Genomic DNA, 111,078 nt, shown 5'->3' on the forward strand with positions numbered 1-111,078 from the left:
CGGCTCACCGTATCCATCGAGACGAGGCGTTCGACCCAGGGCAGCGATGCGGGCAGGTCGGCGGAGGACGGTGTGGCGGTTTGCGCTGACGCGGCGGCGACGGACGACATGACGGAACTCCAGCGTGTGTGTCGTCCCATTATTACCCAAAAAGTCGCAGCCAACCAAAAGGCATACGGCGGGCATACGGCAGGTCGATCGCGGACCGACCGGTCCCGCCGCGCATGATGCATTGCAACATGCGCGGCGGCGAAGCCCGGAGCGACGCTCAGCGGAGCGCGGCGGCGGCCGTCGCGCGCGCTGGCGCGCCGAGCGCGCGCAGCGTTTCCTTCACCGTGGCGACGCGCACCGCGAAGTCGGGACTGCGCGCCTCGATGCGCAGCCGGTCCTGTCCCGCGAGCTTGATGTGCCGGTGCTTCTGCACCATCTCGATGATGCGCATGGCGTCGACGGGCGGATTCGGCACGAACTGCAGGCCGATGACGGCCTCGCCCGCGTCGATCTTCGAGATGCCGAGCGGCTTCGCGGCGAGCCGCAGCCGGTGTGTTTCGATCAGCGCCTGGGCCTGCGGCGGCATCTTGCCGAAACGGTCGATCAGCTCTTCCTGGATGGCGTCGATGGCGTCGTCGTGCTCGCAGTTGGCGAGCCGCTTGTAGAGCGACAGGCGCTCCTGGACGTCGCCGCAATAGTCGGCAGGCAGGATCGCCGGCGCGTGCAGATTGATTTCCGTCGTCGCCGCGAGCGGCGCGTTCAGGTCCGGCTCGCGGCCTTCCTTGAGCGCCTTCACGGCGTCGTTGAGCATGTCCGTGTAGAGCTGGAAGCCGATCTCGTGAATCTCGCCCGACTGCTTGTCGCCGAGCACTTCGCCCGTGCCGCGGATTTCGAGGTCGTGCATCGCCAGGTAGAAGCCCGCGCCGAGCTCCTCCATCTGCTGGATCGCCTCGAGCCGGCGCTGCGCCTGCTTCGTGAGCCCCTGCGGGTCGTGCACGAGCAGGTAGGCGTAGGCCTGGTGATGCGAGCGGCCGACGCGGCCGCGCAACTGGTGAAGCTGCGCGAGCCCGAACTTGTCCGAGCGATGGATCAGGATCGTGTTCGCGCTCGGCACGTCGATGCCGGTTTCGATGATCGTCGTGCAGAGCAGCACGTTCGCGCGCTGGGCGACGAAGTCGCGCATCACGCTCTCCAGCTCGCGCTCGTGCATCTGGCCGTGCGCGACCGCGATGCGCGCCTCGGGCACGAGCGCCTCGAGCATGGCGCGGCGGTTCTCGATGGTTTCGACCTCGTTGTGGAGGAAGTACACCTGGCCGCCGCGCTTCAGCTCGCGCAGCATCGCCTCGCGAATCACGCCGTCCTCCTCGCGCCGCACGAAGGTCTTGATCGCGAGGCGCTTCTGTGGCGCGGTCGCGATGACCGAGAAGTCGCGCAGGCCCTCGAGCGCCATGCCGAGCGTGCGCGGGATCGGCGTCGCGGTCAGCGTGAGCACGTCCACCTCGGCGCGCAACGCCTTGAGCGCCTCCTTCTGGCGTACGCCGAAGCGGTGTTCCTCGTCGATGATGACGAGCCCGAGCCGCTTGAACTGCACGTCCGACGAGAGCAGCTTGTGCGTGCCGATCACGATGTCGACGCTGCCTTCGTTGATCTGCTGGATGGCCGCGCCGATTTCTTTCGCGGACTTGAAGCGCGAAAGCTCGGCGATGCGCACCGGCCAGTCGGCGAAGCGGTTGGTGAAGGTCTGCGTGTGCTGCTCGGCGAGCAGCGTCGTCGGCGAGAGGATCGCCACCTGTTTGCCGCCCATCACCGCGATGAACGCGGCGCGCAGCGCCACCTCGGTCTTGCCGAAGCCGACGTCGCCGCAGACGAGCCGGTCCATCGGCTTGCCGCTCGTCATGTCGCCGATCACGGCCGCGATGGCGGCCGCCTGGTCGGGCGTTTCCTCGAAGCCGAAGCTCTCGGCGAACTTCACGTAGTCGCGCGGTTCGAGCATGAACGCGTGGCCCTCTCGCGCGGCCCGGCGCGCATAGAGATTCAGCAGCTCGGCGGCCGTGTCGCGAATCTGCTGGGCGGCCTTGCGGCGCGCCTTTTCCCACTGGCCGGAGCCGAGCGCGTGCAGCGGCGCGCTGTCGGGGTCCGCGCCGCTGTAGCGCGAGATGACGTGTAGTTGCGCGACCGGCACGTAGAGCTTGCTGCCGCCCGCGTATTCGAGGTGCAGGAACTCGGTCTCGCCCTCGCCGAGATCCATCGCGACGAGCCCGTGGTAGCGGCCGATGCCGTGTTGCGCGTGCACGACCGGGTCGCCGACTTTCAGCTCGGAGAGGTCGCGCACCATCGAGTCGACGCTGCTCGCCTGCTCCTGGCGGCGGCGTCCGGTGCGGCGCGCGAGCGGGCCGTACAGCTCGGTCTCGGTGACGACGGCGAGGCCCTCGGCGGGCAAGGCGAAGCCGCTCGAGAGCGGGGCGACGCACAGCGAGAAATGCGCGTCGGCGCGCAGCCAGTCCTCGTAGCTGTCGGCCGAAGCGGGTTTCATCCGATGCTCGGCGAAGAGCTGCGAGACGGTCTCGCGCCGTCCGGCCGATTCGACCGCGAACAGGACGCGGTTCGGCGTGGCGTCGAGCCAGGCGCGCAGCGCGGCGACGGGGTCGTCGGCATGGCGGTCGAGCGAGAGACTCGGCAGCCCCGTCGCCCAGCCGCCCGCGCCGGCCGGCAGGACGAGCCGCGCGAACGGTTTGGCGAGCGCGAAGAAGTCCTCGTCGCTGAGAAACAGGCGGTCCGGCTCGAGGATCGGCCGCTCGCGGTCGTGCGAGAGGAAGCTATGGCGCTGCTTCGTGTCGGCCGTGAAACGCCGGATGGCCGCCTCGAGGTCGCCGCAGAAGACGAGCTGCGCGTCCGGCGGCAGGTAGTGGAAGAGCGTCGCGGTTTCGTCGAAGAAGAGCGGCAGGTAGTATTCGATGCCCGCCGACGGCACGCCGTTGCCGATGTCCCGATAGATCGTCGCGCGGCTCGGGTCGCCCTCGAACACCTCGCGCCAGCGGCTGCGAAACGCCGTGCGCGCGGCCTCGTCGAACGGGAACTCGCGGCCCGGCAGCAGGCGCACGTCGCGCACCGGGTAGAGGCTGCGCTGCGAGTCCGGGTCGAACGCGCGGATCGAGTCGACCTGGTCGTCGAACAGGTCGATCCGGTAGGGCAGCGGCGAGCCCATCGGAAAGAGGTCGATGAGCGAGCCGCGCACGCAGTACTCGCCGGGCCGCACGACCTGGCTCACGTGTTCGTAGCCGGCCAGCGTCAGTTGCGCCTTGAGCTTCGCCTCGTCGAGCCGCTCGCCCTGCGAGAACGAGAACGTGTAGGCGGCGAGGAACGAGGCCGGCGGCATGCGGTAGAGCGCCGTCGTCGCGGGCACGAGCAGGATGTCGCAACGGTTCTCGCCGAGGTCGTGCAGCGTCGCGAGCCGCTCGGAGACGAGGTCCTGGTGCGGCGAAAACGTGTCGTACGGCAGCGTTTCCCAGTCGGGCAGCAGGCGTACGCGCGCCTCGGGGGCGAAGAACGGAATTTCCTGGGCGAGCCGTTGCGCGTCCACGGCGCTCGCGCAGACGACGGCGATGAGCGGCGCCCGCTCGCGCGAGGCCTCGCGGTAGCGGGCGATGAGGAGGGCATCGGACGAGCCGTGCGTGCCGTCGAACGCGAAGCGCTGGCCCGGCTTGACGAGGGCGACGGGCAGGGCGGACGCGACGGGTGACGGGGACTGCGACGGCGATGAAGCGGTGGTATCAGGCATGGGAAGCGGGAGGGCCTTTGGGGGCTCGAATACCGTAGACCTTATCCCGCCGACATGACATGGCCGGATACGCGGGTTGCCGGTCTACGGAGGAACGGCAAAGGACCTATTATAAAATCCGTCCCTTACTTTGACTTTTTCGGTTCGCGCCACCTTGAGTTCCCGTCTTTTCGCGCTGATTCCCTGTGCCGGCACCGGCAGCCGCTCGGGCTCGGCCATTCCGAAGCAGTATCGCACCGTTGCCGGCCGCGACTTGCTGCACTACACGCTCGCGGCGTTCGACGCCTGCAGCGAGTTCGCCCAGACGCTCGTGGTGATCGCGCCCGACGACACGCATTTCGACGCCCGCCGCTTCAGCGGTCTGCGCTTCGCCGTCCAGCGCTGCGGCGGCGCCTCGCGCCAGGCGTCGGTCCATAACGGGCTCGAGGCGCTTGCCGCGTTCGGCGCGCGCGACGACGATTGGGTGCTCGTCCACGACGCGGCCCGTCCCGGCATCACGCCCGCGCTGATCCGCTCGCTCGTCGACGCGCTGCGCGACGATCCGGTGGGCGGCATCGTCGCGCTGCCCGTGGCCGACACGCTCAAGCGCGCGGTACCCGGAGAGGGCGGCGCGCGCATCGCGCGGACCGAGGCGCGCGACGGGCTCTGGCAGGCGCAGACCCCGCAGATGTTCCGCATCGGCATGCTGCGCGGCGCGATCGAGCGGGCGCAGCAGGACGGCCACGACCTGACCGACGAGGCGAGCGCGATCGAGTGGCTCGGCCACTCGCCGCGCCTCGTGCAGGGCAGCCTGCGCAACTTCAAGGTCACGTACCCCGAAGACTTCGATCTCGCCGAGGCGTTTCTGCGGCGGCCCGATACGGATTGACATCGTCCCCGGCGGTTTGCCGCCGACGTTCCCCGCAACGCCCATTACACGGAACTCTTACGCATGGACATCAGAATCGGACAAGGCTACGACGTGCACGCCCTCGTGCCCGGACGGCCGCTCATCATCGGCGGCGTGACGATTCCCTACGACCGCGGCCTGCTCGGCCACTCGGATGCGGACGTACTGCTGCATGCCGTTACCGACGCGCTGTTCGGCGCGGCGGCGCTCGGCGACATCGGCCGGCACTTTCCCGATACCGATGCGCGCTTTTCCGGCGCGAACAGCCGCGTGTTGCTGCGCGAGTGCGCGGCGCGCATCGCCCAGGCGGGCTTCGCGATCAGCAACGTCGACAGCACGGTGATCGCCCAGGCGCCCAAGCTCGCGCCGTACATCGACGCGATGCGCGCCGCCATTTCGGAAGACTTGCAGCTTCCGGTCGAGCGCGTCAACGTGAAGGCCAAGACCAACGAAAAGCTCGGCTATCTGGGCCGCGGCGAAGGCATCGAGGCCCAGGCCGCGGTGCTGCTCACGCGTCCGTAACGGCGCACCCGGACTGCGCGTCGGCGAAGGACCGGATGGCGGGGCCAGGCCGATAAGGCGTCCGGCGCGAAGCGAGGCCGGAACGCGCGTTGCTCAGGCGCCTTTGGCGGGCGGAAATTCGATCGTCACTTCGAGCCCCGGGCCCGGCGAGCGGTTGCGCAGCCTCAGCGCGCCGCGATAGCGACCGACGAGCCGCTGGACGATCGCCATGCCGAGCCCGGTTCCGTTGGCCTGCGTGCGGGCCGTGTCGACGCGGTAGAACGGACGCGTGACGAGCGCGAGCTGGTCTTCCGGAATGCCCGGCCCCTCGTCGCTGACCGACAGCTCGATGCGCGAATGGGCCACGCGCGTTTCCAGCACGATGTGCGGAATGCCGTCCGTCTGGCTCGCGCCGTATTTGCGGGCATTCTCGATCAGGTTGCCGACGACGCGGCGCATGTCGGTGTCGTCCGCCTCGATGACGGCCGAGGGCGCGAGCCGCGTGACGAGCCGCATGCCGTCCTCGACGGCCATGCGGGCCGCGAGCTCGCTTGCGATCACCGAGAGATCGACGCGCTCGAGCATGCGCTGCACCGGCCGGGCGTAGTCGAGGAAGCGCCCGATGATCATGTCCATCTGCTCGATGTCGTCGATCATCGCTTCTTTCGTCGTCTGCTCGGACGGGCTCATCTCCGTTTCGAGGCGCAGCCGCGCGAGCGGCGTGCGTAAATCGTGCGAGATGCCCGCGAGCATCAGCGCGCGGTCCGCTTCGAGCTGCTCGAGGTCGCGGACCATCTGGTTGAAGCTGCGATTGGTTTCGGCGGCCACGCCCATGCCCTGATCGGGCAGCGGCTCGGGGAACTGCCCGGAGCCGACCCGCCGCGCGGCCAGCGCGAGCCGCGCGAACGGCCGGTTCACGAGGCTCGTGATGAACGCCGCGCCGAACAGCGAGAGCGCGAGCGCGAACACGCCCCATCCGACCCATTGCAGGCCCGTGACGTTGTCGAGCTGGTCGCGATCGAGCGCGACCCAGTAATCGTCGTCGTCGATCTTGAAGCTGATCCACACGCCCGGAATGCCGTTGACCGACTGCGCGATCACCGTGTCGTCGCCGAGCCGGCCGCGCACGTCGTGCTCGATGAGCTGGTTCAGCGATTCGTCGGGCTGGGGCTTGTACGTGTCGGCGTTCTCGCGCGGATAGACGCGCACGCCCTCGTTGCTCTCGAGATCCTGCAGCAAGGCGCGCCGCAGGTCGGGATCGGAATAGAGGAGCGCCGTGCGCGTGAGCTTGACGATGGCGACGAGCTGCAGCGCGACGCGCTGCGCGCGCGGTTCGCGCTCGATCACCTGGAAGCTCTGGAACCATGCGGCGAGACTGACGGCGATCAGCAGCGCGATCAGCAAAAACGTGCGCCAGAACAGGTCGCCAAAGGCAAACGTCAGGAGACGCCGGTCAAGCCGCATGGCCCCATCCTGTCAGAAGCCGCAGGACGCGCGGACCCCGCCCGTCAGGCCGCGCCATCGGGGATGAAGACGTAGCCGAGACCCCAGACTGTCTGGATGAAACGGGGGCTGCCCGGATCGGGCTCGATCAGTTTGCGCAGACGGGAAATCTGCACGTCGAGGCTGCGGTCGAACACCTCGTATTCGCGTCCGCGCGCGAGCTCCATGAGCTTTTCGCGCGAAAGCGGCTGGCGAGGATGGCGGGCGAACACCTTGAGCACGGAGAATTCGCCGGTCGTCAGCGGGATTTCCTGGCCGGCCTTGGTCAGGGTGCGGGTAGCGAGGTTCAGCGAGAACTCGCCGAATTCGAACAGTTCGGTCGTTTCCGAGGGCGCGCCGGGCAGCTCGGCGGGCGCCTGGCGGCGCAGCACGGCGTGGATGCGCGCGACCAGCTCGCGCGGATTGAACGGCTTGGGCAGATAGTCGTCGGCGCCCATCTCGAGGCCCACGATGCGATCCACGTCCTCGCCCTTGGCCGTGAGCATGATGATCGGCGTACGGTCGTTGCTGCCGCGCAGACGCCGGCAGATCGACAGGCCGTCCTCGCCCGGCAGCATGAGGTCGAGCACGAGCAGGTCGAAGCGCTCGCGCACCCACAGCTTGTTCATTGCGGGCGCGTTTTCGGCGACGTATACGTTGAAGCCCTGTTCGCCGAGATAGCGTCGCAGCAGATCGCGCAAACGCGGGTCGTCGTCGACGACGAGGATTTTCGAGGGGTTCTTGGTTTCCATGCCTGGCATCTTAGCGCGATTAGAAAACGGTGCGAGATGGCGTCAAATGACGAGTAACAGTCCGTTACAAAATTTACCCGCCCTCCGGCGTTGCGTAAAGCACCCGGGACTAGACTCCTTTACGGAATGCGGCTGTTCGGTGGATACTTCACCCGACTTAAACTCTTGCGCCCACTTCGCGTCGGGGCCGCACACGCATTCGAGGTAGCCGTTTGCCGCGTTACGAAGGGAACAAGATGAAGGGAGGGGTCAAGCCGACCGTGCGCCTCATCATGATCGGGTTGGCCACCGCCGGCACTGTCATGATTGCACTCGAGTCGGCCCCCGCCCGCGCATTGCCCTCCGCCGACAGGTTCCATTCCTCCCGCGCCGCCGCGCGCGCCATGCGCATGCGGCCTTTCCATCTTCCCTTCGACGATACGGGCCATCCCGCCTCCGATCTGAACATGCGTCCCGCCATTCCCCCCGACCTCGACGAACGCCGGCGTGACGGGCACATGACGCCCGAAGAGCGCCACTTGCTGCGTCAACACATTGAAGACGCGGTGCGTGAACTTTACAAGCGCTAGCGAGGCGCGGCGAGGGCGAAGCGGATGCGCCCCGCTCTGCAAGCTATAAAAGGAAGCAGTCACAAAATGATGAAGCGACGCGACTTTCTTGCCGCCATGCTGGCGGCAGGCGTGTCGCCGTGGTTGCCCGGGTCTGCGACGGCACAGACCGTCGCCGGGGGGCGCCCGGCACAGTCTTCCATTCGCGACGACAACCTGCTGATCCTCGTCGAGCTGAACGGCGGAAACGACGGCCTGAATACGGTCGTGCCGTTCGCCGATCCGCTTTACCGGATATTTCGCCCGAATATCGGATTGCCGCGCGAGCAACTGCTCCCAATCGATGCCCGCACGGCGCTGCATTCCGCACTCGCGCCGATGCTGCCGCTCTGGCAGGCCGGGCAGTTGGCGATCGTGCAGGGCGTCGGCTATGCGCAGCCGAATCTGTCGCACTACCGTTCGCGCGAAATCTGGGAAACCGCTTCGCCTGCCGACACGTATCTGCGCGAAGGCTGGCTCGCGCGCGCCTTCGCGGTCGAGCCGTCGCTCCGGGGCTTCGTGGCCGGCTCGGCCGAAATGGGGCCGTTCGACGGCAGCGGCAATCGCGTGACGGCATCGGCCTCGACGGCCCCGGGCGCAAACGTTACGTCTCCGGTTCCGCTGGAGATGCCGGTTCCCGACGGTCCGTTCGGCGCATCCGTCGAGGCCGCGATGCGCCTGCTCGCAGCGAACGGTCCGGCGCCGGGCGTCTCGGCAATCCGGCTGACGCTCGACGGGTTCGATACGCATGAAAATCAGCCCGAGCGGCACGCGGCGCTGCTGGCACAACTGGCGCAGGGATTCTCCGCCATGCGCGACGCGCTCGTCGGGATGGGGCGCTGGGCTCGCACCGTCGTGATGACTTATGCCGAATTCGGGCGGAGCGTGCGGGAAAATACCGGAAACGGGACCGACCACGGCACCGTCGCGCCGTGTTTCGTGGCGGGCGGGCGCGTATTGGGCGGGCTGTACGGCACGGCTCCCCAACTGGCCCAGCTCGACAGCGGCGGCCAGCTTCCGGTCGGCGTCGATTTCAGACGGCTTTATGCCACCGTCCTCGGCCCCTGGTGGGGGCTCGACGCGCAAACGGTCCTGCATCAGCATTTCGAGCCGCTGCCGCTGCTGCGCACGTGACGGCATCATGCCCGCGAATGTGCGGCAGGCCGCGTTGTCTCCCGGCAGGGATGTGGCAACAATCACGCAAGGAGAGGCGCACGCCAATCACCGGATCGGGACCACCATGAAGTCTGCCGGCAGCACCGGGTTCGAACGCTTGCTAACTTGTCGACTGCACGTGCTGAACAAACTGTCCGAGCGCGGCAGCGCGCTTCGGTATCGGGCGAAACTGGGCGTGACGCTATCCGAGGCGCGCGTGATCGCGGCGGTCGGTTCGTTCGGTCCGCTTTCGGTGATCGAGCTGGCGCGCCACGCGAATCTCGACAAAAGTCAGGCGAGCCGCGCGGCCGAGGCGGCGATGCAGCGCGGGCTCATTCGACGCGAGGCGAGCGACGACGACGGCCGCATCGTGTTGCTGTCGCTGGCGCCGTCGGGGCGGGCGCTCTACCGCAGGATCGTGCCGATCGCCTGTAACTGGGATGTCGAGCTGTTCGCCTGTCTCGACGGGGCGGAGCGTGCCGTGTTGTTGCGCATGCTGGACCGGGTCATCGCATCAGCGAAGACCGGCGGGATCTGAATCAGGCAAGGCGGATTCGCACGACGGTTTTCCGCCGGCCTTACCTCGTGCCTGAATCGTCGCTCCGAAAATTCAATTGATTCGGCATCCATATAATTGTGCGGATGAAGATCGGCACCCCGTCCGTCGGATGATGCCGGCGAAGCATCATGAAAAACGGGTGAAGGACGTACCGCCGCTTCGATATCGAAGCGCGGCCGAAACGGTTTGAATCGTCGTCTTATATCCGGTCGCCCGGTTTCGCGGCGTGCCCGCCGGGCGCGTATCCCGTAGCTGCCGGGCAATAACGATACCCATGCGCCTGGTTGGTGCGAGGAGCGGGACTCGAACCCGCACACCATTGCTGGCGTCAGGACCTAAACCTGGTGCGTCTACCAATTTCGCCATCCTCGCCGTCGGGTCGGAGCGCCGGGCGCGCGGCCATGAACGTCCGCACGCAACCCACCCGAAATCCGGCTCGCAACCGGGCTTTTTCATTCTGGATTGGCACCCCGGCCGCGTGAGCGCGAGATTCTAACCGATTGCCCTGTGCTTGTCTGCATTCGGTCAATATGACCCGATGATAGAATCGAAAGTCGGATGTCGTGCAGGTCTCCGCCCGGGAACGCCGACGATTCGATGAATACCCCCAGTGAGTACCGCCAGGTCGGATCGTATCCGCACCTTCCTTTTCCCCTGCATTGATCTCGTGGATTTCGACGACTACTGCCTGCAAAAGGCGGCCCCTCCCGGTTCATCGACCTACTACGCGCTTCGTCAGGCGCCGGCCGCGCGCCAGCCGTTGATCGCCGCGCTGTTCGCCCTGCGCTGCGAGTTCGAGGAAACGGCGCGAGAGCCTCGCGATCCGACGGTCGGCCGCACGCGGTACGCGTGGTGGCAAAAGGAACTCGCCGCGCTTGCGGCCGGTACGCCGTCGCATCCGGTGACGCGCGCGCTGGCGGCCCACCTCGGGGACGTGAACGCCGAATATCCGGTGCTGGAAGCGCTGCTCGCGGGATTCGGGATGGACCTCGAGCAGGCGCGCTACCTCGACTTTCCCAACTTGCAGCGCTACATGGGCGGCGTGGGCGGCGCGTTCGCGTCGCTGCTCGCGCGCGTGACGGCCCGCGAGCCGGCCGATGCCGCGCGATGGGCCGTGCCGCTCGGCAACGCGCTGATGCTCGCGCAACTCGTGCAGGAGGTCGGCAACGACGCGCGGCACGGCCGCATCTACATTCCGATCGACGAGTTGCAGCGCTATAACGTGACGGCGGCCGACCTGATCAATCGCCGCTATGGCGACGAGTTCACGGCGTTGATGACGTTTCAGACCGTCCGCTCGCGCGAGGCCGTGCACGCGGCGCTCGACGCGATGCCGGCCGCCGAACGCCGGACGCAGCGCACGCTGCGCGCGCAGGCCGCGCTCTCGCTCGCGCAGCTCGACGAAATCGAGCGCGAGGGGTTTCGGGTCCTGCACCAGCAGATCGCGCTCACGCCGATTCGCAAGCTCTGGATCGCCTGGCGCGCGGCGCGGCGCGCCTGACGGCGTTCAGCGCGTCGGGCGAACCGAGCCGTATTTCAGTCGGGTCAATTGTTCGGCCGCGTCCGAGAGCAGCGCGGCCGCGTCGCGGATCGCGGTTTCGAGCGTGATGGGTCCCGGGGCCGGCGAGAAGCAGCCGTCGAAATACGCGGAGAGCGGCGACAGGGCGGCGGGATCGATCGCGCCCGAGAGCAGCGTCGTGCTCACGCCCGCGACGGCGGCGTGGCGGCAGGCGATGAACGGGGCCTTGCCGTGCAGCGTCTGCGCGTCCGAGCGGCCTTCGCCCGTAATCAGCCAGTTCGCGCCCTGCAGGGCGGCGTCGAGCCCGATCTGGCGGGACACGACTTCCGCGCCCGGTTCGAAGCTCGCGCCGAGCATCCGCAACGCGAAGCCGAGACCGCCTGCCGCGCCGGCGCCCGGCTCGTGGCGCACCGAGAGGCCGAGCGCGGCTTCGAGCAGATCGGCGAAGCGTCCGAGCACGGCGTCGATGGGCGCGATCTGCTCCGGCGTCACGCCTTTTTGCGGGCCGAATATGGCCGTCGCGCCGTGCTCGCCGGTTAGCGGATTGTCGACGTCGGACATGCCGACGAACGACGCCTGCGAAAGCCGCGGGTCGAGCTCCGACACGTCGATGCGCGCCACGCAGGCGAGCGCCTCGGGCGTGGGGGCGAGTGGCCGGCCGGCGGCGTCGAAGAGCTTCATGCCGAGGCCGGCCAGCAGGCCGGCGCCGCCGTCGTTCGTGCTGCTGCCGCCGAGCGCGACGAAAAATTTGCGCACGCCTTCGTCGAGCAGTGCGCGGATCGCTTCTCCGAGGCCGCGCGTGCTGCGCGCCGACACCGGCACGCCCATGCCGACGGGATCGGTGATGCCGACGATCTGGGCCGATTCGATCATCGCGTGGCCGTTGCCGAGCAGACCGACGGCCGCGGTATGCGCGATGCCCGCCGCGCCTTCCACCGTCAGCGTGCGGCGCGTGCCGCCGCCGGAGAGCATCGCGTCGAGCGTGCCCTCGCCGCCGTCGGCCATCGGACAGATCCGGATGGTGGCGTCGGGCCGGGCGCGGCGGATTCCGGAAGCGATCGCGGCGGCGACGTCCTCCGCGCTGAGCGACCCCTTGAACGAGTCCGGCGCGATGACGACGATGGGGGACGGGGGCAGGCTGGACATGGAGTCTCGGGTCTCCGGATAAAGATCGTATGGGATCGTATGGTTATGGCGGCGGCCTCGCCGGCAACCACCGCAAAGGGCGCGTGCGGATCGCCGGCTGGCGCGGGCGTTAGCTTAGCAGCAGGCGGCGGTGCGCGCACCCCGCGCCGCTGCGATGGCCGGCCTGCGCGTGGCGAACCTGGGGCCACGCGGGCGCGCCGACCGCGCTCGCAACGCGGTAATCCCGGGGCGATCCGCTTGGGCGCCGAAATAATTTGCTAAAATAGCGGGCTCTTTTTGACGGAACCGCGCCGCAGGCGTCCGATCGGGTTGAAATCGGGCCGGGGCAAGCCGGGAACCAGGCTGGGAAGCAGGCTGGGAAGTGCCGGCCGGCCCCGGGTTCCACGTCAGCAAGGAGCCGCGCCCCGCAAGCGCAGGACCGGGCGGTCCGCCTCGTTGAAGCAGGGCGGCGCAGCACAGATTACCGATTCGCTCGAATAATTTTAGGACGATTGAAGCCATGGCTAACGTTGTTGAAAACCTCGGCAAGCTCGAACGCCGCGTGACGATTTCCCTGCCGAAGGATGCCGTGCAGAAAGAAGTGGATTCGCGTCTGCGTCAACTCGCGAAGAACGTGCGCATGCCGGGCTTCCGTCCGGGCAAGGTGCCGATGAAAATGGTCCAGCAGCAGTACTCGGGCCAGGTGCAGGCCGAAGTGCTGAGCGACAGGATCGGCAAGGAGTTCTCCGACATCAGCCGCACGGAGAACCTGCGCGTCGCGGGTCAGCCGAGCTTCAGCCCGAAGGGCGAGCCGGCCGAAGACGCCTACGCGTTCGACGCGACCTTCGAGGTCTATCCGGAAGTGACGCTCGGCGACGTCGCGAGCGCCGAAATCGAGCGCACGACGACGACCATCAGCGACGCCGAAGTCGACCGCACGCTCGACATCCTGCGCAAGCAGCGCGTGGTCTTCCACGTGCGCGGCGAAGCGGGCGAGCAGGGCGACGGCGGCGCGGACACCTCGGCGCAGAACGGCGACCGCGTGACGCTCGACTTCGTCGGCAAGATCGACGGCGTCGCGTTCCCGGGCGGCAGTGCGGAAGATTTCGCGTTCGTGCTCGGCGAGGGCCGCATGCTGCCGGAATTCGAAACGGCGTCGCTGGGCCTTACGGCCGGCCAATCGCGCGAGTTCGACCTCAAGTTCCCGGACGACTATCACGGCAAGGACGTCGCCGGCAAGACCGCGCAGTTCACCGTCACGATCCGCAAGGTCGAGTGGCCGCGCCTGCCGGACATCGACGCCGAGTTCGCGAAGTCGCTCGGCATCGCCGACGGCGATCTCGTGAAGATGCGCGCCGAGATCAAGGAGAACCTCGAGCGCGAAGCGAAGCGCCGTACCCAGGCCATCGTGAAGAACCAGGTGATGGACGCGCTGCTGAAGATCGCCGAGCTCGACGTGCCGAAGGCGCTCATCGAGCAGGACCAGCAGCGTCTCGTCGACATGGCGCGCCAGGACCTCGCGCAACGCGGCGTGCCCAACGCCAAGGACACGCCGATTCCGGCCGAGATGTTCCAGGAGCAGGCCGAACGCCGCGTGAAGCTGGGCCTCGTGCTGGCCGAACTCGTCAAGGTGAACGAACTCCAGGCGAAGCCCGAGCAGATTCGTGCCGAGGTGGACGAGTTCGCGCGTAGCTACGAGGACCCGAAGGAAGTCGTCCGCTGGTATTATTCGAACCAGCAGCGCCTCGCCGAAATGGAAGCCTTCGTCGTCGAATCGAACGTCGTCGACTTCGTGCTCGGCAAGGCGCGCGTCACGGACAAGGAAGTGAGCTTCGAGGAACTGGCCAGCGCGACCGCGCAGGCCTGACGCGTCGCGATAACGGCGTGCGGGCTGTCGAAGCGACGGCCCGCACGCCGTTTTTTTGTCCACGGCTTTGGCCATGCTGCGCGTGTGGTTGAATTGCACGAGGCTCGCCACCATCCGGTTAAACGAGACATTTTCCTGACAAGGATGCTTTGCATGACCATTCGAGCTCAATCGCTGGATACGTTGGCTTCCCGGGCCTCGCGGGACTTCGAGGCGCAGGCGCTCGGGCTCGTGCCGATCGTCGTGGAAACGAGTGGGCGCGGCGAGCGCTCGTACGACATCTACTCGCGTCTGCTCAAGGAGCGCGTGGTGTTCCTCGTCGGCGAGGTCAACGACCAGACGGCCAATCTCGTCGTCGCCCAGTTGCTGTTCCTCGAGAGCGAGAATCCCGACAAGGACATCAGCCTCTACATCAACAGCCCGGGCGGATCGGTATCGGCCGGCATGGCGATCTACGACACGATGCAGTTCATCAAGCCCGACGTTTCGACCCTTTGCATGGGGCTCGCGGCCAGCATGGGCGCGTTCCTGCTCGCGGCCGGCGCGAAGGAAAAGCGTTTCGCGTTGCCGAACGCGCGCGTGATGATTCACCAGCCGCTCGGCGGCGCACGCGGCCAGGCGTCGGACATCGAGATCCAGGCGCGCGAAATTCTCTACCTGAAGGAGCGCCTGAACAATCTGCTGGCCCAGCATACGGGCCAGCCGGTCGAGCGTATCGCGCGCGACACGGATCGCGACAACTTCATGTCCGGCGAGGACGCCCAGGCTTACGGGCTCGTCGACCAGGTGCTCCACAAGCGTCCGTAAGCGTGCCCGTCAGCACAGGGTGCGGCCCCGATACCGGGTTTCGGAAGCGGGGCCGGCGCTTGTGAAATAATCGGAAACGGACGCTACCTGGCCTGCGGCCAACCTGCCGTCCAGCAGGCGGTTCACGTCTTTCCCGCGCGGGCGGAGCGGCGGGAAAACGGCGTATCATGTAACAGAGTGTCCGGAGGCTCATCTATCCATGGCGGACAAAAAGAATTCTGGCGGCGAAAAGCTGCTGTATTGCTCGTTTTGCGGCAAGAGCCAGCATGAAGTGAAGAAGCTGATTGCGGGCCCGTCGGTGTTTATCTGCGACGAGTGCATCGACCTGTGCAACGAGATCATTCGCGACGAGGCAGCGAGCGCGGGCGTCGAGGCCGGGCTGTCTCGCTCGGACCTGCCGAGCCCGCAGGAAATTCGCGATATCCTCGATCAATACGTGATCGGCCAGGAGCGTGCGAAGAAGATTCTCGCGGTGGCGGTGTACAACCACTACAAGCGCCTCAAGCACCTGGACAGAAAGGACGAAATCGAACTTTCGAAGAGCAACATCCTGCTGATCGGGCCGACCGGCTCGGGCAAGACGCTGCTCGCGCAGACGCTCGCGCGCCTTCTGAACGTGCCGTTCGTGATCGCAGATGCCACGACGCTGACCGAGGCCGGCTACGTCGGCGAGGACGTCGAGAACATCATCCAGAAGCTGCTGCAGAACTGCAATTACGAGGTCGACAAGGCCCAGCGCGGGATCGTCTACATCGACGAGATCGACAAGATCAGCCGCAAGTCCGACAACCCGTCGATCACGCGGGACGTGTCGGGCGAGGGCGTGCAGCAGGCGCTTCTCAAGCTCGTCGAGGGCACGATGGCCTCGGTGCCGCCGCAAGGCGGTCGTAAGCATCCGAACCAGGATTTCATCCAGGTCGACACGACCAACATCCTGTTCATTTGCGGCGGCGCGTTCGACGGGCTCGAGAAGGTCATTACCGACCGCACCGAGAAGACCGGCATCGGCTTCGGCGCGAGCGTGAAGAGCAAGCAGGAACGCGACGCGGGCGAGGTGCTGCGCGAAGTCGAGCCGGAAGACCTCATCAAGTTCGGGCTGATCCCCGAGCTGATCGGTCGTCTGCCCGTCGTGGCGACGCTCGGCAAGCTCGACGAGACCGCGCTGATGAAGATTCTGGTCGAGCCGAAGAACGCGCTCGTGAAGCAGTACCACAAACTCTTCGCGATGGAGCGCGTCGAACTGGAAATCCGGCCGGCCGCGCTTCAGGCCGTGGCCCGCAAGGCAATCCGCCGCAAGACCGGCGCCCGCGGGTTGCGCTCGATCCTCGAACAGGCCCTGCTCGACGTGATGTACGAGCTGCCGACGATGAAAGGCGTCAGCAAGGTCATCATCGACGACAACGTGATCGACGGCGACGGCAAGCCGCTCCTGATCTACGAGGACGCGCCGAAGGTCGCCGGGTCGAATTGATGGTGATCGGCTAAAGAGTTCCGGGAAAAAGCCGTTCATACAGTGGATGAACGGCTTTTTCGTTTATCTTGTGGTCGATGGCGTACTTTTTTGGTGTCACTGAACTTTTCCCACACGCTTGAGGCTTGCAATCGTTGGCGCCGGCCTCATTTATCGAACGAACTGATTCCACTCATGGGGAAATGAAATGTCAGGAACCCAACTCCTCCCGCCGGAACGCATCACGCTCCCGCTGCTGCCGCTGCGGGACGTCGTCGTTTTCCCGCATATGGTGATTCCGCTTTTCGTGGGTCGGCCGAAATCGATTCGGGCCCTCGAAGTCGCGATGGAGGGCGGCAAGCACATCATGCTCGTCGCGCAGAAAACCGCCGCCAAGGACGAGCCGACCGAAAAAGACATGTACGAAGTGGGATGTATCGCCAACATCCTGCAGATGCTGAAGCTGCCCGACGGCACCGTGAAGGTGCTCGTCGAGGGCCTGCAGCGCGCGAAGACGCTGTCCATCGAGGAGCAGGAAACGCAGTTTTCCTGCGAGGTCATGCCGCTCGAGCCCGATCACGCGGACGGCGCCGAAACCGAGGCGCTGCGCCGGGCGATCGTTTCGCAGTTCGACCAGTACGTTAAGCTCAACAAGAAGATCCCGCCCGAGATCCTGACTTCGCTGTCGGGCATCGACGAGGCCGGGCGTCTTGCCGACACGATCGCGGCGCATCTGCCGCTCAAGCTCGACCAGAAGCAGCACATTCTCGAAATGTTCCCGGTCGTCGAGCGCCTCGAGCATCTGCTCGCGCAGCTCGAGGCCGAGATCGACATCCTGCAGGTCGAAAAGCGCATCCGCGGGCGCGTGAAGCGCCAGATGGAGAAGAGCCAGCGCGAGTACTACCTGAACGAGCAGGTCAAGGCGATCCAGAAGGAACTGGGCGAGGGCGAAGAGGGCGCCGATCTCGAGGAGCTCGAGAAGCGCATCACGGCCGCGCGCATGCCGAAGGAGGCGAAGAAGAAGGCCGACGCCGAGCTGAAGAAGCTCAAGCTGATGTCGCCGATGTCGGCCGAAGCGACGGTCGTGCGCAACTATATCGACACGCTGATCGGGCTGCCGTGGCGCAAGAAGAGCAAGGTCAACAACGACCTCGAGAACGCCGAGCGCGTGCTCGACGAGGACCACTACGGTCTCGAGAAGGTGAAGGAACGCATTCTCGAGTACCTCGCGGTCCAGCAGCGCGTGGACAAGGTGAAGGCGCCGATCCTGTGCCTCGTCGGGCCGCCGGGCGTGGGCAAGACCTCGCTCGGACAGTCGATCGCGCGCGCGACGAACCGCAAGTTCGTGCGCATGGCGTTGGGCGGCGTGCGTGACGAGGCCGAAATTCGCGGCCACCGTCGCACGTACATCGGGTCGATGCCGGGCAAGATCCTGCAGAGCCTCACGAAGGTCGGCGTGCGCAATCCGCTCTTCCTGCTCGACGAAGTCGACAAGATGGGCATGGATTTCCGCGGCGATCCTTCTTCGGCGCTGCTCGAAGTGCTCGATCCGGAGCAGAACCACACGTTCGCCGATCACTACATCGAGGTCGATTTCGATCTCTCGGACGTGATGTTCGTCGCGACGTCGAACTCGCTGAACATCCCGCCGCCGCTGCTCGACCGGATGGAAGTGATCCGCCTGTCGGGGTACACGGAGGAAGAGAAGGTCAGCATCGCGCTGCGCTATCTGCTGCCCAAGCAGAAGAAGAACAACGGCCTGAAGGCCGGCGAAATCGAGGTCACAGAAGGCGCGATCCGCGACATCATCCGCTACTACACGCGTGAGGCGGGGGTGCGTTCGCTCGAGCGCGAAGTGTCGAAGATCTGCCGCAAGGTCGTGAAGATGCTGCTGCTGAAGAAGGCGGAAGGCGCGGTGACGGTCGACGGCAGCAATCTCGACACGTTCCTCGGCGTGCGCAAGTACGACTTCGGCCTGGCCGCGAAGGAAAACCAGATCGGCCAGGTGACGGGACTCGCGTGGACCGAGGTCGGCGGCGATCTGCTGACGATCGAGGCGGCCGTGATGCCCGGCAAGGGCAACGTGATCCGCACGGGTTCGCTCGGCGACGTGATGAAGGAGTCGGTCGAGGCGGCGCGCTCGGTGGTGCGTTCGCGCTCGCGTCGCCTCGGCATCAAGGACGAGGCGTTCGAGAAGCAGGACACCCACATCCACGTGCCCGAAGGCGCGACGCCGAAGGACGGTCCGTCCGCCGGCATTGCGATGACGACGGCGCTCGTTTCGGTGCTGACTGGCATTCCGGTCCGTGCCGACGTGGCGATGACGGGCGAGATCACGCTGCGCGGCGAAGTGCTGCCGATCGGCGGGCTGAAGGAAAAGCTGCTGGCGGCCCATCGCGGCGGCATCAAGCTCGTGCTGATTCCGGAAGAAAACGTGAAGGACCTGGCGGAGATTCCGGACAACGTGAAGAACGCCATCGAGATCGTGCCGGTCCGCTGGATCGACAAGGTGCTCGAACTCGCGCTCGAACGCGTGCCGCAACCGCTGCCCGAGGAAGAGACGAAGGCCGACGCGCCGGTTGCCGCCGAACCGGCCAAGGACGCCGGCGCGACCGAGGTGGTCAAGCACTGACTCCCTGACCTGACGCCGGGCGGCTAAAACCGCCGGCAGACCGTACCGGGAAAAGCTCGCGACTCACGAGGTCGCGGGCTTTTTTATTGCGTGCGCCGTTGCCCGCCGGTCGCAGCCGTGCCGTTTCCGGCCGGCTTGACACGGGGCTTTCGGCCTCGTCTAATGAGCGGGCCCGGCTTTAGCCGGGTTCGTCTTTTCCTGGCGCGGTACGCGCGCCAACGTTTGCCAAACACATTCTCGGGGGCTGGAATGAATAAAACGGAATTGATCGATCACATCGCGCAGCAGGCCGACATTTCGAAAGCGGCGGCGGGACGGGCGCTCGACGCCCTGATCGGCGGGGTCAAGGGGACGTTGAAGAAGGGCGGCACGGTCACGCTGGTGGGCTTCGGCACGTTCGCCGTCGGCAAGCGCACGGCGCGCACGGGACGCAACCCGCGCACGGGCGCGGCCATCAAGATCAAGGCGGCAAAGGTGCCCAAGTTCCGGCCTGGAAAAGCGCTCAAAGATGCGCTAAACTAACGGGCTTCCTGCATCAGGGCCGCTATGGCTGCACCATGCAAGGCGGCGGAAAGCTGGGTGCTTAGCTCAGTTGGTAGAGCGGCGCCCTTACAAGGCGTAGGTCGGGAGTTCGAGCCTCTCAGCACCCACCACCAGCTTCCGTTCGCGGCCGTCGAAGCAGTCCGGAGAAGGACCGTGCAGTTCAGAAAACCCGCGTAGCCGGTCGGCTTCCGCGGGTTTTTCTTTTCTTGATCGCTTTTCGCGCCTTCCTTGCTCTTTTTCGCTCACTGCGCGGGGCTAACTCGACTTCGTCACGCGCCAGACCGCGTTGCCGGCATCGTCGGCGATGATGAGCGCACCATCCTTATCCTGGGCCAGTCCGACCGGTGCGCCGTAGAGCTCCTTTTCGTCGTCGGACACGAACCCGGAGACGACGGGCGTCGGCGCGCCGACGGGCTTGCCGTTCTGGAACGGGATGTAGGCGACCGCGTAGCCGCTTAGCGGCGAACGATCCCAACTGCCGTGCTCGCCGATGAAGGCGCCGCCCCGATACTGCGCCGGCAGGTTGTCGCCGGTATAGAAGAGCAGACCGAGCGGCGCGACGTGCGAGCCGATCGCATAGTCCGGGCTGATCGCCTTCGCGACAAGATCGGGGCGCTGCTGGTGGACGCGCCGGTCGACGTGCTGGCCGAAATAGCTGTATGGCCAGCCGTAGAAGCCGCCGTCCTTCACCGAGGTCAGATAGTCGGGGACGAGATCCGCGCCGATTTCGTCCCGCTCGTTCGCGATCGCCCAGAGCTGCCCCGTTTGCGGTTCCCATTGCAGTCCGGTCGGATTGCGTATCCCGGACGCGTAGATGCGGCTCGCGCCCGTCGCCACGTCGACTTCGAGGATGTCCGCGCGCCGGTATTCGACGTCGAGGCCGTTTTCTCCCACATTGCTGTTCGATCCGACGCCGACGTACAGCTTCTTGCCGTCGGGGCTCGCGAGCAGCGACTTGGTCCAGTGGTGATTGATCGTGTTCGGCAGATCGGCGAGCTCGACCCCGGGTTCGGAAATGCTCGTTTCGCCCGATTTATACGGGAATTTCAGGAGCGCATCGGTGTCGGCGACGTAGAGCGTGTCGCCGATCAACTGCATGCCGAACGGCGAATGCAGATGGTCGATGAACACGTACTGGTCCCAACCGCTGCCGTCGGCGCGCCGTCTCAGCAACGTGATGCGATTGGCGCCGCTGGCTTCCTTGCCCGAGCGCCGCTGGATCATGCCGGCGATCAACTGCTTCGGCGTGGTAACGGGTTCCGCGTTCGGGCTGCCCGATTCGGCCACGAGAATGTCGTCGTTGGGGAGCACGTAGACCTGGCGCGGATGCCGAAGCCCGGTCGCGATCCGTTCGATCTGCAGGCCCGCCACGACCCTCGGCGTCCTGCCGTTCTGCCAGCCGGCGTAGCTCGGCACCTGCATCGGCGGTTTGAGGAAGTTCTGCGCGCTCGGCAGCGGCGGATTCGGTCCGAACTGATGCGCGGCATCGTATTGGGCCTGCTTGTCGCATCCGCTGACGAAGGCCGTTGCGGCGATCGCAAGGACGCCGCACAGGGTGGACTTATTCATGGGCCACCTCCGCAAGAACGAACTTGTCGAACGCGAGCGCGATTTGCCCGACGCTCAGCAGGGCGACCGTGATCACCGAGAGAATCACGCTCATCGGGACCGTCGCATAGGCATCGCGACTGTGAACGAATGCGTTGACGATCGCGGCGAGAATGCCCACGAGGTTCAACCAGAAGTCGAGTTTTTCGATGTGCGTAACCGTATGGCGCGACGGAATCCAGACGTGGATGAGGTTGATCACGCGCGGGATGATGGCGAAGAACAGTCCTACCGTGACGAGCCATGCAGCCCCTTTCACCCAGAAAACGTTGGCCGTGATCGTGTAGACGATGTCGAAGATCAGCGTGCCGACGAAAAGGCCGTAGGGAACTGGATTCAGCAGATCGAAGACCGCCGTGGCCAATCTTGACTGATATTTCGGACTTGCTGGGGCCATGATATGTCCTTTTTTCAAGAGTTAACACCGCGATAACCGACACGCGGGAGCGGTCGGTCGGACCCTGACATTGACACCATCCGCCTGAATTATCTTTCGCGTTTTCATCGTCCGGAAATCGGGTTATGTACTTAAAGATTCATTTGGAATGTAGTCCTGAGATAAACTGGAATGCAGATTGAATTTTTCAGTCGAATGGGCCATTCGCCTTGCGCAATTCATGTGCCTGAATTTTTCCAGAGAAGAATTGGATAGCCGCGTTATCGGGCGATTTATATTTGTCGTGCATACCCGTCTGGCACGCCGCATGCTGGATTAGCAGGGGCGAAAAGCGCCTGGACGCCGCCCGGTGGTCGATTGCATAGCGGTGTCCGCCGAGTCGGCGATTCTTTCCGCCGCGCATGCCCGCCATTCCGTTTCGTGTCCTGATTTACCCTATATGAAGCCACGTTCTTTTTGCGGCAAAGTCCGGCTGTGCAAAAGCGGGCGCTGGGTGAGAATGGAGGAGGCCGTTAGTCGAATGAGTCGCTCGGGATAGCCGATGGGTGATTGCCAGTATTAAATAAAGGAACGACTGCCGTATCTCGTCGGCTTGCGGGCGGCGAGCGTAAAGACACATTGACCGGAGCAACGATGCTATCGACGAACAGGCCGTGTGAAGTCGTCTTGCCCAGGCATGCCTTCGAGATGACGGACCGGTCGTCTATCCGGCGCTCGCGGTGCATTCCGGTCCGCTTCTCATGAGCCGTCGCCGCCTTGTGCCGAGCGTCGGCCGCCTGGGCGGCCTCGTCCGTCTCGCGCCGCGGGCCTCCGCCGTTTTGACCGTGCTCGCGGCGCACGCCATGAACGCGCACGCGCAGAGTTCGGTCACGCTCTACGGCGTTTTCGACACGAGCATCGAAATCACCAACCCCGGCGCGGGCTGGGTCGAGCGCATGGACTCCGGCGCCTACCGCGGCTCGCGCGTGGGCCTGCGCGGCGTGGAAGACCTCGGCGACGGCGTGCAGATCCTGTTCGATCTCGAGAACGGCTTTGGCTCGACCGACGGCACGTTCTCGGTAGCCGATACGATCTTCAACCGCCAGGCGTGGATCGGCATTGCCTCGCCGCTCGGTACGATACGCGTAGGGCGCCAGTACTCGCCGATCTACATTCCGTTCAAGGGGCAACTCGATGCGTTCGGCGCGGGCACCATCGCATCGGGCCTCAACAATCTCTCGAAGATCACGCCTTACGAAAGCGACGCGATTACCTGGCTGTCGCCGGACATCTACGGCTTCTCGGTCACGCTGATGGCTTCGCTGCGCGATGGCGGCACGGCCGGCAACGGCCTTGGCGGCAGCATCGAAACGTTCACGTACCGCAACGGGCCGCTGGAACTCTCGTACGCGCATCAGCAGCAGAACGGCGACGGCGCGTTGCGCGCCAACCTGGGCGGCGTGTCGTACCAGTTCGGGCCGGTGACGGGTTTCCTCTCGTTTTTCAACGGCTACGGCGGCGGCACGCCGCTCTACGACGACGACGGCCTGTCGGTATCGGCGCGCTACGCGATCAGCGCGCGCTTTCGCGCGTCGCTCGGCTACACCTACGCGCGAGACCTCACCGGCGAAGGCAACGATGCCGACCAGTTCAGCGCGGCCTGCGAATACGACCTCTCGAAGACCGTCCTGCTCTATGCCAGTGCCGGCTGGCTGCGCAATCGCGGCGACGGGGAATTCACGCTGCGAGGCGTGAACGTGACGGGGCTTCCGCCCTCGTGGCCCGGCGCGACGGTTCGGGGCCTGCAATTCGGCGTGATCGAACGCTTCTAGCGCCGGCGGATTCGACACCGCCGCCGCAGTTCCCGTTCAAGCCGGCATGACATAGAGATGGGGCCCGGCGTTCTCGATGCGGCGCACGGGGAATTGAAAGCAGGTCTGCACATGGTCGGGCGTCAGCACGTCGTACGGCGTGCCGTGAGCAACGATGCGTCCGTTCGCGAGCAGGGCGATCGTGTCGGCATAACGCGACGCGAGGTTCAGGTCGTGCAGAATGGCCACGACGCCGATGCCCCAGGTTCGGGTCAACGTCTGCACGAGCGCGAGCATGCGATGCTGCTGGGCGATGTCGAGCGCCGCCGTGGGCTCGTCGAGCAGCAGGTAGCGGGACGCGTCGCCGGTCGCGGGAGTCGGCCGGGCCGGCCAGATCTGGACGAGGGCGCGAGCAAGCTGCACGCGCGCCAATTCCCCGCCCGACAGGGTCAGCACGTCGCGTCGCGCCAGCGTGTCGGTGCCGGTGAGCGTCATGGCCTCGGCGACGATCGCGCGGTCGCCGGCCGGATCGGCATCGCCGTACGGATAGCGGCCGAGCCGGACGGCGTCTTCGGCGCGGAAGGCGAACGAAAAGCTGGCGGCCTGCCGCAGCACGGCACGCCGCCGGGCCAGCCGGATCGGCGTGAGCCTGTGCAGGTCGAGGCCGTCCAGCGTGATCGATCCGTCGCCGGAGGACGGCGGGATATCGCCGTTCAGCGCGGCGAGCAGCGTGCTCTTGCCCGCCCCGTTGCAGCCGAGGAGCACGCACAGCTCGCCGGGGCGGACGGCGAGGGAGACGTCCGACAGCACTTCCCGTGTGCCGAACGATACGGAAATGCGGGTGGCGGCCAGCATCAGGCACTCCGGGGTGGACAGGCATCAGGCACCGAGGCGGTGGCGGTGACGCCAGACGAGGAACAGGAAAAACGGTGCGCCGATCAATGCGGTCAGGATGCCGAGCGGCACGTCGGCCGGCGCGGCAACGGTGCGCGCGGCGAGGTCGGCCAGGACCGCGAGCGATGCGCCGGCGAGCATCGACGCGGGCATCGCGCGGCGCAAGTCGGGTCCGCACAACAGCCGCGCGCAGTGCGGCGTGACGAGGCCGACGAAACCGATCAATCCCGAGCACGAAACCAGTGCCCCGACGCAGAGCGACACGCCGATCACGATCTCGCGCTTCAGCGCGTGCGTGGCCACGCCGAGATGGGCGGCTTCCGCTTCGCCGAGCTGCATCACGTTGAGCGCGCGCGTTCGTCGGACCAGCAGCGCGGCACCGAGCGCGACGAACGGCATTGCGATGCCGAGCATGCGCCATTGCGCGCCTCCGAGACTGCCGAGCGTCCAGAACGTCAGCGAGCGCAGTTGAGCGTCGTTCGCGAGATAGGTCAGGATGCCGATCGCGGCGACGGCGAGCGCGTTGACGGCGATGCCGCAGAGCAGCAGCGTCGGCGTGGCGAGCCGGCCGTCGACGGCCGCGAGCCGGTAGACGAGCGCAGCCGTGCCGAGCGCGCCGGCAAACGAAGCCAGCGGCACCAGCGCGCTGCTGCCCGCCATGAAGCGCTCGCCGACGACCAGCATCGATGCCGCGCCGAGCGCGGCGCCGCTCGACACGCCGATCAGTCCCGGGTCCGACAGCGGATTGCGCAGCAGGGCCTGCAGCGCGCAGCCGCAAAGGCCGAGACCGGCGCCGAGCGCGACGGCCAGCATCACGCGCGGCAGACGGATGTGCCAGAGCACGCTGGCGGCCTGGGCGGTGTCCGACAGTGAATCCGGGGCCCACAGACCGTGCACGGCCAGATGCCATAGCGTGGCAGGATCGATGCGGTAGGCGCCCGTCGACACGGCTGCGCCGATGCTGATCAGCAGCACTGCCGTCAGCGCGCCGATACGGACGATCTGCCGGAAGTCACGCATCGCGCAGCCGCCGATGAAGCTGCAGGACCGCATCGGGTAGACGCGGCCCGAAGCCGAGCAGGAACAGCGTGTCCATCGAGACGATGCGCTTCGCCCTGCCGGCCGGCGTGGCGGCGAAGCCGGGGCTGGCGAGGAGCGTCGCGGCGCCGTGGCCGGCGCGCAGCGTGTCGTCGGTCGTGAGGATGACGTCGGGCGCGCTGGCGACCAGCGCTTCGGCCGATAGCGGGCGATAACCGCGGACACCCTGCATCGCGTTGGCGGCGCCGGCGAACCAGATCATCGCATCCGCGGCCGTGGCTTCGCCGGACACCATCGCCTGGGTGCCGCTCTGGTTCAGCACGAAGATCACGCGCAGCGGTCCAGTCCTGCGCGCGAGCGGCGCGCGGGCGACCTGCTGTTCGGTCCGCCGCCAGTCGCGCACGAACGCGTCATGTAGCGCACGGCCTTTCTCCGTCTCGCCGAACGCCTTGGCCACGCCCCGGATCTTGGCCTCGACGGACGCCGCGTCGTGACCCTCGCCGAACGTCACGACGCGAACGCCGGCCCCGCGGATCTGCTCGAGTACCGACGGCGGTCCCGCTTCGGCCGACGAAACGAGCAGATCCGGGCGCAGCGAGAGAATGCCTTCGGCCGACAACGCGCGTTGATAGCCGACTTTCGGCAGACGGGCCGCTTCGGGCGGGTAGGTGCAGGTGGTGTCGGTCGCGACGAGGCGGGATGCGTTGCCGAGCCGGTAGACGATTTCGGCGAGCGCGCCGCCCACGACGACGACGCGCTCGCTGCCGGTCGCGGCGAATAGCATGGCCCGGGGCACGCACAGCGCGCCGACGCCTGTCGCGAGGGCGCGGTTGATCGCCCGGCGTTTCGCATCGAACGGACGGCGCGTCATGCGCGGGCTTCCTCCGATTCGGGCGGCAGAGACCCGGCGAGCGAGCGCCAGCCCGGCAGCTCGGGCGTGCCCGGCTTGCGCGCCCCGAACAGCAGCGCGATGTTCTCGCCGGCCTTGTCGAACAGTTCGACCGACGTGACGATGCCTTCGCGGGTCGGTTTCTTCACGACCCAGACGCTGTCGACGAGCGCGGTCTGCAGATGCAGGTTGAAATCGTCGTCGAGCACGTTGAGCCACGAACCCACGGTGTGAATTTTCTGCACGGGCCCGGTATGAATCTGGATCATGCCCGGATTGCCGACGAACACCATGATGGGAAGCGCGTCGCGCGCGGCCTGCCGCAGAACGGTTCCGATCGAGTCGCGCTCGACGCGGATCGCGTAATCGGGACCGGCCAGCCGCAGCGCCTGCGTGCGGGCCAACTGGAAACGGCGAAGCAGCGGGAAAAAGTCGTGCACGTCGTTCATCGCGTCCCAGGCGGCGCGCAGGCCCGTCACGTCTACCGCGTCGTCGGACGGCCGATCCTCGGCCGGCGCAGCGGGCGCCAGGTTCAGCCGGGCCGAGCGTTGGGGCACGGCCCATTCGGTGGCGAGCGCGTCGTAGGCCGCGTGGTCGCTCCGGGGGCGAAGGTAGACCTTGAAGACGGCCTGTCCGCGCGTATCGAAGAACTGGAGGCTCTTGCGTTCGCCGTCGGCAGCCGGCTCGCGCACGGCGAACGCGAATCCCCAGACGCGATGAAAGACGCGCAGATCGATCGCGCTGCCGAGGACGAGGCCGACCTGGTCTTCTTCCGAGACGCGCTCGAACCGGCCTTCCTTTTCGTGCACGGCGGCTTCGTTGCGCGTCAGCGTCAGCACGGGGCCGAGTCGCGGCAGTTGAGCGATCAGGTTCATGAAGTCGGGGCGCAGGCGCACGGCATGAACGCCGACGAAAGCCGCCACGGCCTGCGCTTCGCAGACGCGCATCGCATGGGCGGCTTCGCGCTGGCGTTCGCCGCGCTGTCGAACGGCGAGATAGGCGTCGCGCCAGCGGGCGAGCGCTTGAGGATCGTCGAAATCGGTCGGGAGGTGAGTTGTGGTCATAGGGGCAGCTCCTGCTGTCAGGGTGAGAGGTCAGAAGTCGAGCTTCATGCCGGCGTTGAACGTGCGGCCCGGGGCCGTCAACGCGTTGATCTTCGCGATGCCGTCGCTGTCGGCGAGGCCGCGGACGTCGTTCCACCGCCAGTACTTGCGGTCGAACACGTTGCCGATGCCGGCGGTCAGGCTGACGTGCTTCGCGACCCGATAGCCGGCGTGCAGGTCGAGGATCGTGTACGACGGAGTCGAGAAATAACTCGGGCTCGACATGTTCCGCTTGTCCTTGCGCGCGTTGTAGAGGGTGTCGGCCGCGACGAACCAGCGGTCGGCGAAGCGGTACTTCACGCCGAGCACGGCGGCCAGCGGCGGCACGCTGTCGAGCCCGGTCGTCACGCCGCTCTGCTCGGCCGTGCCCTTGATCCAGGCGAGGCCGGCGTTGATCTCGACGGCCTCGCCGACGAACCACTGCGCCTTTGCTTCGAGCCCCTTGATCGTGGCGCGGTCGTCGTTGACGTACTGGTACGTGTACGGATGGGTGGCGGACGTGAAGCTGCCGCCGACGACCTTCATGTCGATGAAGTCGCTATAGCGCCCGTAAAAGGCGGCGAGACCGTAGCGCACGCGATTCGCGCCGAGCGCGAGCCGGCCCCGCAGACCGAGCTCGACCGTGTTGCTGGTTTCGGGCTTGAGGTTAGGATTGCCGACCTGCTGGTAGTAGATTCCGTACGAGCCGTTCGCGCCGTAGTAGCTGTTGACCTGATAGGCCGACGGCGCGCGGAACCCGCGCGCGTACTGGACGTACGGCACGACGGCCGGATTGATCTCGTAGAGCAGCGCGACGCGCGGCGACAGCGCATTGCCCGACGACGACGTGGTGGCCTGGGTGGAGGCGGCCGACGCCGTGTCGTAGACGCTGTCGGTCTGCGGCGACATGCGGTAGTAATCGAAGCGCAGGCCGGGCACGAAGCTGAGCCGGTTCCAGCGGATCTCGTCCTGCACGTAGGCGCCGAGATTGAACTCCGAGGTCTTCGGGAACACTTCGGGATAACCGTCGGAGGAGGTCGAGGTCCATTCGCTGCCGGCCGAGCTGCGGGTGCTGTAGTGCGAAACGCTCGTGTCCAGCCCATAGGTCACGCGATGGTCGAAGCGTCCCGTCTTGAAGGCGCTTGCGGCGACGAGGCTGCCGCCGACGATGTTGTCGTCGTAATGATTGAGACGAGAGCGCCCGGCCGTGGCGCCCGAAGCCCTGGCGCCGGTGATGAAGAGCGCCTGGTCGGTAGCGGCGTTCCGGTAAAACACCGAGCCCTTGAAATGCTGCACCCAAGGGTTCGACGCGTCGTCGTGATCCCATTCGAGCTTCGCGCGGTGGCTCGTGACCTGGTTCGTCGTCACGTAGCCGTCGGCCGCGTAGCCGCTCCACGCATAGGCGCCGTCGAGCTGGGACAGGCCGTAGCCGGTGCTCGCGTTGTTCAGCGTTTCGGCCGTGAGTTTCAGCCTGTCCTGCGGGCTGATCCGGAAGACGAACTTGCCGAGCGCAGAGCGATTGTTGTAGGTCAGCGGGTCCGGCGTGGAGCGGCCGGCGCCGAGGCTGTTGTCCTTGCCCATGTTGTCCGTCTCGTGACCGTGCCGGCCCGAGAGGATGACCATGCCCTGCACCGTGTCGTTGCCGAACGCCGCCGCCGCGGTCGAGCCCCAACTGCGGTCCGTCGAGTCGTAATCGCCCTTGAGCGAGAAGTAGGTGGGCCGGCCGTAGAGGGCGAGCAGCTCGCCGGGATCCTTCGTGACGAAGTTCACCGCGCCGGTGAGGCCGTCGCTGCCGTACAGCACCGAGGCCGGGCCGCGCAGTACCTCGATGCGCGAGTAGAAGTCGGTGTTCAGATAGTCCGCGCGTCCGGCCGAGCCCGAGCCATAGCCGAACGATTGCGGCAGCGGGATGCCGTCCTCGAGCAGCAGCACCTGGTTGCCTTCGAGCCCCCGGATGTTGATGCCTTCGTTGCCGGCGCGGCCCGCCGTGCCGGTGATGCCGGCCGGGCGATAGGCCTGGCGGCGGACTTCGACGCCGGGCTCGTAACGCAGCGCGTCTTTCACGTCCTTGACGTTGTCGTCCTCCATCTCCTTCGAGGTGATCACCGAAACGGTTGCGGCCATACGGTCGACGTCGCTCGTCCCGATGCGGTTGGCGGTGACGGAGATCGTGTCGAGCTGCGGCGTCTCGCGGCCGGAGGCATGGGTTCCGGCTTCTGCTTTTGCCGGCGCGGCCGGTGTATCTGATGCGGCTACGGGCGCATCCGCGGCGGCGCTCTGCGCGAATGGAGACTGGGCGCAAGCCAGTTCTCCGATGATCATTGATATAAGGAATACTAATCTTTTACGACGAAGCGACATCATTTCCCCATTACCGTTACACGAGACGAATCCCTTGTGGCCGACGAATGCCTGTCCGGGACATTCGCTTCATCAAACGATAACAGGAATCATTCCTATTTGTATAGTTTTTGTAAGGATTGCGGGGAGCTATATCGTTCCGTTTAGTGAAGGGACGCGCCGCGCTCGTGTTCGGCAAGAGGAGGCGATATGTCGCAGCCAGGCTGCCTCGCGGGCCGAATTGCGCTCGTGGATGCCGATCCGAGCGTCCGCGTCGTATCGCAAGCGCACTGATCGGGGAGAAGTCGGAGCGACGATGGGCGCCTGCGACCTGCCAGGGACGGCGGGCCGCATACGGGTTACGGTCAGTCCGGCGAGGCCGGGCGCCGGCGGAGCCCCTTCGCTTCGAGCAGCGGCAGAACGTGCTCGCCGAAGAATTCGAGATCGGGCTTGAAATCGAAAAACGATAGCTGCACGCCGTCGCATCCGGCCCGATGCAGTTTCTCGATGCCGTCGGCCACCTGTTGCGGATCGCCGACGAGCTGCACGTTGCCGCCGACGATGCGGCCGACGATGCGGCCGCTGCGATCGTGCTTGCCCCACGCCTTGCTGTCCGCCAGGGCGAAGTGCCGGAAATAGCCGTCGACGGCTTCGTCGTCGGCCTCATGGACGATGTGCTCGTAGTATTCGCGCGCTTCCCGTTCGCTGGGCCTGCAGATCACCATCGGATTGATGAGCGCGCGAAGCCGCCGGCCCTCGCGCATCCCGGTCTGCTTGAGCGCGGCCACGTGCGCCGGCAGCGCGGCGAGCGCGTTGTCGATTTGCGCGCCCGCCGGGCTCGTGACGAACACGATGTCGGCATGGCGAGCCGCGTAGCCGAAGCCGGCGGGCGAGCCGGTCGCGCTGACGAGCACCGGGCGCCCGAACGTCGGCGCGGGGCTGACGAATGCCGATTCGAGCTTCCAGAACCGGCCGTCGAACGTCAGGTTTTCTTCGCGGCGCCAGAGCGCTTTCATGATCGTGACGAACTCGTCGGCCATGTCGTAACGCAGGTCGTGTTCCGCGCGCGTCTGGCCGAACATCGCGGCTTCGCGCACGGAGTGCCCGGTCACGACGTTGATGCCCCAGCGGCCCTGCGAAATATGGTCCAGCGTCGCGCCGAAGCGGGCCAGCAGCAGCGGATGCCAGCCGCCGTACAGCACGTGGACGGTCGAAATCAGCAGGATTCGTTGCGTGGCCGAGGCGAGCGCGGCCGTCGTGATGAACGGGTCGATCGAGTTTTCGCGGAAGCGGATTTTGCCGCCGTAGCCGCCTTTGCCGACCCATTCCGCCGGGCCGAACAGCAGATCGAAGCCGAGTTCTTCGGCGCGCCGGGCGAGTGCCGCGTTGTACGGATAGGTCCAGGTCGTCGTGCGGGGCGCGGCCGAGGGCGACCAGCCGCCGTCGTAGACCGGCAGGAACAGGCCGAGCATGAGCGGTTGCCCGAATGCCCGCGCGAGCGGGCTGTCCGGCGGCAGGTCGTCGTCAGGCGTGCGGCTCATGGCGAGACCACCTTGATGGCCGAGAGGTCGGGCGTTTTACCCGCGCGAATGTTCTGCTGCGCGCGCTCGATATAGGACGAATCCACGTACTGCTTCACGTCGATGCGCTGGGGCAGCAGCTTCTGTTGCACGAGGAAATCGATGACGGCCTGCGAACCGGCGATGGTCTGGTCGTCGATGCGGAAGTCGTACGTCTTGATGTCGGGCACCGGCGCGCGCAGATAGCGGTCGGACTGGTCCGCGATGGCAAGCAGACCCGGGTCGATGCCCGACGTTTTCGCGAACCAGGCGCGGGCCTGGTCCGGATGGTTCGAGGCCCACCATGCCGCCGTGACCCAGGCTTCGAGAAAGCGCACGGCCGCATCGTCGCCGTTCTTTTTCAGCCAGCTACCCGTGAGCCCGATCCAGCCGAAATTCTCGCCCGGCTTGCTGTCGTAGATCGAGCGATAGCCGAGCCGCAGCAGCTTTTCCTCCGTCGGGTCCCACGTGACCGTCGCGTCGATCTGTTTGGCCTGCAGCGATGCCGCGGCCTCGGGGATGTCCTGATTGATGATGTGAATCTGCTGGAACGGCTGGGCAATGCCGGCCGCGGTGATCTGGCGGATCGCGCGCGGAAATACCGTGGTGCCGAACAGGCCCGACAGCGTCTTGCCTTTCAGGTCCGTGATGCCGCCGTGAAAGTCGGGGCCGACGATGATGGCATAGCGCGAATCGTGCGAGCGCGCGAGCACTTTGGAGCCGGGCAGCCGGCTCGCGGCGCGCAGCACCGGCGCGTCGGCCGCGTAGAAATTGTCGACCGCGCCCGCGACGGCGGCCTCGCCGAGCGGCGGCCCCGACGTGAAGGTCTTGAACGTCGCGTCGAAGCCGTAGAGCTGCAGGATGTTGGTGTGCCGCAGCGTCTCGAAGATGTCGCCGCCGGACGCCCAGAGTGCCTGGTAGCCGAGAACGATCTTCGTCGGCTGCGCGGCCGACGCGGCCGGGACGAGCAGCAGCGCGGCCGTCGCGACGAGGGCCTGGCCGAGCAGACGCAGGGGCCCCGAGAAGGGAAAGGTAAGCCGGTTACGCATGGATATGTTTGCCTTATGGGATCGTCCGCGTGAAGCGTCCGGACGAGTGTGCCGGTATGGCCGGCGGGTTGCCGGGGAATGGCGGGGGGGAGTCAGGCGCCATCAGGCGCCGCGCGGCTGCCAGCGCGTGACGCGGCGTTCGATGGCGATCATCCCGAGGTTCATCAGAAAGCCGACTACGCCGATGACAACCATGCCGGCGAAGACCTGCTCCGTTTCGATCATCACGCGGGCGGTCTGGATCATGTATCCGAGCCCGGCCGTGGAAGCGATCATTTCGGCCGCGATCACGCACATCCAGCCGACGCCGAGCCCGATCCGGATGCCGGACAGCACGCCCGGCAGCGCCGCCGGCCACAGCACGCTGGCGAAGACCTGGCGGCGATTGAGCCCGAGCGTCTGCGCGGCCCGCAGGTAGACGGCCGGAATGTGCTTCATCGCGTCGTGCGTGTTCGTGAAGATCGGGAAGAACGCGCCGAGCCCGATGATGAACCATGCGGAACCGTCGCCGAGACCGAACCAGATGATGGCGACCGGAATCCAGGCGATGACCGAAATGGGGCGGATCAGTTCGATGGGCGCGTCCAGGTAGAAAGCCACGCGTTCGTAGCGCGCGCAGAGCGAGCCGAGCACGATGCCGGTCGCCGTCGCGGCGGCCACGCCGACGAACACCCGCGTGATGCTGCTCCAGAGGTTCGTTTCGAGGTCGCCCGAGATCGCCAGATCGACGATCGTGCGCGCGATCGTGACGGGCGCCGGGAACGCGGTCGTGTTGATCCAGCCGAAGCTCGAGCCGGCTTGCCACAGCAGCAGCACAGCGATGACGAGCGACCAGCGGTTCAGCAGGGCGAGGACCTGGCGCAGCGCCTGGGCCATTCCGGTTCGCGGCGTCGCGTGTCCTGGCGCGCTCGCTACGGCGGTGCGATTCGAGCCCGGCATCAGAGGCATCAGATTTCCCGGCGCAGGCTGGTGGCGAGGCGCTCGCGATAGGCGATGAACCCCGGATCGGCGCTGCGCATCGCCAGCGTGCGCGGACGCGGCAGGTCGATGTCGATGCATTCCTTGATGCGTCCCGGGCGGCGCGACATGACGAGAACGCGGTCGCTCATGAAGACCGCCTCGTCGATGCTGTGCGTGACGAGGATGACGGTTTTGCGCTCGCGCTCCCAGATCTTCAGGATTTCCTCCTGCATGACGTCGCGGGTCAGCGAGTCGAGCGCGGAGAACGGCTCGTCCATCAGGATGACGTCCGGCCCGGTGGCGAGGCAGCGCGCGATGCTGACGCGTTGCTTCATGCCGCCCGAGAGCTGGCCGGGGTAGTGATGCTCGAACCCGTCGAGCTGAACGAGGTCGAGATACGCACGCGCGATCGAGTCGCGCTCGCGGCGGGGGAGCTTTTTGGGTTTCAGTCCGAGCGCGACGTTCTCGAGCACCGTCTTCCAGGGGTAGAGCGCGTACTCCTGGAACATCACGGCGCGATCCGGGCCGGGGCGTTCGATGGCCCGGCCGTCTTTCAGGACCGTGCCGGTCGAGGGTTTCGTGAAGCCCGCGATCGTGTGCAGCAGGGTGCTCTTGCCGCATCCCGACGGCCCCACGATGCTGATGAACTCGCCCTCATCGACATCGAAGCTGATGCCGGTCAGTGCGGGCGCAGCCTGGCTGCGCCCGTCGGCGTAAGACTTCGAAACATCGGAAAGCTGGATCAGGGGCATGGCGGGACGCATCCCAACGCAGCAATGGATGCGGCTAGTCGAAAGCCAGACAGCATAAATTCGCCCATCCGGCCGGCAAACGAATTTTTCCTGCTAACTAAAGAAGGAAGGGAGCGCGGCAATCGATCGGCGGGGCGAGAGGCGACTCGCCGGGACGGGCGCGGGCGCGCCCGCTCGCGGTTGCCTCAAGCGCCGCCCGGCCGACCGGCGCTCGCCCAGCCCCAGTCGGGTAGAATACCGCCCTGTCGCGCCGGGGGCGCACGAGTCCGGGGCCCGCTTTCCGCCTGCCTCCCGGCAGGAAAGGCGAATTCCGGCTTTGCTTTCTACATTGCCCGCTGTTGTACTATCGGGCGTTCTGTTTTGGGCGGTCCGTCACGCATGCTCGATTTTTTCCGCAATCACAAACGGCTGATGATGTTCATGTTGCTCCTGGTGATCGTGCCGGGGCTCGGCTTCGTCGGTATTCAGGGTTTCCGGGGCTTTTTCGACGAGAGCGCGAACGTCGCCAGCGTAAACGGACACAAGATTCCCCGCGCGGAATTCGAGGACGCGCTCAATCAGCAGCTCGACCAGGCCCGCCAGGTGCTGGGCGCGCACTTCGACGCCAGCGTGATCGACACGCCGCAGCATCGCCGAGACATTCTCGACGGCCTGATCCAGCAGCAGGTGTTGACCGACGAAACGCAGCGTCTGCACCTCACGGCATCCGACGACGCGGTGCGCCGCGCGCTCCTGAGCGACCCGGTGATCGCGTCGCTGAAGCGGCCCGACGGCTCGATCGACCTCGACCGCTATAAAGAACTGCTCGCCATGCAGGGCATGACGCCCGAGCAGTACGACGAGCGCGTGCGCTACGGTCTCGCGCAGGACCAGTTGCCGGACTCGATTCTCAACAGCGCGTTCACGCCGAAAGCGCTGGCGCTGAATTTGACCGAGCTGTCCGAGCAGCAGCGCCAGGTCCAGGGCCTTGCGTTCCATCCGGCCGACTACGCCGCGAAGGCGCAGCCGACCGACGCCGAACTGCAGTCTTACTACGACGCCCATCGCAACGACTTCGCGACGCCCGCGACCGCGCAGATCCAGTACCTCGTGTTTTCGGCGGCTGCGCTGGCGGCCTCGGTCCAGCCCTCGGACGCCGACCTGCAGGCCTACTACCAGGACAACATCGCCCATTACCGCACCGACGAGCAGTTGCGCGTGAGTCACATCCTGATCGCCGTGCCGCAGAACGCGACCGCGGCCGTGCGCAACGCGGCGAAACAGAAGGCCGAGGCGATTCTCGCCGAGGTGAAGGCGCATCCCGACCAGTTCGCGCAGATCGCCAAAAAGGAATCGCAGGACCCGGGCTCGGCGCCGCGCGGCGGCGATCTCGGCTATCTGGGCAACGGCATGATCGCGGGCGGCACGGCGTTCAACAACGCCGTGTTCAAGCTGCACAAGGGCGAGATCAGCGACGTGATCCAGTCGGACTTCGGCTATCACATCGTCGAGGTGACCGACGTGAAGCCGGTCGTCACGCAGCCGTTCGATCAGGTGAAGGCGTCGATCGTGAACGCGGTCAAGGCCCAGCAGGCGGCGAAGCTGATGTCCGACGAGTCCGACGGCTTCTCGTCGACGGTGTACGAACAGGCGAAGAGCCTGCAGCCCGCCGCCGACAAGTACAAGCTGCCGATCCAGACCGCGACGGTCACGCCGACGCCGAACGCGGCGCTGCCGTCCGACAGCCCGCTCAACAATCCGAAGCTCCTCGCCGCCGTGTTCGCGAACGACTCGGTGACCGCGCACAACAACACGCAGGCTATCGACGTCGGCAACGGCACGCTTATCTCCGCGCGCGTGACGGGCTACAAGCCGGCCGCCGTGCCGGCCTTCGACGCCGTGAAGGCCGCGGTGCGCCAGAAGGTCGTGGCGCAGCAGGCGGCCGATCTTGCCCGCAAGGACGGCGCGGCGAAGCTCGCCGCGCTGCGGAAGTCGAAGTCGACCGAGGGTTTTTCGTCCGCGCTGACGGTCTCGCGCACCGACGCGCAGGGGTTGCCGCCCGACGCGTTGAGCGCCGTGTACAAGGTCGATCCGCACAGTCTGCCGGCCTACGTCGGCGTCGACCTGGGCCACGACGGCTACGCGATCTACCGTGTCGACGCCGTGGTGAACGGCACGCCGCCCGAGGGCTCGCGCCTTCTCGCATCCCAGCAGCAGCTCGCGCAGGTGAACGGCCAGTCGCAGTTGCAGGCCTATCTGGATTCGCTGCGCGCGCGTTCGAACGTGAAGTATTACGGTTCGCTGGCCGACAACGGCAATCAGGCAAGCGCCGACGACGACGGTCAGTAAGCCGTTTCGTTGTACCGGCTGGCCGAAGCGCGAGCCGTTCCGAAGGAAAAAGCCTCGCATTTGAACTGCGGGGCTTTTTCGTTGCCGGGCAATGTGCGCAATCGCGTGCCGAAGGCCGCGGACGGTTACGCGCGTTACGGAGCGCAAGGACGTAACGGGCGCGGCCAACGCGTAACGACCGCAACCGGCGCGAGGCTCAAAGACACCCGTTGACGTCGCCGGTGCCCGTCGCGCTGCCGCCGTTGCGCAGGCCCACCCAGGTCCGGTTGCTGGGGTTCCAGGCCGGACGCACCATCGCGGCCGAGCCGGACGGCGGCTGCTGGCCCGGCGCGTAGACGTCGAGCGCCTGATCGTTGGCCGTGACTACCTGCGAGGTGACCGGCTGTTGCGACTGGTTGGCCCATTTCTGCGCGATGCACTGTGCGACGGTTCCCACCGGCTGCTGGCTCTGTCCGACGGACTGAACGCCTGGCGGAACCTGGCTGGCGCAGGCGGAGACGGCCACCGTCACGACGATAAGCGATAGATATTTCACGTTATTCCCTCCGGTCAGGTTTGGGCGGAACCGGGCGTTCCGCACGAGACGGCGGGCATGGCGCGTCGACTGGCTGCGTGCTTTCGTTTTCGTCGCCGGCAGAGAGCCTGCCGGCGATGCGCCTGCCCGATTAGTGCGCCGAGACCGGGCCGAGCATCGGCTTGAGCGTCGGCCACACGTTGTCGAGCAGCAAGGGTTGTGCCTGCTGGGTCGGGTGGAGCTGGTCGGCCTGGAACAGGTCGGGGCGATTGACGAGTCCGGCGAGCAGGAACGGCACGAGCGGCACGTGCAGCTCCTTCGAAATCTGGCCGTAGAGACCGTGGAACTTTTGCGTGTAATCGGGGCCGTAATTGGGCGGCACGTACATGCCGATCAGTACCGGCGTCGCTTTCGCCTCGCGAATCTGCTCGATCATCGTGCGCAGATTCCGGTCGGTCGTGGCGAGCGGCACGCCGCGCAGCGCGTCGTTGCTGCCGAGCTCGACGATCACGATGGACGGCTTGAGTCGCTCCATGACGAGCGGCAGACGCGCGAGGCCGTCGCTTGTCGTGTCGCCGCTGATGCTCGCATTGGCGACGCTATAATCGAGCCGCTCGGAGGCGAGGCGCGCGCGCATCAGCGCGACCCAGCCGGTATCGCGCGGTAGTCCGTACTCGGCCGACAGGCTGTCGCCGAGCACGACGATCTCTGACCTGGGTGGCGCCTGTTCCGGTACGGCGGCGTTCGACACGCGCGGCAAGAAGGCGCCCACGGCGAGGACGATGCCGCAGAAAGCCGCGAGACGCGCGGCGCTGACTTTTAACCTGTGCTTCATCATGAGAATGAACGGCGATCCAGTTATCGAAGTGCGGGGAGTGTGCAAAAGCGTCCAGGACGCAACGGGCGAACTGACGATACTCGAAGACATCGATCTGAGCGTCGAGGCGGGCAGCAGTCTCGCCATCATCGGCGCGTCGGGTTCGGGCAAGTCGACGCTGCTCGGGCTCATGGCCGGCCTCGACAGCGCCACGAGCGGCTCGATCCAGCTGCTCGGCAACGAACTGACCGAGCTCGGCGAGGACGAGCGCGCCGCGCTGCGCAACGGCACAGTGGGTTTCGTGTTCCAGTCGTTCCAGTTGATGCCGCATCTTACTGCGCTCGAAAACGTCGCGTTGCCGCTCGAGCTGCGCGGCGGCCTGTCCTCGCGCGAGGCCTTCGCGCGGGCCGGCAAGCTGCTCGAACGCGTGGGGCTCGGCCAGCGTACGCGTCACTATCCCAGGCTGCTCTCGGGCGGCGAGCAGCAGCGCGTCGCGCTCGCCCGCGCGTTCGTCACGCATCCGGCCGTGCTGTTCGCGGACGAGCCGACCGGCAGCCTCGACGCGGCGACAGGCCATGCCGTCATCGACCTGATGTTCGAGATGAACCGCGGGAACGACGCGACGCTCGTGCTCGTCACGCACGACATCGAACTCGCGCGCCGCTGCGACGTCACCGTGACGATCGAGGCCGGCCGGCTCGTGCGCGGCGAGAGCGGCGTCGCGCTGAGCCGCTGACGCCGCGCCGCCGTAGTCCGTCGTCATCGCCGGCCCGGTTTCTCGACCCGGTGCCTTCGTTCAGCGCTTGAGCGCCGCGCGGGCGCGCGCGATCAGCGCCGCCGTGGACGAGTCGTGCGGCTTCACGTCGTGCGCCGGCGCGCCGAGGTCGGCCTCGACCACCTTGCCGAGCATCTTGCCGAGCTCGACGCCCCACTGGTCGAACGGATTGATGTTCCAGATCGACGCCTGAACCAGCACCTTGTGCTCGTAGAGCGCGATGAGCGCGCCGAGCGCGCGCGGCGTCAGCGCGTCGACGATGAGCGTCGTGGTCGGGCGATTGCCGGGGAACATCAGGTGCGGCACGAGGTCGGGCCGGTCGGGGCCGGCCACCTTGCGCGCTTCCTCTTCCGTGCGGCCGAGCATCAGCGCCTCGCTCTGCGCGAAGCAGTTCGCGAGCAGCTTCGGATGATGGCTCGCGAGCGGATGCTCGGGCGTGAGCACGGCGACGAAGTCGATCGGCACGAGCGTCGGCCCCTGGTGCAGCATCTGGAAGAACGCGTGCTGGCCGTTCGTGCCGGGCTCGCCCCAGGTCACGGCCGAGGTCGGGTAGTCGACGAGCGCGCCGTCGAGCCGCGCCGACTTGCCGTTGCTCTCCATTTCGAGCTGCTGGAGGTAGGCGGGCAGGAAGTGCAGCGCCTCCGAGTACGGCGCGACGAGGTAGCTCTGCGCGCCGAAGAAGTTCCGGTACCAGAGGCCGATCAGGCCGAGCAGCACGGGCAGGTTGCGCCCGAGCGGCGCGTCGCGGAAGTGCCGGTCCATCTCGCGCGCGCCCGCGAGCAGTTCGTCGAACTGCGCCGGGCCGACCGCGATCATGATCGACAGGCCGACCGCCGACCAGAGCGAGTAGCGGCCGCCGACCCAGTCCCACATCTCGAACACGTTCTCGCGCGCGATACCGAATTTGACGACCTCGGCCGGGTTCGCCGACACGCCGACGAAGTGGCGCGCGAGACCGCTTTCGGGGCAACCGTTCTGCACGAACCAGTCGCGCAGCGAGCGCGCGTTGGTCATCGTTTCGAGCGTCGTGAAGGTCTTCGACACGATGATCGCGAGCGTTTCCTCGGGATCGATCTGCTGGATCACGCGATAGAGATCGGCGCCGTCGACGTTCGAGACGAAATGCGTGCTCAGGTCCGGCGTCGCGACGTGGGCGAGGGCATGGACGGCCATCTTCGGCCCGAGGTCCGAGCCGCCGATGCCGATGTTCACCACGTGGCGAATCCGCTTGCCGCTGTAGCCGGTCCACGCGCCGCCGCGCACGGCCTCGGCGAACGCGGCCATCTTCGCGCGCTCCGCCACGACCTCGGCATGGAACGGCGCGTCCGGAGCGCTTGCGCGCAACGCCGTGTGCAGCGCCGCGCGCTGTTCCGTCGGGTTGACGATCTCGCCGGCGAACATCGCGTCGCGCTTCGCCTCGACGCCGGCCTCGCGCGCGAGCTGGACGAGCAACTGCAGCGTGGCGTCGGTGATGCGGTTCTTCGAGAAATCGGCGGCGAGGCCCGCGCCCGAGAGCGTGAAGCGCTCGGCGCGCGTCGGCGCGGGATCGTTGGCGGGATCGAACCAGTCGCGCAGCCGCGCATCGCGGATCTGTTCGTAGTGCGCCTGTAGCGCGGACCAGGCAGGGAGCGAATTCAGCGTCATAACGGCTCGTCTAACGATGGGCACGAAGGAATGGCGGCGCGCGGGACGGTCCGCCGGCAGGAAGGGCAACGCCGCGCGCCGCGGGGGCGACCAGGTCGGCAAGACTCGACGGCCCGTGGCGCGTTGCAATGAGTATAGCGGGGGCGCCGCGACACGCGCAGGCTTGCGCGCAGCCGCGTTTTATGCAGGGCGGCCGTGGCGCGGCGGGTTTTCGGCCGTCGCGATGCGACGGCGTGCGAATTTTGCCGACGAGTTGCGCGCGCCTCGAACCGCACTCGGGCGAGCCGCACGGCGCGTGCCCGATTCGCGCGAGGCCGCGGCGGCGCGTCAGCCCCGGCGCGGATAGAACCGCTCGTTCAGCAGCCGGCGCACGGCCGGCGCGAGCTCGCCGGCCGTCAGCCCGGCGGGACCGTTGCCCGCGTCGCAGAGCGTTTCGGCGGCGAGGCCGTGGAGATACGCGCCGGCCAGCGCGGCTTCGAACGGCGGCATGCGCTGCGCGAGCAGCGCGCCGATCAGGCCGCCGAGCACGTCGCCGGTGCCACCCGTCGCGAGTCCCGCGTTGCCGGTCGGGTTGACCGCGAGTCGCCCGTCCGGCGCGGCGATCACGGTGCCGCTGCCCTTGAGCACGGCGATGGCGGAAAAACGCGAGGCGAGCGCGCGCGCGGCCGCGAGGCGATCGTGCTGCACCTCGCGCGTCCCGGTGCCGAGAAGCCGGGCGGCTTCGAGCGGATGCGGCGTGAGCACGCGCGGCGCGCCCGATGCCGCGACGCGCGCGGCGAAAGTCGCGTCGCCGGCGACGAGGTTCAGCGCGTCGGCGTCGAACAGCACGGGCAGATCGAGCGGCAGGATGCGGTCGAGCAGGTGCCGGGCCGTGTCGCGGCCGCCCATGCCGCAGCCGACCGCGAGCGCATCCATCGCGTCGAGCGGCAACCGGTCCGCCGCGTCGAGCATCAGCTCGGGATGCGGCGCGTCGTAGGCCGGCGCGCCGCTGCCGACGAACGCGACGTGCACCTTGCCCGCGCCCGCGTGGAGCGCGGCCCGCGCCGCGAGGATCGGCGCGCCGCACATGCCGGTGTCGCCGCCCACCACGGCAAGCGAGCCGAACGTGCCCTTGTGGGTCGAAAAATCGCGAGCGGGCAGATGCGGGGCGAACGAGGCGGGCGCGTTGAGGCGGGCGGCCGAAGGAACCCAGCCGGCGAGGCGGTCTTCGGCGAGGCCGATCGGCGCGACGGCCGTCCGGCCCGCGTGGTCGCGCCCGGCGCCCGTGAAGAGTCCCGGTTTGGCCGCGATGAACGTGACGGTATGGGTCGCGCGCACGGCCGGTCCGTCGCCGACGGCATTGCCCGTATCGCTGTCGAGGCCGCTCGGCACGTCGAGCGCGAGGACGCGCCCGCCCGCGCGAGCGTGGTCCGACAGGCGCTGCGCGAGCGCGGCGAATACGCCGTCGAGCGCGCGCGCGAGCCCGATGCCGAAGAGCCCGTCCACGAGCCAGCCGCCGGCGTCGAACGAGGTGGGCACGGTCGCGCGGATCGGCACGCCGGCCGCGCGCGCGGCGTCGAGCGCCCAGCGGGCGTCGTCGGGCTTGACCTCGACGGGCATGCAAACTTCGACGGCGATGCCGGCGCGATGGAGCTCGGTCGCGGCGACGAGCGCGTCGCCGCCGTTGTTGCCGGGGCCGGCGGCGAACCAGACCGGCCGGCCGGTTGCGGAGGTCGTGGCGTGCGCGGCCCGCTCGATCAGGAAGCGGGCCGCCGCGGCGCCGGCCCGGGCCATCAGCGTGTGAGGCGGCAATGCCGCCATGGCCGCGCGTTCGCAGGTGCGTAGCTGTTCGACCGTGAGCAGCAGGAGCGGCCGGTCGCGCGGTTCGATCAGCGTCGTCGCGTCGTCGGACAGGGAAAGGCGGGAGGCGGTCATGGCGGCGGATCGCGAATGGGGAGATGGAGCGGGTCGACAGCCACAACGATACCCGAGCGGGCGTCGCGCGGCACGCGCCGCGCCAGAGCGGACTCCCGGCGAGTGCCCGGTAACGCCGCCGTTATCCTGTCCCCGTGCCCCTTGCCAGCCGCTAAGCCGCCGTCACCTCTCGCCGTGCGCCGGACTAGCGCTGCAGCCGGTCGGGCCGCAAGGCCGCGAGCGTGTCGTCGGGCAGGCTGGGCGCGACCCGGCCGATCAGCTCCGCGATCAGCCGGGCCGATCCAAGCGCCTGCGCCCAGCCGGCCGGGCCGTGCCCCGCGTTGATGAAAAGGCGCGGATGCACGGCGTTACCGACGACCGGCAGACCGTCGGACGAGAGCAGCTTGACGCCTTCCCACGGCAGGGCCGCCGAAATCTTCGCGGCGCCCGGCACCCAGTCGCGCGAAGCCTCGCCGAGCAGGGCGAGGGCCTCTTCGGTCAGCGCGGGCGTCAGCGGCTTCGCGGTTTCCTTCGCGTTGAGCAGCACGGCGCCGCCCGCCATGCGCAGGCGGTGGTTCATCTGCGTGATCGCGATCCGCTTGACGGCGTCGACGACGGTCGTGTGCGGCACGCATTCCTCGTGGGCGACGGGCGCGCTCAGCGTGTGCAGACGCACCGGATACAGCGGCAGGCGCAGGCCGAGCGGCGCGACGAGCGGCAGCGTGCCCGTGCCGGCGGCCACGACGACGGCGTCGGCCGAGATCACGTCCACCTGTTTCGCGCGCGCCGACGCCGGTTCGCGCGGCACGAGTTCGACGGCCGCGCGCTGGCTTTCGAGGCGAATCGCGCTCACGGCCCGGCCGATCTGGAATTGCACGCCGCCCTCGGTATCGAGCAGTTGCTTCAGTTGCTTGACGAAGAGCGGGCAGTTCGCGACGCGGCCGGCATCGAACCGCACGCCGCCGGCGAACGGCGGCTCGGCCGGCACCGCGTGCTCGAAGGCCGCGCATTCGGCGGCGCCGAGCACGTGGTGCGGCACCTCGAAGCGGCGCAGCAGTTCGAGCGCAGGTTGGGTCAGGGACCACTCGTCGCTCGTGCGCACGAGATAGAGCAGGCCGTCGCGCTGTTCGTACTCGAGACGAAAGCGGCTCTCGACCTCCGCGAGCGCATCGCGCGCCGACTCAACGAGCGGGCGCAGCAGCGCGTAACGCGCGGCGAAGGCCTCCGACGGCTGCAGCGCCGAGAGGCGCTTCACGAACGCGCGGGCCTCGCCGCCGAAACCGGTCTTGCTGATGACGCCGCTGCTCGCCGAGCGGCCGCTGCGCATGAATGTCGGGCCGAACCACACGTCGAGCGGCGTGGGTAGAGCGATGCCGCTATGGCCGTAGGTCGCGCCCTGCGCGACGGTGGCGTGGCGCTCGACCACGCAGACGCGGTGGCCGGCCGCGCGTAACTGATAGGCGGTGGCGACGCCGGCGATTCCGCCGCCGATGACGATGACATCCATGACGATTCGATCAGCAGGCAAGGCGCGCAACGTCGCGCGCTGCCGTAGGTAGGACCCGGCGGACGGTGCGCGTGCGGGCGCGCCGGCCGGGCAAACGCCGAATGATAGCAGCCAAACGTCACGGCCTGTGGCGGCGTCCGTCGCCGGCCGCGGCAGGCCTTACAGGTTATAATCGCGGTCTGTCTTTCGTCTCAGGTCGAGACCGGGCCGACGCCCCGCTGCTATCCGGCGCGACCGACGTCCGGCGCGGCCGATTGACGCAACTCTGGCAACTCCGGCAACTCCGACGCAACGTCCAGTCCATGGCCCACTTCTCGTGTTTTCCCGGCGCTTCGGCCCTTTCCGATTTCCGTCAAACCCGCCTGCTCGAAACGCTCGGGCGCATCGACGCGCAGATCGTCGGCGTGCGCGGCCAGTACCTGCATTTCGTCAGCGCGGAGCGCGCGCTGGCGGCGGAGGACGGCGCGAAGATCGAGGCGCTGATGCACTACGGCACGCCGTTCGAGGCGCGTGAGGCGCGCGGCGGCACGGTCACGTTCCTCGTCGTGCCACGCTTCGGCACGGTGTCGCCGTGGGCCAGCAAGGCGACCGAGATCGTCCGGCACTGCGGGCTCGGACACGTGCGCCGCATCGAGCGCGGCATCGAATACACGGTGGTGCTGAAGGCCGGCCTGCTCGGCGGGAAGAAGACGCTTTCCGACGAAGCGCGCGCGGCGCTCGCCGCGGCGCTGCACGACCGCATGACCGAGAGCGTCGTCGATTCGCGCGACGCGGCGCGGCATCTGTTCGACGAGCTGCCGGCGCGGCCCATGCAGACCGTCGACGTGCTCGGCCGCGGCCGGGCCGCGCTCGAGGTGGCCAACGGCGAGCTGGGCCTCGCGCTGGCCGACGACGAGATCGACTACCTCGTCGATGCGTTCGCGAAGCTCGGGCGCAACCCGACCGACGTCGAGCTCATGATGTTCGCCCAGGCCAACAGCGAGCACTGCCGCCACAAGATCTTCAACGCGCAGTGGACCATCGACGGCGTCGCGCAGGACATGTCGCTGTTCCAGATGATCCGCAACACGGAAAAGCTCAGCCCGCAGGGCACGATCGTCGCGTACTCGGACAACTCCTCGATCATGGAAGGCGCGGTGGCCGAGCGCTGGTTTCCGCGCCGTGGCGCGAATGCGGCGGCCGACGCGACCGGTCCGAAGGAAAAGTACGGCCGCCACACCGAGCTCACGCACACGCTGATGAAGGTGGAGACGCACAACCACCCGACCGCGATCTCGCCGTTTCCGGGCGCGGCCACGGGCGCGGGCGGCGAAATCCGCGACGAGGGCGCGACGGGGCGCGGTGCGCGTCCGAAGGCTGGCCTGACCGGCTTCACGGTGTCCAATCTGGATCTGCCCGGCGCGCGCGAGGCGTGGGAAAACGCGCTCGACGCGGCCGTGCCGCCCGGGCAACGCAACCCGGCCGACGCCGCGCGCGCGCGGCCTTACGGCCGCCCCGACCGCATCGCCTCGCCGCTGCAGATCATGGTGGACGGCCCGCTCGGCGGCGCCGCGTTCAACAACGAGTTCGGCCGGCCGAATCTCGGCGGCTACTTCCGCGTGTACGAGCAGAACGTGGCCGGCACCGTGCGCGGCTATCACAAGCCGATCATGATCGCGGGCGGCATCGGCAACATCAGCGCGCAGCACACGCACAAGCACGACCTGCCCGAAGGCTCGCTGCTGATCCAGATCGGCGGCCCCGGCATGCGCATCGGCATGGGCGGCGGCGCGGCCAGCTCGATGGCGACGGGCACGAACACGGCCGAGCTCGACTTCGACTCGGTGCAGCGCGGCAACCCGGAAATCGAGCGGCGCGCGCAGGAAGTCATCAACGCCTGCTGGCAGCGCGGCGAGGCGAACCCCATCCTGAGCATCCACGACGTCGGCGCGGGCGGGCTCTCGAACGCGTTCCCCGAACTCGTCGACGGCGCCGGCAAGGGCGCGCGTTTCGAGCTGCGCAAGATCCAGCTCGAAGAGTCGGGGCTTTCGCCGCGCGAGATCTGGTCGAACGAGGCCCAGGAGCGCTACGTATTGGCGATCGCGCCGGCCGACCTGGCCGAATTCGCGGCGATCAGCGCGCGCGAGCGCTGTCCGTTCGCCGTGGTCGGCGTCGCGACGGCCGAGCGCGAACTGAAGCTCATCGACGCCGACGAGCGCGCGCTCGCGGCGAACGGCGGACATCAGCCCGTCGACATGCCGATGGACATCCTGCTCGGCAAGCCGCCGCGCATGCATCGCGACGTCGCCCATGCGCGCACGGCGCTCGTTCCCGTCGACGTGACCGGGCTCGCGTTCGACGAAGTGGCGAAAAGCGTGCTGCGCCATCCGACGGTCGGCAGCAAGTCGTTTCTGATCACGATCGGCGACCGCTCGGTGGGCGGCACGAGCGTGCGCGACCAGATGGTCGGCCCGTGGCAGGTGCCCGTGGCCGACTGTGCGATCACCGCGCTCGACTACGCGGGTTTCGCCGGCGAGGCGATGACGATGGCCGAGCGCACGCCGCTCGCCGTCATCGACGCGCCGGCTTCCGGCCGCATGGCCGTGGGCGAGGCGATCACGAACATCGCCGCGGCGCCGATCCGCTCGCTCGACAAACTCAAGCTCTCGGCCAACTGGATGGCCGCCTGCGGCGCGCCCGGCGAGGACGCCGCGCTTTTCGACACGGTAAAGGCGATCGGCATGGAGCTGTGCCCGGCGCTCGGCATCGGCATTCCGGTCGGCAAGGATTCGCTCTCGATGCGCACGCGCTGGCAGGATGACGGCGTCGCGAAGGAGGTCGTCGCGCCCGTTTCGCTGATCATCTCGGCGTTCGCCCCCGTCGAAGACGTGCGCCGTCACCTGACGCCGCAACTGCGCCGCGTCGACGAGGCCGGCGAGGCCGGCAATCCGGTCCTCATCGCCATCGACCTCGGCCGCGGCCGCAACCGGCTCGGCGGCAGCATTCTCGCGCAGGTCACGCAACAGGTCGGCGACGCCGTGCCCGACGTCGACGACCCCGCCGACCTCAAGCGCTTCTTCGACGCGATCCAGGCGCTGAACGCGGCCGGCCGGCTGCTCGCTTATCACGACCGCTCGGACGGCGGCCTGTGGGCGACCGTCTGCGAGATGGCGTTCGCGGGCCACGTCGGCGTGTCGCTGAACGTGGACATGCTCACGCTCGACGCCAATCATGAATTCGATTACGGCGATGCCAAGGACTGGGCGAAGCAGACGAGCGGCCGCCGCGACGACCGCACGATCCGCACGCTCTTCTCGGAAGAGCTCGGCGCCGTGATCCAGGTGCGCGCGAGCGAGCGCGACGCGGTGCTCGGCGTGCTGCGCGAGCATGGGCTTTCGGCCTGCTCGCACGTGATCGGCCAGCTCAATCCGCGCGACACGATCGAAATCTACCGCGACGCGAAGAAGATCTACGAAGCGCCGCGCGCCGAGCTGCAACGGACCTGGAGCGAGGTGAGCTGGCGCCTCGCGCGGCTGCGCGACAACCCGGCCTGCGCGGACGCCGAATACGACGCGCTGCTCGACGCCGCCGATCCCGGCATGACGCCGCATCTGGGCTTCGATCCGGCCGAGGACGTCGCCGCGCCGTTCATCGCGACGGGTGCCCGGCCGCGCGTCGCGATCCTGCGCGAGCAGGGCGTGAACTCGCACCTCGAAACGGCGTACGCGTTCGATCGCGCCGGCTTCGACGCGCACGACGTGCACATGAGCGACCTGCTCGAAGGCCGCGCGACGCTCGCGGACTTCGCGGGCGCCGTGGCATGCGGCGGCTTCTCGTACGGCGACGTGCTCGGCGCGGGCGAAGGCTGGGCCAAGACGATCCGCTTCAACGCGAAGCTGGCCGACCTGTTCGCGGCGTTTTTCGCGCGCGGCGACACGTTCGCGCTTGGCATCTGCAACGGCTGCCAGATGCTGTCGAGCCTCGCCTCGATGATCCCGGGCGCCGACGCCTGGCCGAAGTTCACGCGTAACAAGTCCGAGCAGTTCGAGGCGCGCTTTTCGCTCGTTGAAGTGCAGGCCTCGCCGTCGATCTTCTTCGCCGGCATGGAAGGCTCGCGCATTCCGGTGGCCGTCGCGCACGGCGAGGGCTATGCCGACTTCTCGCAGCAGGGCGACGCTTCGCGCGTCGCCGTGGCGATGCGCTACGTCGATCATCGCGGCGAGGCGACCGAGCGTTATCCGTTCAACCCGAACGGCTCGCCCGGCGGCATCACGTCGGTCACGACGCCGGACGGCCGCTTCACCGTGTTGATGCCGCACACCGAGCGCGTGCATCGCACGGTGCAGATGAGCTGGCACCCCGAAGGCTGGCGCCGCGACGGCGACGACGCGAGCCCGTGGATGCGCGTGTTCCGCAACGCGCGTCGCTGGGTGGAGTGACGCAACGGTCCCGTTGTTGCGCTTGCCTACGGTTGCGTTTGCCTGCCGCGAGCCGAACGAAAAAGCCGCCCGAGGGCGGCTTTTTCGTTGTCCGGCGTTAGCCCAGGGCGTTACTGGATCTTCGCCTGCTTGCTGAGGTTTTCCTCGAACGCCTGCAGCTTTTCCTGCTCGATCTGCTGGACGATCTGCGCGCGCACCTGGCTGAGCGGCGGCGGCGTGATCGGGCGGATGTCGTCGACGCGAATGATGTGCCAGCCGAACTGCGTGTGCACCGGCGTATCGGTCATCTGGCCTTTCTGGAGTTTTTCGGCCGCGGCCGCGAATTCCGGCACGTAGGCGCGCGGATCGGACCAGTCGAGGTCGCCGCCGTTCTTGGCCGAGCCCGGGTCCTGCGAATACTGCTTCGCGAGATCTTCGAAGCTCGCGCCGGCCTTGATCTTCGCGATCAGTTGCTGCGCCTGCTGCTCGCTGTTCACGAGGATGTGGTGCAGGTGGTATTCGTTGCCGCTCTGGGCCTTCGCGAGCTGCTCGTAGCGGGCCTGAATTTCGGCGTCGGTCGGCTGGTTCTCTTTCACGAATTCGTCGATCATCGCGCGCAGCACGACGGCCTGATCGGCGAGGGCGACCTGCGCCTGCACGTCGGGATGCGTCGGCACACCGCGGCGAATCGCTTCCTGCATCAGGATTTCGCGGTTCACGAGTTCCTGGCGCACGGCGGCCTCGAGCTGCGGCGTGTCCTGCTGGCCCTGCTGGACGAGCTGGGCGACGAGGGCATCGGCGCGGGACTTGGGGATCGGGGTGCCGTTCACGACGGCGATGTTCTGTGCGAAGGCGGGAGCGGCCACGAACGCAGCCAGCAGTACCCAGGGACGGGTTTTTTTCAGGGTCATCGAAAAGTCCTAAGGAGCGACTAAATAGGCTACCGATGCAGCGAGGCGGTTTCTTCTGGCGTCAAGGCCGTGATCGCGAGCGCGTGGATGCCGGACTGCATGGCTTCGGCCAGCGCATCATACACCATGCGATGGCGCGCCACGCGGCTCGCCCCGGCGAACGCCGGCGCCACGACGACGACGCTGTAATGGCCGCCCGAGGCGGCGCCGGCATGGCCGGCGTGCTGCGCGCTGTCGTCGCCGACCTCGATCGAAACGACGGGCGCGAGCGCCTCGGCGAGGCGCGCCTCGATGAGCGCGACGCGCGCGGCGGCATCGGCCGCGAGGAACGCCTGCGCGAACGCCCGGGACGGCGCGCCGGTCATTCTTCTTCCTTCATGTAGCGCGCGAGCCAGAGGCTCTGGCCGACGATGAACACGACGAGCAGGCCCGTCGCGCCGAACAGCTTGAAGTCGACCCACGCGTCGGTCGAGAAGTGGTAGGCGACGAACAGGTTGACGAAGCCGAGCAGCACGAAAAAGATCGCCCAGACCACGTTCAACTGCCCCCAGACGCGCTGCGGCAGCACGATCTGCTTGCCCATCATCGCCTCGATGAGGTTCTTGCCGAAGCCGAGCTGCGAGGCGATCAGCGCGACCGAGAACGCCCAGTAGAGCACGGTCGGCTTCCACTTGATGAAGGTTTCGTCGTGCAGCACGAGCGTCGCGCCGCCGAACACCGTGACGATGGCGAGGCTCACCCAGAGCATCGGGTCCACCTTGCGATGGCGGAACGCGACCCACGCGATCTGCACGAGCGTCGCGACGATCGCAACGGCCGTTGCGGTGAAGATGCCCCACAGCTTGAACGCGACGAAAAACAGGAGGATAGGGAACAGATCGAACAGAAATTTCATTATCGGCCTGGGGAGTCCGGAAAAAGGGGGGCGCGGCGGCCGCGCGGAACCACGCCGCGCCGGCCCCGCGCCTACTTGGGCTCGAATTGTAGCGCAGCCGAATTGATGCAGTACCGAAGTCCCGTGGGCGCCGGGCCGTCCTCGAAAACGTGCCCGAGATGGGCGCCGCAGTGCTTGCAGCGCACCTCGATGCGCAGCATGCCGTGCGAGCGGTCGGTCTTCTCCTCGATCACCTCGCCGTCGATGGGCCGGAAGTAGCTCGGCCAGCCGCAGCCGGCGTCGAACTTCGTGTCGGACTCGAAGAGCGGCGTGCCGCAGCAGACGCAGTCGTAGACGCCGCGCGCCCAGTGGTCCCAGTAGCGCCCGGCAAACGGACGCTCGGTCGCGGCGCGGCGCGTGACCTGGTATTCGACCTCGGAGAGCTGCGCGCGCCATTCGGCGTCGTCCTTGTGGGCGGGGTAGGTGTCGGCGTTGTGGTCGTCCTGGCTCATGGCGGGTCCTCGTTTTCTGCGGATGAATCCGGATGGGGCGATTCGGTGTGGGTTGGTACACGCGGGGACGGCGGCGCGTCCGTGCCGTGGCGCTCGCCGCTGCCACGGACGCATCGCGGGCGTATCAGGCCGGCGTCACGACGAGCAACTGACCTCCAGCGAACCGGCCCACTCGGGCGGCAACGCCGCGTAGGCCGCATGTTCGGGCTGCTCGTCGAACGGGCGGCGCAGGACGGCCGCGAGCCGCTCGAGCTCCGAAAAGTCCTTCTGCGCGGCACGCTCGATGGCGGTCTGGGCCAGATGGTTGCGCAGGACGTACTTCGGGTTCACGCGGTTCATCGCGACCGCGCGCGCCGCGTCGTCGCGCGTCTCGCGCGCAAGGCGCGCCCGGTAGTCGGCGACCCAGGCGTCGAACGCCGCGCGATCGACGAACAGGTCGCGCACCGGCGACTCGCCGCGCGGGTTGTCGTCCGACGCTTGCCTCGCGATCTGCGCAAGCCCGCGAAACGTCAGCGTAAAGTCGGCGCGATTCTCGTGCATGACCGCGAACAGCCGGTCGGCAAGCGCGTCGTCGCCGTCCAGCGCGTGCTCGAGGCCGAGCTTCTCGCGCATACGCGCTTCGAAGGCCGGCCCGAAGCGCGGCTTGAAGCGTTCGAGCACGTTCTGCGCGTCGGCGATCGCGCGCTCTTCACGGCCGGCGTCGTCGCGCTGCGCGCCGAAGAGCGGCAGCAACGCCTGCGCGAGGCAGAAGAGGTTCCACCACGCAATTTGCGGCTGCATCCGGTAAGCGTAGCGGCCCTGCGTGTCCGAGTGGTTGCAGATATGGTGCGCGTCGAAGCCGTCCATGAAGCCGAACGGGCCGTAGTCGATCGTCAGCCCGAGGATCGACATGTTGTCCGTGTTCATCACGCCGTGACAGAAGCCGACCGCCTGCCACTGCACGAGCAGCGCGGCCGTCGATTTCACGGCCTCGTCGAGCAGGGCCAGATAGGGGTCGTCGGCGTCGCGGCAATGCGGATGAAAACGGTCGATCACGTGATCGGCGAGCTGGCGCAGCGCGTCGATCCGGTCGCCCGCCTGGAAGTGCTCGAAATGTCCGAAGCGCACGAAGCTCGGCGCGACGCGCGTGACGACCGCGGCCGTCTCGAGCGTCTCGCGCCGCACGGGCGCTTCGGAACCCGTCACGCAGAGCGCGCGCGTGGTCGGAATGCCGAGGTGGTGCATGGCCTCGGAGCAGAGAAACTCGCGGATCGACGAGCGCAGCACCGCGCGACCGTCTCCCATGCGCGAGTACGGCGTGAGGCCCGAGCCCTTGAGCTGGAGCTCGTAGCGTCTGCCGTCGTGCTCGATCTCGCCGAGCCCGAGCGCGCGGCCGTCGCCGAGCTGGCCGGCCCATACGCCAAACTGGTGGCCGGAGTAGACGGACGCGTAAGGCAATTCGGACGCCGGCCGCTCGCGCGTGAGGTTGCCGGAGAAATACTCGGTAAATGCGGGATCGGACGCGATACCGGCATCGAAGCCGAGCAGGGCGGCCGTTGCCGCGGAAAAGCCGACGAGGTAGGGCGCGGGCAAAGGCTGGGCGGGCTGGCGCGTGACGAACGCGGCGCCGAGTTGCGCGAAGGCGCCGCTGCGCGGCGCGGCGATCGCGGCCGCTATTTCCGGTAATGTTCCCGGGGCTGGCGCTGGCGCCGCGCGAGGATCGGCGCGCGATTCGGTCAGGTCCGACGAAAACGGCATGTTGAGCACCTGTGGATTAATCGATATTGTAAATCCGTGTCCGCCGGGCTGCTGGCCAGCGGATGGGGCGCGAGCGGCGCGGTTGGGCGAACGGGCTGGGCAAACAGGGCGGAAAGACATGAACGGCACGAGCGGCATGAGGAAAGACGGCAGCGAGGTGCTGCTGGCCATCGACCTGCAGAACGATTTCATGCCGGGCGGCGCGCTGGCCGTGACGGCGGGCGACGAGGTCGTGCCCGTCGTGAACCGGCTCGCGGGCGCGTTCGCCCATGTCGTGCTGACCCAGGACTGGCATCCGGCCGCGCACGTCTCGTTCGCGGCCAACCATCCGGGACGGCAACCCTTCGAAACGCTGACGTTGCCCTACGGCGAGCAGGTGCTCTGGCCCGTCCATTGCGTGCAGGGCACCGAAGGCGCTGCGCTGCATCGCGGGCTCGACGTACCGCACGCGCGGGCGCTGATCCGCAAGGGGCATCACGCGGACGTCGACAGTTACTCCGCGTTCCTCGAAGCCGATCGCAAAACGCCGACCGGTCTTGCCGGCTATCTGCGCGAGACGGGCGTCACGCGCGTCTACTGCTGCGGGCTCGCAACCGATTATTGCGTGGCGTGGTCGGCGCTCGACGCGCGCGCGGCCGGTTTCGAGGTGCGGCTCGTCGAGGACGCCTCGCGCGCGATCGACCTGAACGGCTCGCTCGCGGCGGCCTGGGCGCAACTGCAGGCGGCGGGCGTGCAGCGGGTGCAGTCCGGCGACGTGCTGGGCCGGTAGTTTCTTCTGTGGTTTTTCGATCGATTTCCGCCCGACCGCGCCGGGCCGGACGACGAGGTATCCACGCGGTCCGGCGCCTTGCGCGAAGGGCCGCACGGGTATCATGGCGAAATCGCGGCCAGGCGGGCACGCCCGAAGCCTGCCCGATCGATTCGCTGCCAACCGGACTGGGAGAGACGACGTTGATTCGCCATATCGTGACATGGACGCTGAAGGAAACGGCCGAGGGCGCGACGCGCGCCGAAACCGCGGCGAAGCTCAAAATGCCGCTCGAAGGCTACCGCCATCTCGTGCCGGGCATCCTGCCTCCCGAAGCCGGCGTCGTCTCGACCTTCGACGTCGCGCTGGTCTCCGATTTTGCCGACAAGGCCAACAAGGCCGCGCTCGACGCGTATCGGGACCATCCTGACCATCGGACCGTCAAGCGTTTCGTGGGCGCCGTGGCCGAAACGCGCCAGTGCGTCGGCTCTCTCGCGTGAGCGCGGCCATGTCCGACACGCACGACAGCGCGGCCACGCCGCGGCTCATCATCGAAAGTCCGTTCATCGAACATCTCGGCGCGCAGCTCGTGAGCGCCGCGAACGGTGCGAGCGAGCTGGTGCTGTCGCTCGCGGAACGTCATCTGAACACCTGGGACGTCGTGCACGGCGGCGTGACGATGACGCTCGCCGACGTCGCGCTGGCCATGGCCGCGCGCAGCCTCGCCACCGACGGCGCGGGCGTCGTCACGGTCGAGATGAAGGTCAATTTCATGCAGCCCGGCCGGGGCGAGCTGCGCGCGAGCGGCCGCGTGCTGCATCGCTCGACGACCATGGCGTACTGCGAGGGCGAGATCCGCGACAGCGAAGGCCACTTCGTCGCGAAGGCACTCGGCACCTTCAAGTACCTGCGGCGGCTCGCGGTCGGCCGCGACGTCGCGAGCCAGCGCCGGCGCGGCGAACCTTCCGTCACGCAGGCCACGTCGGCTGCGCCCGGGTCCGGCGGCGACTGACGCGATCGCGATGGGGGTTGCAATGGAGGCGGCTCCGGTCTCCCGACGCGCCGACTCCCGCACGACGCTCAATCCGAAAATCGTCCAGATGCTCGACATGGCGGCGCGCGCCGACCGGCCGCCGTACATCTGCTGACGCCGGCCGGGGCGCGCGGCCGACGAAAAGAGCGCGCCGACTCCCGAAATCGAAATCGCGCGGACGCCGATGCCTTCGGTCGATTTCACCGCTCAGCGCGGGACGACCTCGAATGCTTCGCGACGCTCGAAATGGCCCGGACGCTCGATCCGGTGCGAGCCGTCGTCGTCGCTGCGCTCGATCACGTCGATCGCGAAACGCCGCGCGCCGCGCGCGCTCACGCGCAGCGCCGTCGTACTGCGCGTGCCGTATCCGGGCGTCTCGATGAACGCCGCCGACAGCGCGCGCTCCCGTTCGAGCGGAATGCCCGTCGCGGGCAGTTCGTCGTCGCACGCCGGTTGCGGGTCGCGCATCATCTCGACAAGCGTTTCAAGCGGGACGGCAGGGTCGTTCGCCAGTTCACGCGCGAGCGTCGCGCGTTTGCACACGAGCTTCGGCCAGGGCGTGTCGAGCACCGCGTTCGAAATGCCGTGCGTGCCCCCGGCCAGCAATTCGGGCGAGCCGGCGCGGTTGCCGCGATTGCTGCGGTTGCAATACCAGCCGAGTTCGCGGCGCGTCCAGTCGCCGACGAGCAGGTTGAAGCCGTTATAGCGGTCGCCGTCGCGCGCGACCCGGTGCAGATATTCGAGCGGCGTCGCGCCCGGTTCGCCGGCGAGCCAGTCGGACACGAGCGTGCCGCGCGTGGGCGCGTCGGCCCGCGTTTCGTCGGGCGCGCGGTAGTTGGTGAGCGCGGCGAAGCGGCCGTCGCGCGTGAGCCCGAGCCAGGTGCCGCCGCCCACGAGATCGCGGCCGGCGAGCAGCCCCGGCTCGTCCTTCCACCAGTGCAGGGGCTCGGCCTCGCGCCGGAAGAACTCGTCGCGGTTCGCGACGAGCGTGAAGAGCGGGCCGTCGGTCTCGCGGGGACGCCAGTCGAAGACGATCAGGCACATCGCCGGCGTTTCCCGGTCGACGCGGTACGCCGACGGTTTTCGTGCAGGACGGACGTTCGCGGCAGCAAGGCCCGGGCAAACATGAGGCTCGCGATACGCGGCCGCGTGAACGGCAAGGCCGCGATCCCGCCGGGGCGGTCGATGCAGGCAGGCCGTCCGGGCAAGGCTTCAGCCCTCGGCCGGCAGCGCGTACGGCAGCGGCAGGAACGTCAGCGCGGGGCCGTCCGCCGCGCCCAGATGCACCGTGCCCGTTTCGAGCGCCGCGAGCTTGATTTCGGCCAGCAGGTCGATGCCGCCGTCGGGCGCCGCCGCCGCGTTGACCACCATGCCGCACGGCTGGCCGGGATCGCCGGAATGGAATAGCTCGGCGCCGGGCCGCGCCGCCTCGGGCGGCGCGCTCACGCTCGCAAGCGACATGCGCCGCTTGATCGTGCCGCGATACTGGCTGCGCGCCACGACTTCCTGGCCCGGATAGCAGCCCTTGCGGAAGTTGACGCCGCCGACCACGTCGAAATTGACCATCTGCGGCACGAACTGCTCGGCCACGGGCTGCGTGATGCGCGGCACGCCCGCGCGCACGTCGAGCCAGTCCCAGACGGCCGGCGAGACGCGCGCAAGCGCGGGGCCGGCCGCCGCGAGCCGCGCCTCGACGGCCGCCTGCGGCCCGACCAGCAGATAGCGCGGCTGGCCGGCCGCGTCGGTCAGCCGGACCAGCGTGCCGGCCGGCCCGTCGACCTTGCCGTACTCGACGTCGGGCAGCGTATCGAAGGCGCCCGCCAGCGCGTCGCGCACGTCGCCCGCGAAACCGGCGACCACGAGCGCTTCATTCGCGGCGTCGCCCGCGTCGACGAGTTTCGCCTTCGCGCGCAGCACGAACATCGACAGCCGCTTCTGCGCGGCGGCCTGGACGTCCTTCGCGACGACGAGCCGGATCGTCCCGCCGCCGGTCTTCCAGATCAGAAGCGACGCGAGCAGCCGTCCTTTCGGCGAACAATAGCCGGCGAGCCGCGCGAGCGTCGCGTCGAGATGTTCGACGTCGTTGGTGAGCTGGCCGTGCAGGAAGCTGGCGGCATCGTCGCCCTGCACGTCGATCACGCCGAATTGGGGCAGCACCGCGCAGGCGCCGCCGTTCAGCACGGCGTCGAAATCGGCGGAGGACGGCCGCGCGGCGGGCTGCGCCGACGCGGGCGAAGCGTGGGCGGCCGGGCCGTGCGAGGCGGCGGAGGAGGCGGGATCGAGCGGGACGTTCATGGATTCGTGCAGGAAGTCAACTCTGACTTTGGCGCAGGCAAGCAAGTATTATATGGGGTCCACCCGAGTCACGTTTCGCATGTCCCTCCTGAAGAAATGTCTTGCCTTTTGCGTCGCGCTGGCCGTTCTGGCCGTGCTCGTCGCAGGCGCCGCCGCCTGGCGCTGGGCAAGCACTCCGGTCAGCCTCGCCACCCCGCAGCTCGACGTCACCATCGCGCCGCGCAGCAGCGTGCGCAGCGTCACCGTGCAGTTGAACCGCGCCGGCGTGCCGGTCCGGTCCGACCTGTTCGTGCTGATGACGCGCCTGCTCGGCCGGCAGAGCCTGCTCAAATCGGGCAACTACGAATTCAGGCAGGGCGTGACGCCCTACGAACTGCTGCAGAAAATGTCGCTCGGCGACGTCGACGAGTCAGTGGCGACGATCGTTGAGGGCTGGACGTTCCGCCGGATGCGCGCGGAACTCGACGCAAACCCGGCGCTGCGCCACGACACGGCCGGCATGAGCGACGCCGAGCTGCTCACGGCCATCGGCGCGCCGGCCGCGCCGCTCGACAACGGCGAGGGGCTGTTCTTCCCGGACACCTATCTGTTCGACAAGGGGACGAGCGATCTGGACATCTACCTGCGCGCCTACCGGCTCATGCAGACGCGGCTGGCCGCGGCCTGGGCCGCGCGCGAGCCGGGGCTGCCGCTCGCGACGCCCTACGAGGCGCTCACGCTCGCCTCACTGGTCGAGAAGGAGACGGGCAAGGCCGGCGACCGGCCGCTCGTCGCCGCCGTGTTCGCGAACCGGCTGCGCGCCGGCATGCCGCTGCAGACCGATCCGGCCGTCATCTACGGGCTCGGCGACCGCTATGCGGGCCGGCTGCACCGACAGGATCTGCATAGCAACACGCCTTACAACACTTACCTGCGTCCGGGCCTGCCGCCGACGCCGATCGCACTGCCCGGCGATGCGTCGCTGCAGGCCGCGCTGAACCCGGCGGCCACGACCGCGCTGTATTTCGTGGCGCGCGGCGACGGCAGCAGCGTTTTTTCCGACACGCTCGACGAACACAACAAGGCCGTCGACAAATACATCCGGGGGCAATGATGGCGCAGGGCAAGTTCATCACGTTCGAAGGCATCGACGGCGCGGGCAAGACCACGCATCTCGCGTGGTTTCGCGACCGGCTGGAGAAGAAGGTCGCGCCGACGGGCCATGCCGTCGTCATGACGCGCGAGCCCGGCGGCACGCCGCTCGGCGAGGCGCTGCGCGAACTGCTGTTGCACGACGCGATGGACCTCGAGACCGAGGCGCTGCTGATGTTCGCCGCGCGCCGCGAGCATCTGGCCCGCGTGATCGAGCCCGCGCTCGCGCGCGGCGACTGGGTGCTTTCGGACCGGTTCACCGACGCGACGTTCGCCTACCAGGGCGGCGGCCGCGGGCTGCCGCGCGACAAGCTGGAGGCGCTGGAGCGCTGGGTGCAGGGCGGTTTCCAGCCCGATCTGACCGTGCTGTTCGACATCCCGCCCGACACGGCGAGCGCGCGGCGCAGTGCGGCGCGCGAGCCCGACCGCTTCGAAAGCGAGACCGATGCGTTCTTCACGCGCACCCGCGCGGAATACCTGCGGCGAGCCGAAGAGGCTCCGTACCGGTTCGCGATCGTCGACTCGACGCAGAGCATCGACGACATTCGGGTAAAGCTTGAGAATGTGATCTCAAGGCTTTGATTATTAATCCATATTAATGATTTTGATATCGGTCCAAAAATTCATGCAAAACCTCAATAACATTCGTTAAATTATTGATTTATAAAATGATCTATCCGTGGCAAACCGACGACTGGACGCGCCTGCAGCAACTGCGCGGGCATTGGCCCCACGCGCTGCTGCTGCACGGCCAGGCCGGCATCGGCAAGCTGCATTTCGCCCGGCACCTGGCGCAGGGGCTGCTCTGCGAGACGCCCCAGCCGAACGGCGAGCCGTGCGGCACCTGCCCGGCCTGCCGCTGGTTCTCGCAGGGCAATCATCCCGACTACCGCATCGTCGTGCCGGAGGCGCTGGCCGCCGAAGCAGGCCAGGGCGCGGGCGGCGACGAGCCGGCCGGCAAGGCCGCGGAGGCCGACGGCGACGAGGGCGGCAAGAAAGGCCGGGCGCCGAGCCGGGAAATCCGCATCGAGCAGGTGCGCTCGCTGCTCGATTTCAGCGGCGTCGGCTCGCATCGCGGCGGCATGCGCGTCGTCGTGCTGTATCCGGCCGAGGCGCTCAACGTCGCGGCGGCCAACGCGCTGCTGAAGACGCTCGAGGAACCGCCCGCCGGCGTCGTGTTCCTGCTCGTGTCGGCCCGTATCGACCGGCTGCTGCCGACCATCGTCAGCCGCTGCCGCCAGTGGCCGATGGGCTCGCCCTCGCCGCAGGCCGCCGAGGCCTGGCTGGTCGCGCAAGGCGTCGACGAGGCAGCGGCGCTGCTCGCCGAGGCCGGCGGCGCGCCGCTGGCCGCCCGTGCGCTCGCGCAGGACGAGAGCCGCGTGCTGCGCGACTGGACGCTCGGACAACTGGCGGCCGGCGCCGGCTGCGACGCGTTCGCCTGCGGCGAGGCGCTGCAAAAGCTGCCGGTGCCGCTCGTGCTCGGCTGGTTGCAGCGCTGGCTTTACGATCTGCTGGCCGAGCGCGCGGCCGGGCGGCCGCGCTATTTCCCGCACGCGGGCGCCTCGCTCGCGCGCTGCGCGCAACGGCTCGATCCGGCCGCGCTCGCAACCTTCATGCGGACCGTCACACGCCAGCGCGCCGTCGAAAACCATCCGCTCAACGCGCGGCTCGTTTTCGAGGCGCTGTTTCTCGGCTATCGTGAGCTGTTCGACTGACGCGCCCGGGCTCACGCCGATTTACGCCGACCCGCCCGCTTTTCCGGCCTGCCGCCTTCCGAAATCCGCCTCATTTTCCCGCACGCCATGAGCCTTGCCTTCCGCGACGCCACGCTCGACGACTTGCCCGCGATCGTCGAGATCTATAACGCCACGGTGCCGTCCCGGCAGGTGACGGCGGACCTCGAGCCCGTCAGCGTCGAGAGCCGTCTGCCGTGGTTTCGCGCGCACGGCCCGGACACGCGGCCGCTCTGGGTCGTCGAGGAGGCGGGGCGCGTCGTCGCCTGGCTGAGCTTTTCGGACTTCTACGGCCGCCCGGCCTACCGGCACACGGCCGAAGTCAGCATCTATCTGGCCGAGGCCGCGCGCGGCAAGGGGCTGGGGCGGCAACTGCTCGCCGCGGCGCTCGAGGCGGCGCCGCGCCTTCGCATCGACACGGTGCTCGGCTTCGTCTTCGGTCACAATGAGCCGAGCCTGCGGCTCTTTCGCCGCTTCGGCTTCGAGCCGTGGGGAACGCTGCCGCGCGTCGCGGTGCTCGACGGCGTGGAGCGCGATCTCGTGATTCTCGGCAAGCGCATGGCCGGCGCCGGACCCGCCTGAGCGGCCCCGCAGTTTCGCGCGCCCCTCGCGCCGGCCCGTTTCGTCATCAGCACTCGTTGCAGGATTTGTCCATGTTCGTCGACTCGCATTGCCACATCAACTTCGAAGGCCTCGCCGAGCGCCTGCCGCAGGTGCTCGAAAACATGCGCGAGCACGCCGTCACGCACGCGCTATGCGTGTCGGTCGATCTCGAAACGCTGCCGGCCGTGCTGGCCGTCGCCGAGGCCTGGGAGAACGTTTACGCGTCGGTCGGCGTGCATCCGGACCACGAGGACGCGAAGGAACCCAGCGTCGCCGAGCTCGTCGAGCTGGCCCGGCACCCGAAGGTCGTGGCGATCGGCGAAACGGGGCTCGATTACTACCGGCTGGGCGAGCGGACGATCGCCGACATGGAATGGCAGCGCGAGCGCTTCCGCACACACATCCGCGCCGCGCACGCGAGCGGCAAGCCGCTCATCATCCATACGCGCGCGTCGGCCGACGACACGCTGCGCATCATGGAAGAGGAGCGCGCCGGCGTGCCGGGCGGCGTGATGCACTGCTTCACCGAGCCCTGGCCCGTCGCCGAGCGGGCGCTCGCGCAGAATTTCCACATCTCGCTTTCGGGCATCGTCACGTTCAAGAGCGCGGCCGACGTGCAGGACGTCTCGCGCCGCGTGCCGCTCGCGCGGCTGCTGATCGAAACCGACTCGCCTTATCTCGCGCCCGTGCCTTATCGGGGCAAACCCAATGAACCTGCTTACGTCAGCCATGTCGGAAGATTCATTGCGCAGCAGCGCGGGCTGTCGGACACCGAGCTCGGCGATGCGACCACGCGGAATTTTTTCCGGTTGTTCCGGATTCCGGGCGCCGCGGCAGCCTAGTCTTTCTGCTTGCAATACTCAATATTATCAATAACATATTTGAATATTTTAAGGTAAAAAATGAGTTCAATTCCGGCATTCGGCATCGTTTTCCCGACTCGTTTCGCTTCTCCGCTGCGCCGCGCGCTCGCCGTGGCCGCGACGCTGGCCTGCGCCGCCGGCGCGCTGCTGGGGGCCGCGCCGGCCCACGCCGCGTCGCTCGATTCCTATGTGAAGGCCGTCACGTTCGACGACGATTCGGCCGTCCGCAAGGATCTCGCGGCCGGCATGGATCCGAACGCGGTCGACGAGCACGGCACGCCGGTGCTCGTGCTGGCCGCGCGCGACAAGTCGGACAAGGTCGCGGCGCTCCTGATCGCCGATCCGAAGATCAACCTCGAAGCCGGGGACAGCGCCGGCGAGACCGCGCTGATGTTCGCCGCGCTGAACGGCGACCTCACGCTTGCCCAGCTCCTCGTGGACAAGGGCGCCGAGGTGAACCGCAAGGGCTGGACGCCGCTGCACTACGCGGCGACGAACGGCCACGACGACGTGGCCCGCCTGCTGATCGACCATTCGGCCTACGTCGACGCGGGCTCGCCGAACGGCACGACCCCGCTGATGATGGCCGCGCGCGGCGACCACCTCTCGACCATCAGGCTGCTGCTCGACCACGGCGCGGACCTGAACGCGAAGAACCAGATCGGCCTGACGGCGCTCGATTTCGCGAAGCAGTACAAGGCGCCCGACGCGATCAAGGACCTCACTGCGCGCACGCAGCAGGCGCCGGCCGGAACGGAGGCGCAGTAAAACCGTGCAAAATGGCGGGACGACATTTCATGCGGCGCGCCGCGGCCCGGCCCGCGCGCCTCGCGCCCGGGCGTCCGCCCGGCCGCGCGCATCCATTCGTATCGAACAAGGGAAATCCATGCTGCGGATTCTGCTCGGCGTCGGCGTGCTCGCGCTGCCGCTCTCGGCCGCCGCGTTTACGGCGAGCGACCTCAACCGGATGTGCGCGAGGACGGACATCGCCTCGCGCAGCGCCTGCGCGGCCTACATCGAGGGCGCGGCCGACGGCGTGTTCAACACGATCGACGCGATCGGCGGCACGACGGGCCCGCTCGTCGGCCAGTATTTCTGCCTGCCGCCCGACGTGCGCTCGGCCCAACTGACCGACGCGGTACGCAAGTACATCGCCGACAACCCGAACATCGCCGGCTACAACGCGAGCACGGCCGTGTCGCTGGGGCTCGGCAAGGCGTATCCCTGTCGCGACGGCAGCTAGTCCCGGCCTCCCGGCCGGACGTGACCGGAGGCGGCCAGCGCCACCGGTCGTATCCGGCCGCCGCATCCCGTTCCGGCCCGGCCCGCGCGCGGCGCGCCGGAGCCGGTCGAACGGACGCCGTCGCGGACACTCCGCCCGCGACGCCTCACGAGGAGCAGGCTGCCGATGTTGACCGCCGACGATCTCGCCCGCTTCACCGACGCACCGCTTCATAGCTGGCCGGGCGTTTTCATCGCCACGGCCGTCGCGCTCGTCTTCGCGCTGGGCGTGCACCGCGTCGGCAGCCGGATCGTGCGACGCGTCGCGCGACCCTATCCGCTCATCAGCGTATTCGTGCGCAACGTCGAGCGGCCCGCGCTGGCCGTGCTCGTCGTTCTTGCGCTCGAAATCGTCTGGTGGGAGGCGCCCGACACGCTGCGCTTCGTCGCGAGCCTGCGCGACCTGACCGCGTTCGCGCTGATCGCGGCCATCACCTGGCTTTCCGTGCGCTGCGCGGCGGCCATCGGCGAGGCGATCATCGCCGCCCATCCGCTCGACATCGCCGACAACCTCCAGGCCCGCAGCATTCATACGCAGGCGCGCGTGCTGGCGCGCTCGGTGATGGTCGTGATCGTCATCGTCGGCCTCGGCGCCGCGCTGATGACCTTTCCGGACGTGCGCCAGTTCGGCGCGAGCCTGCTTGCGTCGGCGGGCGTGGCCGGCCTCGTCGCCGGGATCGCGGCACGCCCCGTGCTCGGCAATCTGATTGCCGGGCTGCAGATCGCGCTGTCGCAGCCGATCCGGCTCGACGACGTGGTCGTGATCGAGGGGGAGTGGGGCCGCATCGAGGAAATTACCGGTACTTACGTCTCGGTGCGGATCTGGGACCAGCGGCGGCTGATCGTGCCGTTGCAGTGGTTCATCGAGAATCCGTTCGCCAACTGGACCCGCAGCAACTCGCAGATCATCGGCACGGTGTTTCTGTGGGTGGACTACCGGATGCCGCTCGAACCGCTGCGCGAGGAGCTCGCGCGCGCCGTCGGGCAGGCGCCCGAGTGGGACGGGCGCGTGCAGGTGCTGCAGGTGACCGACATGAGCGAGCACGCGATGCAGCTACGCGCGCTGGTCAGCTCGCAGGACTCGGGGTTGAACTGGGACCTGCGTTGCCGCGTGCGCGAGGCGCTGCTCGACTTCATGAACCTGCGGTATCCGCAATTCCTGCCGCGCGCGCGGGCGGAGATTTCGACCGGGATCGAACCCAGCGCCGGCGAGCTGCCGGGCTGGCGGCGCGGTACTCATCCGCCGGCCGCGTCGAGCACAGCGGCCGATACCGAGGCCGATCCGGTGGCGGGCCGCGGGTTGCATGCGACGACGGTGCAGTCGCCTCAACCGCATCAATCGGCACCGTCGGCGGAGTCGGTTCGGTCGGCCGATTCCGCGCCGGACGCTGCCGAACGCGACAACCGCGACAACCGCGACGGACAGGGCGTCGAGGCGGCCGAACGGGCGCCGCGCGCCGGGTTCGAATCGAACTGACGAGGGGCGCTCGGACAGGAGAGCGCTCGACAGGAGGACATACGGAAATGGGCAGGCTGATTGTCGTGTCGAACCGGGTGACGACGCCCAGCGAGAAAGGCTCGGCCGGCGGGCTCGCCGTCGGCGTGTCCGGCGCGCTCAAGGATGCGGGCGGCGGCGTCTGGTTCGGCTGGAGCGGCGACGTCGTCAGCGAGACGGTGGCCAACGCGGGGCCGACGCTGGTGCAGGACGGTCCCGTCACGTTCGCGACCGTCGGGCTCACGCGCAAGGACTACGACCAGTATTACCGCGGCTTCTCGAACGCGACGCTGTGGCCGGTCTTTCACTACCGCAACGATCTGGCGCGCTACGAGCGCGACGAATACGCCGGCTATCGCCGCGTGAACGCGTGGCTCGCGCACAAGCTGATGCCGCTCATCGAGCCCGACGACATCATCTGGGTCCACGACTATCACCTGATTCCGTTCGCCGAGGCGCTGCGCGCCGAGGGCATCGCGAACCGGATCGGCTTTTTCCTGCATATTCCGTTTCCGGCGCCGCAGGTGCTCCTGACGATCCCGCCGCACGAGGAACTCGTCAAGTCGCTGTGCTGCTACGACCTGCTGGGCTTCCAGATCCGCAGCGACCAGGAGGCGTTTCACGATTACCTCACGCGCTATGCGCACGGCACCGTGCACCAGCAGGGCGAAGCGGGCGAGGCCGAGGCGTTCGGGCGCGCGCTGCGTACCGGCGTCTACCGGATCGGCGTGTTTCCGGACGAGATCGCGCGGCAGGCCGAGCGCTACGAAAGCCGCCAGCACGTGCTCGACCTGAAGCAGAGCCTCGAAGGCCGCAAGCTCATCATGAGCGTGGATCGGCTCGATTATTCGAAGGGGCTCGTCGAGCGTTTCCGCGCGTTCGAGCAACTGCTCGAACGCGCGCCGCAATGGCGCGGCAACGTCACGCTGGTGCAGATCGCGCCGCCGACGCGCTCGGACGTCGCGACCTACCAGGCGATTCGCGAGGAACTGGAGGGCGAGGCAGGACGCATCAACGGGCGCTACTCGGGCCTCGACTACACGCCGATCCGCTATCTGAGCCAGAGCTACGACCGCTGGAAGCTGATGTCGCTGTTTCGCGAGTCGCAGATCGGCTTCGTCACGCCGCTGCACGACGGCATGAATCTCGTCGCCAAGGAGTACGTGGCCGCGCAGAATCCCCTCGATCCGGGCGTGCTGGTGCTGTCGGTCTTCGCAGGCGCGGCGGCAGAGCTGAGCGGCGCGCTGCTCGTCAATCCGCACGACGCGCTCGGCATGTGCGAAGCGCTCCAGCAGGCCCTTTCGATGCCGCTCGAAGAACGCAAGGCGCGCTACGAAACGAACATGACGGCGCTGCGGCGCAACGACCTCGGCGTCTGGCGCGATACGTTCCTGCGGGATTTGCGCGGTACGCCGGGCAGGGAGGGCAGTACGTCGTCCTCCTGACGACAGCGCAACGCAGGGTTTGTATCCGCATGTAACAAGACGCAGAATTTGCAAGACATGCGGCGTTTGGGCCCGGTTTACCGAATAATCGGGCACCACCGCGCCGCGCGCGGCCTCACGGCGCACCTGCCAACCCGGTTTGCACCGCTGCCATACAATGTCCGTCTGACTGCCGCATGCCCCGGCTGCGCGCCTGTTCTGGATCGGACAGCTTCCTGCCGCGGCGAGCGCGTTGCATCTGGAGACTTCCATGAGAATTGCTCAGATCGCTCCGCTCACGGAGTCGGTGCCGCCGAGGCTGTACGGCGGCACCGAGCGGGCGGTGTCGTACATTACGGAAGCGCTGGTCGATCTCGGCCACGACGTGACGCTGTTCGCGAGCGGCGACTCGATCACGCGCGCGAAGCTCGAGGCCGTCTGGCCGCGCGCGCTGCGGCTCGACCCCGGCATCCGCGACCGGATCGCGCCGCACATGGTGCTGATGGAGACGGTACGTCGACAGGCCGACCAGTTCGATGTCCTGCACTTTCACATGGACTACCACTCGTTCTCCGTGTTCAAGCGCCAGGAAACGCCGTTCGTGACCACGATCCACGGCCGGCTCGACTTGCCGGAGCAGCAGCCGGTGTTCGAGACGTTCGCCACCATGCCGCTCGTGTCGATTTCGAACGCGCAGCGCCACCCGTTGCCGAAGGCGAAATGGCTGACCACGATCCATCACGGGCTGCCGGAACGGCTTTACGTGCCGCAGCCTGTCGAGCCGCGCTATCTCGCGTTTCTCGGCCGCATCTCGCCCGAAAAGCGCGTGGACCGCGCGATCGGCATTGCCCGGCGCTGCGGCCTGCCGATCCGCATTGCGGCAAAGGTCGACGAGGAGGATCGGGACTACTTCGAGCGCGAGATCCAGCCGATGCTCGATCAGGCCGACGTGGAATACATCGGCGAAATATCGGACGACGAGAAGGCCGAATTCCTCTCGGGCGCCCATGCGTTGCTGTTCCCGGTCGACTGGCCCGAGCCGTTCGGCCTCGTGATGATCGAGGCGATGGCCTGCGGCACGCCCGTCATCGCATTTAACCGCGGAGCCGTGCACGAGGTGGTGGAGGACGGCGTGACGGGTTTCATCGTCGAGGACGAGATCGGCGCGGTGGCGGCAGTGAACCGGCTGCACAAGATTACGCGCGAGGGCGTGCGCAGGCGATTCGAGGAGCGCTTCACCTCGAGCCGGATGGCGCAGCAATACGTCGAGGTCTACCAGAGCGTGATTCGCGCGCATCGCCGCGCGCGCTTGAGAGTGATCGACACGTCCGCGCACTGAGGCGGGTTCGAATCGCGGAAAAAAGCGAGGACAGGAAAAGACGGAAAAAATGGAGGGGCCGGGAGGCAGAACGACCGCCGATGCGGTGCTCCGCCTCCCGGCCCGTAGGCGGACCGGGGCCGCCGGGATCAGATGTTCAGGCGCGAAACCTTCGTGCCCGAGAGCGACAGGTCGCCCATCAGGCCGCTGTTGGTCAGCACGAAGACCTCTACCGGACTGGTGGCCGTCGTCGTGTCGATCGCGCCGTTGGCGCCGACCTTGACGATCGCGACCGACGCGTCGCCGCCCGCGGACCAGCCGTCGGAGCTGCGGAAGCGGGCGAGCGCGTCCTGCGTCATGAACAGGAAGATGATGGCCTTCGACTGGGCGCCGATTTGCGCGCCGAACGAGGCGGACGTGGTGCTGTAGTAGCCGACGGTGCCGCCGCCCACGCGCAGCGCGCCTTCGCCGTATTGCGCGCCGACCACGAAGCCCGCCTGCAGCACGGACGGGAACACGAGCACGCCGCGCGCCTTGCCGACCAGTTCCCGCGAGCCGGGCACGGTCTGATACAGGCGGGCCAGCGTGCTGTCGACGCTGGCGTTGATCGACTGACGCTTCGACGAATCGACCGCGTGATTGGCGGGCTGATCGGTCGTGGTCGTGCAGCCGGCCAGCGCGAGGCCGCCCAGTGCGAGTGCAGCGGAAGTGTTCAGGATGAACCTGCGTCTTTGCATTTTTTTCTCCGTTATGGTTTCCGGATTGGATACCGTGTTGCGTCGAAACGCGACCCGGCACGTTTTTGTTATATCACAGCGCCTGAACGGGACGCGTTGAGCGCGCGCAGCCCGACCTGGGGCAAAAACCCTTGTGCGGCGGGCATTTGCGCGATCGCCTGGACGACCTGCGCCGGATGCCGGACCGCTCGCGGGGCTGGGCGGGACCGCGCGTTCGCGGGCCGCAACGGCACCGGACGAGCGTCCCGGACAAGCCTGCGCACGTTCCGTTCCCGGGGCGGGAGGCGCCGCTGCCGGGCTGTGCGAAACGCGGAAAGGCAACGGGGCATGGCAATCCGCCCCTAAGGCGGGCGGCCTGCCATGCCCCGGAAAAAGACGGGATTGGTAAAGCAAGGAAAGCGGGTCAGCCCTTCGTGGACAGACACTGCTTCATGAATGCCTTGCGATCGTCGCCCGTCTTGCCGGCCGCCTGTCCATTGCAGGCCTTCATCCGTTGCTGCGGCGTCAACGCGGCCGGAGCGGGCGCGCCGCCCGACAGACACTGCTTCATGAACGCCTTGCGGTCGTCGCCTTTCTTGCCGGTAGCTTGCGCGTTGCAGGTCTTCATTCTGGACTGCTGGCTGTTGAGCGGCGCGGCAGTCTGCGCGAAGACCGGCGCGGCCAGCAGGCTGCCGAGCGCGGCGGCGGCGAGAGCGGATCGGATTTTCATGTGGAGCTCCATGGGATAGGGTCGTTCTGGTCGTCGTGCCGGCGGGCGCCAACGACTGCGCCCGTGGCCGCGGCCAATTATGGCAAAGCCGTAAGAAAAACGGGGCGACATTGACCTTGATTGACAGTGCCGCGCCGACCCCGAATGCGGAAGCGCCCCAGTGACGCCGGGCGTCAGCCGCCGGCGAGGGGCTTCGCGAGCGTGCTGCTCCGGGCGGCGGCCGGCTGCCGGCGACGCGTCAGCCAGGCCATGGCCGCCCGGTCGAGCGCGGTGCAGAGCACGAGATAGATGAAGGCGACGAACAGGAAGATGGGGATGGGGTACACCATCAGCCGGTTGTTCACCTGGGTGGCGACGAACGACAGCTCGCCGACGCCGACGATATAGGCGAGCGACGTGTCCTTCACGAGCGAGACCCACTGGTTCACGAACGACGGCGCCATGATGCGCAGCGCCTGCGGCAATACCACGTAGCGCAGCGACTGCCAGCGCGTGAGCCCGAGCGACAGCCCGGCCTGCCACTGCGCATGGCCGACGGCGCGGATGCCCGCGTGCACGGAATGCGAGAGATAGGCGCCACCGATCAGCGAGAGCGCGCAGACGACGGTCGCGAGTCCCGGCACGTCGATGTGGAAGAGCATCGGCAGCAGGAAGTACGTCCAGAAGATCAGCATCAGCACGGGAATGGCGCGGAAGAAGCCGATCACGAGCAACAGCGGCAGGCGGACGAGGCGGCCCGCCATTGCCAGCGCGATGCCGCCCGCGAGACCGAGCAGCCCGGACGCGGCGGCGGAGGCGAGCGCGAGCAGCAGCGTCAGCGCCGCGCCGCCGGGCGGACCGTCGGGAAACGCGCCGACGAGCAGGTAAGGCACGTTGGCGACAAAGACGGACCAGGGCATCATGCGCGCCTCCCGAGCCGGCGGTCGCGCGCCTGCACGACCAGGTGGGAGAACGCCTCGATGACCGCGATCGCGCCGATGTAGAGCAGGGTCGCGATGCCGAACGACTGGAACGTCATGAAGGTCTCGGTCTCGACCTGGCGCGACGCGTACGAAAGTTCGGCGAGCCCGATCGCCATGGTCAGCGAGGAGTTCTTCACGAGGTTCATGTACTGGCCGAAGAGCGGCGGCAGCGCGATGCGCACGGCCTGCGGCAGCACGACGTAGCGGAACGTCTGCAGCGGCGTGAGTCCGAGCGCGGCGCCGGCCTGCCGCTGCGCGGCCGCCACGCCGGCGATGCCGGCCTGGAACTCCTCGGCGATGAACGAGACCGTGTAGCAGGTGAGGCCGAGCCAGCCGGTGACGAATTCGAACGACGGCCAGTGCACGAGCCCGCCAGTTCGCGGCAGCACGTGCTGCGAGTTGAGCCACTGCATCAGCCCGGCGGGCAGCAGCGTGGCGATGCCGAAATACCAGAACAGCAGTTGGACGAGCAGCGGCGTGTTGCGGAACGCCAGCACATAGACGGCTGCGACCTGACGCACGGGACGCCAGCGCGCGTTGCGCACAAGCACGAGCAGCGCGCCGCCCGCCGTGGCCGACGCCGCGACGCAGAGCGAGAGCCCGACCGTGATGCCGAAGCCCTGCCAGAGCCACAGCAGGTATTGGGGAGCGAGCGAGGCGGCGAACATGGACGGGCCGGACAGACTGGGCGGACGGTTTCTGCAGCGGACGGCGGACGCAGCGGGCGCGCCCGTCGTCCGTCACGCAATGGCAATGGCAATGACGGCCGGGGATCGACCGCTCAGGTCCTGTCGCCGATCCTGAACGTGCGCGGCAGCGGCGTATTCGTGTTCGGGCCGAACCTGCGGTTGATGATCTGGTTGTTCGACGAATCGACGAAGCCGAACGGCCGGTTGCGGTCGAAGGTCGCGACGCGCAGCACACCGGCCTTTTTGATGTCGTCGAGCCGGCCGGCATGTGCGAGACCCGAGACGAGCGTGGTGACCAGCGTGACGAGCCAGAGGGCGAGGGTACGGAATTTCATTCGGATGAGCCTGCTGTCGTAGCGTTGTAGTCGTGGCGGAACGGAAGACGAACGGCGTGTCTGCACTCCGGGCGTGCACGGTATCACCGGCGCGGTGTCGGGAAAACCAAACTTTGATGCTGTACTAAGCGTGCATTCTGCTAAGTGTCGGGCTGATTTGCATACGCGTATTTCTCGGTTGGACGGCAACGCGCCGCTCGCTACGATGGATGCGCATGCCGCGGTCCGCGCTCGTGGGCTGCCGGCGCCGTTCCAGCGATCCCGACTGTCTGCCCGCGAGAATCCGACCATGTCCGAATCCGCTTGTTTCACGCCGCGCGTCATCGAGCCTGTCGCGACCAGCCAGCCCGACGGTCTCGGGCTCGCGCTCGAACTATGGCTGTCGCGCCCGATCGACGGCATCGCGGGCCGCGCGCTGCGCATTCATCTACGCAGCGGCGTGCGCATGGAGCAAGCCGAGGCGCTGCGCGATCTGCTCCACGCCTGCGGCACCGACATCGTCGTGGAATGAAACGGCCGGGCTAGAGCCCGCCCGGCGTGGGCGTCCACGCCACGGCTGCGGTTCGGGCGGCGAGAACGGCCCGGACGCCGGCGCGGCGGCAGTAGAGGCCGGGGAGGACCCGGGTAGGGGGAAAGCAGCGCGCCGCCGGCCCGTTCGCCGGGCACGCGGCGCCGACGACGTAGGCACCGCGGAGCGAGGCCCGGCCGCGCGTCCTGTCATGCCGGAGCCCCGGCCGCGGCACTGGCGGCATGCGCGTCGTGGCCCGTTGCCGTACCGACCGGCTGCACGCGCTGCGTCGCGAAGTTCCAGCGCAGCGCGAGCGCGGTGTTCACCGGAGCGGGAAGCAGCCCGGCCTTATAGAACGTGTCGGCGATCGTCTGCTGCTCGCCGAAATAACGCGCGTCGACGGCGCGCACCTCGTAGCTGCGCCGCGCGTTGGCCCGCTCGACCGTTGCGACGTCGAGCCCCCAGATCGGCGCGAGCAGTTGCGCGGCGTCGTGCGGATGGGCGCGAACCCAGTTGCCCGCGGCGACCAGTTGATCGAACACGATCCGGACGATTTCCGGATGCGCGGCCGCGAAGCCGCTCGACGCGAGGTAATAGCGCTGGTAGGACGCAAGGCCGTTGCCGCTCGCGAGCACGCGGACGTCGGGCTCCTCGTCGACCGAGGCGACGTAGGGGTCCCACGTCACCCATGCGTCGACGCTGCCGCGCTCGAACGCGGCGCGGCCGTCGGCGGGCACGAGATAGTCGATCTGCACGTCGGACGGCGCGAGGCCCGCGCGGGCCAGCGCCGCGAGCAGCAGATAGTGGCTGCCCGCCGCTTTCGTCACGGCAATGCGCCGGCCCTTGAGATCGGCGAGCGTATGCAGCGGCCCGTCGCGCTTCACGAGGATGGCCTGCGCATTGGGGGAGGGCGCCTCCTGGGCGACGTAGACGAAGTTCGCGCGCGCGGCCTGGGCGAAGATCGGCACGGTGTCGGCGACGTCGGCGCTGAAGTCGACCGCGTCGGCGTTGAGCGCCTCGGTCAGCGGCAGGCCGCTCGCGAACTCGTTCCACGACACGCGCACGCCGAGCGGCGCGAGCGCGCGTTCGAGCGATCCGCGCGCCTTCAGGACGGTAATCAGCGTCGAGGACTTCTGATAGCCGATCCGCAGTTCGACAGGCGCGGGCGTGGCCGCTTGCGCATGCGTGCCGGTGCCGGCCAGCATGCCGGACAGCGCGGCGAAGCACAGGCAGGCCATGCGCGCGGCACGGCGGAACGCGTGGAACGAGGGAAGCAGAGGGAGCGGGGAAAGCGTCACAGGCGGCCTTTTGTTCTGGTAAACGTTGGGGACTATGCCCGGCGAGTATCGTAACAACGGCCCGCGGCACCGCTAAATGATCGATTGAGCTATTCAATGCACGGATCGGCACAACGGCGTGCCGCGTGACGTTCCGTGCACGACCCGGTAGCTGCTTATTCGGACCGCTTATTCGGGCTGCGTTTCGAACAGCGCGTCGAGCAGGTTCGACGAAGGCCGCTCGGCCAGCCGCGTGAGCGATTCGATCATCTGCACCTGGCAGTCTTCGAGCGGGATGGTCCGGATGTGTCGCGATTCGCCGAATTCCGCGTGCGCGATCACGCCGACGCCCACGCCCTGCGCCACGGCCGTCTGCAGGGCCTCGCGTCCGTCCACATAAAGCACGGGCCGTACCTGAAGCCCCTTGCGCACGAGTTCGGACTCGAGCAGTTGCTGCGTGACCGACTGCGCCTCGCGAAACACCATCGGCTCCCGGGCCAGCGCCTCGTAGGTGAGCCGTCTGCGCCTGGCCACGGGGCTCGCGGCCGGCACGACGGCGACGAGCGGCTCGCGGCGCAGCACGCGCGCCTCGAGCCGGCTATGAACCTGCGGGGCCGCCGTGATCGCGGCGTCCACGCTGCTCGCCAGCACCCGCTGCATGCACTCGGCCGCGTTCGCGATCGAGAGCCGGACCACGACGCCCGGATAGCGGCGCCGGAACGCGCCGACGAGCTTGATGGCCAGATCGGGCGCGTCGGCCACGAGCGACAGCGTGCCCGATTCGAGCGCGCCGGCCGAGGCCAGCAGTTGCCGCGCGTCGCGCTCGCAGCTCGTCATCTGCCGTGTCACCGCGAACAGCCGCCGCCCCAGCTCGGTGAGCTCGACGCCACGCGCCGCGCGATCGAACAACTTCACGCCGAAGTCCTGTTCCAGACGCCGCACGTGGTCGGACACGGCGGGCTGCGTCAGCGACAGCGCGGCGGCCGCCTTCGAAAACCCGCCGTGCTCGGCGACCGCATGAAATGCCCGCAATTGTGCGTATTGCATCGCTCTTCCCGTAATCGGCATGAATAAGCTGAGGCTATAGGGACATCGATTATATTGATTTTACCGATGAACGACGTTTCGATACTGTGTCGATCAGGACCCGACGACGACCCTCGCCCCTCGAACCGTACCCATGACCCGCATCGACGACGCTATTCCGCCTTCGCCTGCCGCCCCCTGGCTCCTGACGCCCGGACCGCTCACCACGGCGGCCTCGACGAAGGCGGCGATGCTGCGCGACTGGGGCTCGTGGGACGACGACTTCCGCGCGCTGACCGCCAATCTGCGGCGCAGCCTGCTCGCCATCGCCGGCCAGACGGAAGAGGCGGGCGAGGGCGGCTACGATTGCGTGCCGCTGCAGGGCAGCGGCAGCTACTGCGTCGAGGCGATGCTCGGCAGCTTCGTGCCGCGCGACGGCCGCGTCCTCGTGCTAGCCAACGGCGCATACGGCAAGCGCATGGCCACGACGCTGCGCTACCTCGGCCGTGCCCACGTCGTGCTCGACAAGGGCGATTACCTGCCGCCTCGCGGCGACGAGGTCGCGCGGCTGCTCGATGCGCAGCCGGACATCACGCACGTCGCCGCCGTGCATTGCGAGACGAGCTCGGGCATCCTGAACCCGCTCGAGGAAATCGCGGCGGCCACCGCGAGTCACGGCCGCCGGCTGCTCGTCGATTCGATGAGCGCGTTCGGCGCGGTGCCGCTCGACGCGCGCGCGCTGCCGTGCGACGCCTTCGTTTCGTCGGCGAACAAGTGCATCGAGGGCGTGCCGGGTTTCGGCTTCGTGATCGCAAGGCGCGACGTGCTGCGCGAAGCGAAGGGCCGTAGCCATTCGCTGAGCCTTGATCTGCACGACCAGTGGGACGTGATGAACCGCACCGACCAGTGGAGGTTCACGCCGCCGACGCACACGGTGGCGGCGTTCGTCGAGGCACTGCGCCTGTACGCGCTCGAAGGCGGCCAGCCGGCCCGGCTTGCCCGCTACGCCGCCAATCGCGACGCGCTCGTGGCCGGCATGCGCTCGCTCGGCTTCGAGCCGCTGCTGACCGAACGCTGGCGCTCGCCCATCATCGTCACGTTCTTTTCGCCGGCCGACCCGGCGTTCGACTTCGGACGCTTCTACACGCTGATGAAAGAGCAGGGCTTCATCATCTATCCCGGCAAGCTGACGACGGTCGAGAGCTTCCGGATCGGCTGCATCGGCCAGGTGGATGCCGACGTGATGCGGCGCGTCGTCGAGGCCTGCGCGCAGGCACTGCGCGTGCTCGGCGTGCGCCGCGCGGCGCCGGATGCCGGAGCACTCGCCGGGCGCGAGACGCTGGCTGAGTGACGGCCCCGATGCCGCCGATGCCGCCGATGCCGCAATACGGGCCGGTCGTCACGAAAATGCCGCAAGCGCCGTTCGGAACTCGTTCAGGACTTCAGGACCATTGCAGATGAAACACCTCAAGGCCGTCATCTTCGACTGGGCCGGCACCGTGGTCGATTACGGATCGCGCGCGCCGATGGGCGCGTTCGTCGAAACGTTCGCGCAATTCGGCGTGCCGATCACGATCGACGAGGCGCGCGGGCCAATGGGCATGGCCAAGCGCCCGCACATCGCGGCGCTGCTCGCGTTGCCGCGCGTGGCGCAGGCTTGGGCCGGGCGGCATGGCCACGCGCCCGGCGAGGCGGACATCGACGCCGTGTACGACGCATTCGTGCCGAGGAACGTCGCCGTCGTCGCCCGCTACAGCGACCTGATTCCCGGCGCCGCCGACGTCGTCGCGGCGCTGCGCGCCGACGGTCTGCGCATCGGCACGACGACGGGCTACACGCGCGAGATCATCGAGCGGATCGTGCCGCAGGCGGCCGCCCAGGGGTTCGCGCCGGACAGTATCGTCTGCGCGGGCGAGACGCCCGAAGGGCGGCCTTCGCCATACATGATCTACCGGACATTGCCGCAGTTGGGCGTCTGGCGCGCGCGCGACGCGATCAAGGTCGACGACACCGAGGTCGGCATCGGGGAGGGGATCAACGGCGGAACGTGGGCCGTCGGCGTCGCGGTCAGCGGCAACGCGTTCGGCATGAGCGAGGAGGAGGCGAAGGCGCTCGCGCCCGCCGAATTCGCGCGCCGTCGTGCCACGGCCGCCCGGCGTCTGAGCGCGGCCGGCGCGCATTACGTGATCGACAGCGTCGCGGACCTGCTGCCGGTCGTCTACGACATAGAAGGCCGGCTCGCGCGCGGCGAGCGGCCGTAGGCAACCCGCGACGGGCGCCGCGGGCCGGCTCGGGGCTACGGTAACATGAGCGCCTTCGCCGCTCACCGCGCCCGCCCATGAAGACTGTCCTGCTGTTCGCCGTGACCGCGCTGGCCGAGATCGTCGGCTGCTATCTGCCGTACCGGTGGCTCAGGGAAGGGGCCAGCGCGTGGTGGCTGCTGCCGGCCGCCGCGTCGCTGGCGCTCTTCGCGTGGCTGCTGTCGCTGCACCCGTCGGCGGCCGGCCGGACGTATGCGGCTTACGGCGGCGTCTACATCGGCGTGGCGATACTCTGGCTCTGGGGCGTCGAGGGCATCCGGCCGACCGGCTGGGACTGGGCCGGCGTGGCGCTCACGCTGGCCGGCATGGCGCTCATCGCCTTCCAGCCCGGCCGCGTCTGAGCGCGGCCCGTTGCGCGCCGACCATGCTCACTCGATACGGTTCACGTCCGGAAAGCGCGCCAGAAACGCGGGCGGCATCGGCACGACCTGGTGCGTCCGGTAGTTGAAGAAGACGAAGCCGGACTTGGCCATCGCGATCAACCGGCCGTCGGCCGGACGCGTGATGCGGAAGATGATGTCGCCGCCGTAGCGGTTGAAGTCCATGACGCCGACCTCGAACAGCAGCACGTCGCGCGCATGCGCTTCGGCGCGATAGGTCGTGGCGAGATCGGTGACGATGATGCCGGTGCCGTCCTCGCGCAGATCCTCGATGCCCGCGTCGAACATGAAACGCCCGCGTGCTTCGGAAATCATCGAGATCATCGAGTCGTTGGCCAGATGGTTGGCCGCGTTGATGTCCGTGACGCGCACGGTCATGCGCGTGGCGTAGTAGTACTGGTTGTCGGGAAACTGTAGCTGGATGCGGGCCATGGCGACGGGCGGAAGGAGAACGTTCGGCGCGGCGCCGGCCTCGGAGCGGCGTCGCGGTGTCCGGCGATTTTAGCCCGGCCGCCCGAAGGCCGGGCCGGCATTGTCGTGCCGCCGCGCGGGTTGCCCGCTCAGCGCGGCGGCACGCCGACGCGCCAGGCGCGCCAGTTCGCGACGATGGACTGCACGAGCCCACGAGGAAATCGGTCTGCCGCAGATCGAACTGCGGTGCGAAGGCCAGCGCCGTCATCGAGGCCGCCGCGCTCGCGTGGCCCATGCCGTCGTCATCAATCCGACGCACATCAACTTGCCCGTCGCAAACGGGCAATATGCTTTCTGCCCCTCTCCCATAAGGATGAGCCCCTCACGCGACGCACAGTCGAGCACCCATTCGTATTCCAAAATTTTTATGATCAAGGATCTTGAATGCCAATTCCGGCTTACATGTGGCTGAAAGACGATGGTGGTTCCGATATCAAAGGCTCCGTCACCGTTCAGGGACGTGAAGGAAGTATCGAGGTGGTTGGCTTTAGTCATGGCCTGAATCTCCCCGTCGATAGCAATACCGGAAAAATTACCGATGCCCGCTCACATTCGCCAATGAGCATCGAGAAAGAATTCGATGCTGCAAGCCCTTACCTGTACAAAGCGGTAGCGAGAGGACAAACCCTGAAATCGGCTGAGCTGAAGTGGTACAGAATTAACCACGCGGGTCAGGAAGATGTGTACTTCATCATGCTGATCGAAGGGGTAAAGATCACCGGCGTGAACCCCGGCATGCCCAACACAAAAATCGCCGGAATGTCACAAGTCAACCACATGGAGGCGGTTTCGCTCATGTATGAGCGAATCACATGGCATTACACGGACGGCAACGTGAAGTTCACGGATACCTGGAACGAGCGGTCCTGATCATGCCACTACAGGGAAAATTTATCGTCAATAACGAGTCGTTCGAGCCACTAGTCATGTATGGCGTGGGCACATTCATGGCGTTTTCAGGGAATGATATTTATCGCAACCGGGGTGGATGCAGTGCTGTAAAAGATAAAGGCCCTATTCCTGCCGGGAAATATTGGATCGTGGACCGGCCTACGGGGGGACTTGCCTCTCGCGGGGAAGCGTGGGTGAAAGACACCCTGAATTCGGCATTGGGCAAACCCTCTCATCACGACGAGTGGTTTGCACTATATCGTGATGACGGCATGATCGATGACTGGACTTGGGTTAATGGCATCAAACGCGGCAATTTCCGCTTGCATCCTGTAGGTGGGCGGGGCGTCTCTCTTGGCTGTATAACGCTATGGAGTTATGTTGAGTTTCAGACGCTTCGCCGGGCACTATTGAACACAAAAACGGTTCCTGCCCGAAACTCGGGATTGAACGCCTATGGTTTGATAGAGATCGTCACCTATGGCAATACTTGCCCATAGCCTGAAGCTGATCTTCAGGCTACTTCTGCTTATTGGCATCTATGCGGTAACGCTTCGGTTTGTCCATACTTATCCGTTGGAGATGCCCCCTAATCAGCAGAAGATATTGTTCATACTATCTGATAAGCTGGGTATACGCGATCCTGATAATCTTTACATTTACGGGTTTGCTGTTTTTGACCTGATTATCGCCATCATTTTATATATGCTGATTACGAATCTATGGCGTCGTTGCCGGGCGAAGCGTCTAGATCCGCCCACGCATGAATAAGGAAACCCGCCCTCTGGCGAGGCATCACTTCCATACCGGCACCGCCGGCGCACATACCTCAAACGGGATACTGCGCGGGTTTTCCGGGATGCCCGGCGGCCGGAAAGCGCTTTCCTTCGCCGCGCAGTTGTAATACTTTGATGATTGCGCAATCGGCGACGGCAAGCCGCCGCGGCGCCCATAAGACAAAGCAAAGGAGACGACCCTTGAACTGGTATGCCGCGTTGAGCCGCAAGGAACGCACGACCTTTCATTCGGCCCTGGTCGGCTGGGTGCTCGATGCGTTCGATTTCATGGTGTTCACGTTCGTCGTGACCTCGCTGATGGCGCTCTGGGGGCTCGGCAAGGGGCAGATCGGCCTGCTCAGCACCGTCAGCCTGTTCTTCTCCGCGTTCGGCGGCTGGCTCGGCGGCATTCTCGCCGACCGCTACGGCCGCGTGCGGGTGCTGCAATGGGTCGTCCTCTGGTTTTCCGTCTTCACGTTTCTGATCGGCTGCGCGCAGAACGTCGGCCAGCTCTACGCGCTGCGCGCGCTGCAAGGCCTCGGCTTCGGCGGCGAATGGGCCGTCGGCGCGGTGCTGATCGGCGAGATCGTGCGGCCCGAGCATCGCGGCAAGACGGTCGGCGTCGTGCAAAGCGGCTGGGCGCTCGGCTGGGGACTGGCCGCGGTGCTCTACACGATCGTGTATTCGGTGCTACCGCAGGCGCTCGCGTGGCGCGCGATGTTCTGGGTCGGCATCCTGCCCGCGCTGCTCGTCTTCTACCTGCGCCGCCACGTCGACGAACCCGAGAGTTTCCGGCGCGCGCGCCGCGCGGCCGACGCGCCGTCGTTCCTGCGCATTTTCTCGCCGCGCATGCTGGGCACGACGCTCGGCACGGCGCTCATGTGCACGGGCGTGCAGGGCGGCTATTACGCGATCGCGACGTGGATTCCCGCATTCCTGCGCCTGGAACGCCATCTGTCGGTGATCGGCACGGGCAGCTATCTCGCCGTGCTGATCGTCGGCTCGTTCATCGGCTACGCGAGCGGCGGCTATCTGTCCGACCGCCTCGGGCGACGCGGCAACATGCTGCTGTTCGCGCTGCTCTCGGCAGTCTCCACGATCGTCTATACGAAGCTGCCGTTCACGAACGCGCAGATGCTCTACCTTGGGTTCCCGCTCGGCTTTTGCGCGTCGGGCATTTTCGGGGGCATCGGCGCGCATCTGACCGAGCTGTTTCCGGCCGCGCTGCGGGCCAACGGGCAGAGCTTCGCCTACAACTTCGGGCGCGGCATCGGCGCGCTGTTTCCGGCGGCCGTCGGCGCGATGAGCGTGAAAACCGGGCTCGGCAACGCGATTTGCCTGCTCGCGGTCGCGGCCAACGCGCTCGTGTTCGTCACCGTGCTGTTCCTGCCCGAGACGCGCGGCCGGCGGCTCGAAACGATCGACGCCGCCGATGAAGCGGGGGAGCCGCGGCACGAACGCTTGCAGCGCGGCGTTTGAGCAGACGGGGCGGGCCTCCTGTACATTCGTCGATGCCGCATTCGTCCGCATTCGTCCATAGGGGTCCGGCGAGCCGGGCCCGAGCGCCATTCCGGAGAGATGCCTGAGATGACCACGACTTCCGCCGACGGCCAGCCGCCGCTTTGTCCGCCGCCGCCCGCGACGCAGCGCGGGCCTTCCGCCTTCGCGATGCCGCCGGGCGCCGTCGATACGCACGCCCACGTGATCGGTTCGCCGCCGCGCGACCCGTGGATGCCCGATCGCAGCTATACGCCGTCGCCCGTCGCGCCGGAGCAATACCTCCGGATGCTCGACGACGTCGGCACGCAATACGGCGTGCTGGTCCAGGTGAGCGTGCATGGCCAGAACAACCGCCTGATGCTCGAGACGCTCGCCGCGCATCGCGACCGGCTGCGCGGCGTCGTGGTGCCGTCGCTCGGGCTGGCCGATGCCGAATATCGGGCGATGAAAGAGGCGGGGGCCGTCGGCCTGCGGGTCAACGTGCTGTTCGGCGGCGGTGGAATCGACTTCTCGCAACTGGCCGAGTACGACGCGCTGGCGCGGGACTGGGGCTGGCATCTGCAGTTTCTGCTCGACGCGCGGGAATTACCCACGCTCGCGCCGTCGCTTGCGCAGCTACGCTCGACGATCGTCATCGACCACATGGGCCATCTGCCGACGACGGCCGGCGTCGCTTCGCCGGGCTTCCGGCAGCTCGTCGGGCTCGTGCGCGACGGCGCGTGGGTCAAGCTCTCGGGCGCCTACCGGCTCAGCGATGCCGAGCCGCCATATGCCGACACGGTCGGCTACGCGCAGGCGCTGATCGAGGCGGCGCCGCAGCGCTGCGTCTGGGGTTCCGATTGGCCGCACGTCGCGCTGTGGCGCACGATGCCGACGGTGGGCCAGTTGCTCGATACGCTCGCGCTGTGGGCACCCGATCCGGCGGTACGGGATGCAATCCTGACGACGAACGCGCAGCAGTTGTATGGGTTTCGGTGAGGGTTGACCGCCAGGGGGCTCGATGTCGGCTCCGCGCGCCAATGTCAAAGCCATTCTCAAATGTCCGCTTTCCAGCCAGATAGAAATGTCCGGTTTTGCGGCAGTTTTGGTTCTGTTTCTTTTTATGTTTGTGGGGTGGGGCGGCGCAGCCGCCCCCCGTTCAGGCAGTGGGTTCTGCATGAGTTGACCGAGTGCCTCGTTGTAGTCGGCGAGTGAGATTTCCCGCTGCTTCTTCAGACCGATGAGCGCTTTCTTCGCGCGCACCGCTTCGCCAACATGTGTCCGCGAAGGCGAGCCTGCTGCGCGCCGATCGTCACGTATGTCCTGTAGCGAGCGTGCCACCGCCAGCGCATTCGCGAGCCGCTTGTTATCGACTTCCGCCCCCTGGTCAATGTTCGTGATCCGGTCATACTCGCGATACGGCAGGACGCGCCCATCGGCCTGTACTTCGATGCTGCCATCCGGATACTCGACGACTTCCACGTACTCATGGACCAGGCGACGATTGGCCAGTGTGTCCTCCAGCAGGTACATCACGCGGTCGTATTGCACGGTGAGCGAATGCGTGACCTTGCGTGGTACCCGGTACGCCAGAACCTGTCGCAGATCCTCATCCTCGCGTAGCTCACGATGGGCGTTGTGCCCGCTTGCGGGAGGTTTTGCAAAGCGCCGGTTGAAGTCCGCGATGAACGAGGGCGCATACGCATTGGCCGCCTCCCGCGTGCTGATGCCCCGCAGCCGCAACTCCTTCACCAGCCGGTCCTGCAACGTCAGGTTGGCCCGCTCCACACGACCCTTGGCCTGACTCGAGTTCGCACAGAACGTCTCGATGTTGAGCTCGTACAGCGCGCGGCCAAACTGCGTGACGCCTTTGCCCGCGGTCTCCGAGCGACCCCTCACGTAAAAGACGCTGGCCTTGTCGCTGTAGAACGCGACCGGCTTGCCATGCGCCACCAGATACTTCGACAGCGCCTCGAAATAGCTGAAGGTCGACCCGGTCGCCGTAAAGTACAGGGTCATCAGCCGACCCGTTGCATCGTCGATGAACACCAGCAGCGTGCAGGCTGGCGCCCGGTCCTCGAACCAGCGATGATCGCTACCATCGATCTGGATCAGTTCGCCCAGGCACGCACGGCGGTTACGCGGCTGGCAGACCTTCGGCGGCCGTTGCGCACGCGGCACCCAGAGTCCGGCGTCGTACATCCATTGCCGCACCGTTTCCTTCGCCAGCCGGATGCCGTGACACTCGCAGAGTTTCTCGCACGCCAGCGTCGGTCCGAAATCCGCATAGCGTTCCCGGATGATGGCCAGCACGCGGGCCCGCAGATTCATCGAAAACCGCCGGTTACTCGGCCTGCCACGTTTGGCCGAAACCAGACCGGCCGCCCCGGCGGCCTCGAAGCGGCGTCTCAGACGCGACACCTGACGCTCGCTCAGTCCCAGTTGCCCAGCGGCGCGCACGCCGCTCAGACGTCCTTCAACGACCGATTCGATGATCTTGACGCGTCGTAGCTCGTTCATGCTGATCGTCACCAGTCCTGGTTCGTTCATGGCAGGCTCCGCCGGATTGCGCGTCGACAGCATGCGCCCCGGGCAGGCCTGAACCGGACATTTCTAACTGGCTCAAACCGGACATTACTAAATAGCCATTACACCACTCAGGTTGATAATTTATATTATGTTAAATTTATGTTGCATATCAGATTCAGGCGTTACGGCGCGCCCGGGCCCTCGCAAGGCAGCCATTTGCGCCGCAGCGTCCTTATGCACGCTGCGGCGCATGTTCAATCCCTGTTGGCACCTTCCACCATGGCAGTCAATTCGTCCCACGAACTCACTTTCGCCGACAAGTAACCCCGTTGCAAATGCGTCTGGTTTTCTTTCAATAGCGTATCCAATGGGGCCTCGTCGATGCGGCGTATCTGGGCATTGATAAACCGGGCGGTTTCCGGACTGAACTCCGCGCTTTCGGTACCGGCTTCCCTGGCAAGATGCAGTATGGCAATGGCAGGCATCAGCGAGGTTTCCAGATAATTCGGGGCCTTGTAATCCTCAAGGTGGCGCTTTTCCTGCGACGTGAGTTTCGCCGGATCTTTTTCGCCGAGATGCCTATTCAAACCATTGCTTAAGGTCTGCAGTTGCAGCAGCGTGATTTCCTTATGTATCGAGGCAATGAACTCCTCGGGCGACGCCGGCTTGTCCAACGGTTCCGAGGTGATGCCGGATTGCGTTCGATAGCTCGTCGAAGTACTTTTGATTGCCTTGCCGGTATGCGCCAGTGTTAGCCCGGTCCCGGTATGCTGGCTGGTGTCGCCTACGCTGTGCGGCAGGTCGATCGGGTAATGCCGCACCTCGCCTTGTTTGAACATGGTCTGGCGGGTCAGCGGCATACCGACCGGCCCAATTTCGATAAATTTTTGTCTGGTTGCGTTCTTGGGAGTGGGTTCCAGTTTGTACTCGATAAGGACATCGGCGGAATCCACCTCGGAGGCCGGCAGCTTCTGATAGTTCCGGTTGGCAAAGCCGCCGGCCATGAAGGCCGACGCCAGTGTCCAGCGGTGGAAATGCTGCCGCTCTTCGGCCCCCTGCGCTCCCCCGCCCACGGAGTACAGATGCGACCGCAGGTTCCAGCCCTGCTCCTTGTTTTCCATGAGGTAAATTTTGGAAAACAGTGGAGAGACCGCGGATTTGATAGACGCAGCAGTACGACGCTCATCGTTGGTCGCGATGTGGCGCAGGATGCTAATCAAATCGCCGGAGGAAATGTCATCGATATTGCCGGTGAGGCCCTCCTTGCCGCCATGACCCAATTCGTTTTCCTGGGAAAACGCTTTATAGCGCTCCTGAATGGTCTCGTATACGCGTCGATAAGTCATTTCATCTACACGAGCCCTGAAGGCCGCTACATTCTGCGCCGCCATCACACGGTTCGCAGCCTGCTTGAGCGTGATCCTGGGTTTCTTTTCGGCAGAGCTGGCCGAGTCGCCCGCCTCGGGGGCATTCGTCCCGACAAGGCCGCTCAGTTGCGAAGAGGTGCCGGCTTTATCACGTGGCGGTTTCTTCTGTTCGACAGCAGCCGTATCTTCTTCGTCCGCGTCATGGAGAGGAACGTCCGACACATCGACGGGGGCAACAATCTTCATGCTGGATCCTCGAGCAGGTAAGTGAAGTGTGCAGCCGGGAAAAGCGGCTGGTCGTACCCATAGTCTGCCCAAACCGTCGGGATCAGTAAGTCACCGAACGAAGATTCCGATCGAAATGCGAAACTGGCCACCGTGTGCTCGAACACCGCTGTAGCGGACGCGGCGTAGCGCAAGCCTCCATACGTCGGACGTTAGCCGTCAGGAAGCGCGAAGCCACCGCGCGCCGGGAACAGCAAATCACTTTTGTCCGCCCTCTTTCCACTCCGCCGCCAGTTGCCGGACCAGATCGGCCGCCGGCAATTCGCGCGCGAGCGGCGCGCCCTGTCCGGCCCATTGCACGGCGAAGTCGTGCATGCCCTGTTTCGCGGCCGCGGCGTTCAGCCGTTTCGTTGCGTCGTAGGTTACCGGATAGGCCGGCGGCCGCGGGCCGACCTCCGCTTCGCCGTATTCGACGAGCCGGTTGACGATCCCGCGTGCCGGGCGGCCCGACAGCACCGTCGTCAGCCGGGTCCTGGCGGCGCGTTCGCTTTTCAGGCTTTCCCGGTAAGGACCGTTCGCCGCCGATTCGGGGCACAGCAGGAACGCCGTGCCGAGTTGCACGGCCGATGCGCCGAGGTCCAGCATCGCGCGGATGCCCTGTCCGTCCATCACGCCGCCGGCGGCGATCACGGGCAGCCTCGTCTGCCGGAGCAGCAGCCGGACGAGCACGGCCGTGCTCAGTTGCTCGTCGGGCGCGTCCGGATCGAACATGCCGCGATGGCCGCCCGCCTCGATGCCCTGCGCGACGATCGCGTCGATGCCGGCTGCTTCGATCGCCGCGGCCTCGCCGGGGTTGGTCGCGGTCGCGGCGGTCCTGATTCCCGCGTCCCGCAGCGCGCGAACATGCGCTTGCGGGGGCAGCCCGAAATGGAAGCTGACCACGGCGGGCCGCTCGTCGAGCAGCATTTGCAGGAAGGCGTCGTCGCCGACGAACGTCCTGTAGATCTCGTCGAGCGACGTCGGCGCATCGGCTTCGCACTCGGCGAAAAGCGGGTCGAGATACCAGAGCCAGGCTCGCTCGCGTTCGCCGTCGCGCTGCGCGGGCGCGTGACAGAAGACGTTCACGTTAAAGGGGCGAGCGGTCAGCGCGCGGGTGTCGCGAATCATCCGGCGCGCCTCGTCCGCCGTGCTCGCGCCGACGCCGAGCGAGCCGAGCCCGCCGGCGTCCGACACCGCCGCGGCCAGCTTCGGCGTGGACACGCCCGCCATCGGCGCCTGAATGATCGGGTACTCGATGCCCCACTGCGCCGCGAATCGACTGAATGCATTCATCGCCGTTTCTCTCCGATGATCGTTCCGGCCGGCTGCGAACCGGCCCATTGCCGAGCATGCCATTTCGATGCCGGCCATGCGCGCCGGGTGTCCGGCGTGCTCGAAAAGGCCTGAAAATACGGGCTACCGCGCGCTCAGCCGACCGGCGCCGCGAGCGGCGCGCCGAAAATCGCCCGTTGATAATCGGCCAGCAAGGCGGGTTCTTCGATCGACCCGTGATGATGAAGCTGCCGCCATACCCCGTCGATCTTCACGAACCAGCGCGTCGTGCGAATTCGCAGATCGAGCGTCGTGCCGCCGACCGTACACGTGCCCTTCTCGCGGCCGACGAACAGATGCCAGTCGTCGCCGCCGTCGCTCGTGAAATCGTAAAACGCCACGCTCACGCGTGCCGGTCCCTCGAAAAGCGTCCGATAGCCGTCGCGAATCGACGTCCAACCGCGACGAATGCCGCCGATCGGGTTGTTCATGCTGGGCCGCTCGCCGTCCGCCCAATTGCGCGCGAGCGCAACGAGATCCCGGTCGTTGAAAGCGCGGTAGAAGTCGATCAGCGCGTCTAGCGGACCGCCGTCGCCGGCCCGCGATTCGTCGCCGGTTATTTCGGAAAAGCGCGTCTCCATACCCTGTTTCCTCCTGTGCAATCTGTCTGCCCCGTCCCATTGCCCAGTCCCGCCGCCCTGCGACGAGAATCTTTCGTTCACGACGAAGCGCGATCGTCCGCCCGATACGCGAGCATCGCGACGATGTCGATGGCCAGCGCAGCCACCATCGCGGCCGTCCCGATGGCGAACAGCAGCCGGTAATCGCCGCCGCGCGAGAACACGAACGACAGCCCGTACGCGGCCACCGCCTGGAACAGCGCGAAGCCGACCGTCGCCGTTCTCCACGCCGGGCCCTGTTGCGCCGGATGGTGCGCGAGCAATTCGTGGATGCGCCCGAGCACGAGCGGAACCGTGCCGGTCACGAACGCGCCGACGACGACGCTCGACGCCATCAGCCAAAATGGCCCGAGCCCGAGTGCCGGGATGACGACGCCGCCGATCTCGAGCACGAACGCGACGCGCAGCGCCGGGCCGAAACCGGTCCGGTCGGCCAGCGCGCCGGCGAAGATCGGGCCGACCGTCGCGCCGATGCCGAACAGCACCCAGTATTCGGCGCCGACGGCCAGGCCCCGGCCGAGCCCGCGGGCGACGAAATCGACGAGAAATATCATGTGCGGCACCCAGCCGGCCGCATTCAGCGCGTATTCGACGTACAGCGCGCGCAGCGTCCCCGATTTCGGCGCGCGACCATGGTGGTGCGTCTGGGCAGGAGCGGCCGTCTCGCCCGGCCAGCCTTTCCATGCGATCGCCGTCAGCGCGGCGGACAACACGCCGAGTCCGACCCAGGTGTCGTGCAGACCGCGTTGCAGCAGCAGCGGAACGAGCGTGCCCGACGCAGCGACGCCGATGCCCACGCCCATGAAGATGACGCCGCCCGCGAGGCCGCGCCGGGCAGGCGGCACGTGCGGCAACACCGTCGGCGCAGCCAGCACCATCAATGCGCCGCCGGCCAGCCCGGCGAGAAATCGCCATGCGAAAAACCACGCGAACGACACCGGCCAGGCACACGCGAAGAACGCGATCGTCGCCAGCGCCATCATCGAGCGCAGCGTAACGGCGACCGTCGTGCGCGCCGCGATCGGGCGGCCGGTCAGCGCGCCGGCAAGATAGCCCGCCAGATTCGCCGCGCCGAGATAGGCCGCCATCGACGCGCCGAACCAGTGTGCGCTGACAATCGCAGGCAAGAGCGGCGTATAAGCAAAACGCGCGAGTCCGATCCCGACGAGACTTGCGCAGAAACCGGCCACGGTGGCCCATCCCGCATGTGCGGCCCGCGCTTCGCGGGCCTGCCGGCCGCGCGATTCCACGACCCTGTTCATGTGTATCACCCTTCACGCTATTCGATAGCTGAAGCCTACGCGCAATCTAGAATCATAAGAACTGAATTGATTTGATATCACCCATCTCCTATAACGATGAGTGTCATGCCGAAAAACCATGCGTCGGCGGCCTTGCCGCCCGATACAATCTTTCGGCCCTACCCGCACCGTTCTTACCGTACCGATCCACCATGGACGTCGCCGACCTGAAAACCTTCGAAGCCGTCGCCCGGCATGGCAGCATGAGCAAGGCCGCCGCCGAGCTGCACACCGTGCAGTCCAACATCACGGCGCGAATCCGCGCGCTGGAAGACGAGTTGGGGCTGCCGCTCTTCCAGCGTCACGCGCGCGGCGTCACCGTGACGCCGGCCGGACGGCGCATCCTGCCGTTCGTCGGAAAAATCGCGAGGCTGATCGAAGAGGTCCGGACGGCCGCGCGCGACGACGGCGCGCCGAGCGGCCCGCTGGTGCTCGGCAGTCTCGAGACGACGACCGCACTGCGTCTGTCGCCGCTGCTGACGGCGTTCACCCGTAGCTGGCCCGACGTCCGGCTCGTCGTCAGCACGGGGACGACCGCCCATCTTCTGCAGGACGTGGTCGAATGCCGGCTCGAGGGCGCGTTCGTCGCCGGGCCGATCGACCATCCGGACCTCCATCGGGAACTGGTCTTCACCGAGGAACTGGTACTGGTCACGAGCCCCGCCGTGCGGTCGCTGGCGGATCTGACGAAAACTCCCGATCTGAGGACGATCGTGTTCCAGTTCGGCTGCTCCTACCGGCAGCGGCTCGAGGCGTTTCTCGCCGGGCACGGCATCGTCGCGGCGAAGCCGCTCGAATTCGGCTCGCTCGATGCGATCGTCAGTTGCACGGCGGCCGGCGTCGGCGTGACGCTGCTGCCGAAAGGCGTCGTGGCGCCCGCGTTCGAAGCGGGCAAGGTCGCCGTCCACCGGCTGCCCAGGGAATTCGCGCTCGTGGACACGCTGTTCATCCGCCGCCACGACGGATACGTATCGAGCGCGCTGACGGCTTTTCTCGAGATGACGCGGCGCGCCTATGCGGCGCCGAAAGCCGGCCGGGCGGCCAAGGCAAAACCGGTGGCCGCGAAGAAGATGGCGGGTTCCCTGGCCGGCTGACGGCGAGCGTTTCTGACGGGCGGAACGGCGCGCCCCGCCAGAAGCTTCGGGAAATCGCGCCCGCGGCACGCTCCGAATGACCCATACGAGCCGTCAATGCCGGGGCGCTCAACCATTGCGCGTCCCGTCAGGACATGACAAGCGGCACCGGCCTCGCATGCGTCCGATAAAAAATCGGCGACGCGGCCGCTCGCGCCACAATATTTTCCTTGCCGAATCGTCAACACCGGTATGGAACCGCCGCCCACCCCGAGCCCGCTGACCGCGCAGGATCGCGAAATCGCCGATGCCGTGGCCCGCGAGCGCCCGAGGCTGCGCAATTTCATTCGCCGTCGGGTCATCGATCAGGACGAGGCCGAGGACATCCTCCAGGACGTTTTCGAGGAACTGGTCGAAGCCTACCGGCTGCCGGATTCCATCGAGCAGGTCGGCGCGTGGCTGTTTCGCGTCGCGAGAAACCGGATCGTCGACCGCTTCCGCAAAAGAAAGGAAGAGCCGCTGCCCGATCCGGTCGAGTCGAACGACGAATACCGGCTGGACCTAGCCCTGCCCTCGCCCGACGGCGGACCCGAGGCCGCTTATGCCCGCGCGGCGCTGCTCGACGCGCTGCGTTCCGCCCTCGACGAGCTGCCCGCGAGCCAGCGCGAGATTTTCGTCGCGCACGAACTCGACGGGCGAAGCTTCAGGGAAATGGCCGAAGCGACGGGGACAAGCATCAATACGCTGCTGGCCCGCAAACGATACGCCGTGCTGCATCTGCGCGAGCGCCTGAAGTCGGCGTACGACGGATTCGGGATTTGAATCGAAGGAGAACTGAATGAAGTTTCGCCGGAAATTTTTCGCCAAGGCACTGCTGCTGGTTGCGCTCGTCGCCCTGCTGGGGTGGATCGTCATGGGGCTGTGGAACTGGATCGTCCCGGGCCTCGTTACCGGTGCGCATGCGATCGGCTATCCGCGCGCGGTCGGCCTGCTCGTTCTCTGCCGGATCCTGTTCGGCGGATTCCGCAAGCATGGCGGCTGCCGCGAACGCATGCAATGGCACCGCTGGCAACGGATGACGCCGGAAGAACGCGACCAGTTCCGCCCTATGGCAACGCCCCCTTCGCGTCAAAACGAGGAGGCCGGCACATGACCCGCGACTCGACCTGCAGGCAGCCGCCCGGCATCATCGCGCCGTCCGTCGATTTCTCGCGCTGCGAAGGGAAAGCCGACTGCGCCGTCGTTTGCCCCGAGAACGTGTTCGAAATCCGCCGCATCGACAGAACGGACTACCAGACGCTCGGGCGCCTGCAGCGTTTCAGGTTGCGCGTGCACGGCATGAAAGTGGCCTATGCGCCACGCGCGGATGCGTGCCGTGCATGCGGGCTGTGCGTGTCGGCTTGCCCCGAGCACGCTGTCACGCTCGTCAGGATGCGCTGACCCGGTCGAGCCGGAAAGGCCGGGCCGGGTCCTCACCCCGACATCGCTCCACGCAAACGCGATCCAGAATCCGGGCCAAACGAGTCCGCCGGCCCCGATTGCAGCCGCGCCCCAGGGCGTCTACGGAAATGACCATGTTGAGCCCTCACGAATTGGCTACGCTGATGCTGGTCCGCCACGCGCCCGACCAGATCGACATGACGCGAACCGAGCTCGATACCCTGTTGGGTTGCCGGCTCATTTCGCTCGAACCACCCTGCGGAGAACGTCGCCGTCCGACGCTCACGCCCGCCGGCGCCTCCCTGCTGGACGCCGCCGCGCGGCTGGAGCGAAAGCGACGCCGGGAAGGCGCGATGCCGGGAGACGCGAGCCCGGGCTGATGTCAGGCAGGCGCCGGACCGTATCGATGGAAGACCCTCGATTCGCGGGACTGGCACAATCGACCCCCACCCTCATCGATCCGCCCCCCCCCCGGAAATCCCCATGCCAGGCCCTGTCCCCTCCTCGCCGCGTATCGGCCCGCTCGTCGCCCTGCTGCCGTTCCTGCGCCCCTATGCCGGACGCTGGGTGCTCGCGTTCCTCGCGCTCGTCACGTCGGCGAGCGCGACCCTCGTGTTGCCGGTGGCGTTCAAATACCTGATCGACCGCGGCTTCGCCGGCGGTGACCGGACACACATCGACCGCTATTTCCTCGCGCTATTCGTCGTTTCGCTGATATTGGCCGGCGCCACGGCGCTGCGTTTCTACCTGGTTTCGTGGCTGGGCGAGCGGGTGACCGCCGATTTGCGGCGCGCGGTCTACGGCCACGTGATGGAGATGAGCCCGCAGTTCTTCGAGACCACGCAGACCGGCGAGGTGCTGTCGCGGCTCACCACCGACACCACGTTGATCCAGGCGGTGGTCGGCACGAGCCTGTCGCTGGGATTGCGCAACGTCTTCCTGATGGTCGGCGGCGTGGCGATGCTGGTGGTGACGAGTCCCGTGCTGTCCGGCTACATCATCGCCACGCTGATCGTGGTGGTCGTGCCCATCGTCGTCTTCGGACGGCGCGTGCGGCGGCTTTCGCGCGCCAGCCAGGACAAGGTGGCCAACGCGAGCGCGCTGGCAGGCGAAGTGCTCAACGCCATGCCGACCGTACAGTCGTACACGCAGGAGGCCTTCGAGGCGCAGCGCTTTGGCGGCGCGGTGGAAGCCGCCTTCGGGACAGCGCTCACGCGCATCCGGGCGCGCGCCTGGCTGACCGCCGTGGTGATCGTGCTGGTGTTCGCCGCCGTCGTGTTCGTCCTCTGGCTCGGGGCGCAGGCGGTGCTGGCCGGGCGCATGACGGCAGGCCAGTTGTCCCAGTTCATCCTCTACGCGGTATTCACGGCCAGCGCCGCGGGGGCAGTGGCCGAGGTATGGGGCGACCTGCAGCGGGCCGCCGGCGCCACCGAGCGACTCTTGCAACTGCTGGCGGCGCGCTCGCCAGTGGTGGAGGCCGAAACCACCGTGCCGCTGCCGGCTCGCGGAGACGGCATCCGCTTCGACAACGTCAGCTTCTCCTATCCGTCCCGCCCCGGTATCGCGGCGCTCTCCGGCCTCTCGCTCGAGGTGCGCGAAGGGGAACACGTCGCGCTCGTCGGGCCGTCGGGTGCCGGCAAGACCACCCTGTTTCAACTGCTGCTGCGCTTCTACGACCCGCAGGCCGGCAGTATCCTGATCAACGGCGTCCCGACACGGCAGGTGCCGCTCTCCGGCTTGCGCCGGGCGATCGGCGTCGTGCTGCAGGAGTCCGTGATCTTTTCGGGCAGCGTGCTCGACAACATCCGCTACGGCGCGCCCGACGCCACGCTTGCGCAAGTGCAACGCGCTGCCGGCATGGCCGCAGCGGCCGGCTTTATCGAGGAATTGCCGCAAGGCTACGACACGTTTCTGGGCGAGCGCGGCGTGCGCTTGTCCGGCGGACAGCGTCAGCGCATCGCGATCGCCCGCGCGATCCTCAAGAACCCGCCCATCCTGCTGCTCGACGAAGCCACCAGCGCGCTCGACGCGGCCAGCGAACGGCTGGTGCAGCAGGCGCTCGATAATGCCGCGCAGAACCGCACCACGCTCGTCATCGCGCACCGTCTTGCCACGGTACAGCAGGCCGACCGCATTATCGTGCTGGAACAGGGCCGCATCGTCGCGCAGGGTCGTCACGCCGAACTGCTGCTGAGTTCGCCGCTTTATGCCCAGCTTGCGGCCCTGCAGTTCGGCGAGCCGCCAGGGTCGACGGTGGAACGCGAAGCGGCACGCGATCAGGTTGGCTCCCGCGTGTGACGAACGCGATCCGGACCAGGCGATGGCGCGTGACAGGACACCTCGAAGAACGGATTTCCCTTCCTGTCATACGGACCGTCGTGAGCGCCGGTTTCCGCGCAGTGCCCTTCGGCGAAACGGCCGGTGAGCGTTTTGCAATTGCGCTTGCATTGCCGGGCCAAAGAGCGCACTGTCATAAGGTTCGACGTACGGGGTCGCCGACGCTGCATCGACGCCGCCCGATTGTTTCGGTCAACGCGGCGCCCCGGAAAGTAACCCCATAACGATCCCGACGGAAAATATCGCGGCAACTCGTTTCGTGCGGTTTCGTGCCTCGGCGCCTTGTTCTGGCGATCCAGCGGTTTCCTTCACGGATTACGCCAATCGAACGATTTTCATGACCCGGTTGGCCGCACAACATTCTCCGCTCGCAAGAGCGCAAACCCGGGTAGCGTCGTGAAGCGGCTGCCGGCATTTCGAACAGTGAGCGAATGCCGGCGACAAGCCCGCCATTGGGGTCCTCCCAGGAGGCCCTTCTGAATTTTTTATGGAACCAGCATGTTCAAGCAAACCAGAGTGTATGCACCTTCGCCCGCGAGGCAAAGCGACTTCGTCAGCACGCAGAAGGCGCGTGCCGCCGCACTCGCGAAGGCGGAAAGCGAGCGTGCCCAGAAGCGGCGCGAGAATGACGCTCTCCTCGACGTCAACGCCAGCAAGTGGCGATATGACAGCCATTGGTAAGTCGATGGGGAAAGGCAATGCGGCGCTCAACTTTCCCAATCCCAGTCGAATCCACGACGCGTCCAGACATTGCGTGTGCTTCTGGGGTTACGACAATGCCCGCGAGATTGCCTTTCTGGTCGACGACGCACTGCTGACGAAGCTGAATTCCGGCATGGGTTCGGACGAGCCGACGTTGCTCGCGGTCTTCGACCGCAACCGCGACCGAATTCTGGGGCTGGCGAGAAGCCTGTACAAACGCGGCCCGCAGAACAGATACTCGATCTCGCATGATTGAGGGGGTCTCTCGGCATGAGGCCCGTGCAAACGTCTTCCTGGCAGAGCCGGGGCATCCGGCAGCGGCCGCAACAACGACATGCCGGGCCAGTGGTTCGAACGGACCGAGGGCGTCAGGCTCTGGCCGCCCACACCGGCTATCCGAAAATAGGTAGCGACAATTGCCGCCGGCACGCCCAGAATGGGCGACATGACAGTTGCTTCGCAACTGAAGAACCAGGAGAAGCATGATGGCAAAGGGTCAACTGCGCGGTAATCGCGAGGCGAAAAAGCCCAAGCAACCCAAGAAATTGCTGTCTCCTGCGGTAGAGGGGACATGGCCGGCAACGTCGAAAACCACCGTACCCAGCAAGCCGGCAAAGAAGAAATAGCGGACGCCCGATCGCATGACTGGAGTCCGTTTTCCTTCGCCGCAGGTCATGTAATTCGACGATCACCGCATCGGCGGTACGTGCCGGTTTTTAAGCCGCCCGGTTTTTAAGCGACCCATTCGCATTCCGGCATGAGGAGATTTTAGTCTCCCGGCCCATTCCCGTTCGACGCTTTCCGGCACCGGCCCCGCGCCGTTTTTCGCCTGGCCCGCCCGGCGGCCGGCATCATCCCCGCGTCGACGTCGGGCGCCGACCGTACCATTTCATCAACGGCTGTATCGAGATGCCGTGCGCGAAAATGGACGCTGAAACCACCGCGAGCGTCAACGTGGTCAACTGCTGGGCGAGGGGTTGGCCGACGCCGTGGCAAATCGCGAACATCAAATAAAACACGGAGCCGATTCCGCGTATTCCAAACCACGAAACCATCGTCCTCGCACGTCCCGTACCCGTCATGCCGAGCGTTCCAGCCACGACCGAGAGGGGGCGAACAAGGACGAACATCGTCGGAACGAACCACCATAGCGCGCTCCACGCGGTGGCATAAGGAAGAAGCGCGCCGACCAGCGAGACGACCGTCAGTTCTGCAAGGCGCTCCAGTTGAGCGTTGAACCCCAGCACCGCGTCGGTCATCACTGCGCTGGCATGATGAGAGTGCGTCGCGATCACCCCATACGCATGCCCTTGCGCGCCCGTGGCCGCGCCGAGAGACGCGGTTCCTTCCCGAGGCTTGTCCTGCACCCGCTGAAGCGCCAGGCCGGCGGCAAAAACGGCGAGGAACCCCGAGGCATGGCAGAGTTGTGCCGCGCCATAGGCAATGGCGATCAAGCCGAGCGACAGGAATTCGTCGAGGCCGACGGCCTGGGAATGCCGCGTACGCAGGTAAATGACAAGCCGGCCAATGAGGGCGCCGAACCCTGCTCCAACGAGCACGCCGCCCGCGCTGGCCCATATCAGGTCCAGCGCAAGCCAGCGCCAGATACTGAACGACGCGCCATCGTGCCGGGACAATAACGCCAGGCCCAATGTCACGAACGGATATGCCGTGCCGTCGTTCAACGCCCCTTCGCCGGCGAGACTGAAACGCAACTGATCCGGATCCCTCCCGCGTTCGGTCTGCACGCCGGAGGCCAGAACGGGGTCCGTGGGAGCGAGAATGCCGCCGAGGAGTACCGCCGCCCCCAACGGCAGCCCGAGCCCCCACATACCCACCGCCGCAATCAACCCCACCGTGATCGCCATCGAGATAAACGCGAGACGCAATGGAACGATCCATCTTCTGTCGAAAATCGGTACGCCCATGCGTAGCCCGACGGTGAACAGCGAAATCAGCAACGCCACCTCCGCCACCTGGCCGATCACATCAGCATAATGCAGCGGGTCCGGCGCGATCAGCCTCAGGCCGCCAGGACCGGCGAGGTAACCGACACATAGATAAATCGTCGCGCTGCTCAACAGCAGGCGAGCCAGCGGCGCACCCGCCAGCACCATGGTGATGAGCAGCAGGCCGGACAACAAATACCAGATGGGATCGGACATGGATTGCGGGCAGAAAGAGAGCGGAAGTTTTTCGCGAGCATGGCGTGCAATATGAATCGCTAGGCGCCGGGCTGCCAGATACGGCGCCGGGAACGGCCTGAAAAGAGCGTCGCGGCAATCCGTTCATCGCGAGGGATGACGTCTTCCTCGCAATGCAAGGCAGGCGTAACCGATATGGACAACGACGGCACCCTGCCCCCTCTGCGATCGATCGCGACCGTGCCCGGGATGGGGGCCATCACCGTTGCCATTCGCATCAGTACGATAGCGTGCAGACAGACAAATCCGGGCTGGACACAATCTTCTCCATCCGCTGGATCACCGCGCTGGGAGCATTGGCCATGCTGCATCATCAATTCGAAAAAGAGCTGACGCATCTCGAAGCGATCTTCCCGTCATTAGCGGGGGGCCGCGGCCCGTTCGCACTCTCATACTGGCGAAGCCGGGCAACGGCGCTGTTGACGTACCAGAGCGTCATCCCCTCGGGAGCGCGACGCATAATCTGGTTGCTCGATATGCTCGACAAGATCGAACAGCAAACCCGCATCGCACCCTCCCCACTGCGCAGAATTTATTCCCACGCAAAGACAGGCGCCGGTTCGCAAGGCCACCAGCCGTTCTGAATCAGCCTCGCGTGCCGCGAGCGACTGTCGTGTTGCCCGCACGCAATCCCTAAACGACAAAATGCCTTCCGCCGCAGCTATCCGACATCACGGCAGTCAATTTCGATTGACATGAATTCCAGCTTTCCATCGCGCCAGTACGCGAGCGTACCGACACCCGTTCTCGACAATCGAGGCGATGCCGGACAACCGGATGTTCGTCCGTGAATTGAACCCCTGGGTGGCGGCGCGCGACCTGAGCAAGACGTCACATTGACACCAGCACATCGGGTCACGAACATGCAGACGCTCTTCACCAGAAAGGACAATCCGCTCACCGGCGTCTGGACGCAGCCTCTACATCCGGCGCCTCCTCCGGCTTGAAATCGGCGGGCTCGCCCAACGTCACGGTCACCTGGTGACGTGCACGGTCGTCCACCAGTCGCACCGTCGTCCTGCCGGATTCGAGCGCGATGCCGTCCACCACGAGGCCATGCACGCCACGGCTGACCCCGTGCGGATTGTCCACCGCGATGTCGTACCGGGTCGCGCCGTAGCGAAACACCGCGGTAAAGCCCGGCCATCGCTTTGGCACGCAGGGGTCGATCAACAGTTCCGCGCCGTGCCGGCGCAGACCGAGCAGCCCCTCGATGCCGGCGCGATACATCCATCCCGCCGAGCCCGTGTACCACGTCCATCCGCCCCGCCCCACGTGGGGCGCGACCGAATAGACGTCGGCCGCCGCCACATAGGGCTCGACCTTGTAGCGGTTCGCGCCGCTGCGTGTTTCGCTGCGGTTGACCGGATTGAGCCACGCAAAGAGTTCTGCCGCGCGATCGCCGTCGCCCATCCGCACGAAGGCCAGCACCGACCACACCGCAGCATGTGTGTACTGCCCGCCGTTTTCGCGGATGCCCGGCGGATATCCCTTGATGTAGCCCGGATCGAGCGACGCACGATCGAACGGCGGCGTGAACAGCACCGCAAGGCCGTCCTCGCGGCGAATCAGCCTGGACTCCAGCTCCGCCATGGCACGTTCGGCCCGCGACGCGTCCGCCACGCCCGACAGTACGCTCCACGACTGCGCAATGGCATCGATCGAGCATTCATCGTTGCAGGACGATCCGAGCGGCGTGCCGTCGTCGAAGTAGCCTCGCCGATACCATTCGCCGTCCCATCCCGAGCTTTCGAGCGCCTCGCGCAGGGCTTCGGCACGCGCCAGCCAGCGGTCCGAGCGCTGGGCGTCGCCGCGCGCGCGCACGATCGGTGCGAACGCCGACAGCGTGGCGTGAAGAAACCAGCCGAGCCAGACGCTCTCGCCCCGCCCCGCTTCGCCGACCCGATTCATGCCGTCGTTCCAGTCGCCCGTGCCCATCAGCGGCAGGCCGTGCGCGCCGAATAGCCCGAGGCTTTGCTCCAGCGCTCGAACACAGTGTTCGTACAACGAATCGACTGCGTCCGACACGCCAGGCACGAAGTAAGCGTCGTGCTCGTTTTCAGCCAGAAGCCGGCCTTCGAGAAACGGCACCCGCGCGTCGAGAATCTCCCTGTCGCCCGTCACCTCGATGTATTGAGCCGTGGTGTAGGCCAGCCATGCGCGATCGTCCGAGATACGCGTATTGCAGCAGTTCGAGCGCGACTTCCCCGGCGGTATGCGCGAAGCGGCTGTAACCCTGGCCGTGATGCGCGACGTAAGGCGCCGCGCCCTGCGTGTCGTCGCGCACGGGGTTCGCCTGCGGTCCCCACAACGCGCCAGTATCTTCGTCGCGAACGAAAAACGCCTCCGCGGACGGATCGCTCACCGGATCGTTCGACCACGGGGTCAACTGATGTTCGCGGCTGTTCGACGCCCACGTATAGCCGCTGCCCTCGGCCGACACCAGAAAGCCGCACAGCGGATTGGCGATGACGTTGACCCACGGCATCGGCGTGCATTGCCCGGCCGCGAGGATCGTCACGTATTCCCTGCCGTCGTTCGAAAAACCGCCGAAACCGTTGAAGTATTCCAGCCCGGCGCCAGGCGGCTTCGGCTTCGGCATCGCCGGCACCGGCGCGGGCGCCGGCAAAGGACGTTGTCCGACGCGCGGCGCCGCGGGCGGCGGCGCGCTTGCCAGCCGCCGCAACTGGTCCAGCAAACGACCGTTGCGCGCCGCCAGCACCACGCGCGCCACCACCGGGAAAAGCGCACGCGCGGCAGCCGACATCAGGTCCGCGCGCAATACGAAGATGTTGCCGCGCGCGGTACCCGGGAGCGGCGGCCGCGCCTGGCCGGACCGCACCAGCATGTCGAGCGCGGCCTGCAAGTCCTGAACGTATGACGACGCGCGCTCATTGACGATGATGAGATCGACCGCGAGCCCTTTCATGCGCCAGTATTCGTGGGCATGCACCAGTTGCCGCACCAGCGCCATGTGCTCGATCTCGTCGATGCGCACCAGCAGGATCGGCAGGTCGCCCGACACGCCATGGGCCCAGAGCGGCGCGACGCCCACGCCGCCCGCCGCGGCCGCCGCGGCCATACCGCGCAGCAGCGCGTCGGAACCCGGCCGCAGCGAAGCATCGTTGTACAGCATGTACCCCGCCATCCGCTGGAACAGCGCCGCCTCGTCGGGACTCACTCCGTTATGGCGCAGTTGCACCTGAGCCTGGGTCCACGCCAGCATCGCCGCCCGCGCGAAGGACGCGCCGTCGCGATGCTTGTCCACCAGATCCAGCAACTGGGCGCGCGAGTCGGCGACGATGGTCCAGAACGCGACGCTGCCGGTCTCGCCCGGCTTGATGCGCAGGCGCCGGCGCAGCACGAACGCGGCGTCGAGCACCACGCCCGCCGAACCGCCGAGCGCGCGCGGGCTCGCGAGCCCCTGCGGCGAGTGCACGCTGTGCCCCCGGCCGATAAAGCGGGCGCGGTCGGTTTCGACTTCGGCGGCGCCGATGGCGTCCCCCGCGATTTCCGCCAGATGCGCGGCCCAGACCTCGGGCTCGTTCGTCTCGCGGCGGCGGCGCGTTGCCAGAAGGGTCGCCGATTCGGGCTGATACTCCGTCTCGACGAACAGCTTCGCGAACGCGGGATGCGCCAGGTCGGCGGCGGCCGGCGCAAGCACGATCTCCGCATAGGAGGTGAACTCGATCACACGCTCGCGCAGGCCGCCATTGGTCACCGACACTCGCCGCACCTCCGCGTCGTCTTCGGGCGATACCACCACGTCGAGCGAGGTCGTCAGCGTGCCGTCGCGCCGGACGAACTCCGCGCGATCCTCCGTGAAGCTGGCCTCGTAGCTGTCCGGCGCCGTTCCGGCAGGCTGCCATGCAGCCGACCACCATTCGCCGCTCGCGACGTCGCGCAGATACAGATAGCTGCCCCAGTCGTCGCAGGTGGCATCCTCGCGCCAGCGCGTAACAGCAAGATCGCCGCGGCGACTGTATCCGGAGCCGGCCGCCGTGATCATGACGGCGTAGTGCCCATTGGAGAGCAGATGGGTTGCGGGCGACGGATCATTCGCCGATAGCAGGCGCCGGCCGACGCCCGGCCCGGCACCGCGTATCGGCCCCGCGCCGCTGTTCTCGCCGACGCGCAGGGGCGCCGCCGCCACGCGACCCGGCATACGCTCCTGCAATAGCAGCTCGGTTGCCTGAATGGCGGGTTCCGCATGGAAGAATGCGCGAATGCGGCCGGCCAGCAACGCGTTGGCGATCGAGACGATCGACATGCCCTGGTGATGCGCCATGAACGCGCGTACCACCGCGACCTGCCGGCCTTCGGGTACGCGCGCGGGCGTATAGTCGAGCGCCTCGTAGAAGCCGAAACGGCCGCTCGCGTCTGCCGGGCAAAGGCGCTCGAAATTGCGCGCGGCGGCATCGGGCGCGATCATCGACGCCAGTGCGGTCGCATAAGGCGCGATCACGGCGTCGTGGCCGAGTCCGCGCTTGAGCCCCAGGTCCGGAATGCCGAAGCTCGAATACTGATAGGTGAACTCGAGATCGCGCGCGTTATAGGCGGATTCGGAGATGCCCCACGGCAAGCCGAGCGCGCCGCCGTAGTCGATCTGTTTGCGCACCACGAGGCTGGCGGTCCGCGCGATCAGGCTCTCGGCCGGCGCGCGCATCACCAGCGACGGCATCAGATACTCGAACATCGAACCGGACCAGGAAACCAGCACGGCGCCTCCCGCCACCGGCGTCGCGACGCGGCCCAACCGGAACCAGTGGCGCGCGGGAACGTCGCCCTTCGCGATGGCCACGAAGCTTGCCAGCCGCGCCTCGGACGCCAGCAGGTCGTAGCAGCCCGGATCGAGCCGCCCTTCGGCAACCGCGTAGCCGATCGACAGCAGGCCGCGCGCCGGACTCAGCAAAAAGCCGAATTCCATCGCATTGGCCGTTTGCAATGCGGTGTCGGCCAGCGCGTTCAGGCGCGCGGCGAGTGTCGCCCGTTCGGGCGCGCACGCGCTACCGCGGCAGTGACCGTGAATCGTGCGTTCGAGCGCCTCGACCCAGAACAGCACGTCGTCCCCCGCGCCGCCCGGCTCGCTGCGCGTTTCGTCGACCAGGGCGCGCGCGATGTCGGCCACCGTCGCGGCCAACGGCAGGATCGCCGACCACGCCGGTGCCGGTCCGGCAACGGCACTATTGGGCGCGACCGGGTCGTCATGCACCGCCAGGGCCGCCCGCAACGCCGACACGGCCTGATCGAACTCGCCATGCGGAGCTGCCTGCGAAGGCGGTCCCGTGCTTTTGTACACGGCTGCGTGAAGCAACGCCAGGCTGTCGCCCGCGCCCACGAACGCACACCGAAGCGTCACGGCGGGGCAGGCGCTCCAGGCCCGGCATGCATGGCCCAGGGCGATCAGGTGGCCGGCGAGATTGCCGCTGTCGACCGACGACACGTACCGGGGCTCCAGCGGCCGCAAATCCTGCGTGTCGTACCAGTTGTAGAAATGGCCGCGATAGCGCGGCAGGCGCTGCATCGTGGCCAGCGTGGCCTCCAGTCGCGCGACGGCGTCCGGCGTACCGAGCCAGCCGAACTCCCGCGCGCTAACCGTCGCGAGCAGATAGAGCCCGATGTTGGTCGGCGACGTGCGATGCGCGACGACCGGACGCGGATCCTCCTGAAAATTGTCCGGCGGCAGCATCTGGTCGGCGGCCGTGACGAAGGTCTCGAAATAGCGCCATGTGCGACGCGCATGAAGACGCAGTTGCCGCGCATCGTCCGGGGCGACGGCAAGATCGCCGGCCGATCGCGGCGCCGCGCTCGCCCAGAACGCAACCGCCGGCGACGCCAGCCAGCCGAGCACGAACGGCAATCCCGTCCACGCGCCATGACTGCCTGATCGCCACGCCATCCACGTACCGGCCGCCGCGCCGAACAGCGCAAGCGCGAGCCCGCCGCGCATCCGCACGAACGTCGCCCAGGGCGACGGACGCTCGCGCACCGCGGCTTCGGCTGCAGTCGTCCATTCGAGCAAATGCCGGTGACTGACCAGCACGCGAAACAGCGTGCACGCAATGGCGTCGCTCATCGACCACGCCTGCTGCGCCAGAAACACGAGCGACAAACCGGTGCGCGCCAGCGCGAGCTGGAGGTCGGCAAGCCAGACACGGAACAGGCTGCGCGTCGTCATCTTCACCTGCGCGCGGCTCCAGCGAGGCCTGAGCACACCCAATACGGGGAGCAGCACGGGCAACCCGATCGTCGCCACCACGAAGGCACTCCAGAGCAACGCAGCCGGCAGCGGCAAGGCCCAGCCGGCCAGCAGCGCGATAAAGCCCGCCGGCGCCGTGAGCGTCCGGCGCAGGTTGTCCAGCATTTTCCAGCGGCCCGTGGCCCGCAGCATCAGGTCGGGCCGCCGGTTCATCGAGAGCAGCCAGGGCAACAGTTGCCAGTCGCCGCGCGCCCAGCGATGCTGACGGGCCGCGCCGACGTCGTAGCGGGACGGAAACGCTTCGACTACTTCGATATCGGACGCAAGGCCCGCCCGCGCGAAAAGGCCTTCGAACAGATCGTGACTGAGCATCGTGTTGTCCGGCACCCGGCCGGCCAGGGCCCGCTCGAAGGCGTCGACGTCGTAGATTCCCTTGCCCGCGTACGAACCTTCTTCGAAGAGATCCTGATAAACGTCCGATACCGCGGCCGCATAAGGATCGATCCCGCTCGGGCTCGACGAAACGCGCTGAAACAGCGAGCCCTCCGCGCCGACCGGCAGCGACGGCGTCACGCGCGGTTGCAATACGCCATAGCCCTGGACGACGCGCCGGGTCACCGGATCGAACAGCGGCCGGTTGAGCGGATGAGCCATCTTTCCGATCAGGCGGCGTACCGTATCGCGCGGCAAACGGGTGTCCGCATCGAGCGTGACTACGTAGCGGACCTGCGCAGGGATGTCGGGCGGGCGTCCGCCGACGGCGACGAACGAAGTGTCCTGCGCGCCGCGCAAGAGCCGGTTCAGTTCGTGCAACTTGCCGCGCTTGCGCTCCCACCCCATCCATAACCCCTCCTCGGCATTCCAGGCGCGCCGGCGATGCAGCAGCAGGAACCGGGGGCTACCCGACGCGACCGGGTAGCGCCGATTCAGTGCCTCGACGGCGGCGGCGGCGGCCTCAAGCAGGGCATCGTCGCCGGCGGCCTTCGCGGCGGTGCAATCGGTCCAGTCGGACAGCAACGCGTAGTAAAGTTCGCCGCTCCCGCTCGCCAGATGATGAACCTCCAGCCGCTCGATCTGCGCGGCCAGTTCAGCCGCGGTGGTCAGCAGCGTCGGCACGGCCACCACGGTGCGCAACGCCGCGGGAACCCCGGCGCGCAGCGCGAGCCCCGGCAGCGCCGTCGCGCCGACGTCGCGCATCACCCACCGATTGACCATCGACACCGCCACGTCCACGGCGGGCAGCCAGCCGGCAAGACCCAGCCCGATCCACCACCACGACAGCGGAGCGAAACCGGCCAGTTCCACCAGCATGCCGGTCAACAGCAGCGCGGCGAGCACGAGGATACTGCCGACGTAGCCGCCAAGACCGGCACGGCGCGTGATGCGACGCAGCCATACCGCCGCCGGCGGCCGATAGCCGATCGCCGTCTCGAACGCATGACGGCCCGTTGCCAGCAAGTAATAGCCCGGATCGGCCGCGCGGTTCGGCGCCCCGCCGCCGGCCGATGCCGGGTCCGCCGCCTGCGCGGCGGCGACGGCCCGGCGCGCGATATCGGTTTCGCTGATCGACGAACCGCGTGCCAACGCTTCGATCGCGCCGCGGTACAGGTTGCGCGTCGGGAAGTCCATCTCGACGAAACCGGGATGCATGCGCAATATCCCGTCGACGGGACTGATGCGCTCGAACAGATCGCTCCAGTCCAGGTCGGAAATCAGACGCAGGCTCGTGATCACATTGCGCACCGTCAGGCTGGCCGCGCCCTGCTGCTGATGCACGGCGGTCACGATCCGCTCCGCCGTAGTGTGCTGCGCGGCGAGTTGCGCGCGTAGCCACACCACAGCCGGCGTCGCGTCCGGATCCTGATCGTGCAGCCGCTGGATCAATTGCACCGCAAAGGGGGCGCGCAACGTCGAGCGTCCATAGCGCGCCACGAGGACTTCGACGGACTCGGGGGCGTGGCCGCCCATGCCGAGCAGGCGATCGGCCATTGCGTCGGCGTCGAGGCGCGCGATACGTCCGTCGGTAATCTCGTCCGCGAGGCGCCGCAGATTCTCGATCAGCACGATGCGCAGCGTGATCGCCACGGCCCACAGTTCTCCGATCGTCAACGGCTGCACGGTTTGATAGGCGAGCACGAACCGGCACAGCAGATCGGGGTCGAAGCGACTGTCGGTATGCGCGACGAACGCCCACGCAAGACCGAATACGCGCGGATAGCCGGCAAACGGACCGGTGCTCAGCCTGGGCAGTTGCCGATAGTAGCTGGGCGGCAGGTCGTCGCGAATCTGCAGAGCCTGTTCTTCGACCAGGTGATAGTTGTCGAGCAGCCATTCCGCCGCCGGGGCGATCGCCTCGTCGTTGCCCGCCGCGATCACCGTCGCCTCGTAGGCCAGCAACAGACGATGCGCGTTGCCCTTGAGTCTCGCGGCAAGCGAGGGGCCGGCGGATGCCCGCCCTGCGATCGGCTGTGCGCCGGCGAGGCTGCGCGCATGTTGTGCCAGCCGCTCCTCGCCGAACAACTCCTCGCGTATCGGCGCGGTGCTGTTCCATGGGGAAGGCGTCGTGCGACGCCGGGCTCCGCGTGAGAACCGGATGATCGAAATATCTTTCTCCAGAGGAGCCGCCTTGACCTGCCCCGACGGCAAAAGAGAACAACCCGTCGTGCCGGCAACCTATCGCGCCAATCCGCCCCGGGTTGCGGCGTGGCCGTCTGCGGACGCAGAGCCGGAGTGGCCGGTTCCCGACTAACGGGTCGGCCCGCGCCCGTGCGCCAGCGCGTATCGGTAGCGGTATAGCGAAAAACCAAACATGATCGCCATTCCAATCACGATGCCCCATATTGCGGACGTCATACGTTGCCTTTTGTCGAGTGGTGAACCGGGCCTGCCCGGATACGAAATGCGCGCGGAACGGCGGCGGCAGGATTCCTCCGTCCGGGGGAGCGAAACGAAGGGAAGCCTCCGGTCAGCGGCAACCCGTGCCTGCCCGGTAGCCCGGTTCGGGAGGCTGGCGCCACGGACCCGCGATGCAGATCCGCTGCCTACGCGTTGCGCACCGATCCGGAAGGCCATGCAACAAGTGAAGTGGCGGCTGCCATACGGACATCATCGGTCTCACCGGGTCATGCGTCTGTACGGTAGAGGTTTGATCGGTGCCCGCCCCCGTCCGGACCGTGCAGCGCTACCGTCGTGAGCGCCCCCCGCGTGCCCTGTTGCCTTACGCGGCAGTCTTGAACGGGCTCGTCACGATGCCGCCAGTGGCGATATCGAGTTCGCGCCCTGCAACGGCAAGGGCAAGCGGCGGATTCAGGCTATCCACCATCGAAGTCGGCATGAGGATAGTCGCGCCGCGTTCCTTGGTCGTCTCGTAAATGATGTTCATCGCGCGCAGTTGGAGCGCTCCGGGATGATGCTCATAGATCCTCGCCGCCTCGACGAAATTCGCGGCAACCGCCGCTTCCGCCGAGCCCAAAATCACGCGCGCCTGCTTTTCGCGCTCGGCCTGCGCCTGACGGGACATCGCGTCCTGCAGCGCAACCGGAATCGCGACGTCCCGAATCTCCACGGAGCCGACCGCAATCCCCCATGCGGCCGTCTTCCCCGCAATCGCCTCCCGCAGATGCGCATCCGCGACGACCCGATCCGAAAGGAGCGTTGCCAGCATCGACGATCCGATCAGTTCGCGCAACGTGGTCTGGGACACGCGATCGATCGCCTGGCGATAATCGGTGATCGCTAACGCCGCCTTTTTCGCGTCCTGCACATGCCAGAAGATGATCGCATCGACGTTGACCGGCACCGTATCCTTCGTCAGCGCCTGTTCCGCATTGAACGATGTAGTCTGAATACGCTCGTCGATGACCGCGACCACATGGTCCAGAACCGGAACGATCATGAAAAATCCGGCGCCCTTGACGCTCTGTAGTTTCCCGAGTCTGAGAACCACGAATTTTTCCCACGCATTGGCCACCCTCACGGACAGCACGACCAGAATGCCGACGACGATTAACGGCGGCGCCAGATAGAGGCTGATCCATTGGCCGGCAGCAACCCCGGCCAGAATGAATACGGCGGACAGAAACAGGGTAATGGGATTCATGGCAGTTAGCCCCTTCTTGTGGACGACGAATGCCGATGACCGCAATCCGGAAAGATCGCACCGGGTCACCGCACAATCCTAAGCATCCCGAAATCAATGATTCCAGGCACAGAATCAGCGTGCCTCTTCCGCGAGCCCAAGTCGGTACGGTGGCGTACCGGGTTCCGGGCCAGACCATTGCCCTGTGGACCCGGCAAGCGCGTCGTTCAGTGCAAACCTGCTCCGTTCTCGCCGCCGATCACGCGGCGTCCCCGTCGAGGGTGCTTGCCATGTACCGCGCGATCGAATATCGGGGCCGCAAAATCGATGTTGAACTGGGTCCAGAAGCGCCCGGCACGTTCGATGTTTTCTTCCGTATACGGGGTGGCGCTTCGCCAGTTCTACGGCAAGGAAGGCGACTGGTCGCGTGGGGAGGCGGCGCTACCGCCGCGCTCCACCGATGAGACGGACAGATATGCCAAACACGGCGGGCGAGTCAACGTCCGCGCGTATCACGCGGCAGGCAGGCGAAGCTCAGCATGCCGGACCCTTTTGCGCTTCGTTTTCCGGCAGAGGGTCGTCACAATCCAATTCGGGAAAGATAACCCTGAGAATCCCCCGCAATTGAATCGCGCAGCGACGCGCCTCTTCGGGCGCATTCACGTCCATCGCCTCGAAAAGATTGACGAATACGCCGAGAAACGCGTCGCCGACCGGCGCTTCGCGACCCTGCTCCCGCAGGTAGGTGCAATGACCAAAGACGTGCCGGATGAATTCGATCTGCTGGGCGGCAAATTCATCGTCCTCGAGAGGCGAAGGCGTGACAGCGAGGAGCCGATCGGACAATCCGGCGGGAAGCCGGATGTATTGAGACGAGTCGTTCATGCTGCGACCTCACGAAGTGCACGAGCGCGGCATGAATGCGGAAAGGCGTAGCCCCCACGTCACGACAAGATGTGCGTATGCTATAAATGTCGAATAAATTTGACACGCAGGCGCCTCGATCAGTATTTCATGGCGACAGACAGACGTCAAATAAATTTGACGCCATTTGACCATAACGCCATGCAGTTCGACTGGTACGGGTTGTTCGATGAGTTGAAACGTCGAGGTCATTTCAACAGCGACGCGCAGTTGGCTGACAGCCTGATGCTCACGCGCGCGCAGATCTCCGCGTGGCGGAACGGCAAGAGCGAGCTCGGGACGCTCACCAAAATCAAGATCCTCGACGCGCTCGGCCACGACACGTTACGCTCGGCGGTGCTGAGCCTGTTGCCCGAGAAAAACCGGCAGGAGCAGATAGCGCATCACGAGCGCCTCATCGCGAGAGTCGAACGAAGCGCTCAGGGACTCGTAACCGGAAGCGCCGGCACGGCTGTAAGGCCGCCCGATGCGCCGACCATCGCGAATCATCTGCTGGCGGCGCTCCCTCGAGACGAACGCGAGCGCATCGCGCCGCACCTTTCGACGGTCGCCATGCCGTTGGGCCAGGTGGTGTACGAGTCGGGCGATCATCTCAGCCATATCTACCTTCCCACCACGGCCATCATATCGATGCTGTACGTGATGGAAAACGGGGCCTCTGCGGAAATTGCCGTTGTCGGCAAGGACGGACTTCTGGGCGTTGCGCTATTCATGGGCGGCGAAACCATGCCAAACCGCGCGATCGTGCAAAGCGCCGGCCATGCATTGCGCCTGAGCGGCTCCGTCGTGAAAGACGAGTTCGCCCGGGGCGGCGCGTTGCAGCGCATCTTCCTCCGTTATACGCAAGCACTCATCACGCAGATGGCGCAGACCGCTGTCTGCAACCGGCACCACTCCATATCCCAGCAATTTTGCCGCTGGTTGCTCCTGAGCCTCGATCGACTGGAATCCAACGAGGTACGGATGACCCAGGAACTGATTGCCAATATGCTTGGCGTACGCCGCGCAGGCGTGACGGAAACAGCCCACAAACTACAGGACAGCGGCATCATTCGTTATACGCGCGGCTTGATCGAGGTACTGGACCGCCGTGCGCTGGAAGCGCAGGTGTGCGAGTGCTACAAGGTCGTCAAGCGCGAAAGCGACCGGCTCCTCAGCGAGCCGTGATCCATCGTGATCCAGCCGGATTGAATCCGCACATACAGCCGCGGCCTTATCCCTCCCCCTGCCGCAACAAGGACATGACTCCGTCGGCGCCGTCCGTCATGCCACGGCGGCGCGAACGCCTCGGCGCCATATCAGGGCAACGCGGCGGGCAAGGACAAGCGACGGTCGACGTCTGGGCGTATCTGCCGGCGCCATTCCGCCTCCGTCGATTCCGCTCCCTTGATGCCAGACCTGCCTGCCCAGTGCCGACAATACGCCGCAACTGTGCTCCGCGTCGGCTTCCGTCCCGTCCATCGCCATATCGCCACCGGCCTGCTCCTGCGCCCTTTGCCTTTGCCCGATGCGGGCGGCAATCCGGTCATCGTGCGATCTTCCGGCATAGCTCTGAGTCATGTCTGGATTCCTATGCAATTTCGTCCCTTTCCCCGTTATTTCGCGCGCATGGTTCAACGGCTCGCTCAAGATACGGATGAGTCATGCATCCATCACATCCGTCGCCCCTGGTTTGATCCGTCTTCCCGATCGCCGCCGGCCTGCCCTCTGCGTTGCAGGCCCTCTGCCGCCATGGCCGAAGCGCTCTCGTCCTCTGGAATGTCGCCCTCACGAACCCATCATTGGGTCTGCAGGCCGGCGGGTCTGTACGGTGCGGGACAATTCAGGAGCCTGTCCGCGAGAAAGACTCGTGGCTCAATACGCCTGAAAGCAAACAGCCACATCGACGCGGAGTCGCCGCCCGCCCGTTCGTGCGAACCCGGTAAAGGATCGACGGTAGCCATGTGCGGGCATTGCTCAGGAATGGGCGAACGCCACCGTACAGACCCACTCCCGGGTATGTGAAATACTGTTTTCGAGTCCAGTCGCAATCGACATGGACGGGCTTGCTTCCGCTACTCGCCAGGCGTCGTCATTGCCAGACGCCGCGATACGAAACAGGACGATGAACCGCCCGGCCGGCGCGTGTCCTGATCACACTCCCCGTTGCCTGACGGTCGCCACAATCGCCGACAGCCCGCGAGCCGACCGCGCCGCGTAACGGCTTCGCTCCGCTCCGGCACATGTCGCGGGTGCCGAAGACGACTTCCCTGGCGGCAGCCCAATCCAGCTACGACATTGACGGGTGAAACATGGCATATGAGCAACGTATCAGCGGGAACCACCTTCTCTCGGTATTGCCCGAAGCCGAGTGGATTCGTATCTCTCCGCATCTGGTACTCGTCGATATGCCTCTGGGGCAGGTCGTCTACGAATCCGGGGATCTCCTCAATCACGTCTATTTTCCGACGACGTCGATCGTTTCGCTGCTGTACGTGATGGAAGACGGTGCATCGGGAGAAATCGCGATCGTGGGCAACGAAGGCATCGTGGGTATAGCCATCTTCATGGGAGGAAAAACCACGCCTAGCCGTGCGGTCGTGCAGAGCGCGGGCAACGCGTACCGACTCGATGCCCATCTGCTGAAGGAGGAGTTCCACCGGGGCGGCCCGATGCAGCGGCTGCTGCTGCGCTACACCCAGGCGCTGATCACGCAGATGGCCCAGACCGCCGTGTGCAACCGGCACCATTCGATCGATCAGCAACTGTGCCGCTGGCTCCTGCTGAGCATGGACCGACTGCCGTCCAATAAGCTGAAAATGACGCAGGAGCTCATAGCGAACATGCTGGGAGTGCGCAGACCCGGCGTCACCGAAGCCGCAACGAAATTGCAGGATGCAGGCTTGATCCGCTATAGCTACGGACACATCGAAGTCGTAGATCGCCCCGGGCTCGAAAAGCGGGTATGCGAATGCTATGCCGTGGTGAAGCGCGAATTCGACCGGTTGCTGCCCGATCTACAGGCGCTATGACGGAAGGAAAATGCAAGTGAAACGATGTCCGCGAATCGCGCCGATCGAAAACTTCCTCAGTGACGTCAAGGCCGCCGCGTTCCAGCCGGTGAGCGGCCTGTTGAAGGCCGCGCGCGGCATCGCCGGTAGCCCGGCCGGGGGCAGGATGCGCGACTAGTGGGCCGTCAGGACCATCAGGACATCGGCATACCACGCACTGTTGAGTCCGAGAGACTCGTCGATATGCACATCCCTGCCGCCCATATCGATGCGCGAAGAATGGACACCCAACAGCAGCCACGGCAGGTCGTCGCGCGTCCTGCCTTCCGATGGTGCGCTCAGTACCACAGGGGCTCCGCTGGTGCCGCGGTGGGTTCGTGCGTCCGTGACGAAACAGCCCTTCCCCTGGAAGCGCAAGCCGAATGACGATGCCAGCACGCCTTGCCGCACGACAGGCAAATGGTGCAGTGAATCATGGAACCCGAGCGGAAAGCCCACGATCAGCAGCGATGCCCCAATCGGCATCGCATCGTCCGGCCGCGGCAGATGATCGGGGCCGAATGCCCGGAATCTCGCGCCCGGCGGCAATGCAGCCCTGTCGAGCTCGACTACGGCCACATCGATCTCGCCGCCATCATCCATACCCTGACGCCAAAGAGGATGCCCCTCGGCGTATAGCGGAACGGACAACCACGCGGCGGCGGACAGGTTCTGCGCGTCGACATGAAACTCGATCTCCAGCCGGTCGGGAAAATGCTCGCCGTTAACGTCGATCATGACGTGCCGGCTGGTCACGAGAAACAGACGTACCCCATGCTGGAAAAAAAAGCCGCTTGCGTTAGTCAACTGCCGCTCCTGCGCGAACGTACAGACGCGCGTCACGGCAAGAAGCAGTGCGTCCGCGGCTTCCCGGGGCGGCGACTCCGAATGCCCGGCAGAACATGGGGGAGACGCATCGAACGCGCCGCGCGGCCGAACAGGGCCTCCACGGGGCGGAATGAGTTCGGCAAGCAGATCAAGCAGGGCGTCGTGCTCGGGTCCATGCCTCGCCGACGAGAGAAAGACGCTAACCGCGAGTTCCGATACGACGCCCCCCGATGCCACGCCCGGCACATGACGCACGACGGGCGCTTTACGCCCGCCACGGCACAGAAACCATCTATCGCCGTCGGAACTGCAATGGAACTCGAGTACATCCACGCCTGTTCCGGTTCCGGGCTCGCAATCTGTCCCGGTCGAGTGAGAATTCATGGGGATTTCTCCTGATGTAATCGTCAGCATGGGATACGTTGCCGTTTTGCCCCGCGGATTCAACCGACTCGTTCGCAACCACGAGCGAATCGCGGCTGCGGTCTACTCCGTCGGCGGCCCGCCTAAAGAGGCTCCCAGATTACACGGTTCGATCCGTCGCGATCGATCGGCATCCTGTCATCCGGTTTGCCGAGGCGAATCGACGTATCGAATCCCCCTTCAGCCACATGCCGCGCAGATCGTCTCCGGCGGCAATTCGATGTACGGCGTCACGAGGCGTCCGATCGCTCTCGCTGCGGAAAGCGCCCGCAAGACAGAGTCCGGTATCGCATTCAGTTCACGCCCGATCGCACGGACCTCATCGATATGCCGGTCAACCGGTACCTGCAACGGGCTATCCCGATCCGGGAAGAAGCAGTACACCGAGCCGATTGACGTCTGCGCCCGCACCGGTTTGACTGTCCTGCCCAAGGCAGGACAAAACTAGACGATTCCGCCTGGTTTGATAATAATAGACAACTTCGTCTAATTTTTACCGGCAGCGCCCGCGGAGCAACAGCGCTGCAGACACCGTGCGCCGCTATCATGCCGCGGCTGCGCCGATCGCCATTCCAGCCGCGCCGGCCATTAGCGCGAGTGAACCCTGCCGCAGATACATGGCTGCATGCCCACGAGCTGATCCCTTGTACCCTCTTCATACCCGATACGCGAAAGCCCCATCGCTCCCGCCGGAATCACCCCATGGATAAAATCTGCCGCCTCGCCGTTCTCCTCGCCCTGCTGGTGCCGCTCGGCCTGATGCCGGGAATCCTCTGGGCCGGCACGCCACCGGACGTGTCAACGGCAGCGGCCACGGATGCCACCACGGCCACGACTTTGAAAGCGCTGCAGGGCGAACTGGACCAGATCAGGCAGCAGGCCTCGACGGCAACGAGCAGCGGACAACTGGCCGATCTCGACGCGGCGACCCGGCAACTTGCCGACAACGTCGACAGCCTTCTGGCCAATGCGTTGCTGCCGGAGCGCGCCAGGCTACAAACCGAGCTGGACGTACTCGGGCCGCCGCCCGCGCCCGGCGCCGCGGCGGAAGCTCCCGCCGTGGTCCAGCAACGCGTCGCGCTCGCAGCCAGGCAGGCACAGCTCGATGCCGAACTGAAACAGGCGCAGGACGTCAGGGAAAACCTCGCCAACCTGGGCGAGCAACTTGCCAGGCTGCAGCACGACCAGTTGAAAGACCAGCTTGCCCTACGCTCCGGCAGCATCCTCGGCGTGCAGTTCTGGACCCCGCTCCTCCACCCCGACCCGACGGACCATCAGCGCGTGATGGCCTTTCTCGCGCAGATCGGCGGGCAACTGCAATCCGCCTGGCAACCGGCCTTGCGAGTCACGACCGCGTTGCTCGTGCTGTTCGCACTGGTGATCTGGACCGCGGGCAATCGTCTGCTCGAGCAGATACTGGCCTGGCTGAGCCTACGCCACCTTCCCGAGGGCCGGCTGCGACGCAGTGCGATAGCGCTGTCGACCACGCTCAGCAGCCTGCTGTCCACGGCCTGCGTCGTCCGGCTCATTGATCTTGCCCTGACCCGTCAGCGACCCCTGCCCTCCAGCCTGCAGGACTTCGCCGACGAACTGGTCAGGCTGGCGCTGACCTGTGCGCTGATCGCCGGCCTGGGCCGGGCACTGCTGAGCACTCACCACCCTTCGTGGCGCCTGCCGGTCATGGCCGATCCGGTCGCGCTCGCGATCAAGCCGTTCCCGCGAATCCTGGCGGGCCTGCTCCTGCTCTCGGGTGCCCTTGAGCAACTCAACCGGACCGTCGACACCAGCCTGCAGGTGACGCTCTTCGGACGCGGCATCGTGTCGATGGTCGTGGCCCTGACCATCGGCGCCGCACTGCTGCGGGCAAACCGGATACGCAGCGCACTGGCCGCGGCGGGGGAAGCCCCGGAAGCCCGCTCCACCCTTGCCGGCCTGATCCACGCCGCGATCAGTCTGACCGTGGTGTGCTCGCTGCTTGCATTGCTCGGCGGCTACATCACCATCGCACGATTCCTGACCTACGAACTCGTCTGGTTCGA

General features: G+C 66.9%; 93 protein-coding genes, 2 tRNA genes and 3 pseudogenes (1 of these 98 cut by a window edge). 51 read left to right on the top strand and 47 right to left on the bottom strand.

Features of this window, described 5'->3' with window-relative positions; translation table 11 throughout:
- Together argE and mfd are read right to left on the bottom strand one after the other, a co-directional pair.
- Positions 1-110, bottom strand: the 5' portion of a protein-coding gene (gene argE, locus CY652_RS04670) for an acetylornithine deacetylase (protein WP_102129536.1). 1,123 nt of this gene lie to the left of the window's left edge; 110 of the gene's 1,233 nt are visible here — the first part of the coding sequence; the start codon lies at positions 108-110; its stop codon lies beyond the left edge, outside the window.
- A 158-nt stretch (positions 111-268) separates the two neighbouring features.
- Positions 269-3,769: a transcription-repair coupling factor gene (mfd, locus tag CY652_RS04675; protein WP_102129537.1), complete on the bottom strand. Its 3,501-nt coding sequence runs from the start codon at positions 3,767-3,769 to the stop codon at positions 269-271.
- Positions 3,770-3,923: 154 nt separating this feature from the next.
- Between mfd and ispD the strand changes: the two genes are divergently transcribed.
- Positions 3,924-4,637: a 2-C-methyl-D-erythritol 4-phosphate cytidylyltransferase gene (gene ispD / locus CY652_RS04680; RefSeq protein WP_102129538.1), complete on the top strand. Its 714-nt coding sequence runs from the start codon at positions 3,924-3,926 to the stop codon at positions 4,635-4,637.
- A 63-nt stretch (positions 4,638-4,700) separates the two neighbouring features.
- Positions 4,701-5,180 (top strand): 2-C-methyl-D-erythritol 2,4-cyclodiphosphate synthase, encoded by a 480-nt coding sequence (gene ispF / locus CY652_RS04685; protein ID WP_102129539.1) that lies wholly within the window; start codon positions 4,701-4,703, stop codon positions 5,178-5,180.
- A gap of 93 nt (positions 5,181-5,273) precedes the next feature.
- Here ispF and CY652_RS04690 read toward each other — a convergent pair whose 3' ends face one another.
- Both CY652_RS04690 and ompR read right to left on the bottom strand, forming a co-directional pair.
- Positions 5,274-6,623: an ATP-binding protein gene (locus CY652_RS04690; protein WP_102129540.1), complete on the bottom strand. Its 1,350-nt coding sequence runs from the start codon at positions 6,621-6,623 to the stop codon at positions 5,274-5,276.
- A 44-nt stretch (positions 6,624-6,667) separates the two neighbouring features.
- Entirely contained in the window at positions 6,668-7,402 is a 735-nt protein-coding gene (gene ompR, locus CY652_RS04695) for an osmolarity response regulator transcription factor OmpR (protein ID WP_374703623.1), read from the bottom strand.
- A 227-nt stretch (positions 7,403-7,629) separates the two neighbouring features.
- Here ompR and CY652_RS04700 point away from each other — a divergent pair, with 227 nt between their 5' ends.
- The 3 genes from CY652_RS04700 to CY652_RS04710 all read left to right on the top strand — a co-directional run bounded on the left by CY652_RS04700 (position 7,630) and on the right by CY652_RS04710 (position 9,673).
- Complete coding sequence (locus tag CY652_RS04700; RefSeq protein WP_102129630.1) at positions 7,630-7,962, top strand: hypothetical protein; 333 nt, start codon at positions 7,630-7,632, stop codon at positions 7,960-7,962.
- Positions 7,963-8,031: 69 nt separating this feature from the next.
- The gene (locus tag CY652_RS04705) at positions 8,032-9,114 is read left to right on the top strand and encodes a DUF1501 domain-containing protein (RefSeq protein WP_102129631.1); all 1,083 of its coding nucleotides are present in this window, start codon (positions 8,032-8,034) and stop codon (positions 9,112-9,114) included.
- A gap of 106 nt (positions 9,115-9,220) precedes the next feature.
- Positions 9,221-9,673 carry a MarR family winged helix-turn-helix transcriptional regulator gene (locus CY652_RS04710; RefSeq protein ID WP_102129542.1) on the top strand — a complete coding sequence of 151 codons (453 nt, stop codon included), beginning with the start codon at positions 9,221-9,223 and terminating at the stop codon, positions 9,671-9,673.
- Between the two features lie 306 nt (positions 9,674-9,979).
- Here CY652_RS04710 and CY652_RS04715 read toward each other — a convergent pair.
- Positions 9,980-10,066: transfer RNA gene (locus tag CY652_RS04715), tRNA-Leu, on the bottom strand.
- Positions 10,067-10,361: 295 nt separating this feature from the next.
- Here CY652_RS04715 and CY652_RS04720 point away from each other — a divergent pair.
- On the top strand, positions 10,362-11,195 hold the full coding sequence (locus CY652_RS04720) for a squalene/phytoene synthase family protein (protein ID WP_102129543.1): 834 nt from the start codon (positions 10,362-10,364) through the stop codon (positions 11,193-11,195).
- Positions 11,196-11,201: 6 nt separating this feature from the next.
- On the opposite strand, the gene CY652_RS04725 is transcribed toward CY652_RS04720, so the two are convergent.
- Positions 11,202-12,359, bottom strand: coding sequence for a glycerate kinase (locus CY652_RS04725; RefSeq protein WP_102129544.1), 1,158 nt, complete (start codon positions 12,357-12,359; stop codon positions 11,202-11,204).
- 499 nt (positions 12,360-12,858) lie between these two features.
- Between CY652_RS04725 and tig the strand changes: the two genes are divergently transcribed.
- The 6 genes from tig (at position 12,859) to CY652_RS04755 (ending at position 19,747) form a co-directional block, all read left to right on the top strand.
- Positions 12,859-14,205: a trigger factor gene (tig, locus tag CY652_RS04730; protein ID WP_102129545.1), complete on the top strand. Its 1,347-nt coding sequence runs from the start codon at positions 12,859-12,861 to the stop codon at positions 14,203-14,205.
- Positions 14,206-14,358: 153 nt separating this feature from the next.
- A complete protein-coding gene (gene clpP, locus CY652_RS04735) occupies positions 14,359-15,012 on the top strand; it encodes an ATP-dependent Clp endopeptidase proteolytic subunit ClpP (protein WP_102129546.1) in 654 nt (217 codons plus the stop codon).
- Positions 15,013-15,211: 199 nt separating this feature from the next.
- Positions 15,212-16,483, top strand: coding sequence for an ATP-dependent Clp protease ATP-binding subunit ClpX (clpX, locus tag CY652_RS04740; protein WP_102129547.1), 1,272 nt, complete (start codon positions 15,212-15,214; stop codon positions 16,481-16,483).
- 187 nt (positions 16,484-16,670) lie between these two features.
- On the top strand, positions 16,671-19,094 hold the full coding sequence (gene lon / locus CY652_RS04745; protein ID WP_102129548.1) for an endopeptidase La: 2,424 nt from the start codon (positions 16,671-16,673) through the stop codon (positions 19,092-19,094).
- Between the two features lie 162 nt (positions 19,095-19,256).
- On the top strand, positions 19,257-19,616 hold the full coding sequence (locus tag CY652_RS04750; RefSeq protein ID WP_258002190.1) for an HU family DNA-binding protein: 360 nt from the start codon (positions 19,257-19,259) through the stop codon (positions 19,614-19,616).
- Positions 19,617-19,671: 55 nt separating this feature from the next.
- Positions 19,672-19,747 (top strand) — tRNA-Val (locus CY652_RS04755).
- A 145-nt stretch (positions 19,748-19,892) separates the two neighbouring features.
- Here CY652_RS04755 and CY652_RS04760 read toward each other — a convergent pair.
- Both CY652_RS04760 and CY652_RS04765 read right to left on the bottom strand, forming a co-directional pair.
- Positions 19,893-21,206: a PQQ-dependent sugar dehydrogenase gene (locus tag CY652_RS04760; RefSeq protein ID WP_102129550.1), complete on the bottom strand. Its 1,314-nt coding sequence runs from the start codon at positions 21,204-21,206 to the stop codon at positions 19,893-19,895.
- On the bottom strand, positions 21,199-21,642 hold the full coding sequence (locus tag CY652_RS04765) for a DUF2231 domain-containing protein (RefSeq protein ID WP_102129551.1): 444 nt from the start codon (positions 21,640-21,642) through the stop codon (positions 21,199-21,201). Before CY652_RS04765 ends, CY652_RS04760 begins: the two co-directional genes overlap by 8 nt.
- Before the next feature lie 740 nt (positions 21,643-22,382).
- On the opposite strand from CY652_RS04765, the gene CY652_RS04770 reads away from it, so the two are divergent.
- Positions 22,383-23,453, top strand: coding sequence for a porin (locus CY652_RS04770; protein WP_102129552.1), 1,071 nt, complete (start codon positions 22,383-22,385; stop codon positions 23,451-23,453).
- 36 nt (positions 23,454-23,489) lie between these two features.
- On the opposite strand, the gene CY652_RS04775 is transcribed toward CY652_RS04770, so the two are convergent.
- From CY652_RS04775 to CY652_RS04815, 9 genes are all read right to left on the bottom strand, one after another.
- Positions 23,490-24,287 carry a heme ABC transporter ATP-binding protein gene (locus tag CY652_RS04775; protein WP_102129553.1) on the bottom strand — a complete coding sequence of 266 codons (798 nt, stop codon included), beginning with the start codon at positions 24,285-24,287 and terminating at the stop codon, positions 23,490-23,492.
- 24 nt (positions 24,288-24,311) lie between these two features.
- Entirely contained in the window at positions 24,312-25,346 is a 1,035-nt protein-coding gene (locus CY652_RS04780) for a FecCD family ABC transporter permease (protein WP_258002191.1), read from the bottom strand.
- The gene (locus CY652_RS04785; RefSeq protein WP_102129555.1) at positions 25,339-26,235 is read right to left on the bottom strand and encodes a heme/hemin ABC transporter substrate-binding protein; all 897 of its coding nucleotides are present in this window, start codon (positions 26,233-26,235) and stop codon (positions 25,339-25,341) included. The genes CY652_RS04780 and CY652_RS04785 overlap by 8 nt, the downstream gene beginning before the upstream one ends.
- Positions 26,232-27,317, bottom strand: a complete 1,086-nt coding sequence (locus CY652_RS04790; protein WP_102129556.1) for a hemin-degrading factor — start codon at positions 27,315-27,317, stop codon at positions 26,232-26,234. The genes CY652_RS04785 and CY652_RS04790 overlap by 4 nt, the downstream gene beginning before the upstream one ends.
- Positions 27,318-27,347: 30 nt before the next feature.
- Positions 27,348-29,657 (bottom strand): TonB-dependent hemoglobin/transferrin/lactoferrin family receptor, encoded by a 2,310-nt coding sequence (locus CY652_RS04795; RefSeq protein ID WP_102129557.1) that lies wholly within the window; start codon positions 29,655-29,657, stop codon positions 27,348-27,350.
- 383 nt (positions 29,658-30,040) lie between these two features.
- The gene (locus tag CY652_RS04800) at positions 30,041-31,216 is read right to left on the bottom strand and encodes an LLM class flavin-dependent oxidoreductase (protein WP_102129558.1); all 1,176 of its coding nucleotides are present in this window, start codon (positions 31,214-31,216) and stop codon (positions 30,041-30,043) included.
- Positions 31,213-32,283 carry an ABC transporter substrate-binding protein gene (locus CY652_RS04805; protein ID WP_102129559.1) on the bottom strand — a complete coding sequence of 357 codons (1,071 nt, stop codon included), beginning with the start codon at positions 32,281-32,283 and terminating at the stop codon, positions 31,213-31,215. Before CY652_RS04805 ends, CY652_RS04800 begins: the two co-directional genes overlap by 4 nt.
- 102 nt (positions 32,284-32,385) lie before the next feature.
- On the bottom strand, positions 32,386-33,159 hold the full coding sequence (locus tag CY652_RS04810) for an ABC transporter permease (RefSeq protein ID WP_180970409.1): 774 nt from the start codon (positions 33,157-33,159) through the stop codon (positions 32,386-32,388).
- A gap of 71 nt (positions 33,160-33,230) precedes the next feature.
- Positions 33,231-33,995: an ABC transporter ATP-binding protein gene (locus CY652_RS04815; RefSeq protein WP_102129632.1), complete on the bottom strand. Its 765-nt coding sequence runs from the start codon at positions 33,993-33,995 to the stop codon at positions 33,231-33,233.
- 378 nt (positions 33,996-34,373) lie between these two features.
- Here CY652_RS04815 and CY652_RS04820 point away from each other — a divergent pair, with 378 nt between their 5' ends.
- Positions 34,374-36,323 (top strand): SurA N-terminal domain-containing protein, encoded by a 1,950-nt coding sequence (locus CY652_RS04820; RefSeq protein WP_102129561.1) that lies wholly within the window; start codon positions 34,374-34,376, stop codon positions 36,321-36,323.
- A 196-nt stretch (positions 36,324-36,519) separates the two neighbouring features.
- Here the strand turns inward: CY652_RS04820 and CY652_RS04825 are convergent, their stop codons facing one another.
- Positions 36,520-36,858 (bottom strand): hypothetical protein, encoded by a 339-nt coding sequence (locus CY652_RS04825; protein WP_102129562.1) that lies wholly within the window; start codon positions 36,856-36,858, stop codon positions 36,520-36,522.
- Between the two features lie 130 nt (positions 36,859-36,988).
- Positions 36,989-37,675 carry an arylesterase gene (locus CY652_RS04830; protein WP_102129563.1) on the bottom strand — a complete coding sequence of 229 codons (687 nt, stop codon included), beginning with the start codon at positions 37,673-37,675 and terminating at the stop codon, positions 36,989-36,991.
- On the opposite strand from CY652_RS04830, the gene CY652_RS04835 reads away from it, so the two are divergent.
- The gene (locus CY652_RS04835; protein ID WP_102129564.1) at positions 37,674-38,390 is read left to right on the top strand and encodes an ABC transporter ATP-binding protein; all 717 of its coding nucleotides are present in this window, start codon (positions 37,674-37,676) and stop codon (positions 38,388-38,390) included. The two genes, CY652_RS04830 and CY652_RS04835, sit on opposite strands and share 2 nt — an antisense overlap.
- 60 nt (positions 38,391-38,450) lie before the next feature.
- Here CY652_RS04835 and pgi read toward each other — a convergent pair whose 3' ends face one another.
- The 3 genes from pgi to CY652_RS04850 form a co-directional block, all read right to left on the bottom strand.
- Entirely contained in the window at positions 38,451-40,073 is a 1,623-nt protein-coding gene (pgi, locus tag CY652_RS04840) for a glucose-6-phosphate isomerase (protein ID WP_102129565.1), read from the bottom strand.
- Positions 40,074-40,400: 327 nt separating this feature from the next.
- The gene (locus CY652_RS04845) at positions 40,401-41,987 is read right to left on the bottom strand and encodes an NAD(P)H-hydrate dehydratase (RefSeq protein WP_102129566.1); all 1,587 of its coding nucleotides are present in this window, start codon (positions 41,985-41,987) and stop codon (positions 40,401-40,403) included.
- 184 nt (positions 41,988-42,171) lie between these two features.
- A complete protein-coding gene (locus CY652_RS04850; RefSeq protein ID WP_102129567.1) occupies positions 42,172-43,473 on the bottom strand; it encodes an FAD-dependent oxidoreductase in 1,302 nt (433 codons plus the stop codon).
- A 302-nt stretch (positions 43,474-43,775) separates the two neighbouring features.
- On the opposite strand from CY652_RS04850, the gene purL reads away from it, so the two are divergent.
- Positions 43,776-47,891, top strand: a complete 4,116-nt coding sequence (gene purL, locus CY652_RS04855) for a phosphoribosylformylglycinamidine synthase (RefSeq protein ID WP_102129568.1) — start codon at positions 43,776-43,778, stop codon at positions 47,889-47,891.
- A gap of 110 nt (positions 47,892-48,001) precedes the next feature.
- On the opposite strand, the gene CY652_RS04860 is transcribed toward purL, so the two are convergent.
- The 5 genes from CY652_RS04860 to CY652_RS04880 all read right to left on the bottom strand — a co-directional run bounded on the left by CY652_RS04860 (position 48,002) and on the right by CY652_RS04880 (position 51,904).
- Entirely contained in the window at positions 48,002-48,781 is a 780-nt protein-coding gene (locus tag CY652_RS04860; protein WP_102129569.1) for a peptidylprolyl isomerase, read from the bottom strand.
- A gap of 29 nt (positions 48,782-48,810) precedes the next feature.
- On the bottom strand, positions 48,811-49,146 hold the full coding sequence (locus tag CY652_RS04865; RefSeq protein WP_102129570.1) for a BolA family protein: 336 nt from the start codon (positions 49,144-49,146) through the stop codon (positions 48,811-48,813).
- Positions 49,143-49,676 (bottom strand): septation protein A, encoded by a 534-nt coding sequence (locus CY652_RS04870; RefSeq protein ID WP_102129571.1) that lies wholly within the window; start codon positions 49,674-49,676, stop codon positions 49,143-49,145. Before CY652_RS04870 ends, CY652_RS04865 begins: the two co-directional genes overlap by 4 nt.
- Before the next feature lie 71 nt (positions 49,677-49,747).
- Complete coding sequence (gene msrB, locus CY652_RS04875; RefSeq protein WP_102129572.1) at positions 49,748-50,167, bottom strand: peptide-methionine (R)-S-oxide reductase MsrB; 420 nt, start codon at positions 50,165-50,167, stop codon at positions 49,748-49,750.
- A gap of 135 nt (positions 50,168-50,302) precedes the next feature.
- Positions 50,303-51,904, bottom strand: a complete 1,602-nt coding sequence (locus CY652_RS04880) for a protein adenylyltransferase SelO (protein ID WP_258002192.1) — start codon at positions 51,902-51,904, stop codon at positions 50,303-50,305.
- Positions 51,905-52,022: 118 nt separating this feature from the next.
- Between CY652_RS04880 and pncA the strand changes: the two genes are divergently transcribed.
- The 4 genes from pncA (at position 52,023) to CY652_RS24745 (ending at position 53,800) form a co-directional block, all read left to right on the top strand.
- Positions 52,023-52,673, top strand: coding sequence for a bifunctional nicotinamidase/pyrazinamidase (pncA, locus tag CY652_RS04885; protein WP_180970411.1), 651 nt, complete (start codon positions 52,023-52,025; stop codon positions 52,671-52,673).
- 182 nt (positions 52,674-52,855) lie between these two features.
- Complete coding sequence (locus CY652_RS04890) at positions 52,856-53,152, top strand: Dabb family protein (protein ID WP_102129574.1); 297 nt, start codon at positions 52,856-52,858, stop codon at positions 53,150-53,152.
- Between the two features lie 8 nt (positions 53,153-53,160).
- Entirely contained in the window at positions 53,161-53,664 is a 504-nt protein-coding gene (locus CY652_RS04895; protein WP_102129634.1) for a PaaI family thioesterase, read from the top strand.
- A gap of 10 nt (positions 53,665-53,674) precedes the next feature.
- Positions 53,675-53,800 carry a hypothetical protein gene (locus CY652_RS24745; protein WP_258002194.1) on the top strand — a complete coding sequence of 42 codons (126 nt, stop codon included), beginning with the start codon at positions 53,675-53,677 and terminating at the stop codon, positions 53,798-53,800.
- A 92-nt stretch (positions 53,801-53,892) separates the two neighbouring features.
- Here the strand turns inward: CY652_RS24745 and CY652_RS04900 are convergent, their stop codons facing one another.
- Positions 53,893-54,729, bottom strand: coding sequence for an NRDE family protein (locus CY652_RS04900; RefSeq protein ID WP_102129575.1), 837 nt, complete (start codon positions 54,727-54,729; stop codon positions 53,893-53,895).
- 168 nt (positions 54,730-54,897) lie between these two features.
- Positions 54,898-55,980, bottom strand: a complete 1,083-nt coding sequence (gene ygfZ / locus CY652_RS04905) for a CAF17-like 4Fe-4S cluster assembly/insertion protein YgfZ (protein ID WP_102129576.1) — start codon at positions 55,978-55,980, stop codon at positions 54,898-54,900.
- Positions 55,981-56,059: 79 nt separating this feature from the next.
- Between ygfZ and mltG the strand changes: the two genes are divergently transcribed.
- From mltG to CY652_RS04955, 10 genes are all read left to right on the top strand, one after another.
- Positions 56,060-57,073, top strand: coding sequence for an endolytic transglycosylase MltG (mltG, locus tag CY652_RS04910; RefSeq protein ID WP_102129577.1), 1,014 nt, complete (start codon positions 56,060-56,062; stop codon positions 57,071-57,073).
- Positions 57,073-57,693: a dTMP kinase gene (gene tmk / locus CY652_RS04915; RefSeq protein ID WP_102129578.1), complete on the top strand. Its 621-nt coding sequence runs from the start codon at positions 57,073-57,075 to the stop codon at positions 57,691-57,693. The genes mltG and tmk overlap by 1 nt, the downstream gene beginning before the upstream one ends.
- Positions 57,694-57,779: 86 nt before the next feature.
- Positions 57,780-58,826: a DNA polymerase III subunit delta' gene (locus CY652_RS04920; protein ID WP_102129579.1), complete on the top strand. Its 1,047-nt coding sequence runs from the start codon at positions 57,780-57,782 to the stop codon at positions 58,824-58,826.
- Between the two features lie 87 nt (positions 58,827-58,913).
- Positions 58,914-59,426: a GNAT family N-acetyltransferase gene (locus tag CY652_RS04925; RefSeq protein ID WP_102129580.1), complete on the top strand. Its 513-nt coding sequence runs from the start codon at positions 58,914-58,916 to the stop codon at positions 59,424-59,426.
- A 71-nt stretch (positions 59,427-59,497) separates the two neighbouring features.
- Complete coding sequence (locus CY652_RS04930; RefSeq protein WP_102129581.1) at positions 59,498-60,289, top strand: TatD family hydrolase; 792 nt, start codon at positions 59,498-59,500, stop codon at positions 60,287-60,289.
- A 60-nt stretch (positions 60,290-60,349) separates the two neighbouring features.
- Positions 60,350-61,078 carry an ankyrin repeat domain-containing protein gene (locus tag CY652_RS04935; protein ID WP_102129582.1) on the top strand — a complete coding sequence of 243 codons (729 nt, stop codon included), beginning with the start codon at positions 60,350-60,352 and terminating at the stop codon, positions 61,076-61,078.
- 118 nt (positions 61,079-61,196) lie between these two features.
- Positions 61,197-61,553: a Rap1a/Tai family immunity protein gene (locus CY652_RS04940; RefSeq protein ID WP_102129583.1), complete on the top strand. Its 357-nt coding sequence runs from the start codon at positions 61,197-61,199 to the stop codon at positions 61,551-61,553.
- Positions 61,554-61,718: 165 nt separating this feature from the next.
- The gene (locus tag CY652_RS04945) at positions 61,719-63,068 is read left to right on the top strand and encodes a mechanosensitive ion channel family protein (RefSeq protein ID WP_102129584.1); all 1,350 of its coding nucleotides are present in this window, start codon (positions 61,719-61,721) and stop codon (positions 63,066-63,068) included.
- Positions 63,069-63,115: 47 nt separating this feature from the next.
- Positions 63,116-64,531 (top strand): alpha,alpha-trehalose-phosphate synthase (UDP-forming), encoded by a 1,416-nt coding sequence (gene otsA, locus CY652_RS04950; RefSeq protein WP_102129585.1) that lies wholly within the window; start codon positions 63,116-63,118, stop codon positions 64,529-64,531.
- Between the two features lie 250 nt (positions 64,532-64,781).
- Positions 64,782-65,849 (top strand): glycosyltransferase family 4 protein, encoded by a 1,068-nt coding sequence (locus CY652_RS04955; RefSeq protein WP_102129586.1) that lies wholly within the window; start codon positions 64,782-64,784, stop codon positions 65,847-65,849.
- Between the two features lie 128 nt (positions 65,850-65,977).
- Here the strand turns inward: CY652_RS04955 and CY652_RS04960 are convergent, their stop codons facing one another.
- From CY652_RS04960 to CY652_RS04980, 5 genes and pseudogenes are all read right to left on the bottom strand, one after another.
- The gene (locus CY652_RS04960) at positions 65,978-66,565 is read right to left on the bottom strand and encodes a BPSL1445 family SYLF domain-containing lipoprotein (protein WP_102129587.1); all 588 of its coding nucleotides are present in this window, start codon (positions 66,563-66,565) and stop codon (positions 65,978-65,980) included.
- A gap of 403 nt (positions 66,566-66,968) precedes the next feature.
- Positions 66,969-67,274: a PsiF family protein gene (locus CY652_RS04965; RefSeq protein WP_102129635.1), complete on the bottom strand. Its 306-nt coding sequence runs from the start codon at positions 67,272-67,274 to the stop codon at positions 66,969-66,971.
- Between the two features lie 173 nt (positions 67,275-67,447).
- Positions 67,448-68,173, bottom strand: coding sequence for an amino acid ABC transporter permease (locus CY652_RS04970; RefSeq protein ID WP_102129588.1), 726 nt, complete (start codon positions 68,171-68,173; stop codon positions 67,448-67,450).
- The gene (locus CY652_RS04975; RefSeq protein WP_102129589.1) at positions 68,173-68,904 is read right to left on the bottom strand and encodes an amino acid ABC transporter permease; all 732 of its coding nucleotides are present in this window, start codon (positions 68,902-68,904) and stop codon (positions 68,173-68,175) included. Before CY652_RS04975 ends, CY652_RS04970 begins: the two co-directional genes overlap by 1 nt.
- A gap of 182 nt (positions 68,905-69,086) precedes the next feature.
- A pseudogene (locus CY652_RS04980) lies at positions 69,087-69,260 on the bottom strand (amino acid ABC transporter substrate-binding protein); the annotation flags it as partial.
- Between the two features lie 289 nt (positions 69,261-69,549).
- On the opposite strand from CY652_RS04980, the gene CY652_RS04985 reads away from it, so the two are divergent.
- Positions 69,550-69,771 carry a hypothetical protein gene (locus CY652_RS04985; protein WP_102129590.1) on the top strand — a complete coding sequence of 74 codons (222 nt, stop codon included), beginning with the start codon at positions 69,550-69,552 and terminating at the stop codon, positions 69,769-69,771.
- A gap of 206 nt (positions 69,772-69,977) precedes the next feature.
- On the opposite strand, the gene CY652_RS04990 is transcribed toward CY652_RS04985, so the two are convergent.
- Both CY652_RS04990 and CY652_RS04995 read right to left on the bottom strand, forming a co-directional pair.
- Positions 69,978-70,973 (bottom strand): aliphatic sulfonate ABC transporter substrate-binding protein, encoded by a 996-nt coding sequence (locus CY652_RS04990; protein ID WP_258002198.1) that lies wholly within the window; start codon positions 70,971-70,973, stop codon positions 69,978-69,980.
- A 261-nt stretch (positions 70,974-71,234) separates the two neighbouring features.
- The gene (locus CY652_RS04995) at positions 71,235-72,092 is read right to left on the bottom strand and encodes a LysR substrate-binding domain-containing protein (protein ID WP_102129592.1); all 858 of its coding nucleotides are present in this window, start codon (positions 72,090-72,092) and stop codon (positions 71,235-71,237) included.
- 133 nt (positions 72,093-72,225) lie between these two features.
- Here CY652_RS04995 and CY652_RS05000 point away from each other — a divergent pair, with 133 nt between their 5' ends.
- The 3 genes from CY652_RS05000 (at position 72,226) to CY652_RS05010 (ending at position 74,733) form a co-directional block, all read left to right on the top strand.
- On the top strand, positions 72,226-73,422 hold the full coding sequence (locus CY652_RS05000) for a 2-aminoethylphosphonate--pyruvate transaminase (protein WP_102129593.1): 1,197 nt from the start codon (positions 72,226-72,228) through the stop codon (positions 73,420-73,422).
- A gap of 106 nt (positions 73,423-73,528) precedes the next feature.
- Positions 73,529-74,332, top strand: coding sequence for a phosphonoacetaldehyde hydrolase (gene phnX, locus CY652_RS05005; RefSeq protein ID WP_102129594.1), 804 nt, complete (start codon positions 73,529-73,531; stop codon positions 74,330-74,332).
- Between the two features lie 77 nt (positions 74,333-74,409).
- On the top strand, positions 74,410-74,733 hold the full coding sequence (locus CY652_RS05010) for a YnfA family protein (RefSeq protein ID WP_102129595.1): 324 nt from the start codon (positions 74,410-74,412) through the stop codon (positions 74,731-74,733).
- A 27-nt stretch (positions 74,734-74,760) separates the two neighbouring features.
- Here CY652_RS05010 and CY652_RS05015 read toward each other — a convergent pair whose 3' ends face one another.
- Positions 74,761-75,204, bottom strand: a complete 444-nt coding sequence (locus CY652_RS05015; protein WP_102129596.1) for a thioesterase family protein — start codon at positions 75,202-75,204, stop codon at positions 74,761-74,763.
- 423 nt (positions 75,205-75,627) lie between these two features.
- Here CY652_RS05015 and CY652_RS05020 point away from each other — a divergent pair, with 423 nt between their 5' ends.
- From CY652_RS05020 to CY652_RS05040, 4 genes are all read left to right on the top strand, one after another.
- The gene (locus CY652_RS05020) at positions 75,628-76,113 is read left to right on the top strand and encodes an Hcp family type VI secretion system effector (RefSeq protein ID WP_102129597.1); all 486 of its coding nucleotides are present in this window, start codon (positions 75,628-75,630) and stop codon (positions 76,111-76,113) included.
- A 2-nt stretch (positions 76,114-76,115) separates the two neighbouring features.
- Positions 76,116-76,634, top strand: coding sequence for a DUF2778 domain-containing protein (locus tag CY652_RS05025; protein ID WP_102129598.1), 519 nt, complete (start codon positions 76,116-76,118; stop codon positions 76,632-76,634).
- 477 nt (positions 76,635-77,111) lie between these two features.
- Positions 77,112-78,389: an MFS transporter gene (locus tag CY652_RS05035; RefSeq protein ID WP_102129600.1), complete on the top strand. Its 1,278-nt coding sequence runs from the start codon at positions 77,112-77,114 to the stop codon at positions 78,387-78,389.
- A gap of 108 nt (positions 78,390-78,497) precedes the next feature.
- Positions 78,498-79,388 (top strand): amidohydrolase family protein, encoded by an 891-nt coding sequence (locus tag CY652_RS05040; protein WP_219723705.1) that lies wholly within the window; start codon positions 78,498-78,500, stop codon positions 79,386-79,388.
- A gap of 255 nt (positions 79,389-79,643) precedes the next feature.
- Here CY652_RS05040 and CY652_RS05045 read toward each other — a convergent pair.
- The 5 genes and pseudogenes from CY652_RS05045 to CY652_RS05065 all read right to left on the bottom strand — a co-directional run.
- Positions 79,644-80,939 (bottom strand): annotated as a pseudogene (locus tag CY652_RS05045) (ISNCY family transposase); the annotation flags it as partial.
- A gap of 233 nt (positions 80,940-81,172) precedes the next feature.
- Positions 81,173-82,531, bottom strand: a complete 1,359-nt coding sequence (locus tag CY652_RS05050) for a hypothetical protein (protein ID WP_102129602.1) — start codon at positions 82,529-82,531, stop codon at positions 81,173-81,175.
- A 237-nt stretch (positions 82,532-82,768) separates the two neighbouring features.
- Positions 82,769-83,842 carry an NAD(P)H-dependent flavin oxidoreductase gene (locus tag CY652_RS05055; protein ID WP_102129636.1) on the bottom strand — a complete coding sequence of 358 codons (1,074 nt, stop codon included), beginning with the start codon at positions 83,840-83,842 and terminating at the stop codon, positions 82,769-82,771.
- 134 nt (positions 83,843-83,976) lie between these two features.
- Entirely contained in the window at positions 83,977-84,462 is a 486-nt protein-coding gene (locus CY652_RS05060; protein ID WP_102129603.1) for a YybH family protein, read from the bottom strand.
- Between the two features lie 77 nt (positions 84,463-84,539).
- Positions 84,540-85,763 (bottom strand): YbfB/YjiJ family MFS transporter, encoded by a 1,224-nt coding sequence (locus tag CY652_RS05065; protein WP_102129604.1) that lies wholly within the window; start codon positions 85,761-85,763, stop codon positions 84,540-84,542.
- A 191-nt stretch (positions 85,764-85,954) separates the two neighbouring features.
- Here CY652_RS05065 and CY652_RS05070 point away from each other — a divergent pair, with 191 nt between their 5' ends.
- From CY652_RS05070 to CY652_RS05105, 8 genes are all read left to right on the top strand, one after another.
- The gene (locus CY652_RS05070) at positions 85,955-86,896 is read left to right on the top strand and encodes a LysR family transcriptional regulator (protein WP_102129605.1); all 942 of its coding nucleotides are present in this window, start codon (positions 85,955-85,957) and stop codon (positions 86,894-86,896) included.
- Between the two features lie 231 nt (positions 86,897-87,127).
- Positions 87,128-87,697, top strand: a complete 570-nt coding sequence (locus tag CY652_RS05075) for an RNA polymerase sigma factor (protein WP_102129606.1) — start codon at positions 87,128-87,130, stop codon at positions 87,695-87,697.
- Between the two features lie 16 nt (positions 87,698-87,713).
- Positions 87,714-88,028 carry a hypothetical protein gene (locus tag CY652_RS05080; RefSeq protein ID WP_102129607.1) on the top strand — a complete coding sequence of 105 codons (315 nt, stop codon included), beginning with the start codon at positions 87,714-87,716 and terminating at the stop codon, positions 88,026-88,028.
- Positions 88,025-88,315 (top strand): 4Fe-4S dicluster domain-containing protein, encoded by a 291-nt coding sequence (locus tag CY652_RS05085; protein WP_102129608.1) that lies wholly within the window; start codon positions 88,025-88,027, stop codon positions 88,313-88,315. Before CY652_RS05080 ends, CY652_RS05085 begins: the two co-directional genes overlap by 4 nt.
- A gap of 134 nt (positions 88,316-88,449) precedes the next feature.
- The gene (locus tag CY652_RS05090; RefSeq protein WP_102129637.1) at positions 88,450-88,695 is read left to right on the top strand and encodes a hypothetical protein; all 246 of its coding nucleotides are present in this window, start codon (positions 88,450-88,452) and stop codon (positions 88,693-88,695) included.
- Positions 88,696-88,798: 103 nt separating this feature from the next.
- On the top strand, positions 88,799-90,613 hold the full coding sequence (locus CY652_RS05095) for an ABC transporter transmembrane domain-containing protein (RefSeq protein WP_102129609.1): 1,815 nt from the start codon (positions 88,799-88,801) through the stop codon (positions 90,611-90,613).
- A gap of 537 nt (positions 90,614-91,150) precedes the next feature.
- Positions 91,151-91,333: a hypothetical protein gene (locus CY652_RS05100; protein ID WP_102129610.1), complete on the top strand. Its 183-nt coding sequence runs from the start codon at positions 91,151-91,153 to the stop codon at positions 91,331-91,333.
- Positions 91,317-91,610: a DUF1488 domain-containing protein gene (locus tag CY652_RS05105; protein ID WP_258002195.1), complete on the top strand. Its 294-nt coding sequence runs from the start codon at positions 91,317-91,319 to the stop codon at positions 91,608-91,610. The genes CY652_RS05100 and CY652_RS05105 overlap by 17 nt, the downstream gene beginning before the upstream one ends.
- A 595-nt stretch (positions 91,611-92,205) precedes the next feature.
- Here CY652_RS05105 and CY652_RS05110 read toward each other — a convergent pair.
- A complete protein-coding gene (locus tag CY652_RS05110) occupies positions 92,206-93,519 on the bottom strand; it encodes a cation:proton antiporter (RefSeq protein WP_102129612.1) in 1,314 nt (437 codons plus the stop codon).
- A 269-nt stretch (positions 93,520-93,788) separates the two neighbouring features.
- Between CY652_RS05110 and CY652_RS24365 the strand changes: the two genes are divergently transcribed.
- Positions 93,789-94,142, top strand: coding sequence for a hypothetical protein (locus CY652_RS24365; RefSeq protein ID WP_180970414.1), 354 nt, complete (start codon positions 93,789-93,791; stop codon positions 94,140-94,142).
- A 313-nt stretch (positions 94,143-94,455) separates the two neighbouring features.
- Here the strand turns inward: CY652_RS24365 and CY652_RS05120 are convergent.
- The 3 genes and pseudogenes from CY652_RS05120 to CY652_RS05130 all read right to left on the bottom strand — a co-directional run bounded on the left by CY652_RS05120 (position 94,456) and on the right by CY652_RS05130 (position 104,720).
- Positions 94,456-102,355, bottom strand: a pseudogene (locus CY652_RS05120) (GH36-type glycosyl hydrolase domain-containing protein).
- Positions 102,356-102,974: 619 nt separating this feature from the next.
- Positions 102,975-103,856 carry a slipin family protein gene (locus CY652_RS05125; protein WP_102129613.1) on the bottom strand — a complete coding sequence of 294 codons (882 nt, stop codon included), beginning with the start codon at positions 103,854-103,856 and terminating at the stop codon, positions 102,975-102,977.
- 513 nt (positions 103,857-104,369) lie between these two features.
- A complete protein-coding gene (locus CY652_RS05130) occupies positions 104,370-104,720 on the bottom strand; it encodes a hypothetical protein (protein WP_180970416.1) in 351 nt (116 codons plus the stop codon).
- 516 nt (positions 104,721-105,236) lie between these two features.
- On the opposite strand from CY652_RS05130, the gene CY652_RS05135 reads away from it, so the two are divergent.
- The 3 genes from CY652_RS05135 to CY652_RS24370 all read left to right on the top strand — a co-directional run bounded on the left by CY652_RS05135 (position 105,237) and on the right by CY652_RS24370 (position 107,927).
- A complete protein-coding gene (locus tag CY652_RS05135) occupies positions 105,237-105,926 on the top strand; it encodes a Crp/Fnr family transcriptional regulator (RefSeq protein WP_258002199.1) in 690 nt (229 codons plus the stop codon).
- 1,124 nt (positions 105,927-107,050) lie between these two features.
- Positions 107,051-107,770, top strand: coding sequence for a Crp/Fnr family transcriptional regulator (locus CY652_RS05145; protein ID WP_102129615.1), 720 nt, complete (start codon positions 107,051-107,053; stop codon positions 107,768-107,770).
- Between the two features lie 10 nt (positions 107,771-107,780).
- Complete coding sequence (locus tag CY652_RS24370; protein WP_180970418.1) at positions 107,781-107,927, top strand: hypothetical protein; 147 nt, start codon at positions 107,781-107,783, stop codon at positions 107,925-107,927.
- Here CY652_RS24370 and CY652_RS05150 read toward each other — a convergent pair.
- Positions 107,924-108,949, bottom strand: a complete 1,026-nt coding sequence (locus CY652_RS05150) for a trypsin-like peptidase domain-containing protein (protein WP_308410373.1) — start codon at positions 108,947-108,949, stop codon at positions 107,924-107,926. The genes CY652_RS24370 and CY652_RS05150 overlap by 4 nt on opposite strands.
- 801 nt (positions 108,950-109,750) lie before the next feature.
- On the opposite strand from CY652_RS05150, the gene CY652_RS05155 reads away from it, so the two are divergent.
- On the top strand, positions 109,751-111,078 hold a 1,328-nt coding region (locus tag CY652_RS05155; RefSeq protein ID WP_374703629.1), incomplete at its 3' end, for a DUF3772 domain-containing protein.

Source organism: Burkholderia sp. WAC0059 (assembly GCF_002870125.1).
Taxonomy (GTDB): domain Bacteria; phylum Pseudomonadota; class Gammaproteobacteria; order Burkholderiales; family Burkholderiaceae; genus Paraburkholderia.

Bases quoted from the DNA above. Each gene is read 5' to 3' on its own strand.
- mfd (WP_102129537.1), bottom strand. From the start codon at position 3,769: ATGCCTGATACCACCGCTTCATCGCCGTCGCAGTCCCCGTCACCCGTC.
- ispF (WP_102129539.1), top strand. From the start codon at position 4,701: ATGGACATCAGAATCGGACAAGGCTACGACGTGCACGCCCTCGTGCCC.
- CY652_RS04690 (WP_102129540.1), bottom strand. From the start codon at position 6,623: ATGCGGCTTGACCGGCGTCTCCTGACGTTTGCCTTTGGCGACCTGTTC.
- ompR (WP_374703623.1), bottom strand. From the start codon at position 7,402: ATGCCAGGCATGGAAACCAAGAACCCCTCGAAAATCCTCGTCGTCGAC.
- CY652_RS04700 (WP_102129630.1), top strand. From the start codon at position 7,630: ATGAAGGGAGGGGTCAAGCCGACCGTGCGCCTCATCATGATCGGGTTG.
- CY652_RS04705 (WP_102129631.1), top strand. From the start codon at position 8,032: ATGAAGCGACGCGACTTTCTTGCCGCCATGCTGGCGGCAGGCGTGTCG.
- CY652_RS04710 (WP_102129542.1), top strand. From the start codon at position 9,221: ATGAAGTCTGCCGGCAGCACCGGGTTCGAACGCTTGCTAACTTGTCGA.
- CY652_RS04725 (WP_102129544.1), bottom strand. From the start codon at position 12,359: ATGTCCAGCCTGCCCCCGTCCCCCATCGTCGTCATCGCGCCGGACTCG.
- tig (WP_102129545.1), top strand. From the start codon at position 12,859: ATGGCTAACGTTGTTGAAAACCTCGGCAAGCTCGAACGCCGCGTGACG.
- clpP (WP_102129546.1), top strand. From the start codon at position 14,359: ATGACCATTCGAGCTCAATCGCTGGATACGTTGGCTTCCCGGGCCTCG.
- clpX (WP_102129547.1), top strand. From the start codon at position 15,212: ATGGCGGACAAAAAGAATTCTGGCGGCGAAAAGCTGCTGTATTGCTCG.
- lon (WP_102129548.1), top strand. From the start codon at position 16,671: ATGTCAGGAACCCAACTCCTCCCGCCGGAACGCATCACGCTCCCGCTG.
- CY652_RS04750 (WP_258002190.1), top strand. From the start codon at position 19,257: ATGAGCGGGCCCGGCTTTAGCCGGGTTCGTCTTTTCCTGGCGCGGTAC.
- CY652_RS04760 (WP_102129550.1), bottom strand. From the start codon at position 21,206: ATGAATAAGTCCACCCTGTGCGGCGTCCTTGCGATCGCCGCAACGGCC.
- CY652_RS04765 (WP_102129551.1), bottom strand. From the start codon at position 21,642: ATGGCCCCAGCAAGTCCGAAATATCAGTCAAGATTGGCCACGGCGGTC.
- CY652_RS04770 (WP_102129552.1), top strand. From the start codon at position 22,383: ATGAGCCGTCGCCGCCTTGTGCCGAGCGTCGGCCGCCTGGGCGGCCTC.
- CY652_RS04775 (WP_102129553.1), bottom strand. From the start codon at position 24,287: ATGCTGGCCGCCACCCGCATTTCCGTATCGTTCGGCACACGGGAAGTG.
- CY652_RS04780 (WP_258002191.1), bottom strand. From the start codon at position 25,346: ATGCGTGACTTCCGGCAGATCGTCCGTATCGGCGCGCTGACGGCAGTG.
- CY652_RS04785 (WP_102129555.1), bottom strand. From the start codon at position 26,235: ATGACGCGCCGTCCGTTCGATGCGAAACGCCGGGCGATCAACCGCGCC.
- CY652_RS04790 (WP_102129556.1), bottom strand. From the start codon at position 27,317: ATGACCACAACTCACCTCCCGACCGATTTCGACGATCCTCAAGCGCTC.
- CY652_RS04795 (WP_102129557.1), bottom strand. From the start codon at position 29,657: ATGATCATCGGAGAACTGGCTTGCGCCCAGTCTCCATTCGCGCAGAGC.
- CY652_RS04800 (WP_102129558.1), bottom strand. From the start codon at position 31,216: ATGAGCCGCACGCCTGACGACGACCTGCCGCCGGACAGCCCGCTCGCG.
- CY652_RS04805 (WP_102129559.1), bottom strand. From the start codon at position 32,283: ATGCGTAACCGGCTTACCTTTCCCTTCTCGGGGCCCCTGCGTCTGCTC.
- CY652_RS04810 (WP_180970409.1), bottom strand. From the start codon at position 33,159: ATGGCCCAGGCGCTGCGCCAGGTCCTCGCCCTGCTGAACCGCTGGTCG.
- CY652_RS04815 (WP_102129632.1), bottom strand. From the start codon at position 33,995: ATGCCCCTGATCCAGCTTTCCGATGTTTCGAAGTCTTACGCCGACGGG.
- CY652_RS04820 (WP_102129561.1), top strand. From the start codon at position 34,374: ATGCTCGATTTTTTCCGCAATCACAAACGGCTGATGATGTTCATGTTG.
- CY652_RS04835 (WP_102129564.1), top strand. From the start codon at position 37,674: ATGAGAATGAACGGCGATCCAGTTATCGAAGTGCGGGGAGTGTGCAAA.
- CY652_RS04830 (WP_102129563.1), bottom strand. From the start codon at position 37,675: ATGATGAAGCACAGGTTAAAAGTCAGCGCCGCGCGTCTCGCGGCTTTC.
- pgi (WP_102129565.1), bottom strand. From the start codon at position 40,073: ATGACGCTGAATTCGCTCCCTGCCTGGTCCGCGCTACAGGCGCACTAC.
- CY652_RS04845 (WP_102129566.1), bottom strand. From the start codon at position 41,987: ATGACCGCCTCCCGCCTTTCCCTGTCCGACGACGCGACGACGCTGATC.
- CY652_RS04850 (WP_102129567.1), bottom strand. From the start codon at position 43,473: ATGGATGTCATCGTCATCGGCGGCGGAATCGCCGGCGTCGCCACCGCC.
- purL (WP_102129568.1), top strand. From the start codon at position 43,776: ATGGCCCACTTCTCGTGTTTTCCCGGCGCTTCGGCCCTTTCCGATTTC.
- CY652_RS04860 (WP_102129569.1), bottom strand. From the start codon at position 48,781: ATGACCCTGAAAAAAACCCGTCCCTGGGTACTGCTGGCTGCGTTCGTG.
- CY652_RS04865 (WP_102129570.1), bottom strand. From the start codon at position 49,146: ATGACCGGCGCGCCGTCCCGGGCGTTCGCGCAGGCGTTCCTCGCGGCC.
- CY652_RS04870 (WP_102129571.1), bottom strand. From the start codon at position 49,676: ATGAAATTTCTGTTCGATCTGTTCCCTATCCTCCTGTTTTTCGTCGCG.
- msrB (WP_102129572.1), bottom strand. From the start codon at position 50,167: ATGAGCCAGGACGACCACAACGCCGACACCTACCCCGCCCACAAGGAC.
- CY652_RS04880 (WP_258002192.1), bottom strand. From the start codon at position 51,904: ATGCCGTTTTCGTCGGACCTGACCGAATCGCGCGCCGATCCTCGCGCG.
- pncA (WP_180970411.1), top strand. From the start codon at position 52,023: ATGAACGGCACGAGCGGCATGAGGAAAGACGGCAGCGAGGTGCTGCTG.
- CY652_RS04895 (WP_102129634.1), top strand. From the start codon at position 53,161: ATGTCCGACACGCACGACAGCGCGGCCACGCCGCGGCTCATCATCGAA.
- CY652_RS24745 (WP_258002194.1), top strand. From the start codon at position 53,675: ATGGGGGTTGCAATGGAGGCGGCTCCGGTCTCCCGACGCGCCGACTCC.
- CY652_RS04900 (WP_102129575.1), bottom strand. From the start codon at position 54,729: ATGTGCCTGATCGTCTTCGACTGGCGTCCCCGCGAGACCGACGGCCCG.
- ygfZ (WP_102129576.1), bottom strand. From the start codon at position 55,980: ATGAACGTCCCGCTCGATCCCGCCTCCTCCGCCGCCTCGCACGGCCCG.
- mltG (WP_102129577.1), top strand. From the start codon at position 56,060: ATGTCCCTCCTGAAGAAATGTCTTGCCTTTTGCGTCGCGCTGGCCGTT.
- tmk (WP_102129578.1), top strand. From the start codon at position 57,073: ATGGCGCAGGGCAAGTTCATCACGTTCGAAGGCATCGACGGCGCGGGC.
- CY652_RS04920 (WP_102129579.1), top strand. From the start codon at position 57,780: ATGATCTATCCGTGGCAAACCGACGACTGGACGCGCCTGCAGCAACTG.
- CY652_RS04925 (WP_102129580.1), top strand. From the start codon at position 58,914: ATGAGCCTTGCCTTCCGCGACGCCACGCTCGACGACTTGCCCGCGATC.
- CY652_RS04930 (WP_102129581.1), top strand. From the start codon at position 59,498: ATGTTCGTCGACTCGCATTGCCACATCAACTTCGAAGGCCTCGCCGAG.
- CY652_RS04935 (WP_102129582.1), top strand. From the start codon at position 60,350: ATGAGTTCAATTCCGGCATTCGGCATCGTTTTCCCGACTCGTTTCGCT.
- CY652_RS04940 (WP_102129583.1), top strand. From the start codon at position 61,197: ATGCTGCGGATTCTGCTCGGCGTCGGCGTGCTCGCGCTGCCGCTCTCG.
- CY652_RS04945 (WP_102129584.1), top strand. From the start codon at position 61,719: ATGTTGACCGCCGACGATCTCGCCCGCTTCACCGACGCACCGCTTCAT.
- otsA (WP_102129585.1), top strand. From the start codon at position 63,116: ATGGGCAGGCTGATTGTCGTGTCGAACCGGGTGACGACGCCCAGCGAG.
- CY652_RS04955 (WP_102129586.1), top strand. From the start codon at position 64,782: ATGAGAATTGCTCAGATCGCTCCGCTCACGGAGTCGGTGCCGCCGAGG.
- CY652_RS04960 (WP_102129587.1), bottom strand. From the start codon at position 66,565: ATGCAAAGACGCAGGTTCATCCTGAACACTTCCGCTGCACTCGCACTG.
- CY652_RS04965 (WP_102129635.1), bottom strand. From the start codon at position 67,274: ATGAAAATCCGATCCGCTCTCGCCGCCGCCGCGCTCGGCAGCCTGCTG.
- CY652_RS04970 (WP_102129588.1), bottom strand. From the start codon at position 68,173: ATGCCCTGGTCCGTCTTTGTCGCCAACGTGCCTTACCTGCTCGTCGGC.
- CY652_RS04975 (WP_102129589.1), bottom strand. From the start codon at position 68,904: ATGTTCGCCGCCTCGCTCGCTCCCCAATACCTGCTGTGGCTCTGGCAG.
- CY652_RS04985 (WP_102129590.1), top strand. From the start codon at position 69,550: ATGTCCGAATCCGCTTGTTTCACGCCGCGCGTCATCGAGCCTGTCGCG.
- CY652_RS04990 (WP_258002198.1), bottom strand. From the start codon at position 70,973: ATGCTGGCCGGCACCGGCACGCATGCGCAAGCGGCCACGCCCGCGCCT.
- CY652_RS04995 (WP_102129592.1), bottom strand. From the start codon at position 72,092: ATGCAATACGCACAATTGCGGGCATTTCATGCGGTCGCCGAGCACGGC.
- CY652_RS05000 (WP_102129593.1), top strand. From the start codon at position 72,226: ATGACCCGCATCGACGACGCTATTCCGCCTTCGCCTGCCGCCCCCTGG.
- phnX (WP_102129594.1), top strand. From the start codon at position 73,529: ATGAAACACCTCAAGGCCGTCATCTTCGACTGGGCCGGCACCGTGGTC.
- CY652_RS05010 (WP_102129595.1), top strand. From the start codon at position 74,410: ATGAAGACTGTCCTGCTGTTCGCCGTGACCGCGCTGGCCGAGATCGTC.
- CY652_RS05015 (WP_102129596.1), bottom strand. From the start codon at position 75,204: ATGGCCCGCATCCAGCTACAGTTTCCCGACAACCAGTACTACTACGCC.
- CY652_RS05020 (WP_102129597.1), top strand. From the start codon at position 75,628: ATGCCAATTCCGGCTTACATGTGGCTGAAAGACGATGGTGGTTCCGAT.
- CY652_RS05025 (WP_102129598.1), top strand. From the start codon at position 76,116: ATGCCACTACAGGGAAAATTTATCGTCAATAACGAGTCGTTCGAGCCA.
- CY652_RS05040 (WP_219723705.1), top strand. From the start codon at position 78,498: ATGACCACGACTTCCGCCGACGGCCAGCCGCCGCTTTGTCCGCCGCCG.
- CY652_RS05050 (WP_102129602.1), bottom strand. From the start codon at position 82,531: ATGAAGATTGTTGCCCCCGTCGATGTGTCGGACGTTCCTCTCCATGAC.
- CY652_RS05055 (WP_102129636.1), bottom strand. From the start codon at position 83,842: ATGAATGCATTCAGTCGATTCGCGGCGCAGTGGGGCATCGAGTACCCG.
- CY652_RS05060 (WP_102129603.1), bottom strand. From the start codon at position 84,462: ATGGAGACGCGCTTTTCCGAAATAACCGGCGACGAATCGCGGGCCGGC.
- CY652_RS05065 (WP_102129604.1), bottom strand. From the start codon at position 85,763: ATGAACAGGGTCGTGGAATCGCGCGGCCGGCAGGCCCGCGAAGCGCGG.
- CY652_RS05070 (WP_102129605.1), top strand. From the start codon at position 85,955: ATGGACGTCGCCGACCTGAAAACCTTCGAAGCCGTCGCCCGGCATGGC.
- CY652_RS05075 (WP_102129606.1), top strand. From the start codon at position 87,128: ATGGAACCGCCGCCCACCCCGAGCCCGCTGACCGCGCAGGATCGCGAA.
- CY652_RS05080 (WP_102129607.1), top strand. From the start codon at position 87,714: ATGAAGTTTCGCCGGAAATTTTTCGCCAAGGCACTGCTGCTGGTTGCG.
- CY652_RS05085 (WP_102129608.1), top strand. From the start codon at position 88,025: ATGACCCGCGACTCGACCTGCAGGCAGCCGCCCGGCATCATCGCGCCG.
- CY652_RS05090 (WP_102129637.1), top strand. From the start codon at position 88,450: ATGTTGAGCCCTCACGAATTGGCTACGCTGATGCTGGTCCGCCACGCG.
- CY652_RS05095 (WP_102129609.1), top strand. From the start codon at position 88,799: ATGCCAGGCCCTGTCCCCTCCTCGCCGCGTATCGGCCCGCTCGTCGCC.
- CY652_RS05100 (WP_102129610.1), top strand. From the start codon at position 91,151: ATGTTCAAGCAAACCAGAGTGTATGCACCTTCGCCCGCGAGGCAAAGC.
- CY652_RS05105 (WP_258002195.1), top strand. From the start codon at position 91,317: ATGACAGCCATTGGTAAGTCGATGGGGAAAGGCAATGCGGCGCTCAAC.
- CY652_RS05110 (WP_102129612.1), bottom strand. From the start codon at position 93,519: ATGTCCGATCCCATCTGGTATTTGTTGTCCGGCCTGCTGCTCATCACC.
- CY652_RS05125 (WP_102129613.1), bottom strand. From the start codon at position 103,856: ATGAATCCCATTACCCTGTTTCTGTCCGCCGTATTCATTCTGGCCGGG.
- CY652_RS05130 (WP_180970416.1), bottom strand. From the start codon at position 104,720: ATGAACGACTCGTCTCAATACATCCGGCTTCCCGCCGGATTGTCCGAT.
- CY652_RS05145 (WP_102129615.1), top strand. From the start codon at position 107,051: ATGGCATATGAGCAACGTATCAGCGGGAACCACCTTCTCTCGGTATTG.
- CY652_RS24370 (WP_180970418.1), top strand. From the start codon at position 107,781: ATGCAAGTGAAACGATGTCCGCGAATCGCGCCGATCGAAAACTTCCTC.